The 115,343-nt window shown below is 49.1% G+C and carries 85 protein-coding genes, 3 rRNA genes and 2 riboswitches (2 of these 90 cut by a window edge); of the genes, 70 read left to right on the plus strand and 18 right to left on the minus strand.

Annotated elements, in window-relative coordinates; genetic code table 11:
* From ACI48J_RS03220 to ACI48J_RS03260, 9 genes are all read left to right on the plus strand, one after another.
* On the plus strand, positions 1 to 562 hold the 3' portion of the coding sequence (locus tag ACI48J_RS03220) for an amidase domain-containing protein (RefSeq protein ID WP_405081640.1). Its footprint begins 461 nt before the window's first position; 562 of the gene's 1,023 nt are visible here — the last part of the coding sequence; the start codon falls outside the window, past its left edge; it ends in the stop codon at positions 560 to 562.
* A 33-nt stretch (positions 563 to 595) separates the two neighbouring features.
* Positions 596 to 1,735, plus strand: a complete 1,140-nt coding sequence (locus ACI48J_RS03225) for a D-alanine--D-alanine ligase (RefSeq protein WP_326052430.1) — start codon at positions 596 to 598, stop codon at positions 1,733 to 1,735.
* Between the two features lie 156 nt (positions 1,736 to 1,891).
* On the plus strand, positions 1,892 to 2,215 hold the full coding sequence (locus ACI48J_RS03230; RefSeq protein ID WP_326052429.1) for a hypothetical protein: 324 nt from the start codon (positions 1,892 to 1,894) through the stop codon (positions 2,213 to 2,215).
* 269 nt (positions 2,216 to 2,484) lie between these two features.
* A complete protein-coding gene (gene uvsE / locus ACI48J_RS03235; RefSeq protein WP_326052428.1) occupies positions 2,485 to 3,486 on the plus strand; it encodes a UV DNA damage repair endonuclease UvsE in 1,002 nt (333 codons plus the stop codon).
* 221 nt (positions 3,487 to 3,707) lie between these two features.
* Complete coding sequence (gene fabI / locus ACI48J_RS03240; RefSeq protein WP_009676877.1) at positions 3,708 to 4,484, plus strand: enoyl-ACP reductase FabI; 777 nt, start codon at positions 3,708 to 3,710, stop codon at positions 4,482 to 4,484.
* 207 nt (positions 4,485 to 4,691) lie between these two features.
* Positions 4,692 to 5,519, plus strand: a complete 828-nt coding sequence (locus tag ACI48J_RS03245) for a hypothetical protein (RefSeq protein WP_405081642.1) — start codon at positions 4,692 to 4,694, stop codon at positions 5,517 to 5,519.
* On the plus strand, positions 5,519 to 6,013 hold the full coding sequence (locus ACI48J_RS03250) for a S24/S26 family peptidase (RefSeq protein WP_405081643.1): 495 nt from the start codon (positions 5,519 to 5,521) through the stop codon (positions 6,011 to 6,013). Before ACI48J_RS03245 ends, ACI48J_RS03250 begins: the two co-directional genes overlap by 1 nt.
* A gap of 143 nt (positions 6,014 to 6,156) precedes the next feature.
* On the plus strand, positions 6,157 to 7,017 hold the full coding sequence (locus ACI48J_RS03255; RefSeq protein WP_405081644.1) for an inositol monophosphatase family protein: 861 nt from the start codon (positions 6,157 to 6,159) through the stop codon (positions 7,015 to 7,017).
* A 133-nt stretch (positions 7,018 to 7,150) separates the two neighbouring features.
* Entirely contained in the window at positions 7,151 to 7,798 is a 648-nt protein-coding gene (locus tag ACI48J_RS03260; protein WP_405081646.1) for a hypothetical protein, read from the plus strand.
* A 568-nt stretch (positions 7,799 to 8,366) separates the two neighbouring features.
* Here ACI48J_RS03260 and ACI48J_RS03265 read toward each other — a convergent pair.
* Positions 8,367 to 9,260, minus strand: a complete 894-nt coding sequence (locus ACI48J_RS03265) for an AraC family transcriptional regulator (protein WP_326056302.1) — start codon at positions 9,258 to 9,260, stop codon at positions 8,367 to 8,369.
* Between the two features lie 172 nt (positions 9,261 to 9,432).
* Here ACI48J_RS03265 and ACI48J_RS03270 point away from each other — a divergent pair, with 172 nt between their 5' ends.
* The 7 genes from ACI48J_RS03270 to ACI48J_RS03300 all read left to right on the plus strand — a co-directional run bounded on the left by ACI48J_RS03270 (position 9,433) and on the right by ACI48J_RS03300 (position 18,788).
* Positions 9,433 to 10,191: a sugar phosphate isomerase/epimerase gene (locus ACI48J_RS03270; protein WP_326056304.1), complete on the plus strand. Its 759-nt coding sequence runs from the start codon at positions 9,433 to 9,435 to the stop codon at positions 10,189 to 10,191.
* A gap of 269 nt (positions 10,192 to 10,460) precedes the next feature.
* Positions 10,461 to 11,480 carry a biotin synthase BioB gene (gene bioB, locus ACI48J_RS03275; RefSeq protein ID WP_405081648.1) on the plus strand — a complete coding sequence of 340 codons (1,020 nt, stop codon included), beginning with the start codon at positions 10,461 to 10,463 and terminating at the stop codon, positions 11,478 to 11,480.
* Positions 11,481 to 11,693: 213 nt separating this feature from the next.
* On the plus strand, positions 11,694 to 12,662 hold the full coding sequence (locus ACI48J_RS03280) for an ABC transporter permease subunit (protein ID WP_326056309.1): 969 nt from the start codon (positions 11,694 to 11,696) through the stop codon (positions 12,660 to 12,662).
* A 25-nt stretch (positions 12,663 to 12,687) separates the two neighbouring features.
* The gene (locus ACI48J_RS03285) at positions 12,688 to 13,584 is read left to right on the plus strand and encodes a carbohydrate ABC transporter permease (RefSeq protein ID WP_405081649.1); all 897 of its coding nucleotides are present in this window, start codon (positions 12,688 to 12,690) and stop codon (positions 13,582 to 13,584) included.
* A 90-nt stretch (positions 13,585 to 13,674) separates the two neighbouring features.
* On the plus strand, positions 13,675 to 15,315 hold the full coding sequence (locus ACI48J_RS03290) for an extracellular solute-binding protein (protein ID WP_405081651.1): 1,641 nt from the start codon (positions 13,675 to 13,677) through the stop codon (positions 15,313 to 15,315).
* Between the two features lie 93 nt (positions 15,316 to 15,408).
* Positions 15,409 to 16,980 (plus strand): response regulator, encoded by a 1,572-nt coding sequence (locus tag ACI48J_RS03295; RefSeq protein ID WP_326056315.1) that lies wholly within the window; start codon positions 15,409 to 15,411, stop codon positions 16,978 to 16,980.
* A gap of 41 nt (positions 16,981 to 17,021) precedes the next feature.
* Entirely contained in the window at positions 17,022 to 18,788 is a 1,767-nt protein-coding gene (locus ACI48J_RS03300; RefSeq protein WP_405081652.1) for a sensor histidine kinase, read from the plus strand.
* Between the two features lie 385 nt (positions 18,789 to 19,173).
* On the opposite strand, the gene ACI48J_RS03305 is transcribed toward ACI48J_RS03300, so the two are convergent.
* The gene (locus tag ACI48J_RS03305) at positions 19,174 to 20,484 is read right to left on the minus strand and encodes a glutamate-1-semialdehyde 2,1-aminomutase (RefSeq protein WP_405081654.1); all 1,311 of its coding nucleotides are present in this window, start codon (positions 20,482 to 20,484) and stop codon (positions 19,174 to 19,176) included.
* 124 nt (positions 20,485 to 20,608) lie between these two features.
* The gene (locus ACI48J_RS03310) at positions 20,609 to 21,706 is read right to left on the minus strand and encodes an LCP family protein (protein ID WP_405081655.1); all 1,098 of its coding nucleotides are present in this window, start codon (positions 21,704 to 21,706) and stop codon (positions 20,609 to 20,611) included.
* Positions 21,707 to 21,981: 275 nt separating this feature from the next.
* On the opposite strand from ACI48J_RS03310, the gene ACI48J_RS03315 reads away from it, so the two are divergent.
* The 5 genes from ACI48J_RS03315 to bcp all read left to right on the plus strand — a co-directional run bounded on the left by ACI48J_RS03315 (position 21,982) and on the right by bcp (position 26,158).
* On the plus strand, positions 21,982 to 23,064 hold the full coding sequence (locus tag ACI48J_RS03315; protein ID WP_405081656.1) for an ATP-binding cassette domain-containing protein: 1,083 nt from the start codon (positions 21,982 to 21,984) through the stop codon (positions 23,062 to 23,064).
* Complete coding sequence (locus ACI48J_RS03320) at positions 23,057 to 23,851, plus strand: ABC-2 family transporter protein (RefSeq protein WP_326056932.1); 795 nt, start codon at positions 23,057 to 23,059, stop codon at positions 23,849 to 23,851. The genes ACI48J_RS03315 and ACI48J_RS03320 overlap by 8 nt, the downstream gene beginning before the upstream one ends.
* A gap of 3 nt (positions 23,852 to 23,854) precedes the next feature.
* On the plus strand, positions 23,855 to 24,640 hold the full coding sequence (locus tag ACI48J_RS03325) for an ABC-2 family transporter protein (protein ID WP_326056935.1): 786 nt from the start codon (positions 23,855 to 23,857) through the stop codon (positions 24,638 to 24,640).
* Positions 24,641 to 24,793: 153 nt separating this feature from the next.
* The gene (locus tag ACI48J_RS03330; protein ID WP_405081657.1) at positions 24,794 to 25,531 is read left to right on the plus strand and encodes a hypothetical protein; all 738 of its coding nucleotides are present in this window, start codon (positions 24,794 to 24,796) and stop codon (positions 25,529 to 25,531) included.
* A 162-nt stretch (positions 25,532 to 25,693) separates the two neighbouring features.
* Positions 25,694 to 26,158 carry a thioredoxin-dependent thiol peroxidase gene (gene bcp, locus ACI48J_RS03335; protein WP_405081659.1) on the plus strand — a complete coding sequence of 155 codons (465 nt, stop codon included), beginning with the start codon at positions 25,694 to 25,696 and terminating at the stop codon, positions 26,156 to 26,158.
* A 133-nt stretch (positions 26,159 to 26,291) separates the two neighbouring features.
* On the opposite strand, the gene ACI48J_RS03340 is transcribed toward bcp, so the two are convergent.
* On the minus strand, positions 26,292 to 27,452 hold the full coding sequence (locus tag ACI48J_RS03340; protein ID WP_405081660.1) for a Gfo/Idh/MocA family protein: 1,161 nt from the start codon (positions 27,450 to 27,452) through the stop codon (positions 26,292 to 26,294).
* A gap of 173 nt (positions 27,453 to 27,625) precedes the next feature.
* Between ACI48J_RS03340 and ACI48J_RS03345 the strand changes: the two genes are divergently transcribed.
* The 25 genes from ACI48J_RS03345 (at position 27,626) to purD (ending at position 65,109) form a co-directional block, all read left to right on the plus strand.
* On the plus strand, positions 27,626 to 28,396 hold the full coding sequence (locus ACI48J_RS03345) for a nucleotidyltransferase domain-containing protein (RefSeq protein ID WP_405081661.1): 771 nt from the start codon (positions 27,626 to 27,628) through the stop codon (positions 28,394 to 28,396).
* A 147-nt stretch (positions 28,397 to 28,543) separates the two neighbouring features.
* Positions 28,544 to 29,920 (plus strand): polysaccharide deacetylase family protein, encoded by a 1,377-nt coding sequence (locus ACI48J_RS03350; RefSeq protein WP_405081662.1) that lies wholly within the window; start codon positions 28,544 to 28,546, stop codon positions 29,918 to 29,920.
* Positions 29,921 to 29,992: 72 nt separating this feature from the next.
* Positions 29,993 to 30,973 carry a MoxR family ATPase gene (locus tag ACI48J_RS03355; protein ID WP_326056952.1) on the plus strand — a complete coding sequence of 327 codons (981 nt, stop codon included), beginning with the start codon at positions 29,993 to 29,995 and terminating at the stop codon, positions 30,971 to 30,973.
* Between the two features lie 9 nt (positions 30,974 to 30,982).
* A complete protein-coding gene (locus ACI48J_RS03360; protein ID WP_405081663.1) occupies positions 30,983 to 32,824 on the plus strand; it encodes a DUF58 domain-containing protein in 1,842 nt (613 codons plus the stop codon).
* Positions 32,811 to 35,453 carry a DUF4129 domain-containing transglutaminase family protein gene (locus ACI48J_RS03365; protein ID WP_405081664.1) on the plus strand — a complete coding sequence of 881 codons (2,643 nt, stop codon included), beginning with the start codon at positions 32,811 to 32,813 and terminating at the stop codon, positions 35,451 to 35,453. Before ACI48J_RS03360 ends, ACI48J_RS03365 begins: the two co-directional genes overlap by 14 nt.
* Positions 35,454 to 35,517: 64 nt before the next feature.
* Positions 35,518 to 37,062 (plus strand): glutamine-hydrolyzing GMP synthase, encoded by a 1,545-nt coding sequence (gene guaA / locus ACI48J_RS03370; RefSeq protein ID WP_374755404.1) that lies wholly within the window; start codon positions 35,518 to 35,520, stop codon positions 37,060 to 37,062.
* Positions 37,063 to 37,315: 253 nt separating this feature from the next.
* Positions 37,316 to 38,041: a stalk domain-containing protein gene (locus tag ACI48J_RS03375; protein ID WP_405081665.1), complete on the plus strand. Its 726-nt coding sequence runs from the start codon at positions 37,316 to 37,318 to the stop codon at positions 38,039 to 38,041.
* A 195-nt stretch (positions 38,042 to 38,236) separates the two neighbouring features.
* A riboswitch (purine riboswitch) is annotated at positions 38,237 to 38,336 on the plus strand.
* A gap of 185 nt (positions 38,337 to 38,521) precedes the next feature.
* Positions 38,522 to 39,928, plus strand: a complete 1,407-nt coding sequence (locus tag ACI48J_RS03380; RefSeq protein WP_405081666.1) for an NCS2 family permease — start codon at positions 38,522 to 38,524, stop codon at positions 39,926 to 39,928.
* A gap of 285 nt (positions 39,929 to 40,213) precedes the next feature.
* Positions 40,214 to 41,488: an S-layer homology domain-containing protein gene (locus tag ACI48J_RS03385; protein ID WP_405081667.1), complete on the plus strand. Its 1,275-nt coding sequence runs from the start codon at positions 40,214 to 40,216 to the stop codon at positions 41,486 to 41,488.
* A gap of 216 nt (positions 41,489 to 41,704) precedes the next feature.
* Entirely contained in the window at positions 41,705 to 45,061 is a 3,357-nt protein-coding gene (locus ACI48J_RS03390; protein WP_405081668.1) for a DUF5704 domain-containing protein, read from the plus strand.
* A gap of 398 nt (positions 45,062 to 45,459) precedes the next feature.
* Positions 45,460 to 47,013 (plus strand): 16S ribosomal RNA (locus tag ACI48J_RS03395).
* A 249-nt stretch (positions 47,014 to 47,262) separates the two neighbouring features.
* A 23S ribosomal RNA gene (locus ACI48J_RS03400) occupies positions 47,263 to 50,185 on the plus strand.
* Between the two features lie 177 nt (positions 50,186 to 50,362).
* Positions 50,363 to 50,479 (plus strand): 5S ribosomal RNA (gene rrf, locus ACI48J_RS03405).
* Together the 16S, 23S and 5S rRNA genes form the textbook arrangement of a ribosomal RNA operon.
* A gap of 446 nt (positions 50,480 to 50,925) precedes the next feature.
* Positions 50,926 to 51,028, plus strand: a riboswitch (purine riboswitch).
* A 160-nt stretch (positions 51,029 to 51,188) separates the two neighbouring features.
* Complete coding sequence (gene purE / locus ACI48J_RS03410; RefSeq protein WP_217561916.1) at positions 51,189 to 51,674, plus strand: 5-(carboxyamino)imidazole ribonucleotide mutase; 486 nt, start codon at positions 51,189 to 51,191, stop codon at positions 51,672 to 51,674.
* A 236-nt stretch (positions 51,675 to 51,910) separates the two neighbouring features.
* Complete coding sequence (gene purK / locus ACI48J_RS03415) at positions 51,911 to 53,074, plus strand: 5-(carboxyamino)imidazole ribonucleotide synthase (protein WP_405083174.1); 1,164 nt, start codon at positions 51,911 to 51,913, stop codon at positions 53,072 to 53,074.
* A gap of 93 nt (positions 53,075 to 53,167) precedes the next feature.
* The gene (gene purB / locus ACI48J_RS03420; RefSeq protein WP_326052782.1) at positions 53,168 to 54,463 is read left to right on the plus strand and encodes an adenylosuccinate lyase; all 1,296 of its coding nucleotides are present in this window, start codon (positions 53,168 to 53,170) and stop codon (positions 54,461 to 54,463) included.
* A gap of 30 nt (positions 54,464 to 54,493) precedes the next feature.
* Positions 54,494 to 55,387, plus strand: a complete 894-nt coding sequence (locus tag ACI48J_RS03425; RefSeq protein WP_009675271.1) for a phosphoribosylaminoimidazolesuccinocarboxamide synthase — start codon at positions 54,494 to 54,496, stop codon at positions 55,385 to 55,387.
* 341 nt (positions 55,388 to 55,728) lie between these two features.
* Positions 55,729 to 55,968, plus strand: a complete 240-nt coding sequence (gene purS / locus ACI48J_RS03430; RefSeq protein ID WP_009675257.1) for a phosphoribosylformylglycinamidine synthase subunit PurS — start codon at positions 55,729 to 55,731, stop codon at positions 55,966 to 55,968.
* A 20-nt stretch (positions 55,969 to 55,988) separates the two neighbouring features.
* Positions 55,989 to 56,684, plus strand: coding sequence for a phosphoribosylformylglycinamidine synthase subunit PurQ (gene purQ / locus ACI48J_RS03435; RefSeq protein WP_317956392.1), 696 nt, complete (start codon positions 55,989 to 55,991; stop codon positions 56,682 to 56,684).
* Complete coding sequence (purL, locus tag ACI48J_RS03440) at positions 56,662 to 58,905, plus strand: phosphoribosylformylglycinamidine synthase subunit PurL (protein WP_405081669.1); 2,244 nt, start codon at positions 56,662 to 56,664, stop codon at positions 58,903 to 58,905. The genes purQ and purL overlap by 23 nt, the downstream gene beginning before the upstream one ends.
* On the plus strand, positions 58,890 to 60,371 hold the full coding sequence (purF, locus tag ACI48J_RS03445) for an amidophosphoribosyltransferase (protein ID WP_405081671.1): 1,482 nt from the start codon (positions 58,890 to 58,892) through the stop codon (positions 60,369 to 60,371). The genes purL and purF overlap by 16 nt, the downstream gene beginning before the upstream one ends.
* Positions 60,372 to 60,496: 125 nt before the next feature.
* On the plus strand, positions 60,497 to 61,537 hold the full coding sequence (purM, locus tag ACI48J_RS03450) for a phosphoribosylformylglycinamidine cyclo-ligase (RefSeq protein WP_405081673.1): 1,041 nt from the start codon (positions 60,497 to 60,499) through the stop codon (positions 61,535 to 61,537).
* A 1-nt stretch (position 61,538) separates the two neighbouring features.
* Positions 61,539 to 62,177, plus strand: coding sequence for a phosphoribosylglycinamide formyltransferase (gene purN / locus ACI48J_RS03455; RefSeq protein ID WP_326052777.1), 639 nt, complete (start codon positions 61,539 to 61,541; stop codon positions 62,175 to 62,177).
* A 99-nt stretch (positions 62,178 to 62,276) separates the two neighbouring features.
* Complete coding sequence (gene purH, locus ACI48J_RS03460; RefSeq protein WP_326052776.1) at positions 62,277 to 63,821, plus strand: bifunctional phosphoribosylaminoimidazolecarboxamide formyltransferase/IMP cyclohydrolase; 1,545 nt, start codon at positions 62,277 to 62,279, stop codon at positions 63,819 to 63,821.
* 19 nt (positions 63,822 to 63,840) lie between these two features.
* Positions 63,841 to 65,109: a phosphoribosylamine--glycine ligase gene (gene purD, locus ACI48J_RS03465; protein WP_405081674.1), complete on the plus strand. Its 1,269-nt coding sequence runs from the start codon at positions 63,841 to 63,843 to the stop codon at positions 65,107 to 65,109.
* Positions 65,110 to 65,563: 454 nt separating this feature from the next.
* Here the strand turns inward: purD and ACI48J_RS03470 are convergent, their stop codons facing one another.
* The gene (locus ACI48J_RS03470) at positions 65,564 to 65,716 is read right to left on the minus strand and encodes a hypothetical protein (RefSeq protein WP_405081675.1); all 153 of its coding nucleotides are present in this window, start codon (positions 65,714 to 65,716) and stop codon (positions 65,564 to 65,566) included.
* Positions 65,717 to 66,026: 310 nt separating this feature from the next.
* Between ACI48J_RS03470 and ACI48J_RS03475 the strand changes: the two genes are divergently transcribed.
* Positions 66,027 to 67,253: a stalk domain-containing protein gene (locus tag ACI48J_RS03475; protein ID WP_405081676.1), complete on the plus strand. Its 1,227-nt coding sequence runs from the start codon at positions 66,027 to 66,029 to the stop codon at positions 67,251 to 67,253.
* Positions 67,254 to 67,326: 73 nt separating this feature from the next.
* Here the strand turns inward: ACI48J_RS03475 and ACI48J_RS03480 are convergent, their stop codons facing one another.
* Complete coding sequence (locus tag ACI48J_RS03480) at positions 67,327 to 67,755, minus strand: thiol-disulfide oxidoreductase DCC family protein (RefSeq protein ID WP_405081678.1); 429 nt, start codon at positions 67,753 to 67,755, stop codon at positions 67,327 to 67,329.
* 533 nt (positions 67,756 to 68,288) lie between these two features.
* Entirely contained in the window at positions 68,289 to 68,885 is a 597-nt protein-coding gene (locus tag ACI48J_RS03485) for an aminotransferase (RefSeq protein ID WP_405081680.1), read from the minus strand.
* 283 nt (positions 68,886 to 69,168) lie between these two features.
* Between ACI48J_RS03485 and ACI48J_RS03490 the strand changes: the two genes are divergently transcribed.
* The 7 genes from ACI48J_RS03490 to ACI48J_RS03520 all read left to right on the plus strand — a co-directional run bounded on the left by ACI48J_RS03490 (position 69,169) and on the right by ACI48J_RS03520 (position 77,780).
* The gene (locus ACI48J_RS03490; protein ID WP_009675256.1) at positions 69,169 to 69,459 is read left to right on the plus strand and encodes a YerC/YecD family TrpR-related protein; all 291 of its coding nucleotides are present in this window, start codon (positions 69,169 to 69,171) and stop codon (positions 69,457 to 69,459) included.
* Positions 69,460 to 69,946: 487 nt separating this feature from the next.
* Positions 69,947 to 70,765: a sirohydrochlorin chelatase gene (locus ACI48J_RS03495; protein WP_405081681.1), complete on the plus strand. Its 819-nt coding sequence runs from the start codon at positions 69,947 to 69,949 to the stop codon at positions 70,763 to 70,765.
* A complete protein-coding gene (locus ACI48J_RS03500) occupies positions 70,744 to 71,673 on the plus strand; it encodes a diacylglycerol kinase (protein WP_405081683.1) in 930 nt (309 codons plus the stop codon). Before ACI48J_RS03495 ends, ACI48J_RS03500 begins: the two co-directional genes overlap by 22 nt.
* Positions 71,674 to 71,678: 5 nt before the next feature.
* Entirely contained in the window at positions 71,679 to 74,222 is a 2,544-nt protein-coding gene (gene rlmD, locus ACI48J_RS03505) for a 23S rRNA (uracil(1939)-C(5))-methyltransferase RlmD (RefSeq protein ID WP_405081684.1), read from the plus strand.
* A 344-nt stretch (positions 74,223 to 74,566) separates the two neighbouring features.
* The gene (locus tag ACI48J_RS03510; RefSeq protein WP_405081685.1) at positions 74,567 to 75,118 is read left to right on the plus strand and encodes a hypothetical protein; all 552 of its coding nucleotides are present in this window, start codon (positions 74,567 to 74,569) and stop codon (positions 75,116 to 75,118) included.
* Between the two features lie 3 nt (positions 75,119 to 75,121).
* On the plus strand, positions 75,122 to 75,949 hold the full coding sequence (locus ACI48J_RS03515) for an ATP F0F1 synthase synthase (protein WP_405081687.1): 828 nt from the start codon (positions 75,122 to 75,124) through the stop codon (positions 75,947 to 75,949).
* A 955-nt stretch (positions 75,950 to 76,904) separates the two neighbouring features.
* Positions 76,905 to 77,780: a hypothetical protein gene (locus ACI48J_RS03520; protein ID WP_405081689.1), complete on the plus strand. Its 876-nt coding sequence runs from the start codon at positions 76,905 to 76,907 to the stop codon at positions 77,778 to 77,780.
* A gap of 426 nt (positions 77,781 to 78,206) precedes the next feature.
* On the opposite strand, the gene ACI48J_RS03525 is transcribed toward ACI48J_RS03520, so the two are convergent.
* From ACI48J_RS03525 to ACI48J_RS03545, 5 genes are all read right to left on the minus strand, one after another.
* Entirely contained in the window at positions 78,207 to 79,133 is a 927-nt protein-coding gene (locus ACI48J_RS03525) for a hypothetical protein (protein WP_405081690.1), read from the minus strand.
* Positions 79,130 to 81,895 carry a hypothetical protein gene (locus ACI48J_RS03530; RefSeq protein ID WP_405081691.1) on the minus strand — a complete coding sequence of 922 codons (2,766 nt, stop codon included), beginning with the start codon at positions 81,893 to 81,895 and terminating at the stop codon, positions 79,130 to 79,132. The genes ACI48J_RS03525 and ACI48J_RS03530 overlap by 4 nt, the downstream gene beginning before the upstream one ends.
* Before the next feature lie 871 nt (positions 81,896 to 82,766).
* Complete coding sequence (locus tag ACI48J_RS03535; RefSeq protein WP_405081692.1) at positions 82,767 to 83,948, minus strand: tyrosine-type recombinase/integrase; 1,182 nt, start codon at positions 83,946 to 83,948, stop codon at positions 82,767 to 82,769.
* Between the two features lie 26 nt (positions 83,949 to 83,974).
* Complete coding sequence (locus tag ACI48J_RS03540; protein ID WP_405081693.1) at positions 83,975 to 84,220, minus strand: helix-turn-helix domain-containing protein; 246 nt, start codon at positions 84,218 to 84,220, stop codon at positions 83,975 to 83,977.
* Between the two features lie 510 nt (positions 84,221 to 84,730).
* Positions 84,731 to 85,093 carry a helix-turn-helix domain-containing protein gene (locus tag ACI48J_RS03545; protein WP_405081694.1) on the minus strand — a complete coding sequence of 121 codons (363 nt, stop codon included), beginning with the start codon at positions 85,091 to 85,093 and terminating at the stop codon, positions 84,731 to 84,733.
* 154 nt (positions 85,094 to 85,247) lie between these two features.
* Here ACI48J_RS03545 and ACI48J_RS03550 point away from each other — a divergent pair, with 154 nt between their 5' ends.
* From ACI48J_RS03550 to ACI48J_RS03560, 3 genes are read left to right on the plus strand one after another with little or no spacing between them, the layout of a single operon-like run.
* A complete protein-coding gene (locus ACI48J_RS03550) occupies positions 85,248 to 85,592 on the plus strand; it encodes a hypothetical protein (protein WP_405081696.1) in 345 nt (114 codons plus the stop codon).
* 6 nt (positions 85,593 to 85,598) lie between these two features.
* Entirely contained in the window at positions 85,599 to 86,093 is a 495-nt protein-coding gene (locus ACI48J_RS03555; RefSeq protein WP_405081697.1) for a hypothetical protein, read from the plus strand.
* Between the two features lie 35 nt (positions 86,094 to 86,128).
* Positions 86,129 to 86,320 carry a hypothetical protein gene (locus tag ACI48J_RS03560; protein ID WP_405081698.1) on the plus strand — a complete coding sequence of 64 codons (192 nt, stop codon included), beginning with the start codon at positions 86,129 to 86,131 and terminating at the stop codon, positions 86,318 to 86,320.
* A 173-nt stretch (positions 86,321 to 86,493) separates the two neighbouring features.
* Here ACI48J_RS03560 and ACI48J_RS03565 read toward each other — a convergent pair whose 3' ends face one another.
* Both ACI48J_RS03565 and ACI48J_RS03570 read right to left on the minus strand, forming a co-directional pair.
* On the minus strand, positions 86,494 to 87,417 hold the full coding sequence (locus ACI48J_RS03565; protein WP_405081700.1) for a phage integrase N-terminal domain-containing protein: 924 nt from the start codon (positions 87,415 to 87,417) through the stop codon (positions 86,494 to 86,496).
* Positions 87,417 to 88,268, minus strand: a complete 852-nt coding sequence (locus tag ACI48J_RS03570) for a ParB/RepB/Spo0J family partition protein (RefSeq protein ID WP_405081702.1) — start codon at positions 88,266 to 88,268, stop codon at positions 87,417 to 87,419. The genes ACI48J_RS03565 and ACI48J_RS03570 overlap by 1 nt, the downstream gene beginning before the upstream one ends.
* Positions 88,269 to 89,485: 1,217 nt before the next feature.
* Here ACI48J_RS03570 and ACI48J_RS03575 point away from each other — a divergent pair.
* The 12 genes from ACI48J_RS03575 to ACI48J_RS03630 all read left to right on the plus strand — a co-directional run bounded on the left by ACI48J_RS03575 (position 89,486) and on the right by ACI48J_RS03630 (position 106,872).
* Entirely contained in the window at positions 89,486 to 89,815 is a 330-nt protein-coding gene (locus ACI48J_RS03575) for a hypothetical protein (RefSeq protein WP_405081704.1), read from the plus strand.
* On the plus strand, positions 89,796 to 92,246 hold the full coding sequence (locus ACI48J_RS03580; RefSeq protein WP_405081706.1) for a DEAD/DEAH box helicase family protein: 2,451 nt from the start codon (positions 89,796 to 89,798) through the stop codon (positions 92,244 to 92,246). Before ACI48J_RS03575 ends, ACI48J_RS03580 begins: the two co-directional genes overlap by 20 nt.
* A gap of 168 nt (positions 92,247 to 92,414) precedes the next feature.
* Positions 92,415 to 93,467 (plus strand): DNA cytosine methyltransferase, encoded by a 1,053-nt coding sequence (locus ACI48J_RS03585; protein ID WP_405081708.1) that lies wholly within the window; start codon positions 92,415 to 92,417, stop codon positions 93,465 to 93,467.
* Between the two features lie 10 nt (positions 93,468 to 93,477).
* A complete protein-coding gene (locus tag ACI48J_RS03590) occupies positions 93,478 to 95,418 on the plus strand; it encodes a hypothetical protein (protein WP_405081709.1) in 1,941 nt (646 codons plus the stop codon).
* Positions 95,408 to 96,271 (plus strand): hypothetical protein, encoded by an 864-nt coding sequence (locus ACI48J_RS03595; RefSeq protein WP_405081710.1) that lies wholly within the window; start codon positions 95,408 to 95,410, stop codon positions 96,269 to 96,271. Before ACI48J_RS03590 ends, ACI48J_RS03595 begins: the two co-directional genes overlap by 11 nt.
* Before the next feature lie 12 nt (positions 96,272 to 96,283).
* Positions 96,284 to 97,021, plus strand: coding sequence for a DUF6339 family protein (locus ACI48J_RS03600; RefSeq protein WP_405081712.1), 738 nt, complete (start codon positions 96,284 to 96,286; stop codon positions 97,019 to 97,021).
* A 169-nt stretch (positions 97,022 to 97,190) separates the two neighbouring features.
* Complete coding sequence (locus ACI48J_RS03605; protein WP_405081713.1) at positions 97,191 to 98,897, plus strand: DNA cytosine methyltransferase; 1,707 nt, start codon at positions 97,191 to 97,193, stop codon at positions 98,895 to 98,897.
* Between the two features lie 135 nt (positions 98,898 to 99,032).
* Positions 99,033 to 100,508 (plus strand): ATP-binding protein, encoded by a 1,476-nt coding sequence (locus ACI48J_RS03610; RefSeq protein WP_405081714.1) that lies wholly within the window; start codon positions 99,033 to 99,035, stop codon positions 100,506 to 100,508.
* The gene (locus ACI48J_RS03615; protein ID WP_405081715.1) at positions 100,501 to 103,146 is read left to right on the plus strand and encodes a Z1 domain-containing protein; all 2,646 of its coding nucleotides are present in this window, start codon (positions 100,501 to 100,503) and stop codon (positions 103,144 to 103,146) included. The genes ACI48J_RS03610 and ACI48J_RS03615 overlap by 8 nt, the downstream gene beginning before the upstream one ends.
* A gap of 31 nt (positions 103,147 to 103,177) precedes the next feature.
* A complete protein-coding gene (locus ACI48J_RS03620) occupies positions 103,178 to 104,188 on the plus strand; it encodes a PD-(D/E)XK motif protein (RefSeq protein WP_405081716.1) in 1,011 nt (336 codons plus the stop codon).
* A gap of 15 nt (positions 104,189 to 104,203) precedes the next feature.
* A complete protein-coding gene (locus ACI48J_RS03625; protein WP_405081718.1) occupies positions 104,204 to 106,045 on the plus strand; it encodes an AIPR family protein in 1,842 nt (613 codons plus the stop codon).
* A 77-nt stretch (positions 106,046 to 106,122) separates the two neighbouring features.
* Entirely contained in the window at positions 106,123 to 106,872 is a 750-nt protein-coding gene (locus ACI48J_RS03630; protein ID WP_405081719.1) for a hypothetical protein, read from the plus strand.
* Between the two features lie 34 nt (positions 106,873 to 106,906).
* On the opposite strand, the gene ACI48J_RS03635 is transcribed toward ACI48J_RS03630, so the two are convergent.
* Positions 106,907 to 107,818: an HNH endonuclease gene (locus ACI48J_RS03635; protein ID WP_405081721.1), complete on the minus strand. Its 912-nt coding sequence runs from the start codon at positions 107,816 to 107,818 to the stop codon at positions 106,907 to 106,909.
* 93 nt (positions 107,819 to 107,911) lie between these two features.
* On the minus strand, positions 107,912 to 109,912 hold the full coding sequence (locus tag ACI48J_RS03640) for a Z1 domain-containing protein (RefSeq protein WP_405081722.1): 2,001 nt from the start codon (positions 109,910 to 109,912) through the stop codon (positions 107,912 to 107,914).
* 101 nt (positions 109,913 to 110,013) lie between these two features.
* On the opposite strand from ACI48J_RS03640, the gene ACI48J_RS03645 reads away from it, so the two are divergent.
* Positions 110,014 to 112,452: an ATP-binding protein gene (locus tag ACI48J_RS03645; protein WP_405081724.1), complete on the plus strand. Its 2,439-nt coding sequence runs from the start codon at positions 110,014 to 110,016 to the stop codon at positions 112,450 to 112,452.
* Between the two features lie 396 nt (positions 112,453 to 112,848).
* Here ACI48J_RS03645 and ACI48J_RS03650 read toward each other — a convergent pair whose 3' ends face one another.
* Both ACI48J_RS03650 and ACI48J_RS03655 read right to left on the minus strand, forming a co-directional pair.
* On the minus strand, positions 112,849 to 114,252 hold the full coding sequence (locus tag ACI48J_RS03650) for a hypothetical protein (RefSeq protein WP_405081726.1): 1,404 nt from the start codon (positions 114,250 to 114,252) through the stop codon (positions 112,849 to 112,851).
* Positions 114,253 to 114,493: 241 nt separating this feature from the next.
* A protein-coding gene (locus ACI48J_RS03655) for a BsuBI/PstI family type II restriction endonuclease (RefSeq protein ID WP_405081727.1) crosses the window boundary here: on the minus strand, positions 114,494 to 115,343 show its 3' portion. 92 nt of this gene lie beyond the right edge of the window; 850 of the gene's 942 nt are visible here — the last part of the coding sequence; its start codon lies off the right edge, out of view — the gene reads right to left on this strand; its stop codon occupies positions 114,494 to 114,496.

Genomic DNA, 115,343 nt, shown 5'->3' on the forward strand with positions numbered 1-115,343 from the left:
CCTGAATTATAGTATACTGAACCATGTCGGAACTTACCCCGAAACCCGGAAGAAGCTTTACGATCGCGGCAAAGCGGTCAAATATGCGGACACCTGGTGGAACCGGTACAATCCGGCTTTTATTGAATTTGAAGTGGACTGCACAAGCTACGTCTCCCAATGTCTCTTTGCAGGGGGGACACCGATGAACTATACTGGGAAAAGAGGCGCCGGCTGGTGGTACGCGGGCAAGCAGGGCGGCCGCGAGCTCTGGAGTTACAGCTGGGCGGTCGCCCAGGCTCTTCAGCTTTACGTGCCCGCTTCCCGCAGAGGGCTGAGCGGAACGCTCGTTTCCTCGGCCGCCGAACTAAGGCCGGGCGATTTTATCAGCTATGACTGGGACGGGGACGGACGTTTTCAGCACAATACGTTCGTGACCGCACTGGATGCGAGCGGTATGCCGCTCGTGAACGCGCATACCGTCAGCAGCAAGCACCGCTACTGGGATTATAAGGACTCGTACGCGTGGACGGATAAAACCCGGTACGCCTTTGTCCGTGTTTCGGATGAAATGGATGGATAAATAAAGATTATAGAAATCAGGCGGAGGGGAAACATGAGCCGGAAATTGCGGATAGGACTGATCTATGGCGGTAAATCCGGGGAGCATGAGGTATCTTTGCAGACCGCGCATGCCGTCATTGGAGCATTGGATGTATCGAAGTATGAGATTACTCCTTTCTATATTACAAAGCAGGGGGAATGGCGCCGGGGAGCGGCTCTGAACGGCCGGGTGGAGCGCAAGGAGCTGCTCGCCTTCGACGCTTCCGAGGGCGAAGCGGCGGGCGCGGCTCTGGCTCCTTTCTTCTCCGGCCTTACGAGCCAGGCGGGCGGCGTAATGGCCGAAGTGGCCGCTGCGGGTGAAGCCGCCCGGACGGAAGCCGTCGATGTCGTGCTGCCGCTGCTGCACGGCACTTTCGGAGAGGACGGCACCATCCAGGGGCTGCTTGAGATGGCGAACATTCCGTACGTGGGAGCGGGCGTGCTCGCCTCGGCCGTCGGAATGGACAAAGTCGCCATGAAGAAAATGTTCGCGCAGGAGGGGCTCCCGCAGTGCGTGTACCGGCACTTCACCCGTTCCCAGTGGGAGAAGGATCAGCCGTTCTTCCTGATGGAAACCGAAATTTCCATCGGGTATCCGTGCTTCATCAAGCCGGCCAACCTGGGTTCGAGCGTGGGTATTTCCAAAGCCCGCAACCGGCAGGAGCTGATCGAAGCGGTGGAGTATGCCTTCCAGTTCGACCGGAAGGTGATTGTGGAAGAATTCGTGGACGCGCGGGAGATTGAAGTCGCCATCCTCGGCAACGAAGAGCCTCTGGCCTCCGTTCCGGGCGAGATTGTATCTTCCAGCGAGTTTTACGACTACAAGGCCAAATATGTCGATGGCAAATCGACGATGGTCATTCCGGCGGATCTGCCGGAAGAAACCGCCGCGCAGATTCAGGAGCTCGCCGTTCAGGCGTTCCAGTCCATCGACGGATCGGGCCTGTCGCGGGTCGATTTCTTCCTGACCCGGACGGACGGCCAGATTTATATCAACGAGATCAACACCATGCCGGGCTTTACCCCGTTCAGTATGTATCCCCTTCTCTGGAAGGAATCCGGCAAACCTTACGCGGAGCTGCTGGACGATCTCATCCGGCTTGCGCTGGAACGCCACGCGGCCAAACAGCAAATCAAATATACGGTGGAGTAACGGCTTGGCCGGACACCGATTTCGCATGCAGGGGAGCAGGCTGCCGTCCGCAGGTACAACCCCGCGGGCCCGGGGAAAACGGAGGCTGACGCCGGAGCGGCTTTCCCGCATGCGCTTTTAGCAACGACTACTATTTCGATCAGCCGGGAGGGCGCTATGGGCTTTCAGACCGAATTTAATTCCGTATGCAAATTCAAATCCGAGCAGGAACTGTACGAGCTGTTGGAATACGGGCGCTGCAAAATGCGCAAAAGCGGGTTCCGCGTGTATCCGACCGGCCAGAAAGTAATCGCGTATTCGCCGGCCAACGAGGCGGTGGCTATCGTAAAGATCAGCGCTTCCATCGCGGAAATCACGTTTCAGGGGGATGAAGTTACCCTCGTGGAGATGGATCTGGTGCGCAAGCTGACCGAGGAAGAGGCGCGCGTGCAGACCGCGCTCGCCCACGAGATGTTTTTCGGCGAACAAGGAAACCAATAAAAGGCGGACCGTTCCGGATAATCCGTTAAGGAAGCGGGATAACGTCCGATTCAAGGGAATTGAACATGTTCCTACCCGTTTCATCCATTTATACCGTGAATATGAAAAGCAGCTTTGATCTCGGCCCCGGTTGAGAAAACGGCTGCTTTTTGTTTTGGGCCGCTGAAATTTCGGATCGTTAAAATTTTTCCTTCATAAATATAAGCGCCTTTTATTCTGGGCATCTTATCACTAAAGACCAATCAGGAGCAAGGATGTGACCAACGGCCATGATCGTACGCCTGGGGTATGTGGCGATGTCCACGGAAGTGAAGAATGCGTCCCCGTCCAAGACGATGACGGCAACGCTGTTCGGCCAGTTGAATGACCGGGAAGCCGCTGTCCGCAAGCTGGAGAGAATAGGAGCCGAGAACCTTCACAATACGCTTCGGCTGCTTAGGCATAACCGCGCTTACGATATCAAGGTGTACCGCTATTCGTCCAAACTGATTCCCCTACTAGGCCATGACATGCTGGAAGGCTGGGATCCGATCCCGGCTCTTGCCGAGGAATTTAAAGAAGTGGGGGATTACGCCAAGCTGCACGGAATGCGGACGAGTTTCCATCCCGATCACTTTACGGTTCTCAGCACCCCCCGCAAAGATGTCCTGCTCAAGTCTTATGCGGACCTTGAGCGGCATGCCGCGATGCTGGAGGCAATGGGACTCGGAGAGGACGCCAAGCTCAACATCCACGTAGGCGGAACTTACGGAGACAAGCCGAAAGCGGCTAAGCGGTTTCTGGCTCATTTTGCCGATTTGAACGAAAGCGCCCGGCGCCGTCTCACTCTGGAGAACGACGACAAAACGTTCACCGCCCGCGAAACGCTGGAAATTTGCGAGAAGGTCGGCGTGCCCATGGTGCTCGATGTCCATCATCACCAAGTGAACAACGAGGGGGAGGACATTCTGGAGCTGTGGCCCCGGATACAGGCGACATGGGAAGGGCAGCTTTGCGTCTCGCTTCCGGATTGCGCGGATCAGCCGCTGCCGCCCAAAATCCATGTATCGAGCCCCAAGAACGATAAAGATATCCGGAGCCATGCGGATTATGTGGACGCCGGACCTTTGCTGGAATTTCTCAGAGGCATTGCCGGGATCACTCCGCGGCTCGACGTTATGATTGAAGCCAAAATGAAGGATGCCGCCCTTTTTCGTCTGATGAAGGATCTGGAAGCGGAAAAAGACGTAGACATACTGACAGAGGCTTCCGTGCAAATAAACGTTCCTTAGGATCGTGCCGGAAGCGATGAAGGCAAGGGAATCGGACTCTGCGAGATGATGGCCCACATAGGCCGCGATTTTTCGCTTAAATCTATAAAAACCTCCGGAATTTCGCGTTAATCCGGTAACGGTGCATGTTTTTGCCGTGTTCTCCTTGTCTTTGCCGGTCAAATGGGGTACCTTGTTAAAGTGAAGGATTGTCCAATTTCGAACCGAGAGGAGATTGTCGAATGACGACATCGGGTTTATTGAACGGCAAGAACATTCTGGTTATGGGGGTTGCCAACGACCGCAGCATCGCATGGGCGATTGCGCAATCTTTGGCGGCTCAAGGCGCGCGCCTCGCATTCACTTACGAGAGCGAGCGTGTGGAAGAGCGTGTACGCAAATTGGCCGGTAATATTCCGGATTCGCTTATTTTGCCCTGCAACGTAACGGTAGACGAAGATCTCGTACGCCTGGCTGATACGCTCAAAGGCGAGTTCGGCGTTCTGCACGGAGTGGTGCACAGCATCGCGTTCGCACGGACGGAAGAGCTGGAAGGCATGTTCGTGGACACTTCCCGCGACGGCTACGCTTTGGCACAGGACATCAGCGCATTCTCGCTGGTTGCGGTGTCGAAGCACATGTATCCGCTGATGACGGAGGGCGGCAGCATCATGACGATGACCTACCTCGGCGCGGAACGCGTTATGCGCAACTACAACGTGATGGGCGTGGCCAAAGCGGCGCTGGAAGCAAGCGTACGTTACCTGGCGGCCGATCTTGGCCAGCACGGTATCCGTGTGAACGGCATTTCGGCGGGTCCGATCCGTACCCTAGCCGCCAAAGGCATTAAGGACTTCAACTCCATCCTGCATCAGGTGGAAGAGAAAGCTCCGCTGCGCAAAACGACGGAAACGGCGGAAGTCGGCGATACGGCCATGTTCCTGATGAGCCATCTGTCGCGCGGCATTACCGGCGAAATTATTCACGTAGACGGCGGTTACAACATCGTAGGCGCGTAAAGCTGCGCTGCCTGCAAGGAATAGTCCTTCCGAAAATTTGCAACTCCATACATACATGAAGACCCCTTTGGGCGGTTACACCTCGAGAGAATGGGTGGGTGTGCTCCGTCTATGGGGGTTTTTGTGTTTTTTGTTGTTGTGAAGCGATCCGATATCAGGTAAAATTTATGAAAATCAAGCTTATTTTGCAAAAAGAGAGGACTGTCCATGGCGCGTTTTTTGACCCGGATCGGAAATGAGCGGATCGGCATTGAAACGGACTCCCCGGTACTCGGTGAGTGGTTGAGGGAATCATTTGATCGAGGCTTCGGGGACGACGGGGAAGAGCCGCGTCTGCGGCTGAACATAAAGGGCGGCTACGGCGTGCCGTTTGTCGATTTCGACGTTGCCGTGGAGAGGCGCGGCGGCAAGGTTATCTATACCCGGGCCGATTACCGGATCGAAGCCGACGAGGACCTTAAGTCGGCTTCCGTGGCGGTTCAGGACGAGTTCGCGCTGAAGCATGCGCTGATGAACGTTTACAGCGCTTTCCTCATCCGCAACGGGCTGGGCCTGCTGATGCACTCTTCGTGCGCCGTTCAGGACGGCAGGGGCTACTTGTTCGCCGGGCCGTCCGGAGCAGGCAAATCAACGGCCGCGCTGCTGTCCAGGCCGCGTGTCCTGCTCAGCGACGAGGCGACGGTGATTGCCCTTCCCGAAGCGGGACCGGACGGCGGAGCCGGGGCGCTGGCGTACAACTCGCCTTTCCGCAGCGATTCGCGCTGGGATATCGGCGAGGGCATTCCGGCCGCTCCGCTGGAGGGGATGTACGTGCTCAGGCAGTCGGAGGATGTCCGGACGGAGCCGATGAAAGCGGCGGACGCCCTGCCGATCGTCATGAGCCAGGTTTTCTTCTGGACGACGGGGGCGGAGGAGACCCGCACGGTGATGCATCTGTGCATGCGCTTCCTGGAACGGGTACCGGTCCACGAGCTTTTCTTCCAGAAGAACGATCTTTTCTGGAATGTCATTGCTCCCCGTAAGGCCGGCGTCTGATGGGCGGAGAGGTCCATAGCCGGCTCGGCAGCGGAGGACTCGGCGCCGAGGCGCTTGTCGTGCGGCGCGCCCTGGAGCTTAAAGGGCGCGTGGAGATTCCGTCGCGCGGCACGAGCATGCGGCCGCTCATCCGCGAGGGCAGCGTCTGCGCGTTCGTGCAGGTGAGCGCCGCGGATCTCCGGAGAGGCGATATCGTCCTCTTCGAAGGGGAAGAGGGCGGGCTTATCGCCCACCGCCTGATCCGCCGTGGAGGAGAAGGCCCGCAGGCTCCGCTGCTCTGCAAGGGCGACGCGAACATCGGCTTCGATCCGCCTGTGCCCGCCGCGAAGGTGCTGGCCCGGCTGGAGACGATAAGCCGGGAAGGCCGCGTATCGTCGAGGCTGTCGCCCGGCTTCCGGATCTGGGGCCGGATCATGACGGCTTTTCCGGTACTTTCGCGGGGGTTCCGTCTAGTTTCGCGGGTTGTGGGAAGGCTGCGCGGGCAGAGAAATTGACCGGCGGATGAATGCGCCGCGCGTGCGGCTTTATTTTTTGGCAGATCCTACGAGGAAATTTGGGTGAAACGATGTGGCACGGAATTCGTTTCATTTACTATACTAGAACTATACTAGATTGCGAGAGAAAAGAGTGATATCCAATGACGACTGTAAATCAGGAACCTTACCGTGTCGGCGGCAAAAGCTTTACGGCCGTCGCTATCAATACCGCCGCGAAGGCGGGCGAATGGATTAAGAGCCGGGTGGGTGAAATCCGCCGGGTGGATGTGAAGTATTCCTCCCACGATCTTGTGACGGAAGTGGACAAGGGATCGGAGACAATGATCCGCAATTTGATTCTGACGCATTTTCCCCATCACGCGTTTCTAGGCGAGGAAGGCGTGGAGCCGGGGCCCGAGGCGTCGGCGGCCGCCCTGGAGAACGTGAGCGATGCCGAATACTTATGGATCGTCGATCCTATCGACGGTACGACGAATTTTATACATGGATTTCCGTTCTTCAGCGTGTCCATAGCGCTTGCTTACAAAAGCGAAGTGATTGTGGGCGTGGTCTACGATCCCATGCGAGACGAGTTGTTTGTGGCGGAAAAAGGCAAGGGCGCTTATCTGAAAGCCGCCAAGCTTGGCGTATCGGGTGAGTCGGCGCTGTCCGAAAGTCTGGTCGGAACCGGTTTCCCCGCCGACCGCGAAGGCGCTCTTCCGATCAACCTGGCCGGTATCAACGCTCTCATGCCGAAGGTGCGCAATCTCCGCAATGCGGGTTCGGCGGCGCTGCATCTGGCTTACGTAGCGGCGGGCCGTCTGTCGGGCTTCTACGAAATCGGACTGAATGCCTGGGATATAGCCGCGGGTGCGCTGCTCGTCCAGGAGTCGGGCGGCCGTGTAACCGATACGGCGGGACAGCCTTATACGCTTGGCGTACGCCATGTGTTGGCGACAAACGGTCTTATTCACGACGAGCTGCAAAACGAGCTTCGGCAGGCCGGCGCTACGGGTTTATAGGCTTTTCGGACTTGTTGACTTGAGGCGCCGCCGGAACCCGCTTAGGTACCGGGACGCAAGGAAATGCGAAGGCTTAGGCCCGAGGCCCCGAAGGATACTTCGGGGTTTGTTTTTTTTGCGCGGAGGAAGTAACATGGACAAAGAGAGAAACGGAGGGGAACGGATGAATAGAAGAAAATGGCTGATCGGACTCATTTTGTTGTGTCTGGCTGCCGGGATATACGCGGTAATCCGTTTTAACATAGATCCGACGCTGGCGCCCGAGGACATTAAGCTCCGTGCCCGGGTCGTGCCTGCGGCGGAGAAGCCTGCGGAGGTGCCGTCTCAGGCATCCGCAGCCGCGGCGTACGCGACGGTGGTCGAGGTAGAGCTGGAGAGCGCCGGCGGCCAAGCGCTGAAGCAGGAAGGATACAGCTACAAGGTGTATCCTTACGTTCAGAACGGCACCGTGGCCGCCTGGGAGCCCGCGCCTGACGCGCTCGGCAAGGGCCAGAAGCCGGAGAGCTACGCCTTTGGCCCCGATGCCGTGACGATGCCGCGTGCGCTGGAGATGATCGAGCGGCTTACAGGCGCGTCGACGAACGAAGAAGAAGCGAAGAAGGCGGGTATGTCCGGCGGGTTCGTCTACACCGGCGAGACTTTCCCGGCGAAAGTGCGTTATTACGCCAAGGAAGCGGGCACGGATGCGACTGACGGGCGCACCTACATCCTGTTCTCATACCACGAGAAAAAATGGGGCAAAGACGTCAGTTGGGTCAAAGCGGTGAAAGTCGCTCCTTAGCCGTCGGCGGAGCCGTTCGGGGGAAGGCAGGAGGGTCTGCGCCGGGTAAAAGCGGAGCGGAAGGAGCGGTTTGCTGTGTATCCGCAGGAGCATGGCACGCGGGGCTCCACCGTGGGACGCTGGCTTTCGATGCGTACTTCGAGATGCCGCAGGAAGACATACAAAAAGCCGGTTCGGCGCAGCAGGAAAACAGCCCTTGTCCGGGAGAGGATAAGGGCTGTTTTGGTTTGGCCGCGGTTTCGGCCGGTACGGCGCGGCAGGTGCAGCCGAAGCGGCTATGCCTCTGAGGCACCTACGCTTCCGCATTAACGCTCCGGCCGATGCTACAACGCCGCAGCTGCGCTAATGCCATAGCTGCGCTAACGCCGCAGCCGCATCTTGCCGCACGTCTCACGGCAAAAGCACGGCCCGCCCGCATGCGGCCCCGCTTCCGCCTGCGCGGCAGGGAAGGCGGCCGGGCCGCGAAGCGACGCCGAAGCGCTGCGCACCGCCGATGCGTCCGCGCGGCAAAAGCAGGCCCCGCGTCGCGACTTCGCCCGGCTAAATCGCCGTGTGCCGCCGTCCCGCCTCAAGTCACGCCGTGCTCTTGAGGCTTCTCCAGGCTGCCGAGCTTGCCGTCGCGGTACTCGCGGGGAGAGAGGCCCATCCGCGCCCGGAAGGTGCGGTGGAAGTAAGAATAGCTGTGGAAGCCGCACGACTCCGCAGCCTGCTCCAGCGTCATCGCGCCGAAGCGGATGCGCTCGCACGCCATCGAGATCCGGACCTCGATGGCGTAATCCATGACGGACTGGCCGAACGTCTCGCGGAACAGGTGACCCGCGCGCGAGGTGCTCAGTCCGACGTGGTCGGCCAGATCCTGGAGCGTGAAGGCCTCCGAGGCGTTCTGCTCGATGTACGTTTTCATGCGCTGGACCATGTAAGAAAAGCGCGGCTTCTGGGGAAACGATCCCAGATCCGAGAGATCGCCGATGACGCGGTCCAGCGACAGGCAGAGCACGCGAACGAGATAGTCGCCGATTTCCTGAAGGTTATCGTGCAGCCGGCGGCGTTCGCGGAAAATTTCCCGCCAGATGTTCAGCCAGCTGTCGTCCAGGCCGACCCGGATGATGCCGGGCCTCTTGAAACGCTCCCACCAGGCGTCCATCCAGCTTCCGCTGCACATCAGGTAATAATCGCCGCTGTACACGGTATCGGCGTCCGGCGGTAAAGTCTCGTGCTGGCTGCCGATGCGCAGCTCGTAGGCGTCTCCGGGACGGTACAGCAGAAGATCGCCCGGCTCTGCGGTCACATAGCGGCCTTCCTGCCAAACCTGGCAGGTGCCTTCCGTTTGAAGACGCAGCAAATAGTATTGGATTCCGTCCCGCTGATTGGAGACGAAAGGCTTGCGGTGCACCGAATAACCGGCGGACAAAATATGGACCTCATCTTTAACGGCTGACGCCGGGTCCTGAATTCCTGTCACGAGGCATCGTTCCTTTTTGATAATTTAGCAAAATAGTTCATGTTCCGCGTGGATCATTCATTCTCATTATAAACGAGGTATGGTATCAATAGAAGGAGAGGTTTTTTTGGCGAAGGGAAGCGTTTCCCTTCCGACATCCCCATAACCCAGGACAGAGGAAAGGTGATCGTAGATGACAAAGATCGGAATTGGCGTGCAGTTATACACCCTGCGTTCGGAAACGGAGAAGGACTTCAGAGGCTCTTTGAAAAAAGTGGCGGATCTCGGGTATGAAGGGGTAGAATTTGCCGGTTACGGAGGGCTTTCCCCCCGTGAATTGAGTGAACTTCTGAAAGAACTGAACCTGACTTCGGTCGGCAGTCATGTGGGCATTCACCGTCTTCAGGAAAACCTGGACGAGGAAATCGAAATGAACGTGGCCATCGGCAGCAAGTATGTCGCCTGCCCGGGCTGGTTTCCGCCTGAACGTACGGAGGAAGGCTTCCGTGAAATCGTGGAAATTCTCAAGGAGAGCAGCCGCCGTTTCGCGGAACACGGAATCGCTTTCGGCTATCATAACCATTCGTTCGAGTTTGAAGAGAAAATCGGCGATCAGACGATGTTTGACGCATTTTTCTCCGCGCTCCCGGAAAATGAGCTGTTCGTGGAATTGGATGTGTGCTGGGCTCATAACGCCGGCTTCGATCCGATCGGGGTTATGAAGCAGTATGCGGGCAGAACGCCGCTTCTTCACGTGAAAGACCTGCGCAAGGAAGACGGCAAGCTGCTCACGGTTGAGCTGGGCACAGGCGAAGTCGACCTGAAGCCGGTGCTGGCCGCCGCCGAAGAAATCGGTACGAAGTGGTTCATCGTCGAGCAGGACGAGTGCCAGAATCCGCCGTTCGAAAGCATTGCGGCAAGCCGGGAATGGCTGCGCCAAAACTATCGGTAAGCATTTAACCCGCCGGGGTCCGGCGGTTCAGGAAGAGCATTTCCCTTGGGGAGATGCTCTTTTTTTGTGAGCATTAAATGGGGAAGGATTGCCTTTGCGAATACCGGACCGGAAATAACTTCCCGTGCGGGTGAAATCCTGTTACAATAAACCTGATTGTAAACCTTGATTTATTTTATTTGGTTAACAATTAACGGCCGAGCGAAATTTATGAAATGTAACCTTCGGATGATTATTCAACTTTTTTGGCAAGAAAGGACGTGCTGAGCATGCATACGGAACAACAAACGGCTGGGGGGACAGGAACCCTGTCCAGATGGGAACATTACGCGGACAAGGCGCTTCGAGGTGAGAAGCTGGAGATGGAAGAGGCGCTTACCGTACTCCAAGCCGACGACGATGAACTGCTGCCCCTTATGCAGGCGGCTTTCCGTGTACGCAAGCATTACTACGGACGCAAGGTGAAGCTTAATCTCATCATTAACGCGAAAAGCGGGCTGTGCCCCGAGGACTGCGGCTACTGCTCTCAATCCATCGTGTCCAAGGCCCCTATCACCAAGTACCCGCTTCTGGAGAAGGATGTTCTGATCGAGGGGGCGCGGAAAGCGCTGGAGATGAAAGTGGGCACCTACTGCATCGTCGCCAGCGGCAGAGGACCGACTAACCGTGAGCTGGATCAGGTGATTGAAGCCGTGCAGACGATTAAAGGGGAAATGCCCCTGAAAATTTGCGCCTGTCTGGGCATCTTGTCGGACGAGCAGGCTGTGCGTCTGAAAGAAGCCGGGGTAGACCGCTACAACCACAATCTCAACACGAGCGCTTCCCATTTCGCCAAAATTACGTCCACGCATACATACGATGACCGGGTCCGGACGGTAGAGCAGGCGAAGCGGGCCGGAATGTCGCCCTGCTCCGGAATTATTGCGGGAATGGGCGAGTCGGAAGAGGAATTGGCGGAGATGGCTTTCGCGCTGCGTGAGCTGGATGCCGACTCCATTCCCGTCAACTTCCTGAACCCGATTCCCGGCACGCCGCTGGCGGAACAACGGAGCCTGAATCCGCGGCAGTGCCTCAAAATTCTCGCGCTCATGCGGCTGATTTGCCCGTCGAAGGAAATCCGCATCGCCGGCGGCCGGGAAGTGAATCTGAAATCGCTACAGCCTCTGGGCCTGTATGCGGCCAACTCCATTTTCCTGGGGGATTATCTGACCACGGAAGGCCAGGAAGCCGGCGAAGACCACCGGATGCTGGAGGACCTCGGTTTCGAGATCGAACTGTGCGCCTTGTAGGCAGGTGTTTAAGCGAACGGACGCACCGTAAGGAAGAATATACAAGAAAAGAGCAGAAGGGCAGAACGCCCTCTGCTTTTTTTGCATTTTTATACAATCTAATGTGAATTGCATTGAATAGTATTAATTTTCGTTGTTCCGTCAAATGGGCGGACAAAGCGAAAGCGGATACAATTAGTCTAACGGCTTAAGGCCGGAAAGGAGGGGGAGACCATGGCACAAGTTGCAGTAGAAACCAGCGTAAGTAAAGAGGCGAAAAGCCCGTCGATATGGAAGCGTTTTTTCAAACAGTGGGATATTCAGCTCATGGTATTGCCAGGAATTGTTTTTCTTCTTATCTTCCATTACATTCCGATGTACGGAGTGTTGACCGCATTTAAAGATTATGATCTTTTCAACGGTTTTTTCGGAAGTCCTTGGGTAGGGCTCAAGCATTTCAAAATGTTTTTCGAGTCTCCTGATTTTCCGAGGGTCATGAGGAACACGATCATGATCAGTTTGTTCAAACTTCTGATCGCATTCCCGGCGCCTATTATACTGGCCCTCATGCTGAACGAGGTCCGGAACAAGCTTTTCAAAAACGTCGTACAAACGGTCACGTACCTGCCCCACTTCTTGTCTTGGGTTGTCGTGGCGGGATTCGTGACGTCCTTCCTGTCCACGGACAACGGAAGCTTGAACATCGCTATGCAGAAGCTGAGCATGATCGACGAGCCGATCAACTTCCTGGCGATTCCGGAATATTTCTGGACGATCCTGATCTCCACGGGGATATGGAAAGATATCGGGTTTGGTTCGATCGTCTATTTGGCGGCTATCGCGGGAATCGATCCGGCTCTATACGAATCCGCCTCGATCGACGGAGCGTCGCGTTTTAAGCAAATTTATCTGATTACATTACCTTGTATTTTCCCGGTCATCATCATTTTCCTTATTCTCGCCATCGGAAGTCTGATGAACGCGGGCGCCAACGGCGGATACGAAGATATTCTTCTGCTCAGTGCGAATCCGGTCCTTCGGGAATACTCGGACGTGCTGGATACGTTCGTATACCGGACCGGCATTCAGAACCAGCTGTTCTCTTACGCGACGGCAGTCGGATTGTTTAAAGCGGTGATCAGTATTGTTCTGCTGAGCGGCGCCAACCTCCTTGCCCGCAGAACGGGGCAAAGTCTATGGTAGCTGGAGAAAGAGAGGCGGACACAACATGTTGAGAGCAAGCTTCGGGGACCGGGTCATGACGGTCGTCATCTATACGCTGCTGATACTTCTGGCCTTCATTACGCTGTATCCGTTCTGGAATTCGGTGGTCATTTCGTTCAACAGCGGGAAAGACACGATGATGGGCGGTATCACCTTCTGGCCGCGCGATTTTACACTGGAAAACTACAACGTCGTTTTCGAAGACAAGAGGATCATTCAAGGCTTTCTGATTACGATCAGCCGCACGGTGATGGGAACTATTCTCGGCATTCTGGCGACCTCCATCTTCGCCTACGGGATGTCCCGGCGCGAGCTTGTCTTCCGCAAATATTACATGGTTATGGCCGTGGTCACGATGTATTTCACCGGCGGCCTGATCCCGTCCTTCCTGCTCATCCGGGGCCTCGGCCTGATGGATACGTTCTGGGTCATGATCTTGCCGGTACTGATCAACGTCTGGAACATGATTATCTTCATGACGTTCTTCCGGAGTATTCCGGCGGGGCTTGAAGAAGCCGCCAGGCTGGACGGCTGCAGCACCTGGTCGGTGTTTTTCCGGATCGTGCTTCCTTTGTCCGGGCCCGTTATCGCCACGCTGGGGCTGTTCACGGCGGTTCAGCACTGGAACGAGTGGTTTCTGCCCAGCATCTACCTGAACAACACCGATTTGTACCCGGTACAAACACTGCTGAGACAAATTTTAAACTCCAATATTATGTCGGAGCAGCTAGCCAATCTGGACTCTGCGGCCCTGACCCAACTGTCCAAGATGCAGTCGATTACGACCAAATCGTTGTCGATGGCCACGATGGTCGTTTCTACGCTGCCCGTTATGCTCATCTATCCTTTTGTTCAGAAATATTTTTCGAAAGGCGTTATGATCGGCTCCCTCAAGGAGTAGATCTTCGCTTTTCAAACGGAATGTAAGCGCAACCAGGTGCAACACGATTGACCACATAGATTATAATATCGATTAAGGGGAGTGTCACAAATGGCAAAATGGAAAAAAGGGGTCTCGCTCACGCTCATTACCGTGCTGTCTTCCATCGCGGTGCTTAGCGGCTGCAGCAGCGACGGCAAGCCGGCCGCTTCGGATTCCGGCAAACAAGGTACCGCTCAATCGACCGGAGTGAAGTTCGGCGAGCAGCAGCTGGATATCAGCTTCTACGGCAACTACGACTGGTTCACTATGCCGGTGTGGGGCCAGGATCTCGCTACAAAATGGGTAAAAGAAAACAAGAAAGTCAACGTAACGGGCGTGCCTAACGGCGGGAACTCCGAGCAGAAGTTCAATACGCTGATGGCTTCCAAAGAGCTGCCGGATGTCATCTGGATGGAGCGTGGAGCCCAGGTAGAGAAACTGCGCGCGGCAGGCATGCTGGTGTCTTTCGACGAATACCTCGACAAATATCCTAACCTCAAGAAATGGGCGGGAGAAGCGACCCTCAATATGCTGCGCTCCAGCGACGGTAAGCTCTATCAGTTCCCGAACTGGTATACGCAGCGTCCTGCAGGCAACGCGGGTTATATGATCAACCTGAAAATTTACAAAGAACTGGGCGAACCGAAGCTCGAAACCTACGATGATCTGTACGCTTACCTGAAACAAGTAAAAGCCAAGTATCCGGATGTCGTTCCGTTCGATTCCGGGGTGCAGGCGCAGAACGTTGAAATCATGTATCCGGGCTTCGCTAACGATCACCCGGTCACGAACATCTCCATGCGTGCCGTTCCGGAAGGCAACGAGCTGAAATCGATTTTCGCGGATCCGGTTTACCGGGAGTCTCTGACTTACGCAAGCAAGCTTTTCCGTGAGAAATTGATTACTCAAGACGTATTGACTCAAACGAAAGACCAGATCGACGAGAAAGTGAACAACGGCAAAGTTGCGGTTATGGCAGCTTCCAGCGTGACCGAATTCGGCTCCAAAGGCACGACGGCTCTTCAAACGAAGGATCCGAGCCACCCGGGCTACCAAATGATCTGGCCGGTTCATAAAGAAGGCGTAGACAAAACCAAAGTGTTCCCTGGCCACTACGCGACGCTCGGCTGGAACGTAAACGTCATTACGAAGAGCGCGAAAAATCCGGAAGCGATCTTTGCTTTCCTCGATTGGATGACCGGAGAAGAAGGACAGCGCGTTATGTTCTGGGGTCCTGAAGGCGAATACTGGAAGGGTGTAGACGAGAAAGGCACACCTAAATTCACGGATAAATACTACAGCGACGCAACCGGACGCGCCAAGCTGATGGATTCTCTCGTCAACCTGCAATGGGTCGGCAATACGACCTACATCGATACGGCCAAAACGGATATCGAGTTGAAGCTTCCTCCTGAAAAACAAAGCTGGGAAACGCGCAATCAGACGCAAGTGGCATGGAAAACCGTATTCAACCGTACGGAGTTCGTAAACCTCGATCCGCCTTCCAACACGGAAGAAGGTATGGTACAGCAGCGCATTAAGGATATCTTCACCGAATCCCGCGCCAAAGCCCTCTTCGCGAAAAGCGATGCGGAAGTGACATCCATCCTGGATAAAGCGGAGAAAGACGCTCAGGCTGCCGGATACGCCAAGCTGCTGAAATACCAAACGGAACGCTGGCAGGAAAACAAGAAGAAAATCGGCAAATAAGAAGCGGATTGGAAATTTAATGCCGCCGAGGCGGGCAGAAGAGGTATACTTGGGGTATACCTCTTTTGCTATTCGCCGGGAAAGGAGAACAACATGTATAACGTGCTGCTGGCAGATGATGAAATATTGGACCTGGAGGGCATGCAGACTTTTATCCCTTGGGAGCGTCTCGGTCTTCACGTGGTCGGGGCCGTCAATAACGGCTTCGACGCTGTAAGGGTTATGGAACAGGAGAAGGTCGATATCCTCGTGACGGACGTACGGATGCCGAGCATGACCGGTCTGGAGCTGGCCCGTAAGGCGCTGGAGCGGCATACGGGACTGCGGGTTATTTTCGTCAGCGGGCATCAAGACTTCGGCTATGTTAAGGAAGCGCTTTCTCTAAAAGCGTGCAGCTATGTGTTAAAGCCCATGGATGATAACGAACTGATCCAATCGCTGGAAACGATTATAGGCGATCTTAACCGGGAGCAGAAGCGCCGCAAAACGGAACGGGCCTTCGAGCAGATGAGACCGATTGTGCACAATGAATATGTGTTTCGTTTGCTGGAAGGCACGGCAGGCCGGCAGGAGCTCGATGACCTGTTGACCGAGGAAGGCCTGGAACCGATCCGGTATCCCATCCGGGCCGCGGTTTTGGAAACCGACGATCTGTCGTGGAAGCTGAATCCTTATACGGCGAAGGAACGCCAGGATATGCTCAACGATTTCGGCGGACAAATTATGGATTTGTGCCGGCCGCGCGGAATCACCCATATGTGCCGGATCACGAAGCAGCGTCTGGGCCTGCTGGTTACGGCCGATGAGAAGGGGACCAGAGAGCTTCAGGAGGTGATCGCATACGTGAAGGAGCATTTTCCTTTTACGATCACGATCGGGCTCGGCAACCCGGCTGACGATCCGTCGGCTCTGCAGGAGTCTTACCGCGAGGCGCTCGCCGCTCTCGATGCCAAGATGTTCTACGGAAAAGCGAAGATTATCGAGACCCGCGAAATTCCGAAGGAAGAAATCGCCGACGCCAAGCAGCTGGAATTCCGGCTCGACGCCTTGTTCACCGCGATGGTCCAGTATGACCTGGTCGGCATTCATGATGAAATCGACCGGCTGTTTAACGTGGCGGTTTGTCTGCGGTCGCGTTTTACGATCCATAACTTCGCCACGTATCTGATCGTCAAGCTGGACGGCTATCTCCAGACGAGAAACGAGCAGTTGTTCACGCTGCTGGGGATGGAGCTGCAGAACCTGGACATCCTGCTCCAATTCGAAACCATCGAGGACATACGGAGCTGGATGCGCCGCATGCTTTTCGAAATTTCGGAGAAGTTGAACATGGGAAATCAGAGCAAGAACCGCAAGCTGATCCGCGATATGATGGAGTACATCAAGGAACGGCTGCAGGAGAATGTGACGCTGCGCGACGTGGCGGACCGTTTTTCTTTTTCCCCGAACTATCTCGGCCATGTGTTCAAAGAAGAAACCGGCCAAAATTTCAGCGATTACGTGATTGCTCTGCGGATGGAGAAGGCGAAGGAGCTTCTGGGCGATCCCACGCTTAAAATTTACGAGGTGGCGGACCGGATCGGCTATAGATATCTGCCTTATTTCAGTCGGCAGTTCAAGGAAACGTTCGGTATGACCCCCATGCAGTTCAGAAGAAACCACTAACAGCGGAATGCACTCCGGGTGCAGGAAAGGAGCCGGAACGGATGAAACCGGAAGAGCGCCGGCGGTTCGTTCCGTTCGGCTATAAGCTCATGCTTTCGTACGCGCTCTGCATTCTCGTGCCGGTGATCATTGTAGGCTCGTTCGCGGTTTCTACTTTGGTAAAGTCGGTGCGTGAGCAGGCGGAGAGCAGCGTACAGGGCACGATGAGACAGATCAGGGACAATATCCAGTACAAAATCGAAGATACGAGACGTCTGACGAATATGATTTACGGGGATACGACGCTGGCCAAGCATTTGAAACATTACGAGGAAGGCTGGGTCAGCTACGACGCGACGACGTCTTACCTGCTTCCCAAAATGATGCAGACCATTCAATCGAGCAGCCTTAGGCTGTGGCTTTCCGTCTATCTGCACAATGAAACCCTGCCGGAAGTGTACTACAATCACGAAAATATCGATCCCCTCATGACGGTGGGAAAGCTGTACGAGCTCTACCATATGAACCGGATCGAGAACGCCGACTGGTATAAAAGCTTCCCGCCCGAGCGCTACGGAACGACGATGCAGTGGCGGCAGATTGAGGACGACGCGAAGTTCGGCCGCCTTTCTTTGCTGCGCAGAATCGTGGATACGACGAACGGGGTGGAGCTGAGGGAAATCGGCTTCATCCGGGTTACCGCCCATCTGCAGGATCTTTTTGAAAGTGTGGATTACACGAAAGTGGGGGAAGGCAGCGCCATTTACATTGTCGGTCCCCAGGGTGACATCCTTTATTCGTCGGCGGCCGATCCAAACATGACGGGCAAGACATGGAATGAATCGTGGACCCGGAATCATCTCGTGCTGCGCCAGCCTCTGGAAGGTCTGGATTGGAGCGTGGTTTCGCTCGTTCCGACGGCAATCATGGAACAGGATGCCGACAAAGTACGGATGCTGACGGCGATCGTGTGCCTCATTTCCGTGCTGGTTATTTTTTTCGTGGGCTGGATGTTTTCGCGGTTCTTCTCCAAAAGGGTGACCAAAATCGTCTCCGTCCTGCACGCGTTCAGGGAAGGGGAATTCCGCAAGCGGATGGCGTACGAAGGGCGGGACGAATTCGCCCAGATTGCGGCCGCGCTGAACGATATGGGGCAGCACACGGAAGGGCTCATAAGGGAAGTTTATCTCACGAACCTTCAGAAAAAAGAGGCGGAGCTGGAATCGCTGCAGGCGCAGATCAACCCGCACTTTCTGTATAACACCTTATCGTCGATCAGCCGCCTGGCCCGGTTCGGCGATATCGACAAGCTTCACCGGATGGTGATCGGACTGGCGAAATTTTACCGGCTGACGCTTAACGACGGACGGACCTTCATCCCGCTGAGCAAGGAGCTGGAGCAGGTGCAGGCTTATGTGGACATTCAATCCATCAAGTACGGCGACCGTATGGAAGTCCTCTTCGATATCCAGCCGGAAGTGAACCGGTACGATACGGTAAAGCTCATCGTGCAGCCTTTTATCGAAAATGCGCTTCAGCACGCCTGGTGCGGCGATCATATTCACATCCGGATCAGCGGGGAGATCATCGGCGGCGATGTTCATCTGAAAATCATCGATGACGGCAACGGCATCCCGCAGGACCGGTTCCGCAAGCTTTTCGATCCTCTGGCCGAGGTGGAATCCGGTTACGGCATCCGCAATGTGGACCAGCGGATCAAGCTTCATTTCGGCAAAAAGTACGGCGTCTCGCTGGCAAGCCGGCCCGGAATCGGCACCGCCGTGCTGCTGCGCATACCGACCTACAAGCACAAGAAGAACCGAGAGTGATCCTGCCAAAAAAAGCTCCCGTTCTGCATAAGCAGAGCGGGAGCTTTCGGTATAGGGGTGGTTACGCAAGCGAAGCGGCCTTCTGTGAACGGCCCGTAAGCGGAGCGCGAACCGCTCAAATTATGAAAAAAGCAATGGCGCCATGAAAAAGAAAATACAGGTCATTGCAGACAGTTATCTTAACGTTATTACAACGCGACGATTCGGCTCGTAGTCTTTGCTGTATGTTTTCACGCTTACGGCGCGGATGGAGGCCGCTTGAGCCGATGTCCGGCTTTTCGTGCAAGCGGATAAGACTATGCCGGCATCACGAATGCGAAGGGCAAGAGACAGGGACAGGGCCGCGGGGATAACGCCGCAAGGACGACTCTTCCGCCCCGGAGCATCAGCCCAGCAGGCGGAAGGCCTCGTCGGCCGCCTGCAGCGTGCGGGCCACGTCTTCGTCGGTGTGCGCGGTGGTCAGGAACCACGCCTCGTACTTCGACGGGGCGAGATTGATGCCGCGCTCCAGCATGAGCCGGAAGAAGCGGCCGAACCGCTCGCCGTCCGTGTCCTGCGCCTCGTCGTAGTTCGTGACCGGATGGTCGCAGAAGTGCGTCGAGATCGCGCCGGCGATGCGGTTCACGGTCAGCGCGACGCCGTGGCGGGAGGCCGACTCGCGGAGGCCGTCCGCCAGCTTCGCGCCGAGCTGCTCAAGACGCTCGTACGTGCCGGGCTGCCTCAGCACCTCGAGGCAGGCGATGCCGGCGGAGATGGAGGCGGGGTTGCCCGCCATCGTGCCGGCCTGGTACGCAGGTCCGAGCGGAGCGACCTGCTCCATCACTTCCTTACGGCCGCCGTAAGCGCCGATCGGCAGTCCGCCGCCGATGATTTTGCCGAGCGCCGTAAGGTCGGGCTCGATCTCCTCGGGCCGGCTGTTCAGGCCCGCGTAGGTTTGCGTCGTTCCGTAGTGGAAACGGAACGCGGTAATCACCTCGTCGTAGATGACGAGGGAGCCGTTTGCGCGCGCGGCGGCGCAGAGCCCCTCGAGGAAGCCCGGCTTCGGCATCACCATGCCGAAGTTGCCGACGATGGGCTCGACCATCACCGCGGCGATGTCGCCGCCCCAGCGCGCCAGGGCTTCTTCCAGTGCCGGGATATCGTTGAACGGCACGGTGATGACTTCCTGCGCGATGGAAGCGGGGACGCCGGCGCTGTCGGGCGTGCCCAGCGTGGACGGGCCGGAGCCGGCCGCGACGAGCACGAGATCGGAATGGCCGTGGTAGCAGCCGGCGAATTTGATGATCTTCGTGCGGCCGGTGTAAGCCCTCGCCACGCGGATGGTCGTCATGACGGCTTCCGTGCCGGAGTTGACGAAGCGGACTTTGTCCAGCGACGGAATGGCTTCCTTCAGCATCCGCGCGAAGGTGATTTCGAGCTCCGTCGGAGTGCCGTAAAGCGTGCCGCTGCGGGCGGCGCGGACGATCGCTTCGGTCACATGCGGATGGGCGTGTCCCGTAATAATCGGTCCGTAAGCGGCGAGATAGTCGATGTATCGGTTATCGTCCTCGTCCCAGAAGTAGGCGCCTTCCGCACGCTTCATAAATACGGGAGCGCCGCCTCCGACCGCTTTGAACGAACGGGAAGGGCTGTTGACTCCGCCGACGATGTGCCGGAGCGCTTCTTCATGGAGCTTTTCGGAACGTGTATGATTCATGGCTTTGTAACTCCTTTGTTTATGTAGTTAGATCGTGTCCTCTATAGCCTATCACCGAATGGTGGAGGCCGGGAAGAAAAATAACGTGCCGTCTCCCCGGAGGAGACGGTCACGTTAGAAAGCTTTACTGCTTGGTGTTCTTGGCGCCGGAGGCTCCGGAAGATGAGCTTCCCGAACTGCCGCCGGACGAGCTGCCGCCCGAACCCGAGCCGGCGCCCTTATCGGTGCCGGTTCCTGTGCCTGCTCCGGGAACGTCCGCCATGCCCTCGAACACGTCATCGAGATAGCGCTTGAGCTTCGTTTTATCGACGGACAGGACCTGTGCCCCGCTGATTCTGCGTTCGATGACCAGGTTTTCCGGCGGCAGCTGGATGCTCTGAATGCCATTGGCTCTCGCGTCAAAGGCAAGCCCGCCGAGTTTGAGCATATCTCCGAACGACATGTTCGTATTGATGTAAGGTTCCATGCCCTTCAAAATGGAAGGTAGTTTAAGGATGGATTGCGTGCTCTGCATTTTGTCGGCCACGGCCGTCAAAAATTTCCGCTGGCGTTCCGTCCGGGCATAGTCCGACTGGGCGTCGTGCCGGAACCTGACGTACTGGAGGGCCGTCTGTCCGTCCAGGTGCTGCATGCCTTTTTTTAAATTGATATCGAATACGTGTCCGTCCGCGGCATCCGTGTACTTCATGTCCTTCTCGACTTCGAGGTCGATTCCGCCGATGGCGTCCACAAGGGCGATAAACCCTTTGAAATCCGTGTATAAGTAGTACTGGATCGGAATCCCGGTCAGCTCGCTGACGGTTTTCATCGCCAGATTGGGCCCTCCGATCGTAAAGGCCGAGTTAATGCGCCCTTCCTCGTTGCCGGGGATTTTAACCCAGGTGTCCCGGAGGATGGACATCAAGGAAGCCTTTTTGGTCACGGGATCGATGGAGGCGATCATGAGCGTATCGGAGCGCGGCGGCTCTCCGTTCTCTACGCCCCTGGAGTCCGCGCCGAGCAGAAGCACGTTCACGCGCCCGGTTCCCTCCCAGACCGGAGGCTTATAGTCGTCTCCCTGGTACTTCTTATCGATTCCCTGGATTGCGTCTTTATTGTTAATGTTATCGGCGAAGCTGTATATGCTGTAAGCAAAATAGCCTGCGGTGCAGATCAGGGCGAAAACAATCCCGACAATCAGCATCCGCCACGGTTTTACCCGTCTTTTTTTAGGCTTCGGCATGTAGTTCATTCCCTTTCCATCTATAAAATAGGCGTTGTCTGTACATGATTAACTGGATATCCGGCTGCTGAATCAAGGCTTCCGTATTCCCGCGATTTGTACCGGAGCCGCCTCCGGGTGTTTTTACAAAAAGCTCTTTTGTTGTATGATGAGGGGTGGGGAACGGCGAACTCATGTATTTCATTATAGGGGCAACTTCTTCTCTGCCGCAAGTTACACATGAATTCACAGGGCTATCAAACTTTCCCAGTCCAACTAAACAGCAGGAGGAAAACATGCCAGCCATCGAAGTGAGAGATCTGCGCAAAGAGTTCCGTGTGCAGAAAAGCAGAAGCGGGCTCAAAGGAGCGTTTCGCGATCTGTTCGACCGTGAATATAACCAGGTTACGGCCGTTAAAGATATCAGTTTTGAGATTCCTGAGGGAGAGATTTGCGGCTATATCGGAGAGAACGGCGCCGGCAAATCGACGACGATCAAAATGCTCACGGGCATTCTCGTTCCCACTTCGGGCCATCTTCAGGTGAACGGATATATCCCCTACAAGGAACGCGAAGCTTTTGTCAAAGGCATCGGAGTCGTTTTCGGCCAGAGGAGCCAGCTGTGGTGGGATATCGGCGTCATCGAATCGTTCCAACTGCTTAAGAAAGTATACCGGGTGCCGGAAAACGATTTTAAAGCGCGGCTGGACGAGCTGTCCGACCGGCTCCAGCTCGGCGAGCTGCTCAGCCGGCCGGTCCGGAAGCTGAGTCTCGGTCAGCGGATGCGCTGCGAGCTTGCGGCTTCGCTGCTGCACAACCCCGCGATCGTTTTCCTAGACGAGCCGACGATCGGGCTCGACATCGTGGTGAAAACCGAGATCCGCGAGTTCCTGAAATCGCTGAACCAGCGCTACGGGACGACCATCCTGCTTACCACGCACGATCTTCAAGATATCGAAGCCCTATGTTCAAGGGTCATCATGCTGGACGACGGGCGCATCATTTACGACGGCGGTCTCGATCAGCTGAAGGAGACGTGGGGCAAAGGCAAGGAAGTGGTGCTGCAATTCAACGACCCGGTGCCTCTTGAAAATCTGAAGCTGCTCACGGAAGGTCTGGACGTGACCTGGGAGCAGGACAGCCCGCTGGACGCCCGTGTGTTTATCCCTCAGCGGAGCGCGAACGTGTCCGACGTTCTGGCGCGGATCGTCGGTGTCGTTCAGATTGCGGATATCCGTATCCTGGAAACGAATACCGACGATATCGTCCGCGAGATTTACAAATCCGGTTCGGCCGAGGTCCGGAAGCCGTCCGCGCCGGAAACGGGAGAGCCGGGCAGCGGGGCCGAAGAGGATAAAGGAGCGGTGCCGCATGTATAAGGCTTATGTGGAGCTGATCCGCATCCGGTTCATTACCATGCTCGCCTACCGGGTCAATTATTACAGCGGCATTCTGGTGTATGCGCTCAACATCGGTTCCTACTATTTCCTGTGGAAAGCGATTTACGGCAGTCAGGAAACGCTTGGCGGCCAGACGTTGGGACAGATGACGACGTATATCGTGGTGTCCTGGATGAGCCGCGCTTTTTACTTCAATAATCTGGACCGGGAAATCGCGAATGAAATCCGGGACGGAAGCGTCGCGATCCAGTTTATCCGTCCTTACAATTATGTGGTGTACAAAATGATGCAGGGTCTCGGAGAAGGCTTGTTCCGGTTCCTTCTTTTTACGACGCCTGGTCTCGTGATCGTCTCGCTCTTGTTCCCGGTCGAGCTGCCGACGGATATTTCCTTGTGGCTCGTCTATCTGCTCATGCTGCTGTTCGCATTCTTAATCAATTCGCAGATTAATATTATGACGGGATTGTCCGCATTTTTCCTGGAAAACAGTGAGGGCATGATGCGGATGAAGCGGGTCGCGGTCGATCTGTTCTCCGGGCTGATCCTGCCGATCACGATGTTCCCCGGCTGGACGGCGAAGCTTCTGGAATGGCTGCCGTTCCAGGCCATCACGTATTTGCCCGGATCGGTGATTACCGGCAAATTGACCGGAAGCGCCGTATGGCAGGCGGTTTCGATCCAAGTCATCTGGTTCGTCGTGCTTCTTGTGCCGATTGCCTTCATGTGGCATAAAGCAAGAACCCGGCTGTTCGTGCAGGGGGGTTAACGTATGTTCTATTTATCGCTTATTCTGGATTACCTGAAAAATTATTTGAAAACCAGGCTGACCTATCGTTCGGATTTCTGGATCGAGGTCGTTTCGGATTTGCTGTTCAACGGGTTGAACCTCGTGTTTATTCTCGTCGTTTTCCAGCAGACCGCGCTTCTCGGCGACTGGAACCGCGATCAGATTCTGTTCATATACGGCTTCTTTATGATCCCGTACGGGTTGTTCTCGACGATATTCAATTTGTGGAATTTCAGCGAGCGCTACATCGTCAAGGGGGAAATGGACCGCATTCTGACCCGTCCGGCCCACAGTCTGTGGCAGCTTATGCTGGAGAACATGGACCCGGCCTCCTTGTTCAGCGCTCTAGCCGGACTGGTCGTGATGATCTACTCGTGGGGCCAGCTCGATTTGCCGGTCCACTGGAGCGATCCGCTTATTATGCTGATGATGGTCGTGTCCGGCGTGCTGATTTACGGCGGCATTTACGTCTCGCTGAGCGCGCTTGCGTTCTTTTCCGATTCGCCGACCGGCATTATGCCTCTGATCTGGAACATCCAGAACTACGGACGGTATCCGGTTACGATCTACAACAAGCTGCTGCGCGGTATTCTGACGTGGATCCTGCCGTTCGCATTCGTCGGGTTTTACCCGGCGGCTTATTTCCTGGATCCGCTCAATTGGAAGGGTTTTGCCCTGCTGACACCGGTCATGGGAATTATTTTCATTACGATCGGCCTAAGCGTGTGGAACATCGGGGTCAAACGCTACCGGGGAGCGGGGTCCTGATTCGACGGAGGAAACGGAGGCTGCCACAATTTTCAGGTTGCTTTCAGCAAAGTTTTAGGTTCCGCTAAGCTTGGCGTAAAAGTTCCGTCATAATTTCCGCCTATACTTGGGGTGTAGCATAAACAAGCCCCCATTTGAAAGGTGGAAATAAGAATGAATAAAACACGCAGCAAATTGATGGTATCCACATTGGCCGCAGCACTTCTGCTCGGCGGCGGAGCCGCTCTTTCCAGCCAGGTATTCGCAGCCGACAGCACCGATTCGGGTCAAACGTCGACTCAGCAGTCGGCGCCATTCAAGCATGACGGCAAGGACCGCAAATCTTTCGGACAATTCGGCGGTCCGGGATCTTACCTGAAAGATGCGGCAACCGTTCTCGGTCTGGAAGAAAAGGCCTTGATCACCGAGTTGAAAGCGGGCAAGTCCCTGGTTCAGCTGGCCGAAGCCAAAGGCATCAGCCAGGCGGACCTGGTGAAGAAGCTGGTGGAAGCCTCCACGAAAGAAATTGATGCCAAAGTAACCGAAGGCAAAATCGACAGCACGAAGGCGGCCGAGCTGAAAGCGAATCTTCAAACGCGCATCGAGAAGGCCGTTACGGTTACCGGCATGCAGAATTTCAAAGGCGGCAAACACGGCCGTGAAGGCGGCTTTGTAGATCCGGAGAAGCTTGCGGCTATCCTCGGCATTACCAAAGACGAGCTGAAAACGCAGCAGGAAGCGGGTAAAACCGTTGCCGAGATTGCGGAAGCCAAAGGGTTCACAAGAGAGCAGCTTCTCGAGAAGCTGAAAACAGAGCTGACTCCTTCGCTGGAGAAATTTATCGACGCGAAGAAGGGCGATAAGTCTCAGAAGAAAGAACAGCAGCAAGCCCAAGCGGAGCAGGCCGAGTAGAATGACGGCTTGAGTACGGCACGGGATTCGAAGAAAGACCGGCAGCGGACAACGCTGCCGGTCTTTTTGCGTAACAGGCTTGAACTCGATTTCCAATGAATCCGTTAGATGAGTATAATGGAAACTAAATGCAAAAACGACGAACCGAAGGAGGGTCCCGATATGAGTATAAACACGGGGCGGCAAGCACCGGATTTCGAACTGCCGGCCAATAACGGACAGCAGGTGAAATTGTCCGATTTTAAAGGGAAGAAAGTGGTCCTATATTTCTACCCGAAGGACATGACGCCCGGATGCACGACCCAGGCGTGTGATTTCAGGGACAAGCATACGGAATTCGAATCTTTAAACGCCGTCATTCTGGGCGTCAGCACGGATTCCCTGAAACGGCACGAGAAATTTATCGACAAGTACAGCCTGCCTTTCCTGCTGCTGGCCGATGAAGATCACGCGGTAGCCGAGATCTACGGGGTCTGGAAAGAGAAAAGCATGTACGGTAAAACGTTTATGGGTATCGAACGCTCGACGTTTCTCATCGATGAAGAAGGCGTCCTTCTCAAGGAATGGCGCAAGGTCAAAGTGAAAGGCCATATTGAGGAAGCGCTGACTTATCTGAAAGAACACTAAGCGGTTTGAAGAAACCCGCTTGCATACCTGGACAGCGGGAGCGGAGCGATGGTGTCTTCCGCCGCCTGCTATTATCCAGCAGCGAAGCCCGCCTGCACGGACCCGGGGCGGAGCGGAAGAAGAGGGCGGTAACTTACACGTCCACCCACCGCTGGCGCTCATGGCTTTGCAGAACCGCTTCGACGATTCTCATCACGCCGCATGCCTGATTGAAGGTAGCGAACTTTGAACTGGTTTCGTCCGTCTTCCGCGCTCTGCGTTTGCCTATGAGAGAGTAGTAGTCGAGCAGCAGGTTCTTAAGCGCATCGGGCCAGCCTTCTTCATGACCGCCGGGATAATGGGTGATGGAGGCGGCCTGGGAGCTCATCAGGCTGGCATCGCGCATCTGGATCTGATTGGGCACATCCCGGGAGCCGATCCACAGCCGGTTCGCTTCCTCCTGGTCCCAGCGCAGGGCGCCTTTTTCGGCGGAAATCTCGAAATACAGCTTGTTTTTGCGGCCGGGACTGACCTGGGAGATGCAGAAGACGCCCTTGGTGCCGTCCTCGAACCGGACCAGAATGGACCCGAAATCCTCGGTGTCCACCTCAACGCGTTCGCAATCCTCCGGCTTGGGCGAGGCGTTCGTGAACGTGGCATGCCCGTCCTTGGGCTTATACCGTACGGGATGGACGATTCCGAGGTCCGCGAAGACCGACACGATCCGGGTGCCCAGCACGTACTGGACGGTATCGCACCAATGGGAGCCGATATCCGCCATCGCCCGCGAAGGCCCGTTCAGGCGCGAGTCCATGCGCCAGTTATAATCCGTCTCGTACAGCAGCCAGTCCTGGAGGTAGCCGCCCAGCACATAGTGCGGCTTGCCGTATGCCCGGGAAGCGATCTGCTGCTTGATTTCCTCGACGAGGGGATAGTGGCGGTAAATAAACGCCACGCCGGCGACGAGACCTTTTTCCCGCGCAAGCTTCTGCAGTTCATCCGACTCCTCGACGGTAACGGAGAGCGGCTTTTCGGACAAGACGTGTTTGCCGGCAAGCAGAGCCGCCTTATTGAACGTGTAGTGCAAATGATTGGGCGTACAGTTGTGTACAACGTCGATATCCGGGTCCTGGATAAGCTCCATGGCGTCTCCGTAATACAGGGGGATCCGGTAGCGGGCCGCCGCTTCCTCCGCATGCGACAGCCGAGAAGAAGCAATCGCGACGACTTGAACCGAAGGCACCCGCTGGAGGGCCTCGATGTGGGCCATGGCCGAGAATCCCGTCCCGATCACGCCGACTTTAATATCTCCCATTCGTTTCACCTCTTTAATTAGTCTGGAATTAGCCTGGTTTGCGGTTAACGGCGTTAACTTTCAGCTCCCTGGAACAGGCAGCAGGTTACAGAGTAAGCTTTTAATCTGTTTTTACCCCAAAAAGAGCCGGATTGATTGAAGAACTGAAAAATTTCGGGAAGCGGAGGGCTTTTATGGAAGCGGTCATACGTGAAAAATTAAAAGAAATCGAAGAGAACGAGCAGATAAAAGTGTTGTTTGCCGTAGAGTCGGGAAGCCGCGCCTGGGGGTTTCCTTCCAGGGACAGCGACTATGACGTGAGGTTTGTTTATGTCCGCAGACCCGAATGGTATCTTTCCATCGACGACAAAAGAGACGTGATCGAAGTGCCGATCAACGAGATGCTCGATATTAACGGCTGGGATATCCGGAAAGCGCTGAAGCTTTTCCGCAAATCGAATCCGCCTCTTATGGAATGGCTGATTTCGGATATCGTCTATCAGGAAGCTTACGGATTCAAGGAAGAGATGCTCCGCCTCCGCAGCGAGGTGTTCTCGCCCAAGGCGTCTCTTCATCATTATCTGAGCATGGCGAAGGGCAATTTCCGGGAATACCTCCAAAGGGACCAGGTACGGATCAAAAAATATTTCTACGTGCTCCGTCCGATTCTGGCCTGCAAATGGATCGAGGAGAATGACACGAACCCGCCTATTCTTTTTCAGGAGCTGGTAGATAAGCTTCTGCCCGAATCCGGGTTGAAAGATCAGATAAATGAGCTTTTAAGGAGAAAAATAGCCGGGGAAGAACTGGATCTCGAAGCGAGGGTCGAGGAGATTCACGCGTTTATCGGGAAAGAGATCGAGCATCTGACGGAGGTGGCCGCGGCAAGCACGGCGGAACTGACGGACCCGACGCCCCTGCTTGACGATGTATATCGCCGCTATTTGACCCTCGTATGGAAATAAAGTGCTAGATTTGTCCGTCCGCATACCGCTTAATTACGAGAGCCTGGCGTCAGCCGGGCTCTTTTTTACGTGCAAAAGCATACCCCCGGCAACTCTCTCATATACTCTATCAGCAGCCAAATGACTGAATAATGCGGAGGGATTGTCATGCTGAAAACGAAGTTGTCCCACTTTCGCTTTACCCGGATCGCTCTTATCCTTCTCCTTATTTTCATTGTATTCCCGTCCATACAGCCTGCGTACAGAGCTTATGCGGCCGAAGCGGACGGCGACCCGGCAGAGAGTATTTACGAAGCGCTTATAAGCGGACAGAAGGTCGCCTCGGACCGGTCCTACGCTGTTCCCGACAAACCGACGGTCTATTTGACGTTCGACGACGGACCGAGCAAATATACACCGGAAGTGCTGGATATTTTGCGAAAAGAAGGAATCCCCGCCACATTTTTTGTCGTCGGAGAGCACGTGGAGGAAAATCCGAAGATGGTCAAGCGGATCGTCTCCGAAGGCCACGCGCTTGGCAACCACAGCTACGATCATACCTACAAGAAGCTGTACTCGGACTACAAAGGCTTCTGGAGTCAGGTCGAGCAGACTGACCGGGCAATCGAGAAAGCGGCCGGTTTCCGGACCGGCTTGATGCGGGCGCCCGGCGGAACCGCCGAGAATTTCGATGCCTTCTACTTCTACTACATGAAGGAAGCGGGCTATACGCTGTACGATTGGGATATCGACAGCGAGGACTCCAAGCGGACGGGCGTTCCCGCTGCGGAAATTATCCGCTCGATCCGTAAAGCTCCGCTCAAGCATGAGCTGACGGTTTTGTTTCATGACGGGACCGGTCACAAGGAAACGGTAAAAGCGCTGCCGGAAGTTATCCGGTACTTCAGGGACAAGGGCTACGCCTTTTCGAGGCTGGACGATCAGGTGAAGCCCGCCCAGTTCCCCGTCCGCAAAGCCGGACGGTGGCACCGGGGCGCACCCGGCGAAGCGGAATTCGCCCGGACGGCTGCGGCGATGCGAGACTGGGCCGCAGCCGCAGCCGCAACCGTTTCCGGCGCGCGCGCGCCTGTCCCGTCCGGCGAAGAAGCGGCCGTGGGAGCGGGCTCCGTCCGGCCCCGGCAGGCGGCGCCGCAGCTTCCTCTGACGCTGATCGTAGACGGCAGAAGGACGGTGCTTCCCCCGGAGCAGGCTCTTTTCCGGGAGGAGCGGCTCGAAGTGCCGCTGCGAGTGCTTGCGCAGCAGATGGGAGCCAAAGTCAGCTGGGACCAGGCGGCCTTGACGGCCCGCGTCGACTACGGGTTCACCCGGATGGACTATAATCTGCGCGACTACACCTTGTCGGTGCGCCTATGGGCCGGGGTGACGGCCGTCTATCATCTGCCTAATATGCGTCTTCTCGACGGGAGTCTCTATGTCCCTCTGAGGAAGACAGTAGAACTGCTGGGAGGCGACATACTAGACTATCACGCGGACGACCTCGGGAGAGAAGTGACGATTTCCGGCAGAAGCGCTCTTTTTTCCTAGCAAACTGCTAGTCTATTTTCATAGAGAACGGGGAACACTGGGAATATATCATTTCACTAGGAGGCTTTCCCCGTGATTTCCAATCGGACGTTCTTATTTGACCAGCCCCATACCCTTCTTCAAAAAGTAGTCGATCAAGTCGCCAAAGTCGTTGTCGGCAAACGGGATGTGATCGAGAAAAGCGTCATTGCCATGCTGTGCGGAGGCCATGTTCTTCTGGAAGATGTGCCGGGCGTCGGCAAAACGCTGCTTGTCCGCAGTCTGGCAGCCACGGTAGGCTGCGGCTGTAAAAGAATTCAATGCACGCCGGATTTAATGCCGTCGGATATTACGGGCGTTTCCGTATTCCAGCCGCAAACCGCCGCCTTCGAATTCAGACCGGGACCGATTATGAATCCGGTCGTCCTCGCCGACGAACTGAATCGCGCGCTGCCCAGGACACAGGCGGCCTTCTTGGAAGCCATGGAGGAGCGCAGCGTAACCGTGGACGGTGTCACCTACGAGCTTCCGAAGCCTTTCCTGCTGCTCGCCACGCAAAATCCGCTCGATCATGAAGGGACGTATCCCATTCCCGAGGCGCAGTTGGACCGCTTCCTGATGAAGCTGTCGCTCGGCTATCCGGAGCACGGGGACGAAGTCGGCATGCTGGAGCAGCAGCTTCAGCGGCGTTCGGAGGGCAGCTTGAGGCCTGTTTTGCTGCAGGAAGAATGGGTGCAGCTGCAGAACGAGGCCGCCACGGTCAACGTTGACGAGTCCCTGCGTGAGTATATCGTAAGCCTCGCCGGGGCCACGCGGAGGCATCCCGATCTGCGGCTCGGGGCCAGTCCCCGCGCCTCCGCGGCCTTGATGCGGGCCGCTCAGGCCAGAGCGCTGATGCAGGGCCGCCGCTACGTCGTGCCCGACGACATCAAATGCCTGGCCGTGCCCGTTTTCGCCCATCGGCTGCTGCCGTCGACGGATGCGCTTATCGGCGGCAGGACCCCGCAGGCTGCGGTGGAAGCGGCCGTCGCTTCCGTGCCGATTCCCGTGCTGCGTTTCGCGGCTGTCCGCTAGGGGGACGCCATGATGAAATCTTGGCTGAATCTGGCGGCGAGTGTTGCGGGAGCGGCGGGAGCGCACGCCTTTTACCTCGTTTTAGGGGGAGTGGCTCCCCTAATCATCGAGTGTCTGCTCTGGGCGAATGTGGTCTCCGGCGCTTCCGTCCTGTTCTTCACGCTTAACGGGGCGGAAGTTTCCCGCGGCCTCGGGGCGCCCCGGCTTTTTGCCGGTCAGAACGCGGAAGTGAAGCTTGTCGTGTCTCAGCGCTCTCTGCTGCCCGTATGCTGGATGGTCATCCGCGAACACTGGGTGCATGAGGGGCGGGAAGAGAACATCTGCAAGTCGCTGCTTTGTTTTCCCTGGAACGCGCCGACTGTATCACTTTCATACAGCCTGGAAGATGTAGGGCGGGGACAGTATGTTTTGGAACGGACAGAACTGCTTTGCGGGGATTTGTTCGGGCTGTTCACCAAAAGGCGCCTCGTGAAAACAGAAGCCGCCTTCACGGTCTACCCGGCGCCTGAATCATTCGGGCTGCGTGGAGTGCCGGGTGCGGAAAGCGAAAGCCGGGGGAAGCCGTCCCGGCACCTCCGTACAACCGGTGTGTCTGCCGGCATCCGGGCCTATGCCGCGGGAGATCCCATGTCATGGATCGACTGGAAAGCGACCGCCCGTACAGGCTCGCTGCAGACGCAGTTGCGTTCCGGGGTGGTTAAACCGTCCCGGATTATCGTGCTCGACACGGACCCGGGCTGCGGGGGAGCGGACACCGGGTGCGAATGCGTGCATTCTGCGGGCAAGGGCGCGAAAGGCCGGAAGAGTGCAAGAAGCGCAAATAAAGGCAAGAGCGGGAGCGAAGGCCGCAGCCTTACGAGCAGGAAGAGCGATGGATCCGGGGAAAGCGGCCGGGGTGAGAAGCTCGGCAGCCCGACCGGGACATTAATTCCAAATTCGGCAGACCGGAACTACCCGGCTAGAACGGATGAACATCCGCAAGCAGACCGCCGCCGACTCGCTTTCGGCAAAAGCAAACCCATCCGCGGCAAGCGCCCGGCATCCGGCCCATGTGGTCTGGGACAGGCCATGCTGGAGAAGCGGATCCGTCTTGCCGCCTACGCCGTCCTTGAACCGGATACGGGAACAGGCGGGATCGTTACGGGGACCTCCTTCCGGGAGAGGGCTGTACTTGCTCAATCGGCGCAGCCGTACAGCTTTCCCGGGTTCCAGGGCATATCTTCTTTTAACCCGGATAACGGCGCTCCGGCTCCAGCTGCAAGCGCGCCTTTGGACCTGCTGGCGGCCGTCCGGGGCGAGACAGGCAAAGGAGTTCACATGCTGCGCAAGGAGCATGCTTCCAGAGGCCCGGGCGTTACGCTGCTTTATCTGACTTCACGTTTGGACGAAGCCCTGATTGTCTGTGCCATGGAACTGCTTGCCGCAAGACGGCCTCTGCAGATTGTGTACGTTTCACAATCGCACACGCTCACGTCTCTGGAGCAAAAAAGGCTCTCCGTGCTGCGTGAAGCCGGGGTGGAGACGGCTTGTTTTGCCGCCGCGGAAGATAGGGCCGCTGAGGCGCCTGCCGCGGGACGCAGGCTAAACGCAAACAAGACAGGCTCCGCCGTCAGCAAACGGTCATTTTTCATGAAAAAAAATAAAGCGAAACGAATGCAAATGCCTGTCTCCGCCGATAATTTCGCGGGAATTCAGGAAATGGAGAGCGCCGGCAGAAACGTTTATCCGGGAGTCGAGTCCAGGTCATCCGGCAGTAATGTTTTTTCTACTGAGCATTCGTTTGTCCCTCACAGCATCGTAGGAGATAAAGAGAAGCCGAAAGAGGGAGGGACGGAAGATGCAATCGGTTAAAAAAACGCTTATTTCGTCCTATAAAGCAGCGGGTGCCGGGACTTATTCTGAAAGGAGCCAAGCTGCCGGACGTCTCGTTGAGAACGGAAAACAGGGGGAAGTCTCCTGGGTACGGGACGCGGCGCTGACCGTGATTTGGTATATGCTTCTGCTCGAATGGCTGAATCCGCTTGCTCTCGGAGCCGGTGAGTTCCAGCCTTTCGGTATCACTCCTTATGCGGTCATGTTCGGATACTTTCTGTTGATTTCAGCCGGCGTGCGTTCCTTTGCGCTGTTATGGACACTTAAGCTGGCCGGGATTGCCGCCGTTTCGGGCTATCAGTTTCAAAAAGAGCTGTTTCCTTTCGGCCCTTGGCCGGTCCGGCTTTGGGAAACATTCTTGACTGACCTCGACTACATGGCATCCGGTCAACTTGGCGCGCTCAGCGGATTGACCGAATCGCTGCTGTTTTTGTTCGGGGCGGCCGCTTTTATATCGGCCTCCCATCAACTGCTGCTGCACCGGCAAAACGGGGCCTGGTTTGCAGCCGCAACCGGCGGTTACTTGATGCTCCTCCAGATCGGCCTCGGCATCGACACAACGCCCGGTTTGATCCGCACCGGGGCGCTCGGACTGCTTCTGCTTGCGGCTCTGACCGTTCCCCGTCTGCGGAGACAATTCGGCATTGCCGAAACCGGCCGCGGCGGATCTTTGCCGTGGATGGGCATCAGCTTGTTGGTTGCCGCGGTTTTCTATGCGGCGGGTAACCGGGCAGCGGGAGAAGCCGGATCGGCGGCAAAAATGAAGCCTCTGAGCTTGTCCGCCGCCGCAGACAAGTGGGCTTCGCTTACGCGCGGGCATACGGTCCCGGGCGCCGGACAAACCAACGGCTCATCCCTGAGAATTTCAGGATACGGAGCCGATGATTCCTTGCTGGGCGGCGCGCTGATTTCAGACAACCGGGTTGTGTTTACCGCCCGGACGCCGGTTCTAGCGTATTGGCGCGGGGAAGCCAAGAGCGTCTATGACGGGCGTGGCTGGTCTCAGCCTTCCGGCACGCTCCGTCCGGCATTCACCGCTTTGCCGGGGCAGACGGAGTCGGCGGGGAGGGGGACGGTTTCTACGGGCGGCGCGTCGCCCGCAGAGGTTAGTGCCGGAGCGGCCCCCGGTAACGGACAGTCTGCGGAGGGAAGGAGCACGGCTTCGGTCGATCGCAAAGCCTCTGATGCGGCAGCCGTTAAAGGACTCTACACCCAGGAGATTACCGGGATTTCAGGGCAGCTGGGGATGCAGCTGTTTGCCGGAGGTGAAGTGGTGAAGCTGGAAGAAGCCAAAAATACTTCCGGCCAATCCGTCAAGCCGGAGGCCTTCTGGCTGAATAACGAGAGCGGGAAAGTTGCCCTTCCCGTGACGGATGACCCGCTGCAAGCCTACCGTGTGACGGTCAGGCCTTTTGCATTCGGCAGCGGCTGGTCCATGCCCGATCCGGGCCCGCAAGCGTCCGCGGTTATGCCGGTGAGCGACGCCGAGATCAGAAGCGGATTGCGAAGCAGCGTGAATGGGACGGGAAATAGCGGAGATGGTAGAGGGAATGGGGCCATGGACGAAAATACCGGCGGTATGGGGACCGCAGGAGGCGGTTCTCGTTCAAGCAATAGCGGCGGAAACCCCGAGCGGTACACGCATGCTTCAGCTGCGCTTGCCGAACCGGAGCCTGCCGAGCTCGCCGCGTACCTCCAGCTCCCGGACCGGCTGCCGCAGCGCGTCCGCGACCTTGCGGAGCGCGTGACCGCCGGCAGCGGGCAGAACCGCCTTGCGGCGGCGCTCGCCCTGGAGCGGTACCTTCGCACGGAGTACCGCTACAGCATGGACAAGCCGACGCTCCCCGCCGCCGGCGAAGACTTTGTCGACCACTTCCTGTTCGTCGACAAGCTGGGGTACTGCGACCATTTCTCGTCGGCCATGGTCGTGATGCTGCGCGCGGCGGGCATTCCCGCGCGCTGGGTCAAAGGCTTCGCCCCCGGCGAAGCGGGCGAACGCGGCCCGGACGGCAGCCTGGCGGTTACCGTCCGCAGCCGCGACGCCCACTCGTGGGCCGAAGCGTACATCCCGGGCGCCGGCTGGCTCGCGTTCGAGCCGACGCCCGGCTTCGCGGCTCCGTCCGGCGCCGGAGCCGGGGCCGTGCCCGCAGCCCTCTCCTCGCCGGAAGAGGAGACGGCCGCCGCGGACACGGCAAGCCCTTGGGCAGCGGAGCTGCTGCCCGCACTTGCCCGGGCGGCCGATTCGCCGGCCGCCCTCGGTTCGGCCGCGCTGCTCGCCCTGCTGGGCGCGGCCTGGCTGCTGCGGCGCTTCCGGCCGGGCGGCCACGCCCATGCGCCGCTGCGCAAGAGCGCGGCGCTCCGCCGCGGAACGGGCAGCACGGCGCTGATGGAGCGGCTGTGGCTGAAAGTGTTCCGCAGCCACGGCCGTCTGGCGCCGCAGCAGACGCTGCGCGAGTACGTCGCCGAAATCGCCGGTCTTGATCCCGGCCGCCGACGCGCGCTGGAGGAATTTGCCGCTTTGTACGAGGAAGTCCGCTACGACCGAAGCGGCGCCGGGATTGTCGGCAAAGGTCGCATTCTGGAGCTTTGGAAGCGGATCGAAGGCTAGGGTATGCCTTGATTCATCCGCCTTTGTTATATATAATGATCAAGATTATACTAGGAGGCGGACCATGGATATCCAAAAAACACACGAATTAATTGTCGTTTTAGACTTCGGCGGGCAGTACAATCAGCTGATCGCCAGACGCATTCGCGACCTTGGCGTTTACAGCGAATTGCTCCCTTACAATACTTCGGCGGACAAAATCCGCGAACTGAACCCGAAAGGGATCGTTTTCTCGGGCGGACCGGTCAGCGTATACGGAGAAGGATCTCCGGTCGTAGACCCTGGTGTGTATGATCTCGGCATTCCGATCATGGGAATTTGCTATGGCATGCAGATGATTGCGCACCAGTTGAACGGTAAAGTAGAACGCGCCGTTACGCGCGAATACGGCAAATCGGAAGTTGAATTCCAGTCTCACAGCCGTCTTGCGAAGAACCTTGATTCCAAGCAAGTGGTTTGGATGAGCCACGGAGACCACGTCTGCGATCTGCCGGAAGGCTTCGTTCTTGACGCAAGTACCGAAACTTGTCCGATCGCGGCGATGAGCCACCCGGATAAAAACATCGTGGCCGTACAGTTCCACCCGGAAGTCCGTCACTCGGCGCAAGGCAACGAAATGATCCGCAACTTCATCTTCGACATTTGCGGCTGTACGGGCGACTGGAGCATGGAAAGCTTCATCGAAGACACGATCCGCGATATCCGCGAACAAGTCGGCGACCGTAAAGTTCTTTGCGCACTCAGCGGCGGCGTAGATTCCTCCGTTGTAGCCATTTTGATCCACAAAGCGATCGGAGATCAATTGACCTGCATGTTCATCGACCACGGCCTGCTCCGTAAGGACGAAGCCGAGAGCGTAATGGAGACCTTTGTTGGCAAGTTCGATATGCACGTTGTCAAAATCGACGCGCGCGACCGCTTCCTCGGCAAACTGGCCGGAGTAAGCGATCCCGAGCAGAAGCGTAAAATCATCGGCAACGAGTTTATCCGCGTTTTCGAAGAAGAATCCGCACAGCTGGGCGATTTCGCTTTCCTCGCTCAAGGTACGCTGTACACGGATATTGTCGAGAGCGGTACGGCAACGGCTCACACAATCAAATCTCACCACAACGTAGGCGGACTTCCCGAAGATATGAAGTTCCAGCTTGTCGAGCCTCTTAAGGCGCTCTTCAAGGACGAAGTGCGCAAAGTAGGCGAAGAATGCGGACTTCCGGGCGCCATCGTATGGCGTCAGCCGTTCCCGGGCCCGGGTCTTGCGATTCGTGTTCTGGGCGAAGTGACGGAAGAGAAGCTGAAAATCGTCCGCGATTCCGACGCGATCCTTCGCGAAGAGATCGCCAAAGCCGGCCTCGACCGCGAGATCTGGCAGTACTTCACGGCTCTTCCTAACATGAAGAGCGTAGGCGTTATGGGCGATGCCCGGACATACTCTTACACAGTAGGTATCCGTGCCGTTACATCCATCGACGGAATGACGGCCGACTGGGCGCGTATTCCTTGGGACGTCCTGGAGAAAATCTCCGTACGGATCGTCAACGAAGTGGATAACGTCAACCGTATCGTCTACGACGTAACCTCGAAACCCCCTGCAACGATCGAGTGGGAATAAACTAGGAACATTTAATATCGTTAATCGCCTGGAGGCCTTGTTACATAAGGGCTTCCAGCGGTGACGGTGTTGAAAGTTCACGTACACTTGCAACAATAGAGTGCTAAAAATTACTCTCTTTTATCTGCGTTGTTTAGCAAATAGAAGGGAGTATTTTTTATGACCCAAATTAAAGAACTTATGGCTTTCCATCTTTGGCGCAACCAATATGCCGTTCAGACGTCTAAGGTTAGTAAGGATAAATTCGAGAGGAATGATGATGATGAAAAAGTCTGTTTTTGCTGCTGCGCTGCTGTCCGGCGTTATGTTCGGAGGGGCTGTAGGTGCTTACGCGGCCAGCAATCTGGAGGAAATACGCGCTTACCTGAACCACGGCATCTCCTTCGAAATTAAGGGCAACGCTTGGATTCCTGCTGATTCCAGCGGAACGCCGGCACCACCGATCACCTATGACGGGACAACCTATTTGCCGCTTCGTGTCATTGCTAACGCCTTGGATGTCCCTGTCGATTATGATGCCTCAACGAATAAAGTGCTGCTTGGACAAATGCTGGACGGCGTCGGTCATGATTCGCCGCTTGTTCCTGTTACTTATTCCGAGGCACAGTTGAAAGCCATCAACCATACCTTCTCCTATCCCCCGGTTCTTCCCGAACGGATCGTTCAGGGCGACGTATTTCAAGAGGCTAGCTGCACAGAAGACACGTGTACGCTTCGCTATAAGCATCTGGGGATCGGGGAGTCTCAGAGAGACTATTCGGACCCCGAACAAATCGAGAAGCAGGTCACCTTGTCGAACGGAGTAAAGGCATCCTGGCTTAAACAGGGCAGCCTGTATTTCAAAGTCGGCGATGTGTATGTCAACCTCAGTACCCGAGACTATTCGTTGAGCGACGCACAGATCGAGAAAATCGGAGCAACCATGGTTCAGAGTCCGGTTGAAAAGGGTACGAATAGCGCAGCCGCTTCGTTGGATTAGAGCGGCTTTATCTGCGAATACTGGGCCCGTATTCCTTGGGACGTCCTGGGGAAAATCGGGCCCCGGCCTTTTTTATCACCTCCGTTCCTCTCCCCCTTACATGGAAAAAATCCCGAACATTAACTCTTTTTTGCCAGTTAAATATTCGTCATTCCGTATTGACAAGATCCGATTCGCTTACTAGAATGAAGAAGAATAACAAAATTGAATGCTTTTCGTATAATTCCGGGGATTGGCCCGGAAGTTTCTACGAGGTCACCGTAATGATCTGGCTACGAAAAGAACGTGCAGCCCAGCGGCCTTTGGCGCCTCTTTTTGAAATGGACGATCGCGAATTTGCTCCGGCAAATTAGGGAAGTTTATTTCCAAAGGAAGTGACCGATGACCGTGGGAGCCGCTCTTTCTTGCAACCGGCCCAGGTGATAAACGTCGCCCGGGCTTTTTGTTGTTCTCATCCAATTTAAGGGGGATTTCGTTGCAATGGATCGTTTTTTTAGATTAAAGGAAAACGGCTCTAACGTACGGACCGAAATTATGGCGGGTATCACCACGTTTATGGCAATGGCTTACGTGCTGGTGATTAACCCGAACATCTTGACCGCTTTCGGCAAAACAGGCATGGAGTGGTATCCCGTATTTCTCGCGACCGCTCTGGCCGCCGGTATTTTTACCATCGCCATGGGTCTGTTCGTGAACTTTCCGGTCGCTCTGGCGCCGGGTATGGGACTTAACGCGTACTTTGCGACTGTCGTGGTATCCACCGCTTCCACCAACAACCCGATTACTTGGCAGATGGCTCTGACCGCCGTCTTTATCTCGGGGATCATTTTTATCATTCTGACCATTACAAGACTGCGGCAAATGCTGCTCGTCGCGATTCCGGACGGAATCAAGCACGCGATTACAGTCGGGATCGGTCTTTTTATCACCATCGTGGGGTTGAAAAATACCGGCCTTATGACAATTGCGGCTGAAACCGTTAACGATATTCCTAAAGGCCAGTTTACACCGCTTAAGGGCTTCGAAACCGTTATTGAGCTGGGCAGCTTTAAAAGCCCGGACGTGATCATGGCTTTGATCGGCCTCGTCCTGATTTCCGTTCTGATGGTGCTCCGCGTACGTGGTGCGATTTTGTTCGGTATTTTGGGCACGACGATTATCGCTCTTCTGATGGGATACGTCGACCTTAGCTCGCTGAACAATCCGCAAACACCTTGGATTCCGGACCTTGGCCAGCTTAACTTCTGGGAGTTTGATTTTGCCGGTATTATGGGCGTCGGCATCGTATCGGTCATCGTAACCTTTACTTTCGTCGAAATGTTCGACACGTTCGGTACGCTTGTAGGTACGGCGAACCGTGCCGGCATCATGAAAAACAAAGAAGAAGGCAACAAGCGCGTCGGTAAAGCGATGTTCGTCGATGCTTTTGCGGTGAGCGGCGGCGCCATGCTGGGTACCAGCACCGTAACTGCTTATGTGGAAAGCTCCGCCGGTGTAGCGGAAGGCGGCCGTACCGGTCTGACTTCGCTCACGACGGGCATCCTGTTCATTCTCGCTCTGTTCTTTGCGCCGATTATCGCTTTGATTCCGGGTTCCGCGACAGGCGCGGCCCTCATCGTCGTAGGCGTTCTGATGATGCAGTCGGTACGTGACATCGACTTCCAGGATCTCGTGATCGGGATTCCGGCGTTTCTGACCATCACGTTCATGCCTTTCACTTACAGCATTGCCAACGGTATCTCTCTTGGTATCGTAGGTTATGTCATTCTGGCGGTTATTTCTCAGCTGAGCAGCCGCGTTGAAAAGAAACACAGCATTCACTGGCTCATGTGGGTATTGTTCGTCCTCGTTATCGCGCGCTACGTGTTTATCGGCGTGAGCGGTTAATGGTTTGAAAAGTTCCGGACCGGCCTCGGATTAATCCGATTGGCCGGTTTTTTTGCGGCGATTTACTTGATTTTATTTTCACTATTTCCAAAATTTGATAGATCGTATATACTAGGTTTTGTGCCTTTGTTTTTCCTCATCTCCCTCCCGCTCGTCCCTCTAACTCCTTTCGTGTCCTTTTTTATCTCTTCCATTGCTGTGCCCCTAAAGCTATTTGGTTTACTCTCCATGTTTGTATTTGCTGTGCCTGATCCTACTATTTAACGTGTGAAAAGAGGTTTTTTAATGGTGTTTCTCAGAAAAAACAAAAGGTTTCGGGGAGCTGCCATCTTATTTGGGACGGCCGCTTTACTCCTGCATGAGGATGCAAAAGCAGTTGGCCTTACGACAGAGATTGCCGCAGCTGCTCCGGTCCGGACTTTTAGCGATGTAGGGGGGCACTGGGCCGAATCGCTTATCCGCAAGGCAGCCGAGCTTAACCTCGTACAAGGATACGGCGACGGCACCTTTCACCCGGACGGCAAAATTACGCGTGCCGAATTCGCGGCAATGCTGAACCGGGCTACAAAGCAGAAAACGGACACTACAGCGGCAGAGCACTCCCTGTCCGGCTTGCAAAACCACTGGAGCCAAGCGGAGGTGAACAAGCTTGCTGTTCTCGGCTTTATAGACCAGGGGGACTATAAGGACGGCTTTTCACCCGACCGGGAGCTGACGCGCTACGAGATGATCAAATGGATTTCATCGGGCCTCGCCCAATCGGAACCAAGCTTTAAACAGGCTATGGAGGACACGAAGGGGACCCTGCTGCCGACCCCCGAAACTTACAAAGGAGGCATTGCCAGCGACCAGATTCCTTATGTGGCGCTTGTAAAGGGGACCGGTATCGTAGACGGATTTGAAGACAGCACCTTCCGGCTTGCCCAAACTACCACTAGGGCGGAAGTTTCCGCCATTTTGATGCGTTTTATGGAGGTAGAAGGCAACAAAGCCGAACAATACAAGGCGCTTAACGAGCTTAGAGAGGTTGGGCTGACGGGGTCTAATGTACTTTCTATAACAAAATATTTATACTCTAAAAATTATAGTAATGAGGAAGCAAGCTTCGATAAAATCCGGAACAAAGAGATAACTCTAAAAAATAATATCGCAACAATGAAAGTTAAAAGAATTATATTTATTGATACGATCGACACAAATGCTTCAGGTGTATACGCCCAAATGTTCTTAGATCAAGTTGAAAAGTACCAAAATAACAGGTATATTGCTGTTTCTGAAATTTCGATTATCTCAAATTTAGATAAAATTGATCCAAACACCTTAGCTAATGGAATGGGAAATGGCATTACATCTGCCACCCGTTTAAGTGAGCTTTCGGCTACACGATATGGGATTCCAACAATACCCTTATTATCTGCTGGCTTTTTCCAAAAAGGAGTTGAAAAATCAGTCTGGGTTCTTCAAACAATGCCTAAAATACCGCCAAACAATAGAGAGTACATCTCTTATAGTTTGACAACAAACTCCGGAGAAAACGGTGGGATAATTTTAAGAAAATAATTTAAAACGAAAGGAATGGTTCTAATTCTTCAAAGAATTTTATTGGCTATATCTATCTTACTATTAATAACTTCAACAAATTCATTCTCCGAGGTGAAGGCTGCCATTCAACCACCACCCAAAATACAAAAGTCGAGTCCTAAAATTATATATTCAGAACCACGAATAGCTACTCCTGGAGTTTATTGGTATCAATTGGATGCGGGTGGTTTTAGAGTGGACTATTCAGGTGGGCGAAGTGATGTAGGGTGGAATGGAGATTGTTACAATCCAAGACCAGCGTATACTGAAATACCTGATGATGTTAATCTTTCTAAATGGGCGGCTCAGATCTGGAAAGATGAAAGAGGGAAAATCATTCAGGCTGAAAACATTATTAAACCACATTTGGATACGGTAGAATATGAACCTAGTAATTCATACGATCCAGCTAATACAAAGCCAGATATAACCGGCAAAGAAACTGCGTTGATTAGAACCAATACTGGAGGCAACAAAATTCCTACATATCTTGAGGAATTTATGAAGAGACCAAATGGATGTCCCAAAATGATTGTTGAATATGACACTCCTGTAATCATCACCTGGGCAGGAGACATCTACGAAGAAAAAGAAATCACCGTAGTGCCCGACTCGTCCATTTCCGTAGGTCAAAAAGTTCAGCTCCAGGCAAACGTCAAAACTAAAGATTGGGGAGCGAGTGACTGGGGAAAGGAATATGACGTTGCCACCCGAACAACCGAAACCACGTGGAAATCTGAGGACGAAACCATCGCGATCGTGAATGCTTCCGGACAAGTTCAAGGAAAGAAGGCCGGCAAGGTTAAGGTAAGAGCCATTTGGGATAACGGCGATTACCGCATCTCGGATGCTGCTGAAATTACGGTTACGACAGACCCCGGCCTTGTCATCAATCTCCCGAAGCCCGAATTCTGCACCTCTGACTCCTCTCCACAGCAGGCGGAAGCCATATTGACTAAACCGGACGGCACCTCTTGGCCCCTCCAAAAACACGATAAACTTACTTGGACCAGTTCCAATCCCTCCATCGCAGTCATTGACCAAACCGGCAAAATCACCCTGAAAGCAGCAGCAGGAGCAACGGAAATCACGGCTCATTTCAAAGATGATCTTCAGCATCTGGATGAAAAGAAATCGGTCACGCTGACGGTAAAAGATTGCGGCTCCTCAGGCGGAGGAAACCCCGGCACGGGAAATCCTCAACCTCCCGGAGGAATCAACGGATGCAGTCCGGTGATCAACCCGCCGGCTAAAGGCCTCACGCAAAGTGGCTACTCGATGGACCCCCAAGCAAGCGGAATGCTCCGTGCCGACAGGCGCGGTGCCGAAACCTACAACGTCCTCGAAGGAATCCCCACTTCCGAAAGCCTTTACGCCAATGTACAAAGCATCCACTACCTCTTTCAGAACAAATTCACCAATATGACCGGAGAGGTCACCTACAACGTCCCCGTCACGAAAACATATCTATGGACCGTTCCTGTTCCTCCGCCCGGTGTTCCGATCCCCATGAGCCAGACAGTTACCCAAACGATGACCGTCAAGCGTCCTTACGGCTACTGGCAAATAGATAATTTGGAAATTTACCGGCCCGGGCAGGCGCGACTCGGCAACTATGCTCTTGGCGGGTACGGCGGTTCGGTTACCTTGGACGCTAAAAATTACACACCTCCCGTTATAACAAGCACAAATAAAGACGACGTATCCTCTCATGTACAACCCTCGAACTGCAATTCCGTAAACCTGGGTACCGGCGGAGGCCCGCCTGCGAACGAGACCGGCTTGTTTCAAGCTGCTGCGGAAGCTGCGGTCGGCGCTAACAAAGTTAGCAACGACCTTCTTGTGTTCAACGGGGTCACGCTGATGGACAACCGGATTCACGACGCCGCGGCTCCACTGCCCAAGCCTATTCCGGAGCCTGCCAGGTTAGGTGCGGATACTTTTTACGGGACCGGCTATATGATCAGCAAAACACTGGCCAACCGGCAGGCCCAGCCCACAACCGGAACAATCGCGTACACGCTTCTCCCGGGGAATGTTAAAGGAGGGGCGGACAAAACCTTCGACATCCCCGGAATCAATCCCGTCACGGTTCACACGCCGGTCATTATGGTGCCTTCGGTTTCCGACGATCAGGCGCATAATCAGAAAACGACGCCAGCGTATGACCGCTCAGCGCTGATCCTTGACCGTCCTTTTAGCGTAACCGTACCCACAACGGGTCCGCACCGCGACATCCCGGGTTACGGAATTCGTGATTATGCCAAGTACACCAGGCAGAAACAAGTGTGGTTTCCGTTTGACACTTACGACGCATCTATGAAATTCATACCGAAGCAAACTTGGATCGACATACCGGTAGGACAATTGTCTGCCACGTTTTACATGCCTGTATGGGTCGACGAAGGTCCTTATAGCGTTCTTTTTCGCTCTATTGCGGAAAATACTCCGGCTTCGTTTACGACAGAACCGCAGGCTAACCTAACCTTGAGCAATCATGTTGCCACTGATACGGTTCCGGTCGATGTGATCGGACGTCTCTATGATTTTAAAGTGACGGACATCGCAGATTACAACTGGGAAAACGTGTTTCGTACGGTTAAAGGCAGTGCGGCACACACGGGAACGAAATATTGGATAGGGGAGAAAGGTATCGACGGTCAACCGCGGCCGACGGGCTATCCCTTCATTCTTCCGATTCATCCGGGAAGCCACCCCGAAGCGGGGTATAAGAACATTTCGGTTAAAACAGGCTATCATATTAAGTTTGATCTCAAGACCAAGGGCAATATGTTCGGTTCGGACGATGGTGTGCGGATTACGCCTGCTTTCTATTTCATCTCTAATGAAGACGGCAAAAGGCAGCCCGTTGATTTGTATTATCATGCCGATAACAAACCTTTTGTCCGTATCGGTTCCGCGCAGGACCAGGAAAAGCGTTTTGTCGTATTAAACGACCGGCTTCGCAATTTGAGAGCGCCGGAGCTTGAGCAGACGGCAGGGTACCTTTTTGACCAGGCTCCGGGTTCTTTCACGAACCGGGCGGCATTTACGGCCGACTATATAATGAAAGCGGCCAAGCCGACCTGGGTGGGGACTTATCATTGGCTCATTTTGCCCCGGCAAGTTCGGACTTTTATTGGGGAGACGCAAAACGTTCCGGCTGGGGTTGATAGAGCCAGGGCCCTCGCTTCCGATCAAAAATGGTACGGGGAGTACAGCCTGCCCGCAGCGGTCTATGCCGTACCGAAAGGAACCGACCTCGCCGTCTATGGCCGGAAACAAACGCTCGACGACCGGTCACCCGTCTTTTTGCGGAACGGCTACATTGTCGTGAATTTCAATATTGAGAGCATTAGAGGAGGAGACGTAAACAGGCCACATTTGCAATATATCCATGGCCCATTGAATAACCAGTGGCAGATGGAGGGGGGCGTGGGGAGCATTACCGGCACCAAGGGACAATCATTCCCGGTGATGGACGGAGACGTCGTTTTTTATCATGGAGACCTTTCAAGCTATGATGATTTCGGCTCTAACGGTACCCATTAAACATTAAGGTAAGGTACACGATTGCCGGCAAAAAGAGGCAGAGAAAAGAGTCTGGACCATGGCTCTTTTCTACTTCCACAAAATGGTTGTTGCAAAAGGCGTCGGATGCTGGTAAAGTTACTTCTTGCCGGCAACAACGAAACACGCCGCGAAAAAAGAATTTAAAAAAAGCTTGCATAAATGAGCGCGACTGTGTTATAGTATAAAAGTTGTCACTGAGACAAGCGCTAACGACGAAAGCTACAAAAGCTTACAAATTGTCCTTTGAAAACTGAACAACGAGTGATTGAAGCGTCTCGAGAAATCGAGATATTAAATGAGAAGAAATTCTCGTCAGCTTTGTATGTTTGAGCTTAATCAGCTTGAGATAAACCGCTGGCCGTAAGGCTAGCACAACTTTATCGGAGAGTTTGATCCTGGCTCAGGACGAACGCTGGCGGCGTGCCTAATACATGCAAGTCGAGCGGACTTGAAGAGAAGCTTGCTTCTCGGATGGTTAGCGGCGGACGGGTGAGTAACACGTAGGCAACCTGCCTGTAAGATCGGGATAACTACCGGAAACGGTAGCTAAGACCGGATAACCGGTTTCTCTGCATGGGGAGATCGTGAAACACGGAGCAATCTGTGGCTTACGGATGGGCCTGCGGCGCATTAGCTAGTTGGTGAGGTAACGGCTCACCAAGGCGACGATGCGTAGCCGACCTGAGAGGGTGAACGGCCACACTGGGACTGAGACACGGCCCAGACTCCTACGGGAGGCAGCAGTAGGGAATCTTCCGCAATGGACGCAAGTCTGACGGAGCAACGCCGCGTGAGTGATGAAGGTTTTCGGATCGTAAAGCTCTGTTGCCAGGGAAGAACGCCAAGGAGAGTAACTGCTCTTTGGGTGACGGTACCTGAGAAGAAAGCCCCGGCTAACTACGTGCCAGCAGCCGCGGTAATACGTAGGGGGCAAGCGTTGTCCGGAATTATTGGGCGTAAAGCGCGCGCAGGCGGTTTTTTAAGTCTGGTGTTTAATCCCGAGGCTCAACCTCGGTTCGCACCGGAAACTGGGAGACTGGAGTGCAGGAGAGGAAAGTGGAATTCCACGTGTAGCGGTGAAATGCGTAGAGATGTGGAGGAACACCAGTGGCGAAGGCGACTTTCTGGCCTGTAACTGACGCTGAGGCGCGAAAGCGTGGGGAGCAAACAGGATTAGATACCCTGGTAGTCCACGCCGTAAACGATGCATGCTAGGTGTTAGGGGTTTCGATACCCTTGGTGCCGAAGTTAACACAGTAAGCATGCCGCCTGGGGAGTACGCTCGCAAGAGTGAAACTCAAAGGAATTGACGGGGACCCGCACAAGCAGTGGAGTATGTGGTTTAATTCGAAGCAACGCGAAGAACCTTACCAGGTCTTGACATCCCTCTGACCGGCTTAGAGATAAGCCTTTCCTTCGGGACAGAGGAGACAGGTGGTGCATGGTTGTCGTCAGCTCGTGTCGTGAGATGTTGGGTTAAGTCCCGCAACGAGCGCAACCCTTGAACTTAGTTGCCAGCAGGTAAGGCTGGGCACTCTAAGTTGACTGCCGGTGACAAACCGGAGGAAGGCGGGGATGACGTCAAATCATCATGCCCCTTATGACCTGGGCTACACACGTACTACAATGGCCGGTACAACGGGAAGCGAAGGAGCGATCCGGAGCCAATCCTAGAAAAGCCGGTCTCAGTTCGGATTGCAGGCTGCAACTCGCCTGCATGAAGTCGGAATTGCTAGTAATCGCGGATCAGCATGCCGCGGTGAATACGTTCCCGGGTCTTGTACACACCGCCCGTCACACCACGAGAGTTTACAACACCCGAAGTCGGTGAGGTAACCGCAAGGGGCCAGCCGCCGAAGGTGGGGTAGATGATTGGGGTGAAGTCGTAACAAGGTAGCCGTATCGGAAGGTGCGGCTGGATCACCTCCTTTCTATGGAGACTCGGGTCCTGAAACGGACCCAGTCAAGAAGGCATCGCCTTCAACCTTCAATCACTCGTTGTCAGTTTTGAAAGGAGAATTTACTTCTCTTTTCAAACGTTGATCCTTGAAAACTAGATAGCGAAACATGTAACTAGAATCATCCAAAACCTTGATGGTTTGATGTAAAGCGAAGTTATATGCTGAGAAGTGATTTTTTAAGCGCAGCTTAATAGCACGAGTCAGGATATAACAAGCATTGGTCAAGCTAATAAGGGCACACGGAGGATGCCTAGGCGCTAGGAGCCGAAGAAGGACGTGGCGAACGACGAAATGCCTCGGGGAGCCGTAAGCAGGCTTTGATCCGGGGATGTCCGAATGGGGGAACCCAGCTGTGGTAATGCGCAGTTACCATGCAGTGAATACATAGCTGCATTGGAGGCACACCCAGGGAACTGAAACATCTAAGTACCTGGAGGAAAAGAAAACAATAGTGATTCCGTCAGTAGCGGCGAGCGAACGCGGATTAGCCCAAACCAAGGAGCTTGCTCCTTGGGGTTGTAGGACGTCAATGTGGCAAAAGTTCATTAGGTGAAGCGATCTGGAAAGGTCCGCTAGAAGAGGTAACAGCCCTGTAGCCGAAAGTGAACGTATGCCTAGACGGATCCTGAGTACGGCGGGACACGTGAAACCCCGTCGGAATCCGGCAGGACCATCTGCCAAGGCTAAATACTCCCTAGCGACCGATAGTGAAGCAGTACCGTGAGGGAAAGGTGAAAAGCACCCCGGGAGGGGAGTGAAAAAGAACCTGAAACCGTGTGCCTACAAGAAGTCAGAGCCCGTTAATGGGTGATGGCGTGCCTTTTGTAGAATGAACCGGCGAGTTACGTTTGCATGCGAGGTTAAGCTGAAAAGGCGGAGCCGCAGCGAAAGCGAGTCTGAATAGGGCGACTATAGTATGCAGGCGTAGACCCGAAACCGTGTGATCTACCCCTGTCCAGGGTGAAGGTGCGGTAACACGCACTGGAGGCCCGAACCCACGAATGTTGAAAAATTCGGGGATGAGGTGGGGGTAGCGGAGAAATTCCAATCGAACTCGGAGATAGCTGGTTCTCCCCGAAATAGCTTTAGGGCTAGCCTCGGGGGATGTGTCGTGGAGGTAAAGCACTGATTGGGTGCGGGGCCCGCCAAGGGTTACCAAGTCCAGTCAAACTCTGAATGCCACAGACATTACCCCGGGAGTCAGACAGTGAGTGCTAAGATCCATTGTCAAGAGGGAAACAGCCCAGATCATCAGCTAAGGTCCCCAAGTGTGTGTTAAGTGGGAAAGGATGTGGAGTTGCACAGACAACCAGGATGTTGGCTTAGAAGCAGCCACCATTTAAAGAGTGCGTAATAGCTCACTGGTCGAGTGACTCTGCGCCGAAAATGTAACGGGGCTAAACACACCACCGAAGCTATGACTTAGATATCTAAAGATGTCTTGGGGTAGGGGAGCGTTCTGTACGGAGTGAAGGTAGATCGTGAGGACTGCTGGACTGTACAGAAGTGAGAATGCCGGTATGAGTAACGAAAAGATCAGTGAGAATCTGATCCGCCGAAAGCCTAAGGGTTCCTGAGGAAGGTTCGTCCGCTCAGGGTAAGTCGGGACCTAAGGCGAGGCCGAAAGGCGTAGTCGAAGGACAACAGGTTGAAATTCCTGTACCACCGTAAGCCGTTACGAGCAATGGAGTGACGCAGCAGGGTAGGGACGCGGACTGATGGATGTCCGTCCAAGCAGTGAGGCTGATGTGTAGGCAAATCCGCACATCGTGAAGGCTGGGCTGTGATGGGGAGCGAAAATTACAGTAGCGAAGGTCTTGATCTCACACTGCCGAGAAAAGCTTCTAGCCAGGCGAAGGTGCCCGTACCGCAAACCGACACAGGTGGGCGAGAAGAGAATTCTAAGGCGCGCGGAAGAACTCTCGTTAAGGAACTCGGCAAAATGACCCCGTAACTTCGGGAGAAGGGGTGCCCCGGTAGTGTGAATAGCACGAGGGGGCCGCAGTGAAAAGGCCCAAGCGACTGTTTAGCAAAAACACAGGTCTATGCGAAGCCGCAAGGCGAAGTATATGGGCTGACGCCTGCCCGGTGCTGGAAGGTTAAGGGGAGCGGTTAGGAGTAATCCGAAGCTGTGAACCGAAGCCCCAGTAAACGGCGGCCGTAACTATAACGGTCCTAAGGTAGCGAAATTCCTTGTCAGGTAAATTCTGACCCGCACGAATGGCGTAACGACTTGGGCGCTGTCTCAACGAGAGATCCGGTGAAATTTTAATACCTGTGAAGATGCAGGTTACCCGCGACAAGACGGAAAGACCCCATGGAGCTTTACTGCAGCTTGATATTGGACTTTGGTACGATCTGTACAGGATAGGTGGGAGCCTTTGAAGCCTGAGCGCCAGCTTGGGTGGAGGCGCCGTTGGGATACCACCCTGATCGTATCGGAGTTCTAACCTACTACCGTGAACCGGTAGAGGGACCGTGTCAGGTGGGCAGTTTGACTGGGGCGGTCGCCTCCTAAAGAGTAACGGAGGCGCCCCAAGGTTCCCTCAGAATGGTTGGAAATCATTCGAAGAGTGCAAAGGCATAAGGGAGCTTGACTGCGAGACATACAGGTCGAGCAGGGACGAAAGTCGGGCTTAGTGATCCGGTGGTACCGCATGGAAGGGCCATCGCTCAACGGATAAAAGCTACCCTGGGGATAACAGGCTTATCTCCCCCAAGAGTCCACATCGACGGGGAGGTTTGGCACCTCGATGTCGGCTCATCGCATCCTGGGGCTGAAGTAGGTCCCAAGGGTTGGGCTGTTCGCCCATTAAAGCGGTACGCGAGCTGGGTTCAGAACGTCGTGAGACAGTTCGGTCCCTATCTGTCGCGGGCGCAGGAAATTTGAGAGGAGCTGTCCTTAGTACGAGAGGACCGGGATGGACGTACCGCTGGTGTACCAGTTGTCTCGCCAGAGGCATAGCTGGGTAGCTATGTACGGAAGGGATAAGCGCTGAAAGCATCTAAGCGTGAAGCCCCCCTCAAGATGAGATTTCCCAGTATGTAAGACCCCTTGAAGACGACGAGGTAGATAGGTTGGAGGTGGAAGCACAGCAATGTGTGGAGCTGACCAATACTAATCGGTCGAGGGCTTGACCTACAAATCTGTACGACCGTACAGGTTACATCGAAAGCATATGCTTAGGCTTTTCCGACAGGTAAATGCCGCATCACAAGCATACTCTGGGTATGCACCATAAGATCTTTGGATGGATCGACTGCTTGTTTCGCTGCTAGTTTTCAGGGAGCAACCCTGGTGTGTCTGAACAGACACCTGTTTGGTGACGATGGCGGAAGGGAACCACGCGTACCCATCCCGAACACGACCGTTAAGCCTTCCAGCGCCGATGGTACTTGGACCGAAGGGTCCTGGGAGAGTAGGACGTTGCCAAGCAAATGAGAGTCCTTTTGAACGTAACCGTTCAAGAGGGCTCTTTTTGTTTTACCCTACTTTTTACTAATCAAAGGTCCCTTTTCTTAAAAAGATCTTTACTTAATGACTGCTTGATGAGTTTTATTTAAAACTGACGCTCCTGTAAACAGAGAGTGTAAGTCAATTGTTGAATGAAGTCGAATGAAATAAGAAATTGTTTTCGCAGGATCGAGGTCTTATAAAAAAAGCGTATATTAAAGAGCTTCAGCCTGTAAATTTAAGGATAAATAAGCATGCTTTTTCACTAAACTGTTTAAGGCAAGCGGTTTTGAATAGCCTTTCAGGAGGCTTTTAAGAACAGAAAGCGAACTTTACTTCTTTTTCATGAATTGAATGTTCGTATTTCGTTTGACAGGAAAAAAGGTAACTGGTACACTAGAGGAGCGACAATACCTGACAAAACACGTAAATATAGATGTTTACAATCTCGTATAATCATCGGGGATATGGCCCGAAAGTTTCTACCCAAAAGCCGTAAAGTTTTGGACTACGAGAGCGAAGCGAGGGGATCCCAGACGGGGGTGCCTTATGTTTGTGTCTCTTGCAGTCCGGCAGATAGAAGGAAGCAATCTATCTCTGGGCTTTTTTTGCGTCCGGGGATGAAAAGCTGAGGCTTGGGGCTTTCTATTTAAAGTGGTTACCAATATGATAGTAAAGGCGGGTTACGGAGATGTCAGCACGAGTTGGAGTCATTATGGGAAGTAAATCGGATTGGGAAACGATGAAGCATGCTTGCGATGTGCTGGACGAATTCGGCATCCCTTATGAGAAAAAAGTCGTGTCGGCACACCGTACACCGGACTTGATGTTCCAATATGCCGAGCAGGCTGCTGAGCGCGGGCTGCGGGTCATTATCGCGGGAGCGGGAGGCGCCGCTCACCTGCCGGGCATGGTGGCAGCGAAGACGGAGCTGCCGGTTATCGGGGTTCCCGTTAAAAGCAGAGCGCTGAACGGACTGGATTCCCTTCTCTCGATCGTACAGATGCCGGCGGGTATTCCCGTGGCTACCGTAGCGATCGGAGAGGCAGGAGCTGCGAATGCCGGACTGCTGGCGGCGCAAATTCTTGGAGCATTCGAGCCCGAGCTTCAAAATAAAGTGCGTGAGCGCCGCGAACGCATCAAAGCACAAGTGTTGGAAGCGAGTGAGCTTGAATGACAGCGAAGAACAGCGGAGAAGTATCGGCAAAGGGTAAGCTGAACGAGAGCTTAAATATCAGTGAAGGTTTAAACCGAGCAGGACAGACGGACGGCTCTTACTTTGAAACTAAAGGTCCAGCGTCCCTGCAGGCCCCGTCTACCTCAGTCCAGGCATCCCAAGCTGAGACAGGGAAAGAATCCCAAGCTGAGACAGCGGTGGGGGGCACCACTTCTGCGGCTGCGGGTACATCTTCCATGCAGCACGGAGTCATCCCGCCCGGAAGCACCATCGGTGTGCTGGGCGGCGGCCAGCTCGGCCGCATGCTGGCGCTTGCGGGCCGAAACATGGGCTACCGGTTCGTTACACTTGAACCGGGTGCAGACTCGCCGTGCGGACAAGTGGCCGACCGGCAGATCCAGGCTTCGTACGGGGACGTGGACGCGGCGCGCGAGCTTGCGAGAGTGTCCGACGTCATCACGTACGAATTCGAGAACGTCGACGCCGCGGTGACGAAACTGCTGACGCAGGAAGCCTATGTGCCGCAGGGTAGCGCCCTGCTGTACACGACGCAGCACAGGCTTCGCGAAAAGCGTGCGATCGAGGCAGCCGGCGTGAGGGTTGCCCCATATGCCGAAATTGTCAGCGAAGAGGATCTTCGCGTTGCTGTCGGCAAATTCGGCACCCCCTGCGTGCTGAAGACCGCGACCGGCGGATACGACGGCAAAGGCCAGTGGGTCATCCGCTCGGCGGATGAGATTCCCGACGCTTTTGCCGAACTGAGCCGGGCGGGTACGGATCTGGTACTCGAGCAGTTCATCCGGTTCGAGAAGGAAATTTCGGTAATCGCGGCACGGAGTCCCCGCGGAGAGGTGAAAGCTTTTCCGGCAGCGGAAAATATCCATGTCGAGAATATTTTGCATATGTCGATCGTACCGGCTCGGATTAGCGTCTCCGTTCAAGAAGAAGCCGAACGTCTGGCAATCCGCATCGCGGAGTCGATGCAAGCGGTCGGGTTAATCGCCGTTGAGATGTTTTTGACGAAGGACGGGGAGCTGTTCGTGAACGAGCTCGCACCAAGGCCGCACAACTCGGGGCATTATACGATGGAAGCCTGCCTGACTTCGCAGTTTGAGCAGCACGTACGGGCCATCTGCAATCTGCCTCTCGGTCCTACGGAACTGTTGACACCGGTAGTGATGGTGAATGTGCTCGGAGAGCATATGGAACCTCTGCTGAAGTGGTTCTGTTCCGAGGAAAGCGCGGCCTCCGATTCGGGGGTAACGCCAAAGCTTCATTTGTACGGAAAAGACGAAGCCAAGACGAAGCGCAAGATGGGGCACATTAACCTTCTTACGGACGATACGGCGAAAGCTGCCGAATGGATGGAACGTACCGGTATCTGGGATTCTATAAGTTAAGTTCACGAGCCAGTCCATTGAGCATGAGCAAGAACGGAAGTTCGAGGCACAAAAGGGTTCCAACCCAATCGAAATACAGATGGAGGATTAACGATGATCGAAAGATACAGCCGGCCAGAAATGGTCAACATTTGGACGGAAGAAAACAAATTCAAAGCGTGGCTTGAAGTTGAAATTCTCTCCTGCGAGGCTTGGGCAGAGCTGGGCGTCATTCCTAAGGAAGACGTGAAAGAACTGCGCGCCAAAGCGGAGTTTGATATGGACCGCATTTATGAAATCGAGCAGGAAACCCGTCACGACGTGATTGCCTTCACTCGCGCGGTATCCGAGAAGCTCGGTCCCGAGCGTAAATGGGTGCACTATGGCCTGACTTCCACGGACGTTGTGGATACGGCTCTGGGCTACCTTTTGAAGCAGGCGAACGAAATTCTTGAAAAAGATCTTCTCAACTTCATCGAAATTTTGAAAAACAAAGCGATCGAGCACAAGCACACCGCTATGATGGGACGCACGCATGGCGTTCATGCCGAGCCGACTACCTTCGGTCTGAAAATGGCCCTGTGGTATGAAGAAATGAAACGGAACCTGGAGCGTTTCCGTTTTGCGGCGGACGGTGTGCAGTACGGGAAAATTTCCGGCGCTGTGGGCACTTACGCGAACATCGATCCTTTCGTAGAGCGCTACGTGTGCGAGCGTCTGGGAACGAACCCGGCTCCGATTTCGACGCAGACCCTTCAGCGCGACCGTCATGCGGAATATATGGCCACTCTGGCACTGATCGCCACGTCTTTGGACAAGTTCGCGACGGAGGTCCGCGCCCTTCAAAAGAGCGAGTTCCGCGAAGTGGAAGAAGCTTTCGCCAAAGGACAAAAAGGCTCGTCGGCTATGCCTCACAAACGGAATCCGATCGGATCGGAGAATATTTCCGGTTTGTCCCGCGTTATCCGCGGTCACATGGTTTCCGCTTACGAGAACGTGACGCTGTGGCACGAGCGCGATATTTCCCACTCCTCCGTCGAGCGCATTATTTTACCGGATGCGACGATTCTGCTCAACTACATGCTCAACCGTTTCGGCAACATCGTGAAGAACCTGACGGTGTTCCCTGAAAATATGAAGCGCAACATGCAGAGCACGTACGGCGTACCCTTCTCCGGCCGCGTTATGACGAAGCTGATCGACAAGGGTTTCAGCCGCGAGCAGGCCTACGATACGGTACAGCCTCGCGCCATGCAGGCCTGGGAAGAGCAGCGTTCGTTCCGCGAAATCGTGGAAAATACCGCTGCAATCACCGAGCTGCTGAATGCGGAGGAAATCGAAGACTGCTTCAACCCAAGCTGGCACCTGAAGCATGTGGATACGATTTTTGACCGTCTGGGCTTAAAATAATTCAGAACTTCTGCTTGGGAGGACGCAAACATGGGCGCATCCGTCGCATTGTCGACCGCCGAACATCTCATTAAAGCGCCTTTGGTATACAAAGGCAAAGTCCGCGAATTGTACGACCTGGGCGAACATTTCCTGATCGTCGTCACGGACCGCATCTCCGCTTTCGACTATGTGCTGGACCCGGCTGTACCGGATAAGGGCAACGTGCTCAACACGCTGAGCAAGTTCTGGTTTGAGCTGACGACGCCTTTTATGGAAAATCACGTGGTGCACTGTGACGTCGAGCTCCTGGGGGATCTCGTAACGGAGCCGGCGCTTCTGAAAGACCGTGTCATGGTCACCAAAAAAGCGACCCGCATTCCGGTCGAATGCGTCGTTCGCGGCTATATTACCGGCGGAGGCTGGCGACAGTACCAGGAAACCGGCATGATCAACGGCATCCGGCTTCCGGAGGGGCTGCGCAAGAACCAGGTGCTGGAGCACCCGATTTTCACTCCGGCCGCAAAGAACGATGTCGGTCACGACGAGGACATCACCTACGATCAAATGTGCGAGCTGGTCGGTGAGAAGGTAACGGAGCAGCTGATGACCAAAAGCGTCATGCTCTACACCCTCGCTCATACGTATTGCGAGCACCGCGGCATCATTTTGGCGGATACAAAGTTCGAATTCGGATTTATCGGCAACGAGCTGATTCTGATCGACGAAATTTTCACGCCGGACTCCTCCCGCTACTGGGCTAAGGATAAGTACGAGCTGGATACGGAAATCGATTCGATGGACAAAGAACCTGTCCGCACGTATCTGGCGAACTCCGGCTGGGACAAGAACAGCGCTCCGGATCCGCTACCGGATTCCGTGGTGGAGGAAACTTCCCGCAGATACCGCGAGATTTTACAGCGTTTAACGGAAGAAACCGAGTAAGAGAGAAGCTGCACCGGGTTGTGCCGAGTGAGGCAGAGCCCGGTACAGGCTTATCGTAACGGGGTCCGTTAGCCGGGAGAGATGTGCAGGCGTCCGGCTAAGCTGACAGGCAGGCTGGGGTTTATCGGGTGTTAACTATCTTTGTCATGAAAGATAGACGGAACAGATGGTTAACCGCCTTTATAGCACAGCGATTTAAGAATAAATCGGCCTTATTTTTCAGGAGATTAACTTTTTCAAGGGTAAAGAGTCAGAAGATTGAAAAAACAAGATGCCAAGAACGGTCAGAAAGCCGCATGGAAGCACACGGCGATCGTGATATCAAGGGAGGACAAACCGTAATGAAAGCAACCGTCTATGTGACGATTAAGCAAAGTGTACTGGATCCGCAGGGAAATGCCGTTCAAGGCGCACTGCACTCGATGGGATTTGAAGAAGTCGGCAAAGTACGCGTCGGCAAGTATTTGGAGCTGGAACTGGATACGACGGACCGCGCGGAAGCGGAAGAGCGTTTGAAAGCAATGTGCGAGAAACTGCTGGCGAATACGGTCATTGAAGATTACCGCTTTGAGCTGAACTAACGGATCAGGAGGACTTTCCCATGAAATTTGCGGTATTGGTATATCCCGGTTCGAACTGTGACATCGATTGCTACAAGGCGGTCGAAGACACGGTAGGCGAACCCGTCGATTACGTGTGGCATACGGCCACGGACTTGTCCGAATACGACTGCATTCTCGTACCGGGCGGCTTTTCTTACGGCGACTATCTGCGCTGCGGCGCGATTGCGCGTTTTGCTTCGGTAACCCAGGCTCTGGTGAAAGCGGCGGAGCAGGGCAAATATATTCTTGGCATTTGCAACGGTTTTCAAGTCCTGACGGAAGCGGGCCTCCTGCCCGGCGCCCTGCTGCGCAACCGCTCGCTTAAATTCCGTTGTCACTCCACCCTGCTTAAAGTGGTGAATAACGCGACACCGTTCACTTCCGATTATGCGGAAGGCGAAGTGATCAACATCCCGATCGCGCACGGGGAGGGCAACTACTACTGCGACGAAGAGACGCTGCGCGAGCTGCAGCAGAACAACCAGATTGTTTTCCGTTATGAAACGGACACGAACCCGAACGGTTCGGTGGACGATATCGCGGGCATTTGCAGCAAAGAAGGCAACATCGTGGGCATGATGCCCCATCCGGAACGGGCCGTGGACGAGCTTCTCGGTTCGGCTGATGGCAAACGGATGTTTACGTCGATTTTAAACGCTTGGAGGGAACAACATGGCACAGCAGTTAGCCGCTAAGGAACCGAACGCGGAGCAGATCTCCGAGCAGAAAATCTATAAGCAGATGGGCGTAACCGATGCGGAATACGATCAGATCTGCGGATTTCTCGGACGCAAGCCGAACTACGTGGAAATCGGTGTCTTCAGTGTAATGTGGTCGGAGCACTGCTCCTACAAAAATTCCAAGCCGCTTCTCCGCCGTTTTCCTACGACCGGCGAACGCGTATTGATGGGTCCTGGCGAGGGCGCGGGTATCGTGGATATCGGCGACAACCAGGCTGTCGTGTTCAAAATCGAAAGCCATAACCATCCGTCTGCGATAGAGCCGTACCAAGGCGCCGCAACGGGAGTCGGCGGCATTATCCGCGACATCTTCTCGATGGGCGCGCGGCCTGTAGCGCTTCTGAACTCCCTGCGTTTCGGACGTCTCCAGAACGACCGCGTTAAATATTTGTTCGAGCACGTTGTTTCCGGTATTGCCGGCTACGGCAACTGTATCGGCATCCCGACTGTGGGAGGCGAAGTTACCTTTGACGAAAGCTATGAAGGCAACCCGCTCGTCAACGCCATGTGCGTCGGTCTGATCGACCATGACAAAATCCAGCGCGGCGTAGCCAAAGGCGTAGGCAACCCGGTTTATTACGTCGGCCCGGCAACAGGCCGCGACGGTATCCACGGCGCGACCTTCGCGTCCGAAGAGCTGACGAGCGAATCCGAAGCAAAGCGTCCTGCCGTGCAGGTGGGCGATCCGTTCATGGAGAAGCTCGTGATGGAGTCTTGTCTGGAGCTGATCGATACGGGTATCGTGCTCGGTATTCAGGACATGGGCGCCGCGGGTCTTACCTGCTCCAGCGCGGAAATGGCGAGCAAGGCGGGCAACGGCTTGGAGCTGTACCTGGACGAAGTGCCGCAGCGCGAGGAAGGCATGACGCCATACGAAATGATGCTGTCGGAGTCCCAGGAGCGTATGCTGTTCGTTATCGATCCGAAGGATGAGGCGCAGGCTCTTGAAATTTTCGAGCGCTGGGGCGTCATTTGCGCCAAAGTCGGCAAAGTGACCGACGACGGCCGCCTGAAGCTTTTCCATCAAGGTCAAATCGTGGGCGACATGCCGGTAACGGCACTTGTCGACGAATGCCCGGTTTACAGCAAGCCGTCCGCCGTTCCCGCTTATTACACCGAGCAGGCAAACACGGACACGAACCGCTACGAAGAAGTGACCGATCTGAACGGGGCGCTGAAAAGCATCCTGGGCTCTCCAACCGTGGCGAGCAAAGAGTGGGTCTATAACCAATACGATTACATGGTACGCACAAGCACGGCCGTACAACCGGGCTCGGATGCGGCGGTTGTCACGATCCGCGGCACCCGCAAAGCGCTTGCCATGACAACGGACTGCAACAGCCGTTACGTGTATCTCGATCCGGAAGTAGGCGGACGCATCGCGGTCAGCGAAGCGGCCCGCAACATCGTCTGCTCGGGCGGAGAGCCTCTGGCCGTGACGGACAACCTGAACTTCGGAAGCCCGGAGAAGCCGGAAATTTTCTGGCAGCTTGAAAAAGCGGTCGACGGCATGGCCGAAGCCTGCCGCGAGCTGAGCACGCCGGTTATCGGCGGAAACGTGTCGCTGTACAACGAGAACGCGAAGGGCGCGATTTACCCGACGCCGGTTGTCGGCATGGTCGGCTTGATCCAGGACACGGATCACATTACGACCCAAGGCTTCAAGAACGAAGGCGACGTTATCGTCCTGCTGGGCGAAACGAAAGCCGAGCTCGGCGGAAGCGAGTTCCAGAAGGTCGTGCACGGCGTGGTCGAAGGCCGTCCGCCGCAGCTGGACCTGGAGACCGAGAAACGCCTCCACGCCGGCGTGCTTGCCGCGATCCGCGAAGGTCTGGTCGCTTCGGCGCATGACCTCTCCGAAGGCGGCCTGGCGGCTGCCGTAGCGGAAAGCAGCATCTCCGGCGGACTTGGCGCCGACGTAGACTTCCGTACGGAGCTGCGCGCGGATCATGCGCTCTTCAGCGAGAGCCAGTCCCGCATTCTGCTCAGCTGCCGTCCGGAGAAGCGCGAAGCGCTGATCGCCCTGCTTCAAGAGAAGAACGTGCAGGCGGAAGTTATCGGAACGGTAACCGGAACGAACGTGAAGGTCGACATTAACGGAAAACCTGCCGTTCAAGCCTCTATCTCGGAGCTGAGGCAGGTTTGGAAGGACGCGATACCATGTCTGATGCAGTAACATCGGGTAAGGGGCTGTGGACCGGTTCTTACTATAATGAAGGCCACGGCGGACATGACGGTCTGTTCGACAAGCTGAAAGAGGAATGCGGCGTGTTCGGTGTCTTCGGACATCCGGACGCGGCTTCCTTGTCCTACTACGGGCTGCACGCGCTGCAGCACCGGGGACAGGAAAGCGCCGGCATCTGTACGGCGGACGCGGACAATTTTCACTACTTCCGGGGCATGGGCCTCGTCAAGGAAGTGTTCGACCAGTCGAACCTGCCTACACTCGTCGGGACGTCGGCTATCGCCCACGTGCGTTACTCGACGGCAGGGGAGAGCAAGCTGGCGAACGCCCAGCCCCTGGTGTTCAAATACCGGGAGGGCGATCTCGCCGTAGCGACGAACGGCAACCTCGTGAACGCCGGCGAAATCCGCCAGCAGCTCGAAAAGCAGGGCTCGATCTTCCAGACGACGAGCGACACCGAAGTGGTCGCGCACCTTATCGCGCGCTCCAAGCACGATGACATCGTCGACGCGGTCAAAGACGCCCTGCAGCAGGTGATCGGCGCCTACGCGTTCCTGATCCTGACGAAGGACAAGCTGATCGCGGCGCTCGACCCGAACGGGCTGCGGCCTTTCGCGATGGGCAGACTCGGCGACGCATATCTGTTCGCGTCGGAGTCCTGCGCCTTCGACATCGTCGGCGGCACGTATATGCGCGATCTTCTGCCGGGCGAGCTGCTCGTCCTGGACAAGAGCGGGCTCACGGAAGACCGTTTCACGGAAAGTCAGACACGCGCTACATGCGCGATGGAATATATCTATTTCGCCCGTCCCGACAGCGACATCGACGCGATCAACGTCCACTCCGCACGCAAGCGGATGGGCAAGCGCCTCGCGTCGGAAGCGTTCGTGGACGCGGACCTGGTGACCGGCGTGCCGGATTCCAGCACGTCGGCCGCCATCGGTTTCGCCGAGCAGACCGGGATTCCTTACGAGCTCGGACTGATCAAAAACCGCTACACGGGCCGGACCTTCATCCAGCCGAGCCAGGAGCTGCGGGAGCAGGGCGTGAAGATGAAGCTGAGCGCCGTGCGCAAGGTGGTGGAAGGCAAGCGCGTCGTCATGATCGACGATTCGATTGTCCGGGGCACGACTTCGCTGCGCATCGTAAACCTGCTCCGGGAAGCGGGAGCTACGGAAGTGCACGTGCGCATCTCTTCGCCGCCGTTCCAGAACCCGTGCTTCTACGGAATCGATACGCCAAGCCGCAAAGACCTGATCGCGGCGCAGAAGTCGATCGAAGAGATCCGCCAGGCGATCAATGCGGACTCGCTGTACTTCCTCAGCCAGGAAGGGCTGATCGACTCCATCGGCCGCAAGGACGGCGTGGAGAACGGCGGTTTCTGCACGGGCTGCTTCGATAATCGTTATGTCACTTACGTGAACGATAGCGAAGATGCGGTGGGCTGCGGCTGTTAAACTGCCGTGCTGCCGGTATTTTTAACGATAGATTCAACATGTTTGCATCGATTAATAGATAACCAAGCATGGAAGGTATCGCCGCATACGCGGTGTGCTTTTCAAACCATTAGGGAGTGAGACAAGTGTCGGAGGCATATAAAAAAGCGGGTGTCGACATCGCGGCCGGTAACGAAGCCGTTGAACGGATGAAGAAACATGTGCAGAGAACATTCCGTCCGGAAGTGCTGACGGGACTCGGCGGATTCGGCTCTCTGTTCAGCCTGAACAAGGATAAATACGAAGAGCCGGTACTCGTATCGGGCACCGACGGTGTCGGAACGAAGCTCAAAATCGCGTTTGCGATGGACAAGCACGATACGATCGGCATCGATGCGGTGGCGATGTGTGTCAACGATATCGTGGTGCAAGGTGCGGAGCCGCTCTTTTTCCTGGACTATCTGGCCTGCGACCGTGTCATTCCCGAGAAGATCGAAGCGATTGTAAAAGGGATTGCCGACGGCTGCGCGGAGTCCGGCTGTTCGCTGATCGGCGGAGAAACGGCGGAAATGCCGGGCATGTATACTAAAGGGGAGTATGACATTGCCGGTTTTACCGTAGGAATCGTGGATAAGAAAAAAATCATCGACGGCTCCACCGTTCGCCCCGGCGACGCCGTGATCGGACTGGCTTCGAGCGGCGTGCACAGCAACGGCTTCTCGCTGGTGCGCAAGCTGCTTCTGGAAGAGAAGGGACACAGCCTGACGGACACGATCGACGAGCTTGGCGGAGTTCTCGGCGACGTGCTGCTCGAGCCGACGAAGCTGTATGTGAAGCCGGTTCTCGGCATTCTGGAGCAGGTGGGCATCAAAGGCGCCGCGCACATTACGGGCGGAGGCTTCCTGGAAAATATCCCGCGTACACTGCCGGAAGGCGTGAACGTTAACATTCAGTACGGCTCCTGGCCGATTCTGCCGATCTTCTCTCTCATGCAGCGTGAAGGAAACATCACGAACAATGATATGTTCCGTACGTTCAACATGGGAATCGGCATGGTTATTATCGTGGCTCAGGAAGATGCGGAGAAGGCACTGGAAATTGCCGCATCGCACGGTCATGACGCTTACCGGATCGGGGAAGTGACGGAAGGCGGCAAAATCGTGACGTTCGAAGGCGCGGAGGTCTAGAATGGGGAAACTGCGGATCGCCGTGTTTGCTTCGGGAAGCGGGTCGAATTTTCAAGCGGTCGCGGACGCCGTGCGCAGCGGCAGGCTTGAAGCGGAGCTCGCGCTGCTCGTCAGCGACCGGCCGCAGTCGAAAGTGGTGGAACGGGCAAAACAGGCGGACGTGCCTGTTTTCGCTTTTTCTCCCAAAGCGTACGACAGCCGGGAAGCTTACGAGACCGAAATCCTGCAGCTTCTGCGGGAGAAGGAAATTGATCTGATCGTGCTTGCGGGTTACATGCGTATTTTGACGCCGGTGCTGGTGGAGCCGTTTTACGGCCGGATGATTAATGTGCATCCGTCTTTACTTCCGGCTTTTCCGGGAATCAAAGGGATCGACCAGGCGCTGGAATACGGCGTCAAAGTGACCGGGGCAACGGTGCATTACGTCGACGGCGGGCTCGATTCGGGACCGATTATCGCCCAGCGTGCCCTCGAAATCAGGGAAGGCGATACGGTGGAGAGCCTGACCGGGCGCGTGCATGCGGCGGAGCATGAGCTGCTTCCACTTGCGATCGGCTGGATCGCGGAAGGACGCGTGACGCTGGAAGGCCGGCTTGTGCGTATTTCGGAACCGCAGACCGCCGAGGCAGCGGAGCAATAGAACAAGCTTTTTGTGCAAGACGAGATTTAATCGCGTCATGCGTACAGTTCAGCATACAAAGGTTCAAACTAGACTTTCCAACCCATAGGAGGAGAAATCGTGGCAATCAAAAGAGCGTTAATCAGCGTATCGGACAAAACGGGCATTGTGGAATTCGCGTCGGAGCTGGCAAAGCTGGGCGTCGAGCTTATTTCGACGGGGGGAACGAAGACCCTTCTGGAAAAAGAGGGAGTACCGGTCATCGGAATTTCCGACGTGACGGGATTTCCGGAAATTCTCGACGGGCGCGTAAAAACGCTGCATCCCGCCGTACACAGCGGCCTTCTGGCCATCCGTGACGATGCGGAGCACCGCAAAGTGATGGAGGAGCTGGGCCTCGGGTATATCGACCTCGTGATCGTCAACCTGTATCCGTTTGCGGAAACCATTGCAAAGCCGGATGTGGAGTACGCGGATGCGGTGGAAAACATCGACATCGGCGGACCGACGATGCTGCGCTCGGCAGCGAAGAACCATGCTTTCGTCTCGGTCGTGGTGGATGCGGCCGATTATGACACGGTACTTGCCGAAGTCCGTGAAAGTGCCGATACGACACTCGAAACGCGCAAACGCCTGGCGGCGAAAGTTTTCCGTCACACGGCGGCTTACGATTCCCTGATCTCCGAATATTTGTCCGGACAAGTGGGCGAAGAGTTCCCGGAACGCTATACGGTTACGTATGAGAAGGTCCAAGACCTGCGTTACGGAGAAAATCCCCATCAGAAAGCGGCGTTCTACCGCAAACCGCTTGCCGGTGAAGGAAGCATCGCGACAGCGGAGCAGATTCACGGCAAAGAGCTTTCCTACAACAACATCAACGATGCGAACGCAGCCCTGCAAATCGTGAAAGAGTTTACAGAGCCTGCCGTCGTAGCCGTGAAACATATGAACCCTTGCGGCGTCGGAATCGGCACGTCGGTGAAGGAAGCGTACGAGAAAGCATACGCGGCCGATCCTACGTCCATTTTCGGCGGAATTATCGCGGCCAACCGTCCGATCGACGGAGAAACGGCGCAGCTGCTGCACGAAATCTTCCTGGAAATCGTCATCGCGCCTGACTTTACGCCCGAAGCGCTTGAAATTCTCCAGAAGAAGAAAAACATCCGTTTGCTGAAGCTGGGCAATTTTACCGAGGCACAGCGCAAGGCGCTGCACTTGGTCACTTCCGTAGAAGGCGGCATGCTCGTACAAGAAAGCGACGTTCACGCGATCTCGGAAGGCGACCTTAAGGTAGCTACCGACCGTGAGCCGACGGAAGCCGAACTGAAGCAGCTGCTGCTAGCCTGGAAAGTCGTCAAGCACGTGAAATCCAACGCGATCGTGCTGGTAACCGAGGACATGACGATCGGAATCGGCGCGGGTCAGATGAACCGTGTAGGCGCCGCGAAGATTGCCATTGAGCAGGCCGGCGACAAAGCCAAAGGCGCGGTACTCGCGTCCGACGCGTTCTTCCCGATGGGCGATACGCTGGAAATTGCCGCGGCAGCGGGAATTACAGCCGTCATTCAGCCAGGCGGTTCGATCAAAGACGAAGAATCGATTAAAGTGGCAAACGATAAAGGCGTCGCCATGGTGATGACCGGCGTTCGTCATTTCAAACACTAGAAGCGGGAGGCGGGACACTATGCGCATATTGGTTATCGGCCGCGGAGGTCGGGAGCATGCGATCGTCTGGTCGCTTCGCAAAAGCCCGAAGGTGACGGCTCTGTTCTGCGCACCGGGCAACGGAGGCATTGCGGAATTGGCGGAATGTGTGCCGATTACGGAGTTCCAGTTTGCCGAGATCGCGGAATTCGTCCGTCAGAACGCCATCGATCTGGTCGTCGTGGGGCCGGACGATCCGCTCTACGAAGGCATCGTGGATTATCTGGAAGAGCACGGCATCCGCGCATACGGACCGAACCGGGCGGCCGCGGAAATCGAAGGAAGCAAAGTATTTATGAAGCATCTGCTGAAAAAATACGAAATTCCTACGGCCGCTTATGAAGCGTTCGAGGATTATGAAGCAGCGCTGGCTTACCTGCGCAAGCTCGGAGCGCCGATCGTCATCAAAGCGGACGGGCTGGCCGCGGGCAAAGGCGTAATCGTGGCGTCGACGCTGGAGGAAGCGGAGAAAGCGCTGAAGGAAATTATGGTGGAGAAGCAGTTCGGCGCTTCCGGCAACCGCGTCGTCATCGAAGAATTCCTGCAAGGACAAGAAATGTCCCTGCTGGCGTTCGTTGACGGCAATGTCGTGAAGCCGATGGTGCCTTCCCAGGACCATAAGCCGGTCTTTGACGGCGACAAGGGACCCAACACCGGCGGCATGGGCACATATTCGCCGGTGCCGCACATCCCGCAGGAGATCGTGCAGCGGGCGCTGGACACCATCGTGAAGCCGGCGGCCGAAGCGATGGTGAAGGAAGGGCGCCCGTTCCGCGGGGTGCTCTACGCGGGACTGATGATCACCGCGGACGGACCGAAGACGATCGAGTTCAACGCCCGCTTCGGTGATCCGGAGACGCAGGTTATTCTGCCCCGGCTGAAAACCGACCTGCTGGAGATCATTCTGGCGACACTCGAAGGCCGCTTAGCGGACCTTGAAATCGAGTGGAGCGAAGAAGCGGCCGTGTGCGTGATCCTCGCATCCGGCGGCTATCCCAGCTCGTACCCGAAAGGGCTGCCTATCGAGGGCCTCGACGCTGCAGGCGGCGCCCTCGTGTTCCATGCGGGTACGGCGCTCGAAGACGGCCGGCTCGTCACCAGCGGCGGCCGTGTGCTTGGCGTCACGGCGCTGGGCCGTGACATTGCCGATGCGCGCGAGAAGGCGTACGCCGCCGCGGACCGCATCACCTTCGAAGGGAAGCAGAACCGGACGGATATCGCGCTGAAAGCACTGAACGCGATGAAGTAAGGCAGGCGATGTTGGGTATCCGCTGCGTCTGCTGCGGGTAGGCGCCTTGCGGGTGCTCACAACCATGCGATGCCGCACCGCGGGCCGTGAGCTGCTCACCGTCATGCGGCGCAGCACCTCACGTCAGTTACTGCTCACCGTCATGCGGCGCAGCACCTTACGCCGGGAACTGCTCACCGTCATGTGACGCAGCACCTCACGTCGGGAACTGCTCACCGTCATGCGGCGCAGTATCTCACGCCGGGAACTACTCGCCGTCATGTGACGCAGCACCTCACGCTGTGGAACTGCTCCCGGTACGGCCGCTTCTACTATAAGGAAAGTTTGCTTTAGAATTTAGGGTTAACCAAATAAACGCACGTGGCTTCCTTTCCAGGGAGTTCCGTGCGTTTTTTTGTGGTTTTGACCGGCGGCAAAGTTAGTGTGCTCCATGTCGTGAGCGGAGAACGCATCTTTACGATCTGCGCTTTCTCGCTTCCTTTTTGTTCAGCCAGTAGAGCTGCAGCTCGTTTCTTTTGCTATAGACAAAGTAAATAGCGAACAGGCAGCCCAAAATCAACACAATCGGAATCCAGTGCCCGCGCATAAATGTCCAAATAGTGCCCATATACGAAACCCTCCAATATACCGAAATCCTTTGAAAAATTGTTTCTTATTATCTAAATAAAAGACACAAGCGGCCGGTATTTTGATTACGAAAAATGCTAGGATCATGGTTTTCAAAGACGGAAGAGCAGAGCTATCCGGCTTAGTATGGCCTTAAACGGCAAGGATATTCACAAGGCGGATAGGCCCGGGTAGAGAGGGCTAATCTACTTTAGAAACATTTTGTATCAATAATTCAAATAACCTATTTACAAGTTACATTATGTATCGTAAAGTAGAACAGGAAAGATTTGTATCTGGGAGGGTGAGAAATGAAAAAGTTAGTTTACGGATTGGCTATGATGCTGGCTTTGTTCCTGCTTCCGCTTGCGGCTTCCGCAGCCTCTGGAACGCAGTTACAAGTCAACGACAAGGCAATCGGACTGTCGGCAGAACCGCAAATTTCCGGCGATACGGCTTATGTAGATTTGGCACCGGTTCTTGGCAGTCTCGGCTACACTGTGCAGCAAAGCGTGTACGGTACAGGCTGGACTGTGTCCAAAGACGGTTCCAAAATCGAGCTGGTGTCCGGCTCAAGCTCTTTTGTAGTGAATGGGGAAAGTGTAAAAGCTGGGGCCCCAGTTATTCAAGGTGAGAACAAGCTTAACCTGCAAGCCTTCGCGGACCTGACAGGACGCAAGCTGAAGGTGGACGGGGAAAAAGGACTTATTTCATTAAACGATACGCTACAAACGAGTGTGCTGGAAACCCTTTACACGGGTACCCTGACGAGTTCCGCACAAGCTCCAAAAGCGCTGACCCAAGGTAACCAAGGCTATACGGGTTACATCAAGATCTTTTACCCGAACGGCAAAGTGTTCTACGACGGATATATGGTGAACAGCAAGTTCGAGGGCAAAGGAAAGTATTACGACTCGAACGGTGTGCTCCGCTATGACGGAAACTGGAAAGATAACAAATTCCACGGACAAGGCAAATCGTATTATGCCGATAAGCATCTGGAGTACGACGGTATGTGGAAAGCGGGTCTGAAGCAGGGATACGGCACCTACTACTGGGCGTGGGAACCTTGCGGCGAACCGCCGGGCAGCATTACGGGTTATAACAAGTATGTCGGTTTCTTCGATAAAGACGAGTTCGATGGCGTCGGCAAAATCGACTGGGCTGACGGAAGCAAGTTCGAAGGCTTTTTCTCCAAAGGTCAAATTAAATGTGCCGGAGTTTTCTACTGGACGGACGGCTGGAAATATGTCGGTATGTACAAAGACGGCAAGCGTGACGGCTTCGGAACGGAATACAACGAGAAGGGAACCGTCATCTATGAGGGCGGATTCCGCCAAAACTTGGCTGAAGGCTACGGACGTCTGTACGATGCCAAAGGAAACCTTTTGTTCGAAGGTGAATTCGTAAACGGACATCCGAAGGGGGAAGCTACAGCGCGCACGCTGACGGGCTTCCAAGCCCAGTCCAACCAAAAATCTTCGGAAGCTCAGCTGCAAATGCATACGCAAAACCAAATGGAAGCAACTTTCCAATAAGGGGTTAAAAGAAAATAACCGGCTTCTCGCGATGAGATGCCGGTTATTTGTTTTTTTGCGGGGAGCGGGACGTCTAGTCCAGGAACCGCCGGTGCAGCTCCGGCGTGGGGACCATGCACGCGTCCCGCTGCCCGAACCAGCGGTAGCGGTTGCGCGCGATCCAGCGGTACACCGCATCGCGGATAGGCTTCGGCACCGCTACGAAGCTGTACAGCAGCGGCCACGGGTGCCGCAGCCGGCGCAGCACACGCAGTCCGGCGGACGACTGCGTGTAGACGCGGCCTCCTTCGATGAGCACGAAGGAATCGAAGGAGGCCGCAGGCAGGCCGTGCCGGGCAAGCAGCCGCTGCCCGGCTTCCGACTGCAGCGCCGCGAACCGGACTTGTCCGGCCGGGTCGCGGCGCACGGTGAACCGGACGGCGGCATTGCACAGGTTGCAGACGCCGTCGAACAAGACCACAGGCCCGGAGATGGCTTCCGGGCCGCGAAGTGGAGCCTTCATAGGGATCACCCGCCCGTCCTAGTGAGTAGTGAGTATACGTCAAGTATATCACAGGGAAGCGGGGGGAGGCGGAGATGAAGGCGGCTTTAGGTTGAGGGCAATGGCCCGCCGAAACGCTGAAAGAGGCACTGTGGCTTGCCTTGCAGCCCATACGGCGCCGTTTGCTTTGCGAAAGCCGCTAGTGGTGCTCGATAGTTTTTGAAAGAGGAAACGGGAGAAGGTTAGCTCGGGTTATAATCCAAATATTTTCCTGTTTATTTTATGTAAATGGAGGAGAATTCTATATATTTTTTGCGCGGGAACCGATATAGTTCATGATTGTGGAAGAAACGCTGGGCTGCGGCTTTAAAGGAAACGTCGCTTCCAAAGCGCGTGTCTGTGCGAGGGCAGACCGGTTGGTCTGACAGCGGCAAACTGTCAGCCGCCAAACTGCGAACTGGGAACCGCGAACTGTTTCAGGCAGTCGCGTCTCGCCATTATGTTAATGGCCCGGCATAAAAACCGGGTCCCGCCGGGGACCCGGTCTTATCCGCCTACCTGCGCGAGGACTGTTTACGGCGCTTGGTTGTTTTGCCTTTGCGCTTGGTCTGCGTGGATTTTCTTTTCTTTTTGCGTTTGGCTGCGGGTACGGTATTGGCGCGCTTGGTGGCGGCCTTGGCTCCGAAGCCGCTGAACATCAACTTGAACATGGGGGCAAACTGCTGGACGGAGCCGACGAATTTCTGCACTTTGCCCATGGTCCCGATGACGCCTTCAATTCCGCCCATGCGGTCAATGAAGCCTTTGATCTGATTGATGTTCATGCCGCCTAAAAGGCCGCCGGCTCCTCCTCCTGAACCCCCGGCTGCGGCGGCCGGTGCGGCGGAATTAACGGGTACGGGCAGATTTTGGCCGAATTCGGAAAATCCCGAGCCGCCCTGAGGGAAGCCTCCGCCTCCGGGGAACCCGCCGCCTGCAAAGCCGCCTCCAGGGAACCCGCCCCCTGGAAACCCGCTGTCAGAAAAACCCCCACCGGGAAATCCGCCGCCCTGGAAAGGAACTCCGCTCTGTCCTCCCGCCGAACCCGGCGAGAATAAGCTTCTGGTATGCACCTCCGGCTGCTGGCCGTGTGTCGGATAACGATAGCTCACTTGAATTCACGATCCTTTGCAAAGGATTTACTGCTACATCCTATGTGCTAGGCGAACGTTTGGACTGGACGCATGTCACGGGTGCGGGGAAAATGTCACACGAGCCGGAGAGCCAAATGTACACTACCAGGAGAAGGTCGCGATTTAGAGCGGTAACGCTTAAAAATTTTACTGTTTTGCAATTGTAAAGGAAGGAGATTATAATAAACCTGTCGAAATAGAAATTATTGTTCTACCGATTGTCCGGAAATACAAGATGAAATGGAATCTAGGGGTTGAAGATATGCAGTTGAAAAAACTAAATGATAAAGCGATTGACCAGCTTTTCGAGGCGATTCTTACATTGAACAGCCTGGAGGAATGCTATACATTTTTTGACGATCTTTGTACGGTGAACGAGATCCAGTCGCTGTCTCAGCGTCTGGAAGTGGCGCGGATGCTGCGCAAAGGCTGCACGTACAATCAGATCGAAGCCGAGACGGGCGCGAGCACGGCGACGATTTCGCGCGTAAAACGGTGCCTGAATTACGGAAACGACGGCTACGTGCTGACGCTGGATCGTCTGAACCGCTAGAGGGGCAGAGATGGGCGATGCCTGTTTTTCGCTCTCCAGCCGGCGGTTTGCCGACTGGAAAATTTTGTACGTAAATGAGTTCAGTGAACGGCACCGGACCGGTACGGCCGTCAGGCATACGGACAGCAGTTTTTGGGGATTGTCCACTGGTAGTGTACAAGTGATCGCTCATGTGAAACATTTTTTAGATGAAAAACGATCATTCGATGCGATACCGACAACAACAGATGTCCGGCCGTCGCCCAGGTAACGTCAATCGGAAGCCGCAGGGTTGAACGGTCGCCATGCAGAGAACCGCTCCGGAAGGCATCTCCTTTTTAATGGTAGTATTCGTATGCTTGGAACGACCGTTCCTTACAACAGCAGACCGCGAATGACCTAAAATCCCCCTCTTTACACCCGTAAATGGGGATTTTTCCTGTTTATTGACATAAGGGGCCAGTTTAGATAGCATGAAAGCAGGATGAACGGAAGCGGAGTGAAAGCCATGCGTACGTATGGGATTTTGGTGATCAGCCACGGCTCGCGGAGCCGGGAATGGGTGCAGCTGGTGGATGAAGCCGTAGCGGGGATGCGTGTCCCGGACGGCGTTCCGGTGTTCGGTTCGTTCCTGGAGCTTGTGGACGGACGGCTGATTCAAGACGGGATTACCTGTTTAGAAAATCGTGGTGTGACCGATCTGATCGTTATCCCGCTTTTTGTATCTAAAGGAAGCACGCATCTCGACGAGATCGCGTATGCGTTGGGCCTGAAGCCCGAGCCGCTTCTGCCGACGGACCTGGAACCGTTCGAGATCAAAGCGAGCGTGCATATGACGCCGCCTATGGATGAGGACGCCGAGCTGCTGGCGGAGATGGTGTATGAGAAAATCCGCAGCCTGTCGGAGGACCCGGAGCGGGAGATCGTGCTGCTTGTGGGGCACGGCAGCGTCGAGCAGTTGTTTCATCTGGCGTGGCGCGGAAGTCTGGAGCGGATATCTCAAGCTTTGAAAAAGACCGGCGGGTTCGGAACGACGGACGTGGCGATGCTGCTGCCGGATCAGACGAAGCGGAAGCTGGAATGGTGGCAGGAGCGGAAGCCCGGGCATGCGGTCATCATTGCGCCGCTTTTTTTAAGCGAGGGCTATTTTACGAGAGAAGTGATCCCTTCCAGGCTGGAAGGGTTTGACTACCGATATAACGGGCAATCTATACTGCCGAGTCCGAAGGTCAGCGAGTGGCTGGAGCGGCAGGTTGCCTCTTTTTTTAACCGGGACCATTATGAGCAAAAAGGTGATAAAGAGAAATGGCCAAACGTGCTAGATTGATCTATAACCCGACTTCGGGGCGGGAAGAAATGCGTAAGCGCCTCCCGGAAGTGCTGCAGCGTCTGGAGAGGGGCGGTTATGAAACGTCCACCCATGCGACGATCGGCGAGGGAGACGCGATGCTGGCGGCCTCGCAGGCCGTGGACCGCGGGTTCGACCTTATCATTGCGGCGGGCGGAGACGGGACGCTGTACGAAGTGGTGAACGGGATGGGCGAGAAGCCGAACCGGCCTCCGGTGGGTATTTTGCCGCTCGGAACGACGAACGACTTTGCCCGGGCTTTGAACATTCCGCGCGACTGGGAAGACGCCGTGGATCTCATCGTCCGCGGGTATACGAGACCGATCGATGTCGGTAAAGTGAACCAGAAGTATTTTATCAATATTGCGGGCGGGGGCTCCATGACGGAGCTGACGTACGAAGTGCCCAGCAAGCTCAAAACCATGATCGGGCAGCTTGCCTACTATGTAAAAGGACTCGAAATGCTGCCGCGCCTGCGGCCGATTCACATGCATTTGAAGTCCGCTGAAATGGAAATGAACGAGGAAGTTATGCTGTTCCTCATTACGAATAGCAATTCCGTCGGGGGCTTTGAAAAGCTGGCCGTCGACGCGAGCCTGAACGACGGGCTTTTCGACGTCATCGTGCTCAAAAAGTGCAACCTGCCGGAGTTTATCAAAATCGCCACCATGGCGCTCAAAGGCGACCACACCAACGATCCGAACGTTGTCTATTTTCAGACGAGCAAGCTCGAAATTTCGTCCCCGGACTACGTGCAGATCAACCTGGACGGCGAGCTCGGCGGCACCCTGCCGGCGGTTTTCACCAACTTGCAATCGCATATCGAGATCATTGTAGACGAATCCGGTCTATCGACATATAAACATCAACGCAGATTAGGGAGTTAAATGATATGAGTAAAAATAAACGGCGGGGCGGCGCGTCTGCGGGGAAGCCGCAGGGCGTGGTGTCGTCGGGGCAGAACCGTGGTGGGATGTCGGCGGGTAGGCGGCAAGGTGAGGCTTCGCGCGATCAAAACCCTGGTGAATTCGAACGACAAGGCGCAGCATCGCTGGGACTGAACCGGGGCGGGACGTTGGCGGGCAAGCCACATGGTGGAGCTCCCTCAGGTCAAAACCGTGGCGGAGCACCTGTGGGCAAGAGGCAGGGCGAGGCATTGTCAGGTCAAAACCGTGGTGGTACATCCATGGGAAAAATGCACGGCGGTCCGGGTGAGCGCCGTGGCACGCTCCGAGGTGAGAACGCCGCTAAAGCAGGCTTTACGGCTGACGGACGGAGCGAAGTGAATAGAACGCACACTGGGCAGGGCCGTGGAGGCGCTGCTCAGCGGGCGTTTGGCGGGCATGGCGAGGCAGGCCGTGTGAAGCCTTACGGCGAAGTGACGGCGCATGGCGAGGGCTCTGGCAGCCGTGGGAGCGGCGGCAGAGCCCGGGCAGAGCGGACACCGGCACCTCAAGCCGGGAGTAAACGTTCCGCCGCGCTGTCTGGTTTGCCTGTGGAGAAGAACGGTGAGTATACCGCCGAGATTATCGGTATCGGGCATGACGGAGAAGGCGTAGGCCGCGTCGAAGGCTTCACCCTCTTTGTTCCCGGTGCCCTGCCGGGTGAGCGGGTGCGTCTCAAGGTGCTCAAGCTCAAAAAGCAGTACGGCTACGCCAAACTGCTTGAAGTGCTGGAATCAAGTCCGGACCGTGTCGGCGCGCCATGCCCGATCTATGACAAGTGCGGCGGCTGCCAGCTCCAGCATTTGGACTATGCGGCCCAACTGAAGGTGAAGCGCCAGCTCGTCGTGGACAACCTGGAGCGGATCGGGAAGCTTAAGGTGGCTAAAGAAACGGCTGCCGAGACTGCAAATGCTGTCGGAGATGCCGCTGTATTAAGAGCTGGGTTGGTTGGCGGCAATACTACTTCAACGAGTGAGATTTTTAACCCGGCAGATGAAGAAATCACTGTTCCCGAAGATAAAGTGATCAACGACGAAGCGTTCGGATCAAAAGACGACGCAGACGATACTATAAGCGGAAGCGGGCTCCAACCGTTGATGGATACGGAGTTTGTGGACGCCACCGATTTGCTGGAAGATGAGAGTGATCTAGCGGGTGACTTGCGGGGGCAGGATCAAACAATCACTACAACCTCTGGGGATAACACCGTTGAGGGTAACATCCCTAGGGGTATCACTGCTCTAGGAACAAGTGCCGCAACAGGAACAAGCCCCATTGATGATGTCCGGGAAGATATCGGTGAAAGTACTCTTGCAACGGGTGTGAAAAGAACAAGCCTACGCCGCGGAGAATTGGCGAATTCGCTGAAGCAAGAGATCGCGCGTGCCTCCGAGGCGGACGGCATCGTCGTGTATCCGACCATCGGCATGAGCGATCCGTGGAGATACCGGAACAAAGCTCAGGTTCCTTTTGGCGAGGAGCAGGGTGGGCTCGTCGGTGGTTTTTACGCGCAGGGCAGTCACCGGATTATCGACATGGAAGCCTGTCTGATCCAGCATGCGAATAACGACGAAGTCATCGCCAAGGTCAAGGAAATCGGCCGCGGGCTGGGCATTCGCGCTTATCGAGAAGAAACACACGAAGGATTGCTTCGGCATGTCGTCGTAAAAGTCGGCTTCCGCACGGGCGAGATCATGGTCGTGCTCGTTACAAACGGCAAAGAGATTCCGCATGCGCAGGAATGGATCGAGCAGATTCGCACCGCGATACCGGGTGTGGCAAGCATTTGCCAGAACGTTAACACCGGACGGACCAACGTCATCTTCGGACCGACGACGCGCGTTCTCTGGGGCCGGGAAGTCATCTACGATTACATTGGCGACGTTAAGTTTGCCATCTCGGCCCGCTCGTTCTTCCAGGTCAACCCGGTCCAAACCGAGGCGCTTTATGGTAAAGCGCTCGAATACGCCGGGCTGACCGGCGGTGAAACCGTGGTCGATGCGTATTGCGGCATCGGCACCATCTCGCTCTTCTTGGCGAAGCACGCCAAGAAGGTGTACGGCGTCGAGATCGTGCCGGAGGCGATCGAAGACGCGAAGCGCAACGCGGAGCTGAACGGCATCCGCAACACGGAATTCGCCGTGGGTGGAGCGGAGGACGTCCTCCCCGAATGGCAACGCGCGGGCGTCCATCCCGACGTGATCGTCGTCGATCCGCCCCGCAAGGGCTGCGACGAGCGGCTGCTCGACACGATCCTCCAGCTCCGTCCGGAGCGGGTCGTCTACGTGTCGTGCAACGCCTCGACCCTCGCGCGCGATTTGCGCGTGCTCGAGGACGGCGGGTATCGCACCGTCTGCGTTCAGCCGGTGGATATGTTTCCGCATACGGTGCACGTTGAATCAGTGGCTTTGTTGGTGAGGAATGGTACAGATCGCTGTGATTGCAGTGGTGGAGCGGGTTTGGGGACTAGTACAGATGAAATGAAAATGTGAAACAGAGGCTTAAAAATAGTAGAGTTGACTGATTGTTGACGAAATAAATTAATAGGGAGATCCCTGATTCTTGAATCGAGTTCAATTATTAGGACAGAGTTCGGCTCCCTCGCTGCCATACTGAAAACCCGCTCTGTGAGCGGGTTTTCGCCTTTTATATGGCCTTTGATGTAGACATCTTGTAGACAAGGCAACGAGGGTCTTCATAAATCAATAATGATTTGTAGACATCTTGTCTACAGGACTCAAAGAATTCTATTGACCGCCAGTTCATTTTTGACTTTAGACTATGATATGATTGTATACATAATATGCCTAAACGAAAGGGAGGGAGTGTAGGCTGAATGATTTTTCTTTTTAGGCTTCTCCTTACCTTTAATGCTACTTCATTGATTATCGTAGTCTATTTAGTGAAAGAGCACTATCTAATTGGAGAATTTATTCCATCGTTTTCTTTCGCTTATTCTGAAATAATTTCTTATATTGTCTATGCAGGAATACCTCTGTTTCTGACGTCTCTAAGCTTAAAATTGTCAAAGTATTTAGACAGCGATAGTATAGAGTCCGATGGGCATTCTCCTATTAATGAGATTGAGCAAGCCAATAATGCTTTTTTACCGAGTTATCTAGGATATTTCTTTGTTGCTTTAAGTGTGTCTGATTTCACTACGTTGGGCTTCATATATTTTGTTCTATTTGTATTTACATTCTTGTCGCAAGCACTGTATTTCAATCCTCTTTATTTAGTTTTCGGCTATCAGTTTTATAATATAACTACTGAAACAAACGTGAAAATATTTATCATCAGTAAACGGGTTATAAAGAATCCTTCTAATTTAGAGTTTGTCAAATTAAAACGCATTAATAATTTTACATTTATCGACCAGGAGGTGTGAGCTATGAATTACTTAATTGCGAAAATTAAAGGAGCAAGAGGCCAATACTTTAAGGTTTTATCAGATGCAGATGATGTATACTCACTACCTGAGAATTTAGAGAATCGTGTAGCGTACGATCCTGCTTATAAACTTGAAGAAGATGAATGGTTCATAATTGATAACTTCTCAGACACTGAGTTTTTTATAGAATTTCTGAGGAATAGATTCCACTCCACGGACTATAGCCAAATTCCAACGTCTGACTATAGTAAAATTGAATACCTGTGTGCATATCAAGACAACCAGTATTTCTTTCAGAAGATTTCTGATAGCCTTTTGATCCAAAAAAAGTATGTCTCTTTTTCACAGACTCCTGTTTTTGTCCAGAACGAACCTATAATTATCGTTAATAAAGTTCCTGATGCGATATATGACAAAAACTCAGATATACTTTTTTTCAGGAAATTAAGTACTATATCAAGTATTTTTCGTGGAATTGCTTCCTTGTACAAGGAAGCGACGCAGTCAGAGACCGAACAGTTCCTACAGAATAATTTTATTCAACTTGAAGATGGTTATGAAGCAAACAAGGTGAAGACTGCAAACAGAAAGCGTATCGCTTTAGCAATGGATACCCTGTCCACTTATTCTGATGAAGATCGTCAGAGTATATTTTCATATATCAAGGGATACTGTGAAGATTTGCAGTATGATGAAAGCAACTCTCATTTCAAGCTAAAATCAGAAGATGATCTAAAAAAACTGCTCTATGGTATAGAGCAGCGGTACTACACAACAGTGCTCGGTGGAGAAAAGAGACTTGCAAACTCGGTACTAGTGCTAAGCTAGACTAGGCTGGCATTGACTTTTTAATGCTGAAAGGCTTACTTCACGGAGGGCTTCCCCATTCCACGCTACTCCTTCCGCTTTGTGACTGAGGAATATTTCTTGTAACACCTGATTAAATAATTCTGAAGCCCAGTTAGGGACTTTTCTTAGTCTTGAAAGTCGACCAAAACGAATAGTGGTAATGCGTAACCAAACCTTTGACACAATCGCCGCTTCTTGACTCACTTTCCATGAAGAATTCAGAGCTTACGGTCGGCAAGAGATGTTCTTATCGACCAATTAAGAGCATCACTATAAATCGAGCTTGTATCGTGAGTTTATGAACCAAAACTGCACATTGAAAACCATCCCCTCCTACGGTAAAATCACCAACTTTACCTTGGGAGGGGATTTCCTTTGATACTTGAAAATTGTCCGGAATGGATGAAGCCAGCATTGGATGAACGCTTCAATAATTTAGCCAGAACTGCAGCTAAAAGGAGGAGCTCGAAGCGTTTCTCGGACAGCAGTCGTAAATTGAGCAAACACTAAGACAGGAACTTACTGCTAAGCAATTCAAATCATAATGGAGTGGGAAGATATTTTGAATTATCGTAATGGAATTGAGAAGGAATGGATGAATCTTGGTTTTAAAGATGGTGTTCATTGCACTCGAGCTATTCTATTCACTTGATATTTCAAAAGCAGACAGAGCCGATCATTTAGGCAAAAGCCTATTTTGTAATCCACTCCGTTTTATTTTTACCATGATTTTTATATTTTTTTATTCTAATGCTTTTGGTCAACCAAGTTAAGGGGGCTTACACCTAAAGTGGATGGAGACGAGTTTACCTAAGTTCTACGTGAGATGGTGTATAATGGGGAATGAATATAATTTTTATACTTGGCACATCACATCAGTTGCTAGCTGGAATGAACAGTAGAGATACTCCTAATGTAAGGACGGCGGGATAATATGTTTTTTGTTGAGATTAACCCCTACAGTATCGGGAATATAAGCATTCTATCAAGGAATTTAAGTGATAATCAGATGGAACAGTATTATCAAAGGTGGATAAAGCATTATAATCGGGTATTTAAGGAAGAGGATAGTTTCCAAATTGTTGAATGGAGGATTAGAGAGTGGAAAGCAATAAAAGAAATGTACGCATCTTCAATTTTATTTTGTGAAGCTCAAAAATCATATAAATATAATTGTGAAGCGTCATTCTTCTTTTCATTATATTATAGTCTCTTTCATGCTCAATTATCTTGTTTATGTTTTGATTCGAGTATTTCTCTTGATGAGTTAAACAAAATTACTCATCAGAAATTAGGGGGCATATTTGAAAATAATTTCAGTTCAGGTAAGAACTCAATTTCCCAATCCAAGATACCAGAAAATTTTGTTGCCCTAAGAAAGCTCCGAGAATATTATTCGTATACATTACCCTTAAACTCTTTTGGATTCAATAATGAATTAATAGAGTTGATAAAAAACCAGTTAACGGAATGCTTTCAAATAACTTGCATTCATTCGTTATTTTTCGAGAGAGCATTTTCTAAACATGGGGAATTATTAAAAATCGACAACGTTGATTTAATGGAACACATGGATGTAAAATTTCGAGAAACACTCACAAGGCCGTTAGTGGGACAGGATAATATTGAACCCGCCGATAGAAATGTATTAATGGAAATATTCCAATATGGAATTGGTTTTCAATACATACCTCTTCAACTTGATCACACATTTGATGAATTACGAACATATTCTAGATTTGATACTAGTGAGGAAGATGCTTTGGCAGAATCAGAGATATATAGCTTTATTTTTCAAAGTATTATGTAAAAAGGCGATTTGTAGGTGAAAAAAAACAAAGTAACATGAAATAATAAATAGGGGACACTGCTCTGATTCCTGTCCACTTTTTTATTAGACAACCGTAGACGAAAGCCATAGAACTTGATAATAAACGATAGGATTTAATGGGATGAAATAAGAAATTGTCCTCGAACAAAGCGTTACACAACGGGACATCTAGGGACATGGCAACTAAGAGATAGGTACGCTTGTTCGATTCCCCGCAGCTCCACCATGAAAAGCCCAACCTCATGTGGTCGGGCTTTTGTTTTATCCGAAAATGTAGACCTACAAGGGATTTGCAGGAGAGGGATTCGTTGAATTTTTGTAGACAAGATGTTTACAACTAAGTCGAAACCAGTCACGACACATGTAGAGAGTGTGGCATTGTTGGTACATAATAGAAATGTGAGTTTAATTGTAGATATTCAACTCCTTGTGCAGATCGTACATCATCTTCCCAAGCGGCTTTGTTCTCATAGTTTCTTTTGTGATTTCGGGACCAAAGACCATTTTTTTGATTTCCAGATCAGTCAGACCGACTCGACCCAGCATAGTTTGAAGCTCATCCTTCTGCGTTGCGTTGTACATCTGTTGCTTCTCGATTAATGCCAGTACTTCATCGCCATGTATTTGATAAGCTTCGGGAATCCTCATTCCTTGCATATTGTTTGCTAGATTCCCTTTGGCGTCGATAATTATCTCCACTTCGTTTAGAGCGTTCCTTCGATAGGAGAATGTTAAGTCTTCAGCCCAGTTAATGGAGCTGTCAAATGGGGAAGCAAAAGTCAGTGATTTGCTGCTCTTAACTCTATTACAGTTGCCACAAACGGGAATGAGGTTGTAGAGGCAGACGGAGAACAAAGGGAGGGTTGATCTGTTGAAAAAATGATCTAGTTGTGCCCCCGAAACTTTCTCCGCTCTACAGTTAATGTAATCTCTGTTGCAATAAGGGCAGACGGTAAGACCGGCTTTCCGGACTATTCTTACACGCAACGATGCACCGTCTACAACGGAACCTGCAAGCTTCGTGTAGGAGTCATGGATCGTTTTATACATCCCTCTCATGGGAGGGGTTTTTCTATTTGAATTGCGAAAACACTCCTGATTCATGATCCTGATTGTCTTGCTGGCGATATACGCTTGCGCCGCTATCAATTTTTCTAAGGGAGCAAGAATTAAGGACTGAAATTCGTCCTGGCTGCCTGTGAAAAAGTCGGGTGGCATGTATTTTTTACAACTATCCACGATCTTCCTTCGAACAGAAGCTTTTATTTTTTTTTCAACTGCTTTCCAATATTCGTTTTTAAACGTATCCGAATAAATTTCTAGTTGAATCATTTTCTCTCGCCCTCGCTTAACCGCTTAATCTTGCGATCAAGATCAGCGCGTTGTCGTAACAATGATTCTAATTCAGAGTGTTGTTCCAACTTAGATGTGCTAAGTGTGTCCAGCAGTTTTTCCCTATAGACAGGCTCGCCAATTTTACTAATCAAGAGTCGTATCCTTTTCGAGTAGTCCTCTGGTGCTATAGGCTCATCAAAATAAAGGCTTAACTCTTCACCGATAAGGCCTGCCTTGTCTTCTTCAAAACAAAGCCAATTAATAATCCTTTCAATTAGTTCTCGACTATATTCCCCTATCGTATAAGACATAAAGAAATTGTGTTTGAGCAGTTTATGTATATTTTGTCCAAAGGTTTGATCAAATTTCTGCTCTTCCCTCGAAAGGTAAGTGATGTCCTCACTGAGAATATCTGAAATAATAAATGGCGAATTCGTCGTTATCACGACTTGAATTTGGGATTCTATGCTGGTATCGTGTACGAAGTCTATGAGCGTAGTGACAAACTTTCGCTGCCACTCAGGATGGTAATAGAGTTCTCCTTCGTCGATGAATAGAAGCGCTGTCTCCCACTCTTGCAGCACCTCATCCTGGCTAAAGATGTTCGTTCCGATGAGTGGCCCCAAACGCTCAGCATATTTCCGATGGCCTTCCAGAAACCAGTATAACTTTGCTAGGAAAGAAAACTTGGCGTATTGTCCCGAAGAGAAGTGTTTCAGTTTGGCATCAGGCGCTGTGAAGAACGGTTCGAGAGATGCGAGCTTCTTATCTAAATTTGCTGCCGTAAGCCCGACCTCTTCCAGACCGAGTAAATCACTTTTTATTGTGAATACCTTGTCTTCCGGCATATCGAAATACTTTTGCAGCGCTCCCTGTGGTAAACAGGCCAAAAATGTCAGTTGATAGCACAAGTCTCTATTGATTGACTGTAGAGGGCTATCCCAATCTGCTACCTCCATGTCTTTGCGCTTTTGTATAAAACTCGAAGCTTCCGAATAATCGGCTTGTCCAAAACGGCTAAGGGATAGGGCTAATTTTTCTTTGTCGCTTTTGTCCCTGTGTGCTATGGCTCCATCCGAAAAGAGGTCATTTTGATAAACGCTAAGCATATTCGAGAAATAAACGACTTTACCCAATTTATTGACACTCGTATAGGATTCGCTGCCAAAAGGTTCTGCTCCCGAAGCAGTTGCATCTCTAATATTTGTCAAATAATGGGGCTGGTCGCCTATATGAAATACGACAAAAAACTCACTGCCGCTGTCTAGTATGTCATAGGCTTCATAATCGGTTTCGCTGACATATCCCTGGTGACAACTAATTTGTTGTTCACCGATCAAGTGGAGGAGCCTGAAAAATGTACCTCTTAAAAAATCCACCGTGCTTGTTTTCCCTGTCCCATTTTTACCGACTATACAAGAGAAAGAATAAATCTGTTTTCCATAAAAATGTGAGATGTCGCGTGATTCTGACACGGAATCAAGTTCATTTGTGATTTTGTTATAGGTGAATCGGTGATCGAAGTCGACCAATTGCTTATGCAATCCTCTATATCGATGAAGGAAAAGGAGCGAAAATGTCAGACGATGATGACGAGAGTCAACTTGCGCGTCGTGGTCTCCATAAATAAATTCTAACAACTTCTGATTAGCATCCTTGGAGAGATATCGATCTAACATCCAATCATTGTAGAAAGACTCAAAATGGATTTCAGTACGCGGTCTATCGAAATAACTTACCGAAATCTGTTTTTGGGCAATATCAAGACGCATATAAATGATTGCTTTTCCATCTACTACAAATTGCTGGTCTATAGAACACTGATGCGTCCAGTAGGCGTAGGTACTGTTTAGATCATTGTTAACAATAAGTCCAATGTTACCTGCCTTCAGAGTTTGTTCCGAATAGAGATAATTTCGACTAAGGTGCCCTTGATTTCCGTATTTTTCGTAAAGGTCGCCGTTCATGGCATTAGCAAGAACCAGACTGTCTAGGTAACTGAATTTGTATATCTGTTTCTCTTCTTCTGAAATAGAAGCATTGTCAATGATCGTAAAAACCTGATGACGATAGACTTTTTCATTGATTATCCTGTATAACTCATATTTCTGCAGTAATTGATCAATAACCTCTATAGGTAAACGACCAATGTACTCCTTGATTAGTTCAATGCCTCTGAACGCAAACCCGGAATCGCTCGATGTCCCCGCGTTGGAGACATGTCTGAATAAGGCGTGTACGATATCATCTTTGTTTTTGAGTAAACTATCATCCGTGGGGTAAAACTTGCAGAGCAACTCAATGGCCTCCTGATTGTCGTAAAAACTTCCGTAAAAATTCTTATAGAATTCTACAAGGCCGGAGTAAAGCAGGTTTTCAATATGGGGATCATTTAAAATGGAAATACCCTCCACGGATTTGTTTCCAAGAACACTGTAGAAGCCATAAGCAATATGCCGCTGGTTCAGTAAAGTTTGATACCCTTCATATCCTTTAAGCTCGTTATGGTTTGTAACCATGGAGGAGATAAGCTGCTTGGCGAAATGCCTTACATTATTCTCGTAAGTATCTGTGACGAAATTCTTGCGATTCTCTGCTTCTATAGCCTTTTCTTCCTGAGCAAATGCATCGTTGAGTATGGATAAGAGTTGTTCTATTTCCATTGCATCAATGTTTTTGAATAACGTACGCCCTTTAGGTACATCGTCTTTAAAATTGTTAATCGTATTTTTAATATCTGATAACCATTGGGCTGCCAATGCGAATCACTCCTTAAGGGTAATTTCATCCATTCCACCGAAGCTTTTTGTATTCCAATAGTATATCAAAATTTGTCATTGTGAATATAAGAAGTTCGGAAAAACAACATAACTCGCACAGCAAAAACTACAGTTTGAACTACGTCTGATTCGAGGTAGCCCTGTCGAATTATTCTGCTTTGTTATAATTCAACCAAAGAAGATCAAATTTCGAACCCGACAGGAGGGCAATATGACGGGCGGAAAGTACGGAAGCGACAGACAGAGAACGTACCTCAACTCGTTTATAGATTTAGAAAAAGGGTGTAGTTAGTTTTTTACGATTGATATTGCCAAATCGACGAAAAGGCCTGAGTGAAGAAGCATTGCGAGAAAATGCCACTTACTTTGTCCCTCCGGCAGTAAGCGGCTCGAATGGCTTGAAAAATGCATAGGGAAGTTGCAAAGGGTAAGATTTATTGTTCTTGTTCTTATTTTATTGTTCTTGTTCTTATTGCAGGAAAAAGACGAGGGAAATGGGGTTTCCTAAGTCTGAGCTAGTCAAAGTGGAATGTGTTGATGACATGGTTAAGTGATATTGATATTCAATCAGCTTGTTGAAAAGAATTAGATGTCTTATAATTGAATAAACGGGTGCCAGACCGTTATAAGTGAAAAAAATTGTGGGCTAGCTCACGGAGATGGTGCAATGTTTCGGTGGAGAAGAAAGCGAGCCCAACGTAAGGCGGTCAACCTTTTTGACGGTGGGTGATCGCTTTTTTCTTTTGTTTTTTGCAACAACTATTTTAGAGGCGTTTAAGTGTCCTAGATCCTTTCTATACTGCCATGGATATTAAAATAGGCCGCGCTGGAATATCCAGCACAGCCTCATCTATCCATTCCTCTTTTCTTTCTTAGGTGGTACCAGTGAATCCAGTTTATTCGCTGCATCCCTGTCGGCTGATTGTAAGGCATGACCATAGACATTCATTGTGGTAGAAATATTGGAATGACCCAAGCGTTCCGATATGAGTTTGGCATGTACACCTTTGTTGATCAATAAGGTAGCACTCGTATGGCGAAGATCGTGGAACCTAATGTATTTTAATCCATGCTTTTTGAGAAATTCTCGAAACCATAGATAAGGTGTCTCAGGGTAATAGGCCATTCCTTCATCGTTAGAAAAGACAAAGAAATGGTCGCCACCTTTCCAAGCATCACCTAGTGCCAGGCGTTTTTTTCGCGCTTCTAAATAATATTCTTTGAGGTGTTCGACTACAGTGTCCGGTAAGCTTACCTTGCGTTTTGACTTATGCGTTTTTGGTTCAGATATGATCCGTTGGCCGTTAATTGAATGGGAAATGCTTTGCTTAACTTCAATGATGCCCTTATCAAGGTCGACATGCTTCCATTCCAAGCCTACCAGTTCACCACGGCGAAGTGCCGTAGTAATTGCGAGTATAATCATAATGCGCCATTTCATGGGTTCTTTCTCTAAAAGCTCAAATAATAAAGCAACTTCATCTTCATCGTATACTTCTATCTCTTTTCGTTTGACCTTGGGCTTTTTAATATCTGCAGCGGGATTGTTCTTGATAAGCTTCCACTCCGCCGCTCGGGATAGAATATTATTAAGAATCCGATGAATATATTGTATGGTGCCCGAAGAAAGCTTCCCATTCTTGCCGTCCTGCCGGCTTCCCTCTTTGCCGAGGTCAGAGATAAAATTAACGATATGGAACGGTTGAATTTTATCTAATCGCATATGGCCGAAAACCGGAAGAATGCGATTCTTTATAAACCGCAAATAGATATCCAATGTCTTAATCCCCAGCTCAGATTCGGCATATTTTTCTTTCCATTCCTCAACAAAGGCTGCAAAGGTCATTTTCTCGGGTGCGATGTAATGACCTGTTTCCACTTCTGTTTCGAATTCAGCCAGTAGCTTCCTTGCTTCTCGGATTCCCGATGCTTTTATTGTTTTCGTGACTCTTCGTCTTGAACCATCAGCATTAGTCCCAAGCTCCACATATAGAACCCAGGAGTCTTTGCCGCGTTTTTGTAAACTTGCCATGAAAACACCTCCTACTATGAATGTGATTAAATGTCGGATGAATGGTAGTTTTTTAATTCTTGTTCATGAAACCAAGCCAGTAGAGTGTCTCTTCGAAAGAGTATTTTAGAACCGACCCTGGTATGAGGCAGTCTCCGAGCCCTCACTTCTGCGTATAGCTTGTCCTTAGAGATCTGACATTCGAAAACCTCTTCCCAGGCCTCCTTAAGTGTTAAGGTATTGCGTTTTGCTGCTGGGATATAGTCAATGGATTGTTTATAAGTATCACGCATATGAATACCTCCTTAATTAGAGAGTAAAGCTTATCAGGACCGCCAGCAATTTTCGGACAACCCAAATTTACACTTATAGAATTGGTACGAAGTAATTTTTCCTAGTTGCTAACCGACCTCCGTGTATTAAATTTTTGTGTTCCCTTGTTATAAGCCACCACTCAGAAGTGGGGGAACCTGGCTAATTGAGTTTAAGTATCGAAAGAGCACAAAAAAAGCCCTTTTCTAGTAGAATTAAAACTCACTACCTGAAAAGGGCTTTATTATTAGGACGATAACAATCGTCAAATTTAACTTAAGCGTAGAATTCATCTTAGAATGGTTCCCCGACCGTGTGGAGGGAACAAAAAATAAAAGGGTGATAACTAAAAGGTATAATTAAATAATAAAGAAGCAGCTGTATCTTGTCAAGATTGGATTACATATAAATGATGACTAAGAAGAGGGACCGGATTTTATTGACATTTATAATGCCTCTTACCCATGCAATACAAGGCGTATTTAGATTTATTAATTTGCTTGTATTATTTTGATTATCTCTTCCGTAACTCTATGAATTGCCTTTATTTCCTGTACTGAACGAGGTTTTAATAATTGATTATGAATTGTTAAAATAAACAATTTGTCTTGTTCATCTTCGGAAATTAGGCTATTTGTCATGTCTTTTAATTTTAGGAGTTCGTCAAAGTCTACTTCCAATGCAGATATAATTCTTTCCAACGAGTCCATAGAAATATTTCGAGTCCCGCGTTCAACAGCTCCAAGATATTGCTGAGTTAGTTGGGCTTTGTCCGCAAGTTTCTCCTGTGTAAGTCCCTTTTTCTTTCGAATGGATCTAATTCTCCTGCCAATCAGCTTCCTCAATGTATTCATATATCCCTCCCAAGAATAATCAGAAATAAATCTTATATGATTTATCTGCGGTAATTACAACGAATCTGAATCTATTTTTATCAATAATGACTTATATACTTTTATTATAAGGAGCCGTTGTTGCTGTTTCGAATTTTGGAATAGGGAGATTTTAATGATGATAATTGAAAAGCCCATCACGCTAGTGCTTATTAGTAAAGATGAAGAACAAAAAAGCTTGCGCTGTAACAAGATGTGGATAGATTCATTTGGAAAAATGCATTTGCAACTACTTCAAGATCATGAGATTCAATGCTTTGTAATCTCTCAGACGGAGGAAGGAATCACGGAATTGATAGATGAGGTAGGGAAGCTGCACAGGATATCAGGTATATCATATGGCAATCGAATTATATCTGAGCATGAAGTGGAGTATGAGTTTCTAATCGGCGGTTCTTACCAAAAGGGTCTAAATTTAATGAATTTTATTGAATTACAAAAAAGCTACTTGAAAGGATGAATCAAAATGTCTTCTTACGAAACGAAAGCCATAAACTTCGTAACTAATGGGCCAATTACTGTCCGAGATCTTTCTGAGCTTGGTTTGATACCAGATGGTCAGACGGTTTTTCCTTTACATTTTTACGAGATGGGCTGGGGCACATGGCTTCCAATGTCATGTACCTTACTATTGCCTTATTTTAGTGACGGAGTTGCTAAGGGTCTTAACATAGAGAGACTGATCAGCTATCTGAATGAAAAAGTAAAGCCCGATACATTCATCCTCAATAATAAGGGGATTCCCAGTGGGAACGAGCTGCTGGTTGATAGAGAGGTCAAGGTAAAGAGGCGGCTCGAGTTGAATGGATTTTTTTATCCACGGAATGTTGAGGAAGTTGTACAGCTTTATTTGGAACTGGGTCTTGCAAAAAAGTGCAGTGAGGACTCAAATGCGAATTTACATTACGACCTGATTATCCGTCCTTTATATCATATTGATTCTATATTAAAGTTGAAGTAATCCTCGTTTAAACCCAGTACTGGAGGTTAATCACCATGGAAAAAGAGCTCAATTTTCTTATTGATTATCTTGAACGGAGTGTTACTGAATTTGAAGCGGAGCTTGAATCGGATCCTGAAAATGAATTCGTACAGGGCAAGATTAAAGGGCTGAATCATGCTTTAAGAATAGTCAGGATGTATAACAAACCCGAGCTAGGAAACCACATTAGTGTAATCATTGACTGACGGAGTCATATTGGTCGATGAGGTGAACCACAGTTCATTCGCCAAAAGGCTATTTTTCTGTATGGCGACCTGAAGCGGGTAAATGGGAGTTTTGGATAAATATAATGCTTATTAATCCTAGGGGTATAACCAGAGATTTAGTTATACCCCGACTTTCTATTATTGGAGGTCTCTTATTTCCCCTTATACACATCGAGAACATTCGTTCTGTTGTGGCCAATCTCCTTAGTAATCTTCTGCGCAGCCTCTCTATCAGTTACTCCTTCTTTAGATAATTCAGTCTCGAATCGATCTTGAACATAATTGTAACGCAGGCCATGCATAGTGAGCTCACGAGGGGTACCATACCGACGGTCCACCCTGCGTAATTCTCCTTCAGTGGTTACAATTTTCTCGCGATGATAATTAATAAATTGCTGGATCCTGTTTGCAACTTGATGGACTTTTTCCCCTTCTTTCACAAACACTTTCCCTCCTCTAGGTGTTACTTGCAGAAGCCTTCTTAATATCCGTTCAGCCGTATACGAAAGAGGAACATCTCTATGTTTTCCGTTCTTTGCTTCGCCTTTAACTGTATGGATCCGAGTTCGTAGTGCTTTTTCTACTTGGGCACGTGACATAGCTATGACTTCGGTTACACGAAGCCCCAGTTCTTTTGCTAAAGTCATAGCATCCTTGATATCTTCGCGGTTTAAATCAGTGGCGAGCTCCAGCATCCGGTCAAATTCTTCATTAGTCCATGACCGGTCTCCATTTACAACAGACGCTTTATCTAGGGCTAGTCCATATTTTTCTTCCAGGGATCTATTATCCGATAACTCATATCGCGGGTTTTGGATAAGATCATGGAGATACCGAATAGCACATAAATCATTTAGGATGGTTTTTGCTGAAATACCCTGGTTTTGTCTCTCTGTAATGTACGTTGCTACGTGCTTATCATGAAGATTACGAAGATTTTGAAGCTTAAACACATCATTCAAATATGTAACAAAAGGGCTGCAGCTCCCAGCGTATCTTCTTCTGCTAAGGTAGCTGTTTCTTTTGCTGTGACGAAAACAAATGTCCATCTGCACTTCGATAGTCGATTTTCCCATTAGAGATCGTCCTCCAGATTATTAATTGCATGGACGAAAAGTGACTTTAGTTGATCTATAGATGTTTTACTGAGTTTAAACTGAAGAATTTTCGTTACAGCTTTATGGACTTTTTTAATTTCTCTTTCTTCTATATTAAGAACATCGCTATTAGGTACTGTATTGTCATCCCCTTGTGTGTTTTCTTCTACTCCAGTAATAGATTCGATAATTTTCTTGATCTGCTGAACCGTAAGTTTTGGGAATCCCTTTTGTTGAATACATTCATAAAACTTATCCTGAGTATCGACTGAAAGCCCCGACAGTTCTACTCCGCCCATTAGCGTAATTTTTTCTTTAGACACTAAGTCTTGAAGATTCCGGTTCAGGCTTAGGAGCTGCAAATACCGTCGAATTTGGGAGTCACTTTTATCAAATGCCAGGGCAACATCATGACGGTTTTTTAGGTCATTATCCTGTGCATCATGCGCACTTTTCCGGCCGGGTGAGACTCCCCAGCAATCATAAAGAAGTTTAATTTGTTTAGCAATTTTAATGAGGTCTCGTTCCGACCCGCGCCGTGTCTTATTCTCTAGTACAAGGAGCTCAAGCTCTTCATCTGTCGAGCATTCTACAAGTTTTGCTTTAACTGTTTCGTAATTAAGTTGTTTGCAAATATTCCAACGTGCATGTCCACTGAGAATAACGTTGTCTTTATTAATTAAAAGAGGATGCTGCAATCCGTTGTTCTTAATATCTTGGTATAAAAGTTCATATTCAGAAGACGTTAGTTCCGAATGGTACTCAGTGTTTAACGGATGCTCAGAAAGTGTATTGATTGGGAACTCTTGAATATGCTCATGAATTTTCAAAGTAATCCATCTCCTTATTATGGTTTATTGAAAAAAGACGTAGCTCAACCAAGGGTTAAGCCCATCTTCTGCATATCTTCATGGATCCTGAAGCAGGAAGCCTTGGAGTGCCTAAGATGAGTAAGCCAATATATAGATTTCTCTCTGAGGTTTTCAAGGAACAATAATTTGAGTAAAGAAAAGCATACCCAGGAATGGGTGAGCGTAGGCTCTGCTTTCAGCAACCCGCTAATATGCAAGCATAATGCCCGGTACGAGACCAGATCGCCTTCTTGCCCGATTGTGTGAACCCATAGCCGGCGGGACGATCCCGGCTATGGTATGTGCACCTATCTGCCGTGCCAGCGGTTGTCGCCCATAATGAGCTTTGTGTTGTTAGGTGAACTTATGGGCTTCACCAAACCCTAATTTAGCGTAGTTACGCTATAAACCTGACAAATCAGTAATGAGTATGAAATCTATATAAAAAGCCAAGAAATTTTGTCCATGTAGACATCATTTCTTGGCTTCGAAGCGCACGATAAAAATACAAAAAGCCCTTGGGCTGGTTAATCCTTTGACTTCACAAGGAATAACTTGCCTAAGGGCTTATGGTTCATAGAGAACATTAGATTTATCAATCGGATAGGAATTAATACACAGTCTTCCCTAGGAAGAATTAAAGAGTTAGAATGACTGCTAGCGCCTGCCGGCAGTAAGAGTGAGGTAAGTAATACGATATAGGGTGAATATATACCAATAAGAGGTGGAATGCAAGCATAAATTTTACGTAATCTTAATTAGTATTTTCAACTAAATATTCAAAGACTTAAAGTCACTTAAAGGTCACCCGAAAGTCACCCAAAGGTGATCCTAAGGTGACCTTATCTAGGATACTTCAGGTGTAAGTTGTATACGCCTTCAGCTTAGGATTATTGAACATTTATTATATGCGCCAGTTATTAAATATTAATTTAAGGGAGTTTAAGTCACCCAAAGGTCACCTCAAGTTCACCTCAAGTTCACCTTTGGATCACCTTTGGATCACCTCAAGGTCACCTAAAGGTGATCCAAAGGTGACCCTATCTTTCCTTCTAGGTGGGGGCTCACTTGAAATCGACATTTATTTGTTTTTGTTCCCACATCAATTTAAACCAAGTATCAATTTATACTAATCTCTTCCACATCATGGTTGTGATACAATAATAGATAACTAAATTGCAAAGGATGAAATGCCCATGCCGGTTTACAATAAACTTGTTCGTGATCTTATTCCTCAGGTGATCAAATCCACTGGTAAGGAATGTCGCACACGCATTTTGGGTGAGGAAGAGTATGCAAAAGAGCTGGTAATAAAGCTTAAGGAAGAGTCTGAGGAATATTTCGCAGCTCAAGGTCCTAAAGAATCTTTAGAAGAACTTGCGGATATGCTCGAGATCATTCGGGCGTTGGCCACCGTGCATGGTGCAACATGGGAACAACTTGAAGCCTTGAGACAAAAGAAGGCGGAAGCGCGAGGCGGATTTCAGGAGCGGGTGTATCTAATCGATGTCGACGACAACGCTTAATGTCAAACTCATTACAGAAAACTTAGCTGACGAGTTGATTACAGGGATGCAGAATGCATCCGGTATCTATATCATGACTTCCTTTATAATGCAGTCGGGGGTGCGCTTGTTGGCGCCCCATCTGAAAGGTGCGATAGAGCGGGGAGCTGAAGTTAAGGTTCTTGCCGGTGATTATCTTTTTGTTACGCAGCCGGAAGGCCTGCAGGCTTTACTCGATATTGATGCACGGCTGGAAGCACGGTTATGGCGAAGTATGGGAACGTCCTTCCACCCTAAAGCCTATTTGTTTGACTATGAAAATGGTGAAGGACTGCTTATCGTCGGTTCCTCCAACTTCTCCATGTCTGCTATGAGAATGGGGATGGAATGGAACTTGGCTATGAATGCAAAAGCTGAGCCTTATACCTTCCAAGTCGCTTTGGACAAGTTTATGCAGAATTTCTATCACGATTCAACATTACCGTTAAATGAGCATACCATTGCTATCTATGAAGAGGAGTATCGTACCTGCCATCGTAAAAATCCTGAGTTAATCCGCATGATCACAGAGATGGAAGAGGATGAATACCGCACCGAAAATACAGGGGAACCTGAAGAAAAAACAGTTTCTGATGGTGAACAAACTCCTATCTATCCCAGGTTTGCTCAAATCGATGCACTGGATGCATTAGAGAGAACGTTAGAAGAAGAATATGATAAAGCCATGGTTGTTATGGCTACGGGTCTTGGGAAGACCTATCTTGCGGGCTTTTTTGCTCAGCGTTTTAAACGTGTGCTATTCGTAGCACATCGTGAAGAAATTCTCTTTCAGGCGAAACGATCGTTCCAGCGCATCATGCCGGACAAAACCTTAGGTATCTATAACGGAGTCATGAAAGAGGGAGACGCAGACTGTGTGTTTGCTTCAATTTACACCCTCGGGATGAAGAAGCACCGTGAATCCTTCGTTCAGGACCAGTTTGATCTTATCGTGGTAGACGAATTCCACCATGCTGCCGCGAAGTCGTATCAATCGGTCATCCAATATTTTAAACCGAAGTTTTTACTTGGCATCACGGCAACACCGGACCGGATGGACGGCAAGGATGTGTATGCCCTTTGTGACGGTAACGTTGCCTACCAGATTCATTTTATTGAGGCCATCCGTCGTGGCTGGTTGTCCCCATTCCAGTATTTTGGTGTTTATGATGATACCGATTATTCATCCATTAGATGGCTTGGAACGCACTATGATGATGAACAACTGACTGCGGCACAGCTAAAACAAACGCTGGCCGACAAGATCTACGATGCCTGGGCAGAGTACAAGCAAACAAGAACGATTGGTTTTTGCTCGTCCATTCGGCAGGCGGATTTTTTGGCGGGCTATTTTCAAGACAAGGGAGTATCAGCGGTTAGTCTTCACTCTGGAACAGCAGGAATCACAAGGGAAGAGGCGATTACACGTCTAGCCCGAGGGGATTTAGAGGTAATATTTACAGTCGATTTATTTAATGAGGGTGTAGATATACCTAGCGTAGATACCTTGCTATTTGTTCGGCCGACGGAATCATTAACGGTTTTCACGCAGCAGGTTGGCCGGGGGCTGCGATTGTCGGAGCAGAAGTCGCAATGCACGATCATTGACTTAATAGGAAATTACCGAAATGCAGATGTGAAACTTCGATTATTCGCAAATGATGGGGAAGGCAGGGGAACAGCGAAGGAATCAGTTATTCCAACTGTTCCGGTCGGATGTGAGCTTCATCTCGAGACGGCAGTTATCAATCTACTTGATGAATTAAGCCGTAAGAAGCTGCCGCATCGCGAGCGTTTGCATCGTTCCTTCCTCGATATAAAGAATGAGCTTGGACGAATCCCTACTTATCTAGAGCTTCACCTTTATGGCAGATCCAACAGCTGGGAATATCGGAATGAATTCGGTTCTTACGTTGGTTTTCTTCAATGGGCCGAATGCTTAACGAAGGAAGAAGGGGAAGTATATTATAAATACGAAGCTTGGATCCGTGATGTCGAGAAGACGGTCATGACTAAGAGCTATAAAATGATTGTTCTCCTCTATATGCTCGAACGAGGACCAGAGTATTGGGCGGAGTCTGTTACCTCTAAGGAGGTAGCACCATTCTTTCACGGTTACCTTATGGAAAAGGAATACCGAAGACGAATTGATTTTTCAGACAAGGACTCGAAACGACTTTGGGAGTATAATGAGGCCGGAGTTAGTCAGCTTATTGAACGCATGCCAATGACGAAGTGGGGTTCGGCTAAAGGGAGTATGACCCGCTTCGAGCATGGGGTGTTTAGCCTGAGATTTGAGCCCACTCATGAGCATCGGTCTATCCTGTATCGTTGGACAAAGGAAATTTGCCTTTATAGGCTGCATCATCATTTTGAGCGCAAAGAGCAAAAGCAAGGCCCCCTTCAGAATTGAGGGGGTCTTGGTGTATCGGGCAATATATTAGTATGATTTGTCATATCCAGTTAACTTGGTCAGGATGATATCCATCACTTAAGCCCGAGCGTGAAGGAGACAGTCGTTTTTCGTCGAATTATATACAGAAAAATAATTAGATATTCTATGTTTACGGAGTTGGAAGAATTGGAACATGATACTAAGTTGCATTCATATACAGTAGGAAGTTTATTTGCAGGTATTGGTGGTTTTTGTAGGGCTTTTAAAAATGAAGGATTTAGTGTGATATGGGCAAATGAGTTGGATCCTTATGCTTGTCAAACATATAAACATAATTACCCAGAAACTAGGCTATATGAGAAGTCCGTTGAAGACTTGTCTGTAATAAGTGATAATTTGGAACCAGTAGATATCCTAACTGCAGGATTCCCCTGCCAATCCTTTTCTCTTGCAGGGAATAAACTTGGTTTTGAAGATCCGAGAGGCAAACTTTTTTTTGAAATTATAAGATTGTTGAAGGAGTTTGGGAGAAATAAACCCAAGATAATTGTCTTAGAAAACGTAAAAAACTTAATTTATCACAACAATAAGCAAACTATTAATATTATCGAAGAAGAAATAAAAAGAGCTGGGTATTGGTTTAGAGTCCCTTTGGATAATAAGGGGAACTTAATATCAGATAAAAGTAATGCAGTTATATTAAATACTAGAGAGCATACGGATATACCCCAAAATAGAGAGAGGCTGTATATGGTAGCCTTTTCTCAGGACTTTTTTAAAGTTAATAGTTTTAAGTTTCCGGAACCAGTGTCACAGCTAAAAGATGTCAGAGAGTTCTTAGATTTGAACTCTCAAGCAGATCGGGAATTTTATTTTGACGTAAATTCTAAGTACGGCAAGATGTTTGCTGACAAAATGGAGCAAGGAAACAAAGACTCAGTATATTTATTAAGAAGAGCTTACGTCAGAGAAAATAAGAGTGATTGTACATTTACGCTTACGGCAAATATGGGCGAAGGCGGGCACAACGTACCTGTTATACAGGATGATTGGGGTATAAGAAAGCTGACACCCAGAGAATGTGCTCGTCTGCAGGGGTTTAAAGATAACCAATTTTCTTTTCCAGAAGGGATGCCAAAAGCTAAACAATATAAGCAAATCGGAAACGCTGTTACGGTTGACCTAGTACAAAAACTAGCAGCACAATGTCTAAGGACGTTAGATAGTACAAAAAATTAAGGAGATCACCATGATAACTTGGAATTTTCCACCAAACAATTATGGCCAGATAACGGGGCTGAATGATGCGGGAATTGAAACGTTTCGGGGAAATCCTCTGGATTCTTTGGCAAGAGAAATTAATCAGAACTCTTGTGATGCTAAGGACACAAAAAACAACGGTCCGGTAGAGGTTCATTTTACCTTGGTATATGTACCCGCTCAGTTCTTCCCAGAAAGAGACAGGTTTATAAGCATACTTAATTCATGTAGAGACTATTGGCAGGATAATGCTAAGACCAAGCAGTTTTTCGAAAATGCTTTGTCAATTATGGAACTAGAAACAATCCCTTTTTTGAAAATTAGTGATTACAATACAACAGGATTAACGGGGGCTAGTGAAGGACAGAGAGGGGGATGGCACAACCTAATTAAATCGGTAGGTTCATCAGATAAGGACTCACAATCAGGAGGATCATTTGGAATCGGTAAACATGCTCCTTTTGCATGTTCTAACTTAAGAACCGTGTTCTACGGTACAAAAGAAGTTGATACAGGCATAGAGGCTTTCCAAGGTGTGGCTAAGTTAGTAACCCACCTAAATGAACACGATGAGCCAACGCAGGGTACTGGGTATTTCGGAATGATTGAGAAAAACAGACCGATTACTGAAACAGCAGAGATAAATGAACTTTTCAGAAGATCAGATGTAGGTACGGATATATATATTGCTGGTTTTAATGAAAAGATTGAATGGGAAGACGAAATAATCAAATCTGTCCTTGAAAATTTCTTTATTGCTATATTAAATGAAAAATTAATCGTCAAAGTCGGCGACACAACAATAAACGCTAATTCACTAGCAGGACTATTAGAGAAGTATACGAAAAATGACCCTGAATGTCTCTCATATCATTACTACGAAGCATATACCCTTTCAAATCGATACCACTTCCCTAATAAGGACTTTTTAGGTCTTGGAGAGATAGACCTGTTTGTTCTCCCAGGCAAGGACCTTCCTAAGCGGGTTGCTATGGTCAGAGGGACGGGAATGAAAATATATGACAAGGGAAGTTTCCGAACACCCTTTAAGTTTGCTGGGGTCCTAATTGCAAAGGGTGAGGGCATAAATGATTTTTTAAGAAAAATTGAGCCACCCACTCATAGCGCTTGGGAGCCTGATCGACATGAGAATCCGGAAGAGGCAAAGGCTATTATTAGAAAACTTTACAGTTGGATAAATGAACAGGTTCGGTCAATAACAGTAGTTACTGATGAAGAAGAATTGGATGTAGAGGGATTAAGTCAATACTTAGCAGACAAAGATGATCCTTCATTAGAAGTTCAAGCTCAGCAGGAAAGTCTGCAAAACGGTTCTGAGGGAGAAAAAGCGGCTCCCAAAGATATTGAAATTGATATTAATTATAGGAAAATGAAACAAACAGTATTTGTAGGAATTAACGAGAGTATTAACGTTTATCAGGAAACTGCAGCCGGTGCTGAAGAGCCGGAAGATGTGCAAGAAAGTGGAGATGGTTCCACTGAAGGTAGCGTTAGGGGATCGGGCGGAGAAGATAATAAAGGACAAGATACAAGTGGTCATAAGGATCAAAGGGGAAATTCCACGGGAACGGAGAATGAAGGGAATAATTCAGCTGCACCGAGCAAAAACGTACGGTTAGTACGCTCTCGAATTTTCTGTATAGATCCTAATGCTTCACTTTACAAAGTATCCATACAAACAGATGTAGAAGGCTCTGGATATATCGGAATAAAAGTTATTGGCGAAGTAGGGGGGGAGCCGGCTCCTGTAAAATCGGTAATTGTACAGCAAACCGGTGAAAGTGTGAATATCGGGAAGAATGGGAAAATCGGACCGGTATCTTTTTATAAAGATAAAAAATCTGATTTATTAGTTACTCTTAAAGGTTCTCTTCGATGTGCTCTGGAGGTGGCGATTCATGCAAATTAACTATCGTCAATATCCACATCCGGTTTTATCTTATTTTGCGGATGATGTCATCGATAGCGATTTTCAGGCATCACTTAAAAGCAGCAAAACCCAAAATACCTATATTTTCGAGGCACAATGTATAACTAGCAGTGATGGAATCAACCAACTTATAGAAGAGAAAAAGGCCTGCTTCGCATTTCATTTTGAATGCTCGACAACACGGTATCGTAAAATATTTAAATCGTTTGACTCCAATTTTACCTTTCAGCTCCCTGCCGATTCAATTGAAGGCAAAGTACAGATTTGTTCTTTTATATTAGCTTCAGAAAATATAGAGCATTATTCATTACCTGAGTTTCACCCCGATTATGAAGGTCATACCTTTTTTGTAAAAAAGGGTGATGTTTTAGCGATTGACGCCGAAAGGACGTTCTTCGCAGAAAAAGAGTATGATCCCTTAAGAAGGGTTCCTTCCATTTTTTCCGTTCAGCCTAACCGCGGCGAGAATGCACCGTCATTTGATATGGATTCTTCTGGTCACAAAATTATTATTAAACTATCTGAAAACAACTTTGAACATTATAAAACGATTTCTTTAAATCAAAATCTCCAACCTTTGTTATCTTCGTTAATAATAATGCCGGCGTTAGTATCTATATTAGAAACAATTAAAAACGCGGGTGATCAGGAATTTGATCTTGAAGAGTACCGATGGTATAGAGTGATTAGAAGCAGACTTAAAGAGTTAGGAATTGATATTGATAATAAAAGTACTTTTATGGACTCAACTCTAGCTGTTGCTCAAAAGCTTATCGGAGAACCGCTTAATAATTCGCTTTTAGCTCTTGTTAATTTTGAAGATGAAGACTGAGGTGTCTGGATTATGGAGCTAAGTTACATTAGTGATAGTTCCCTAGAGGAATTAAAAGTCAATATTATTAGTAATCTTGAAAAATATAAAGAGGAAGAAGTTTGGGTTGATAAATATTTCGAGGCAACCACGTGGAATTTTCCCTCCAAAATTAGGATAGAGAATATAGATTTACATATGCCACAGAGCAGTACAATCCATTTTGATTTTGAAAATACAAAAAAAATATATGCTTCCATGAAAGGACTTTCAATTTTACAAGCTACAGATGAAAGATTATGGGTCTACTTAACTCACACTATTTTTTGGAAATACATGAGGAAGAGATGGCCGGTGGAGTCGTATTTAGATAAAGATAAACCGGTAGAGGCAATTAAAGAACGTTATTTCTTTATGGCCAATCGAGATAGAGCTTTAATCCGAAATGGAATAGCGCGTTTATGGTGGTATGGTTATGTTTCTTATGATGAAAGTAGAGAAGATCCCTTTGAACTAACGAAAGTACTTCTTTCAAAATTGGATATTGCCCAGAGTCTTCTTGAAAGAAGTTTCTCAAGGAACCCAGATATAACCAAAGCAGTGCTTTCAGTCTTGAAACAGAAAGAGCACGAGTCTTCATTTATTGATAGAGAGAATTTTAGGAGCTTGATGATGTACATTAATCAGCTTGGTGGTGTAACAATTTTAGATACGTTGGCTCAAGAAGATTTAGAGGAACTTATTAGAGAGAAAATCGAAACTTTGATGTAATAATAATCCTACCCAACAAACATGGGTAGGATTATTATTTTTGTATAGCATGTTCCTTCGAAATGTTGTATTCTAGTAATTTACGAGATTCCACTTGAAAAATAATCTATGAAATGTTAAGCTGCTTATATATAGAACGGACGTTCGTGAATAAAAGGTGGGGAGTGCAATGGAAAGTAAAAAGCTGTTAGCGGTCGATTTGTTTTCCGGGGCTGGTGGGTTGAGTTTAGGTTTTTTACAAACAGGTCATGTGAAAATTGTGGCCGCGGTGGAAAACAATGAGTCCGCTCAGAAAACATATATAAGGAATCATTATCGTTATAATAATGAGAATGATGGAAGAGATATTGGTTATCACAAGGATATCAGAAAAGTTGACTTTCAAAAGATAAAAGATGATTGGCAGAAGATAGATCTCGTTTTTGGTGGGCCACCTTGTCAAGGATTTTCAAATGCAAATCGACAGAAGTCAGAGCTTATTTCAACTAATAACCAATTAGTTAAGGAATATGTCAGAGCTATAAAAGAATTGGAACCGGATGCTTTTATAATGGAAAACGTCAAGGCTATGAAATCAGACAAGCATAAATTTTTTTACTCATCCAAGGATCAGAAAGAGATTGTGGAGGAATTAGGCATAGAACTAATCCCTGACAAAGTTATTTTAGGAAAACAAAATAATTTATCTGATGATCTTGTTTGTTTTCTTAGAAACTGCATTGAAAACAACATTGAATTGTCTCCATTTATAATAACTGATAAGAATTTGTTTTCTAAGATAAGTCATATAAATAGAAAAGAGAAAGAGGCTCATGTATATATTGCAAAAGCCCAACATGCCTTACAGAAAACATTGTTGAAATGGAAGGAGCAGCATAACAGTTATTGGAGCACTGCTTATGAAGAACTGTGGCTGAAGCTTGGGGTTTTATTATCGAGTAAAGAGCTTAGTGATTCATCCCGAAACGAATTGTTTCAAATTTTAAATGAAATCATTGAGGTTCAAAAAGTTCTTCTGAAGATGAATGAAATTCAATCCAATACCATTGAAATAGTCGATATTTTACTCGATCATAAGCATGTTTGTGTTAGAGTGCAGACGTATGGTGTAATGAAGTACTTACTTTCTAAATTTAAGAGCCTTGGTTATGTATTAAATGAAGATCATATCATAAATGCTGCTCACTTCGGTGCGCCGCAGCTCCGAGAGCGTCTTGTTCTTATCGGTGTAAAATCAGAGTTCGTAAGAGATAATTCCGTAGCCCTTCCGGTTCCGATTATTAAGGATCCAGAACAGTTCTATAAAGTACAGGATGCTATTGGTGATCTTGAGGAAATTGAACCATTTACAGCAATGGAAGCCGATCAACCAATTAATGTGCCACCTCTTAAAAGCTGTAATCCGCTTCTTCAGTATTTACGTGGAACTACTAGTACAATTCAAAATCATGTTATGACGGAGACGACTGATACGGCCTTGGAAAGATTTAAAGTATTAGCGCCGGGTCAGAATTTCCACGATCTAGACGAATCCTACAAACAAACATATTCTGATCCTGGTAGAACTCAAAATACTGTATATTTGAGGCTTAATTATCAAGCTCCTTCGGGGACTGTTTTGAACGTTCGAAAGTCAATGTGGATACATCCGCGTAAAAATCGAGCAATAAGTATTAGAGAAGCAGCTCGGCTTCAAACTTTCCCAGATGATTTTATTTTTGAAGGTTCTAAAGATTCACAGTATCAGCAGATTGGAAATGCTGTCCCTCCTCTTTTGGGCAGGGCAGTGGCTGAACAGGTGCTAAAGTACCTAGGAGTAAATGTCCAAGATGCATTGAAAAAATTAATATCGCCACAAGAAACAGCTATCGTTTAAGTTTAGAGCCTCTGCTCATTGAGTAGGAGGCTCTTTTATTTAACGTTGTTACATAAAGGATATAGGTCTTCTATGTCGAATATTGCTGTATATATAATAATCGGAAATATTTATTTAAACATAGGAGTAACAACTATGAGTATAGTTATATCTCAGCCATCAGCTGCCCCTGTTATCCATGCACTTCGTTCTCTAGGGTATAGTGCAGGGACTGCAATAGCAGATCTGATTGATAACAGCCTTGATGCAAAAGCGACTAAAATCATTCTCCAATTTAAGTGTTTTGGAGACGATGGTGCCATAATTATTGCGGATAATGGTCATGGAATGAATGAAGATACGCTTCAAGATGCAATGAATATTGGTTCCAAAGACCCGCGTGCAGATAGGCAGCCAAATGAACTTGGAAGATTTGGTATGGGGCTGAAGACAGCCTCATTTTCTCTAGGTAAGCGCTTGAGTGTTCTTACCAAACATAATGGAATTTATGCGCAGCGCTGTTGGGATCTAGATCATGTCTCCAAATGCAATGAATGGCAGCTGTTTACGGCGATTCCGGATGAAGTTAGGCAGTTCATGTGCAATATTGAAGGAGATAGCGGCACAGTAATATGTATTGATAAGCTGGATCGGTTTATGGGAGCGGGAGGCCTAAACACGATACATGAAAGCAGTTTCTATGCCAAAGTCCGTCGTATACATCATCACTTAGAGTTTGTCTTTCATTCAATCATAGAAAACGGTAAGGTTCAGGTTATCCTAAATGGAAACGAGCTAGATCCTTGGGATCCTTTTATGGTTAAACACCCTTCTACTCTGGAAGGTGAAACACAGGTTCTAAACATAAATGGAAACAAAATTAAAGTAAAATATTATGTTCTTCCTCATGCTTCATTCTTAAATGAAATGGAATACAAAAGGGCAGGGGGCAGCAGAGGATGGAGAGATCATCAAGGCTTTTATATATATCGTGAGAATAGATTACTGCATTATGGAGATTGGTTGGGAATGTTTCAAAAGGATACTTCATCCCAACTGGCAAGAGTCCGAATCGATTTACCAAATGCTGCAGATGAAGATTGGCAGGTAGATATTAAAAAGTCTGCAGTTATTCCTCCAGATAATGCAAAAACAAGACTTGAAACAATTGCAAGATTTGTTCGTAAAATTTCGCGCGATGTCTTTTATTATCGGACTCAAGGGTCCCATCCTAGTCAAACCTTCAAAGGGAGTCTCAATACTTGGGAGTTATCAGGTAGCGATGAAGGGCAGCAATTTGTATTAAATAGAAATCACCCTATTTTATCAGAAATACAGAAAAAAATAGATGATGAAACTTCGAAGCTGCTTAACTTGTATTTAAAGTTTGTTCAGTTGGGGTCACCCAGTAATATAACCGATTCACCCAAAGTAGAGGAAGAATCAATTCAAATAGTTACCGATGCCATGAAAGAGTTAGTGATCCAGTTTGCTTCTACCTTAATTAAACTTCAAGTTGTACAAAATATGCAGCAGTTGATAGATGCACTTGTTACTCAACCTGCTTTTGATGGTTTAAATCGCAAAACGTTGAAATCAATTATAGAAGAGGCGAATGTCAGTCATGAATGAGGCGAAAAAGTTATTTGAAAACACTTTTGCGACTAATTATATGAATTTGAAGTCTGTTTTGCCCAGCCAAGAGAAAGCAGCTGAGAAGGCATTAGAATTTTCGAAGCTCGTAATTCAAGGTCAAAACATAGGAGAAAGTTTGGTTGAGCAGTGGTCGTTAGAAATGTATATGAAATTTAATGTTGGTTTTGACATCATAAAAACACCTGTATTACGTTCAGAAGAAGAGAGAAATTGGTACAGCCCCAAAATACTCTTTGGAGCTTTTTTTTGGACCCGTTACAGAGACTATTTAATCAGAGTCAAGAATTGGGATCAAGAGGCCGTTGACTCCATTGATGATTCAACAAACGAAATTATGCGATCCTTGGGTAACCCAGAGGATATTTATCCTTTTGACAAGCGTGGGCTTGTTTTAGGATATGTGCAGTCTGGGAAAACTGCCAACTTCACAGGGTTAATTAATAAAGCTTACGATATTGGATATAAGTTGGTAATTGTATTATCAGGGGTACATAATGACCTTCGGGCCCAGACACAGTTAAGATTAGATGAAGAAGTCATTGGTAGCAGAGTCGATAAGACTGGAAAACCGGTTGGAGTTGCCCAAATCTATGCAAATACACCTAATCATATTATTTCTTCTTGGACTACTGTGGAACGTGATATCTCGTCTGAACCAAGCGGTATTTTTAATTTGAATCAAAAAACTCTAATGGTTGTTAAAAAGAATAGTATTGTTCTGGAGTCGCTGAAAAATCAGCTCGAATACCAGAAGAAGTTATTTAGTTTAGATATTCCTGTTTTAATTATTGATGATGAAGCAGATCAGGCATCGGTTGATACTTCCAAGGATGAAGATCCAAAAACTATTAATAAGCTAATAAGGCAGATATTGGAGGTATTCGACAGGAGATGTTATGTGGGTTATACAGCAACGCCCTTTGCAAATTTATTAATTAGTGCTGAGGCCAAAACGGAAGATGAAGGTAAGGATCTTTATCCAAAGGATTTTCTTGTTGGGCTCCCCAAACCTAAAGAATACTGTGGTCCTGAAGAATTCTTTAATGTTGAAGAAGAAGCAGATGATCCACGCCCAAGTTTAATTCGTCCTTTAGGGGATGCGGATATAGAAGTCTTTACTGGAATTAAAACAAAAGGTGATGCTGATAAATTTGAGGAGGTTCCTCCTCAGATGGAGGAATCGATCTTGGCATTTCTTTTAACAATCGCTGTACGAAATCTGCGAGGCCAGCGGAACAAGCATAATTCAATGCTTATTCATACCTCGCGTTTTAAAGATGTCCAGTCGAGTGTAAAAGACGGTGTTGACAAAGTATTCAAGGAAATAACCACGCAGATTCAATATAACGAAAATAGCAAGATCGTAAAAGCAATAAAGGATCTTTATGAAGAAGATATGATTCCAACTAGCAAAGCGTGGCCTGGTGAGATTCAAGAATTCACATGGGAAGAAGTTTATCAGGAACTTAGAGAGAGTTCAAAGAAGGTCCGAGTTTTCGAAATTAATGGTAATAGTAAGGATGCATTAGACTATCACCAATATAAAGAGGATGGTTTAAATGTAATAGCGGTTGGTGGAGACAAGCTTTCACGGGGATTAACACTTGAGGGGCTCAGCATAACTTATTATTTTCGAAATACTCTGATGTACGATACTTTAATGCAGATGGGGCGCTGGTTTGGTTATCGAAAGGGATATATGGACTTGTGCAGAATTTACACCACTGCAGATATTGCGTCGAATTTTGAACATTTAGCCATTGCTATGATTGAACTGCGGAGAGAATTTGATAGGCTTGCAAAAGCGAAAAAGACACCTTTGGAATATGCAGTAAAAATGCTGAGTCATCCAACTATGACCTTAACAAGCCCGTTAAAAATGAAAAATGCCTATATAACAAATGTAATTTATAGGCTAACCCTGCAGCAAACTCGTATATATGAGAATAAAGAATCTTTTTTTTCTCACAACATGAAAGTGACGGAGAGTTTCATAAATAAACTATCCTCTGATTTCAAAAAGATACGTATAGGCTCTGGGAAAACGGGCTACTACATAGCTCAGAAAGTTGGAGTTGATAAAGTATTAACATTCTTATCTGAATATAAAACCAGTCAAGGTGCCGATAAAGTTGATAGCACCAAGATTGTAAATTATATTCAGAAAGTTAATGATATTGGAGAGCTTTTGTATTGGACCGTAGCAGTAGTTGAAGGAGATCCAAGCGATAAAAGTGGTCTTGAGAAGTTTCCAGTACGTCTTGGAACATTAGAGATTGGCTCAGCTGTAGTTCGTGGTGTTAAGGCGGAAGAGTATAACAATCAAGGAGAGGCTAAAATTGATATACGGGCTATAGTTGCTTCGCGGCAGGAATTTATTGATCTCGATCAAGTTGAAATAAAGAATATGAAAGACAAGCAAGAGATTAGAAAACTGAGACCGAAAGAAAATGGAATGCTTCTTATTTACCCGCTTCACCCTAAAGTAAAAGTTTTTGACGACTTAGGATTTGCCTTTACTGAGAACAAGGTGCCGATTGGAATTGGAATCTCGTTTCCTGACTCAGATTTAGATGATTCTAAGATTTATGAAGTAAACAAGACTATTAAGTAAGTATTCTCATATAGTAAGGAAGATGTGCTGAATGCTGAATCTTAAGTTAGAATATGAGCAGATGATTAATGAAATAAACAACCAATCTCAGCAAGAAGTATACAAATTGAGGGTCCTAACGGCTGAAAATCCAATACTTTTTGCAGGCGTAGATGCTGCAAGTATGACTAGGCAGCTGTATATTGATTTGGGTTTTGAATCTTGGGAGACAGATCAGCTTAAGGCACTGCCAAAATGGCGAGGGTTATCTATTCAAACTGAGTATTACGAAAAATTGGCTTTATTGAGGGGCCATTATTTTCTTGTTTTGAGGCAAGAGGCTGAACATGGTACAGAGATATTTGAAGTTGTACTGCAGAATGTCGTGGATCATTTGCTGTTAAGGGAACAGAATGAATCAATATTTTCGGTAATATACAAGGTGCTGGAGAGATGGCGTGTATTTTTTCAAAAAGGAGGTTACCGTAAACTAACCGAAGAACAGCAGCGGGGGATCTTTGGTGAATTGTGGTATATTCAAGATTGGCTTAACCGGTTTCCAACTTCTCCGCCACTTATAATTGAACAATGGGAAGGTCCGACTAGTGGTCGAATTGATTTCAAGCATTCTAAACGCGGTGTAGAGATTAAGACGGCAATAAATAAGTTAAACAAGACAATTAAAATATCAAACGAAAATCAGTTAAGGTTGACCAATGCAGTTACTAGTATATATCTCTATGTTTGCTTTATAGAACCAAGCAAAACCCACGGCATATCTTTACAATCCCTTGTCAATGAGGTCCGAAAAAAAATTGCGAGCCGCTCTGATCGCATGTTATTAAAGTTTAATGACCTTCTAGAGGATTTAAGGTTTAAAGAAGATGATTATACTGACGAGTTCTTTTTTGTCGATAAAGTAGAGGTATATGAAGCCGCGGCGAACTTCCCAAGGATATTACAGGAAGATCTCCCCAAGGGAATTTCCCATGTTAGCTACAGTATAGATCTTACACATTGTACTGAGTTTGAAAGAGAAGTAGATAAGGTATTTGATTTCTGATGGGGGACTTATTAAATGCTGGAAAGTAGACAACGAAGTGAATTCCTCAAGGAATTTCTTGAAGAAATAGAAGAAAGGGCAGCAAAAACAGGCGTTTACCTCGTCCCTTTTCTAGAAAAGATGCTGCTGTTTATAGAACGAGATGTCGAGCCTGATATTTTAATTCCTCCATATATAGACACACAAAAAAAGATTGCTGTCAATGCTTATTCGTTCGATGAGAGCCAGCGTGTTCTTGACTTGTACGTAGCGAATTATAACTTTGACCAGAATGAGCACGATTTACTTTCAATAAATATGACGATGCTCACTGATTTAGCAAATCTGGCTAAACGGTTTATTACGAATGCTAAAACGTTAGCTCAAACAATAGATCACTCCCTTCAAGTTCGAGAATTGGCTGTACTTATATCAGAAAATATTAGTGTTATCGATGAAGTGAATATATTTGTTTTGACTAACATGTTCTATAATGCCAATAAACCTATTGAGCTATCGATTCCTGGAATCGAAACAGTAAATGTTCAAGTGTGGGACATAGATCGTATTCTTCAAATGATATTGGCTGAGCAAGGAATTCAAACAATTCATATTGATTTTGAACATGAATTTGGACAGTCATTTGAAATGATGTATGTTCCTAATACTCAGCGTGAAGAAACGAAGAATTATTTTTCGTGTTATGTAGGATTTATACCTGCTGAGTTACTTGCGAAAGCATATGATCAATGGGGTTCTAAACTCGTTGAGCGAAATGTAAGATCTTTTCTGCAGGCAAAAGGCGGTACCAATAAAGGGATTTTGAAAACACTAAAAGATCCAAATGAGCGGCGAATGTTTGTCAGCTATAATAATGGCATCTCCAGTGTAGCGCGTTCGGGAGACATTGAGAAAATAAATGAAAGCATTAATCTTTACCGCATTAACGGATTGACCGGTTGGCAGATTGTTAATGGTGGTCAGACGACTGCATCGATTCACCAGGCTTATAAGAGTGATGTGGATTTAACGGATGTGTATGTTCAGGCCAAATTAACAATTCTTCATATCGAAACAAGCCAAGAAAAAGATCAGCAGCTCCTTGAAGATGAGATGGTATCAAGTATCTCAAAGTATGCTAATACACAGAATAAAATAAATAACTCTGATTTATTGGCCAACTCCAGGTTTATGTCCGACCTAGAGAAGTTTTCTAGGGATACATGGATACCAACTAATGATGGACGTAGAGCAGAGAGCAAATGGTACTTTGAACGTGCGAGAGGTCAATATGCAGTTGATTTGAATAGACGTAAGCGTGGTAAGGAACAAAATGAAATTAAGAAGCAGTACCCAAGTGAAAAGGTAATTACCAAAGTTGATTTAGCTAAATATTTTATGTCATGTGAAGGTTTTCCACACGTATCAAGCAAAGGTGGAGAAGAGGCCTTTAAGCGGTTTATGGAGCAAAACAAACAGTATTGGAAATATGACAAGGATGAAAACGATGAGTTGATTCCATTGAGTGAAGTTACTCTTGAAGTCTATCAGAAACTAATAGCAAGGACGATTATTAATTTCCATGTAACTAATATTGTGGAGTCTATGAGGCTGCAAGGGTATAGAGCAAATGTAATTTATTATACTGTGGCTATGCTTCACCATATATATGGAAACAGGATAGAGCTTCTAGATGTATGGAATAGACAAGCGCTGTCTGATAAATGGGACGAAGTAATACGGATTATTGCTGATAAGGCATTATTCTTCCTCCGTGATTCCGCGGGGGATCGAAATGTAACCCAGTGGGCTAAGCAGGAAGCCTGCTGGATGCAGTTTAAAGATGAATATACGAAGCAGTTGAGTAATATCATTTGATTTGAAATCAATAAAAACACTCACACCAGGGAACTGGTATGAGTGTTTTATTAATTATTACGGGACGTTAATAAACGGTGAGAATTTATAAGTCAAAATTATGTATGCTGCTGATATGGGTAAGAATAGAACATAATACGAAAAACAGAAGTGGTGAAAAAATGAGAGAAGACTCTTTTTTCTGGGAAAGTTTGCTGGCATGGTATTCCGAAAATGGTCGGCACCACTTTCCGTGGCGAAATACGAAAGACCCTTATCGAATTTTATTGGCAGAATTTTTGCTTCAGCAGACACACGTACGGAAAGTTCAGGAAGTGTATGAACAGCTGCTGCTTAAATATCCTGATATAAGTGAACTAGCAAGGGCAAATATTGAAACAGTAGAAGAAATCATTGCTCCTATTGGACTAAGATATCGCGCACAAAGACTAATAAAAACAGCTGAGATTATTTGTAGTTTATATGATTGTAAAGTTCCGAATGATTATAATGAATTAAGGAGGCTTCCTGGAATAGGCGATTACATTGCAAATGCTATACTGTGCTATGCATTTGATCAACCGGTTGTTCCAATCGATACGAATGTTATTCGGCTCTTTTCAAGGTATTTCGGTTATTCCTCAAAGAATCCTAGACCTCGAATGGATAAAGAGTTAGCATCCCTAATTAGGGCTCACTTTGCGGGAATGGAAAGCACTCGAGCGGCTAATTTGGCAGTGCTCGATCTTGCGGGACTGATATGTACTGCTAAAAAACCACACTCAACAGAATGCCCATTATCAGGGCACTGCTTGGATTTGCTCTCGAGGGAACATGATTCTCACTAATTTAACACCGTCGCGTAACGGAGAAGAATCAACATTAACCTTTAAAGCAATTTTCCCTATGCCACGACAAGTATTTTTTATGAGCCTCATCTAAAATAATACACAAACCTTCAGTTAGCCCTAACGTTTTTTTTGTTTTTGGTGTCAGAATATTTGAAATGACGACTTTCCCATCATCAGTAAAGGTTATAAAGCCTTGATCAAATAATTTATCATGATTAGGGCAAAACAAAAAACCATTATATTTATCAAGTCTTTCAAAATTAGAGCTATACTTCCACGATTTAATATGGCTAGCAATTAATAATGATGGTTCATCCATTCTACAGATAGCACATTCTGCGGAATCTTCTAATAACTTCTTTTTAAAGATTGCCTGACCTCGTCTTTGAACTACTTCAGCCACAAAACTCGTATTAATTTCCTCATCATTTATCAATCTTTTCAATTCATCAAGTGGATAGAGTAAACCTTTATATGAAAAGGGTTCAACTACAAAGACTCCATCGTTACGTTCTGATGTGATAATGCCAAGACCAAGGATACGATTATGTCCTTTTTTTATTTTATGTAGTATACCGAGAGGAATGTTATTTTTAAGATTATAGCGTGCAGATGCTATATCGCTTTTTTTACTATAATCGTTTTCTTTATCAGGAGGAGCCATTTCAATACGTAAAAATTCGGATTGGTTATTATCTCTCCAAATTATTTGCTTACCATAGTTTTTGTTGGATTCTGTGGCCTGATAGGATAATATATATGGCTTGCCAGCAGGTTTATAAAACCCTCTCACCAAGTTGTGGAGAATATGAGCTTCAGAAACATATTCATCTGGTGGCAGCCGTTCTTCAGAATTAGAACCTTTAATATCTGCTTTGCCAACAATAAGTTTGCCCTTGAGAATTTCAAATTTTTTCAAAATTCCTTCGTGAACTAATTCCAATGTATGCACCAGCTTAATTAGTATTATTCGGTAAAAGAATCATTTCAAAATAATAGCATTTAGTTCCTAGTGATTGGCGAGAGCGATGGCAGTCTAACTATTCTCTAAGTTATAAATTATATTATGACCTTTTGGGAATCTGAACATGGGAATCCAAAACTTTTCTCCATCCCAATTTTTTGATTTATCACCAATTAATCGATAAAGAATTAATAAAGGGACATTATCCACGGACATATTTTTTATATACTCATGGACTTCTTCTGACAATATCGCACCGATGCCTTCACGGGCTTCACTGTACCCAATATTATTATCTAAAGAATAAAAAATGTACCCTTCTGTAACATTGTTATCCTTGAACCATTCAAGATATTGAATAATTACTTTGCTACTCCATCCGCCATCTTTTATAACAGGAATCATATTCAGAATATCTATTAATTCATCAATTGTTGTCTTATATAAAGTTTTAGGTTTTTGATATTTTTTAGTAATAACCTCATTGAGATTCTCTGTTATCTTTTCTATGACACCTTTCCGGAATTCTGGCACTTTAGGGAAGTAGATGGATCCTGCTTGAAAGGCTCCTACTGCTTTAGGTATAACATTAGGACGAGTAGGCTTTAGTTTATTGAAATCAAGATACAAAGTATTTTGTATACCATTTTTATTTATTATTTCTCTTTGTGTTTTATCATGAATTGAAACCGTTTCAAATAGATCAGCAAGGTCATTTGGAATAAAAATGCGTGTAACATCTATGTCAGTAGATCTATAACCGCACATTCTTGCATGTTGAATAAGTGTATCAACTTGTGGAGAGTTAGAATACCTACCGTAGTATGTAGTTAATAGTCTTGGTATAGTTAAACCCCTACTAAACTTGTTCCCTCCAATCAAAATATTATAACGATAATTTCCGTTTACTTCATGATCAGTTGAAGAATTTAGAACTCTCACGCTGCTATTAACTAAATTACGAGAGAGAGTTGACAATACATTTTCAAAATCTACAACTTTAGTAGTAAAGGTTTTCATCAGATCCGTGTGTTCGTCTTTCAAAGTTTGCATAAGATCATTGTCTAATTTGTTTTTAATCGATACCTTTAAATCAGTTTTAAATCTATCTATAAAATACTTGATTTTTTCGTGTACTTTTTGAAGCGGGCTTATGTGACATAAGAAAGTATAACTTTGTGGTTTTTGTGTAGGTTTTTCTTCTATCATAATCTTTAAAGTAGCCGCAATATAAAAGGAACATAAAGCTTGTTTTAAACCCGTTGGGACAACCAAATCCATAAAATTATTATCTTCCTTATCAGTGAATAAGTGTAGCTCGTCTCTTTTTAATTCCCTTACAACTGACTCCTTTTTATCCAAAAATAGGGTTTCAATTCCGATATATCCATTCCCAACTGAAGTTAACTCAACAAAGCTAGGAGACAAAAAATCTTTTTGTAAAATTATAGCCTGTGGAGTTGCTGTTACCTGTAAAAATAAATTTAACTCTAACGAAGAAATTATGTTGTTAAGGTACTGATTAATAGCACTAGGGGGCATGTCTTCGAAACGCTGATTAGTATTTAATCCAACAGCATCTGCTTCATCATCAATAATTAAAGTAGGGATATTACTTACTTCATGTTGTTCAATGAATTCCAGTAATTTATTTAAATCAGAAGAGTTTTTCTTGCAAATTACAACAATACCTTCGTCATCTATTGTTTCTTTTAGGTAATCAAAAGGTTCATATAAAAGAGCACTTATGTGATTAACATACATTCCAGGTAAAGAGACTTGAGAACGATGTAAAGTTTGCTGTTGTAAATCATTGTTATTATCTGTTAGCAATATGAAAAACTTATAATTGTTATCAGCGGCAAGTGCGATTGTCATGTTTATAATGTTTGTTTTTCCACTTTGAACTAGACCGTAAAGTAAGCCTAATTTTTTTGCCTGGCCATCTTTGGGAGAAGGAGCATGCTTAAATATTCTCTTTGCGGTTGAGATCAGTTCAAACGTGGATTCCTCCCCAATATCGTCAAGTATGAGTGTTTTAAAGTTACTGACGTGTACACCATTTTCCTTCATTATTTATGACTCCTTAAAATAGGATGATTCTACCTAATAAGATAATTATATGGTATCATCTTAAACAGGAAAATAGTAGTACAAAAGAGGAGATAGCTATAATGACTATCAATGGAATTGACTGGAGACCAGAGGTACTTGATCAATTAAGTAACTCCCTCTTCTATAAAGAATTAAAAAAAAGACAGGATATGGCCGTCAATTCATTGTTGGCGAATATAGACAATTCTTGTTATTATGCGTTTCAAAGGACAAAAGTAATCATTAGGTATATGGAACAGTATACTTTACATGATGGCGATCATCTTTTTAGAGTATTGAAGTTAATGGAGAAGCTTGTGCCAGCTGAAAAAGTTAGTGAACTTAGTAACTTAGAACTAGCTCTATTAATATTAAGCGCTTTTTTTCATGATATAGGTATGGCACCAGATTCAAGAGAAGTGGATGTATGGCTGGGGCGAATTCATCCAAAAGATATGACTCCGGATCAGGTGCAACAAAAATATAAATATGATAAATATTGTGCCACCAACCCCTCTCTTCAAAGAAGATTAAATAGAAATATAGCTCTTTCTAATCACCAACAGGTGGTTATTCTGGAAAACTATAGATTGTCAGAGTGGATTAGAAAAACACATGCAGATAGGGCAAGGGAAATTGTTAATTCACAAAGAGCATTCTTTGTTTACAAAGATTATAATTATGCTACGTTATTGGGCAAAATCTGTGCGAGTCATAATGATAATGCTTATTCTTTACTACGGGAAGATTCACATAATCATCCTAATTTACTCGTTGCAGCGGACGAATATGTGAATGCACCATATATTTCAATAATTTTAAGACTTGCTGATTTACTGGATTTTGATTCCAAAAGGACTCCAAAAGTCTTGTTTGATCACATTGGTGTAAAAAATCCTATTAGTCTTGAAGAATGGCAGAAGCATAGGTCAATAGATGGCTGGAATTTAAATGTTGATCAAATAACTTTTTCAGCTACTTGTGACCATCCAGCGATAGAGAGGTCGATTAAAGAGTTTTGCAACTACATTCAACATGAGATCACAACCTGCCAAGGGGTATTAAGAGAACTGAACTATAACTATAATCGACGACATGTACGAGATAAATATGATCTCAATATTTCAAACATAGTAAAATCACAAATAAGAATTGCAGAGGACGAGTCAGGAAAGCCTAAATATCACTATATTGACGCGCATTTTAAATTAAACCAATCAGAGATAATAGAGCTTCTTATGGGGACCAATCTTTATGGAAACACGACCTTTGCCCTAAGAGAATTAATTCAAAATTCTTTAGATACTTGTCGTTTTCGCTTAATAAAGGAGAATGATTGGGGCAATACTTATCGGCCAATTATTTTTATTAGGTTTAAACGTGAGGAACATACTGATGTATTGGAAATAGAAGATAATGGGATGGGAATGGACGAGGGAATAATTAAAAAATATTTTTCAAACGTGGGTTCTTCATATTACAGGTCTGATGAATTCTACCAAGATATGGCTACCGCTTCTGATTCTTTCACACCAATATCGAAATTTGGAATTGGATTTTTATCAGCCTTTATGGTGTCAGACTCCATAGAAGTTGATACATTGAGAAAAATAGGCCGCTATCATGTTAGTGAAAAGCCATTAAATATTAACATCGAGGGAGAATCAGGGGTTTTCTTGGCTAAAATAGGTTCAAGAGAACATCCAGGAACCAAAATTAAATTGTACTTAAAAGAAGATCATCCATTTGGTAATGCATCGGATAAACAATCTGAATCAAAATTATTAAAAATATTAAGTGAAATCATACGACATAATTCGACTGAGATAATTGTAGAGACAGATGACTTCAGTGCAAATTTTAATTCTTACAGAGAAGAAATTGAAGTTATGATTGAAGAGAATCTAATTAATCACATAAAGGAATTTCGGTTGCCACTCGATGGAATAATAGATGGTATTTCTGGAAACATCACTTGTATATATTTGTACAATAAAAAAATAATAAGTGAAATAAAAATGCCGGCGAAAAATTATACTGATGAAGACGAAAAAGTAACTGAATTTAATAGAAGTTATGTTTGCGAATCAGGCTCTATTAAAGAAGTATCGGAGTTTGTTACCACAAACCTGAGGACTTCCGTAGTATCAAGAGGTCATTTAACAATGGGTGGTATTAGCATTAATGATAAGTTGTTTGGTTGCAATACTGATAGTTCAGCTGCGATAAATTGGCCTTTTCCAGTAATTTATGACATAAAATTATCCGGTGAGATGACAATAAATTTAACTGCATCTAGAAATAATATTATTGTTGATGAAAAGTGGTCAGAATTTAAGGACTCGTTAAGCAGAGTTGTGGCAATTAGGTTGATTGAAACAATTGAAGATGAAGAAATTATTAGAAGTTTATTACAATTAGTTAATGGCTATCCTGGTGCCGAAGAATTAGAAAAACATTTAATTTCAGAATACGGTCAAATTAGTTCGATAAAAGCTGTCCAACGCTTGAAGATCTGAGTAATTCTTTTATTAGAAGGGGTCAACTGAATTGGTGTTGGCCCTTTTTGGTTGCTATATTAAAGATACACCTTTAAGGCATTTTGTTGACGACTTGTTGACGAACATCGTCAACAGCCAATAAAACTCAAACAAAACGAACAATACGCATTGGATAAAACCCTTATATATCAAGGGTTTTATCCAACTAATACAGAATCCAAACAACTCTAACATGTTCCCGCATACCGTGCATGTGGAGTGCTGTTCACTGTTAGTGAGACAAGAATAATACAAGGTGCAAAGGTGTCAAACCTTCCCGTAATTTGAAGGAGGGTTCTTTATTATAAAAGAAGGAGCTTAAAAAGTAGGGATAAAAAGAAAAGTACAGTTGTTAGCTCAACTGTACCTAGATTTCTATTCGTCTTTATTGCAATTTACACATTTATTATCTATCAGTTCTCCCCAAAGGTGAAATGTTCCACATGGGGTACACAACTCATATTTACTAGATTTGCTACTACAACTTTCGCAAAGCTGACCATCATTTGAAAAAGGATATATACCTTTGTTATGTTTACAATCAATGCATAAATCAGGATCATATTCATCTTCCTCATCTTCTTGAAAAGGGTTATTTATTACCTTAGTGACCTCATTTATATATTTAATCATGGTGCTTAACTCGCTCTCGTTAAACTCATGACTTTTATGAATCAATTTATTTCTCGTGGTAATAACTAACTCCGTTTTTTCATAAGTTTCTTTATCAACAAGTCCTTTATTATACAAGAGTCTAATTGCTTGCATTGGTCCTAAACGCTTCAAATCCTTTTCATGGAAGTGTTCTACGAGTACATTATGAAGTCTGTTAAATTCAATTATAAACTGACCATAAAGTTGATGGGTATTAATGATAATATTTTCTGTAAGTTCCTCTTTATCCTGTGTACTGATTTTTATTTTATCCAAATTATCAATAGCTGATTGTAATTTTACGTTTATTTCATCTACTAATTGAGCTATCCTACTAAATTCTTGTTTATTAATTCTATTGTTATGAGCAATTTTATTTCTAAGTTCATACAATGATTCCCATCTATTTTTTAAATAATCATGCTCACAATCTACAATTGTTGAAAAGTACCTTTCCCAGTTTGATTTTGGAGCATAAGACTTTAGCTCTTCCAAAGACAATTCTTCAATTTTTGAGACGGATTTAATCTTATCTATTAAATTGGATGTATTCCCAGTCTGATATTCCACAAACAAGAAGTTAGCTAGCTGAATAAAGTCCGTTTCATAAAGATACTCAGGGGAGTTCTCTAAGTTCTCTTTCCCTTTTTTCTTTACCGAATCTTTTACTTGAGTAGGCGTGTATATTTTCGTCCAACCAAATCCTACATTAGTCAACATGAATTTAGTGATAAGTTTCCTCATGAGGTTTTCGGTAACATGGACAATGGGATAGGCTTGGACTGCATAATAGAAACTCATATCATCCCACAATGTTTGAACAGGGCTTTTGCATACGCGTGATAATATTATTCGTATTGATTTTAGTAATTCTTCAAAGTCTGTAACCCTGTTTACTTCAGTAGTGCTGAGTTTTAAATGAAAATAACGTTGTTGTTGTTCATTAAATGTTTCTGTTTGGACTAAATAATTTATTGTAAACCCTTTATAAGTAAGTTTGTCTCCTTCAATTTTCAGAGTATCATTAGCTTGTAGCAAATGATTGAAAGAGGCAAGATTAGTACATATTAGATCTTTTGTATCAAAGACAACAAGATACTCAACTTTAAAAGATTCAAAATTCATTTTCGTACCTCGGTTTCATAGGAGTATACTAAGTTTACTCGAATTAACCAAAAATGACCATATTATGTTGCCTAATTCTGTGATCGACTCAAGGCATGCGGAATTTGTGATGTCAACACATCGAATTGTGTAATGACGGGACGCCTAAACCGTAGGAATTAAACAAAGCCTAATCCTCATCTATTCAGAGGACTAGGCTTTGTTTCCCTAAAATTCAGATCGTAATTTGTTGTCTTTTGCATTAGTACGGTCCTAAGAAACGTACTCCATTAAAATGAATAAGGTGAGAAGGGGCATCTGCAACCCAAACCTCAGTTTCCCATGCAATTACACTCAGATAACGAGCCATCACAGAGCGATTAGGGAAAGCTGTTACATACACTATTCCCGCAGTGGAGTCTTTGAACAGTTTCGCTAACTCGTCATGTCGTTTTCCATCTACAGGACCGTGGCTGGTTACTGATTCGATCAATAACAACCAGTCCTTCTCAGGATAATAAATAACAACATCCGGCATCTTCCCGTGGGAGTCCACCGTAACTCCAAGGTTATTTAATAAATCCATATCGAAATATTTCCCGCCTGTATCGCCAGCAAATATCAGAATACCACCTGGCACGTAGCGTGCGGCAAAATCCTCGATAATAGCTTTTATTAACTCACTATGCTCACCTTGACTCAGCATAATTTGCTTACCGGGAGCAATTTGCACCGGAAGTCTGTTTTGTTCCCGTTCTTTGGCATACCGTTCCACAAGCGTTTGTCTTGTCGCAAGATATGCTTCTAGAGCAGACTCCCATCGAGAGGTGCCGAATAACTTTATTAGCTTCAGTGCTTCTGGTTCAATCTGATATACAGCTTTAGGGCTATTGACAGCACGGGTCGGTTTGTCTGGATTATATAGAGAGATACCTGCATCAATGAACTGGTGTATCGTTTGACGTCTAAATGTTTCGCGTGTATTTGGAGCATACTCTTTACCGTAGTGAACCCGACTGAATTCCATCATAGGTGTGATAGCAATTAATGGATTTTCAGCTTCCGACCAAGTCTTATCAGCAGTTAGGTTGAGTATTGCCAAAAGACAAAGT

This window comes from Paenibacillus chitinolyticus (assembly GCF_045038035.1).
Lineage (GTDB): Bacteria > Bacillota > Bacilli > Paenibacillales > NBRC-103111 > Paenibacillus_F > Paenibacillus_F chitinolyticus_A.

What these genes read in the sequence shown, in the direction of transcription:
- ACI48J_RS03225 (WP_326052430.1), top strand. Translation starts at nt 596, where the DNA reads ATGAGCCGGAAATTGCGGATAGGACTGATCTATGGCGGTAAATCCGGG.
- ACI48J_RS03230 (WP_326052429.1), top strand. Translation starts at nt 1,892, where the DNA reads ATGGGCTTTCAGACCGAATTTAATTCCGTATGCAAATTCAAATCCGAG.
- uvsE (WP_326052428.1), top strand. Translation starts at nt 2,485, where the DNA reads ATGATCGTACGCCTGGGGTATGTGGCGATGTCCACGGAAGTGAAGAAT.
- fabI (WP_009676877.1), top strand. Translation starts at nt 3,708, where the DNA reads ATGACGACATCGGGTTTATTGAACGGCAAGAACATTCTGGTTATGGGG.
- ACI48J_RS03245 (WP_405081642.1), top strand. Translation starts at nt 4,692, where the DNA reads ATGGCGCGTTTTTTGACCCGGATCGGAAATGAGCGGATCGGCATTGAA.
- ACI48J_RS03250 (WP_405081643.1), top strand. Translation starts at nt 5,519, where the DNA reads ATGGGCGGAGAGGTCCATAGCCGGCTCGGCAGCGGAGGACTCGGCGCC.
- ACI48J_RS03255 (WP_405081644.1), top strand. Translation starts at nt 6,157, where the DNA reads ATGACGACTGTAAATCAGGAACCTTACCGTGTCGGCGGCAAAAGCTTT.
- ACI48J_RS03260 (WP_405081646.1), top strand. Translation starts at nt 7,151, where the DNA reads ATGGACAAAGAGAGAAACGGAGGGGAACGGATGAATAGAAGAAAATGG.
- ACI48J_RS03270 (WP_326056304.1), top strand. Translation starts at nt 9,433, where the DNA reads ATGACAAAGATCGGAATTGGCGTGCAGTTATACACCCTGCGTTCGGAA.
- bioB (WP_405081648.1), top strand. Translation starts at nt 10,461, where the DNA reads ATGCATACGGAACAACAAACGGCTGGGGGGACAGGAACCCTGTCCAGA.
- ACI48J_RS03280 (WP_326056309.1), top strand. Translation starts at nt 11,694, where the DNA reads ATGGCACAAGTTGCAGTAGAAACCAGCGTAAGTAAAGAGGCGAAAAGC.
- ACI48J_RS03285 (WP_405081649.1), top strand. Translation starts at nt 12,688, where the DNA reads ATGTTGAGAGCAAGCTTCGGGGACCGGGTCATGACGGTCGTCATCTAT.
- ACI48J_RS03290 (WP_405081651.1), top strand. Translation starts at nt 13,675, where the DNA reads ATGGCAAAATGGAAAAAAGGGGTCTCGCTCACGCTCATTACCGTGCTG.
- ACI48J_RS03295 (WP_326056315.1), top strand. Translation starts at nt 15,409, where the DNA reads ATGTATAACGTGCTGCTGGCAGATGATGAAATATTGGACCTGGAGGGC.
- ACI48J_RS03300 (WP_405081652.1), top strand. Translation starts at nt 17,022, where the DNA reads ATGAAACCGGAAGAGCGCCGGCGGTTCGTTCCGTTCGGCTATAAGCTC.
- ACI48J_RS03305 (WP_405081654.1), bottom strand. Translation starts at nt 20,484, where the DNA reads ATGAATCATACACGTTCCGAAAAGCTCCATGAAGAAGCGCTCCGGCAC.
- ACI48J_RS03310 (WP_405081655.1), bottom strand. Translation starts at nt 21,706, where the DNA reads ATGCCGAAGCCTAAAAAAAGACGGGTAAAACCGTGGCGGATGCTGATT.
- ACI48J_RS03315 (WP_405081656.1), top strand. Translation starts at nt 21,982, where the DNA reads ATGCCAGCCATCGAAGTGAGAGATCTGCGCAAAGAGTTCCGTGTGCAG.
- ACI48J_RS03320 (WP_326056932.1), top strand. Translation starts at nt 23,057, where the DNA reads ATGTATAAGGCTTATGTGGAGCTGATCCGCATCCGGTTCATTACCATG.
- ACI48J_RS03325 (WP_326056935.1), top strand. Translation starts at nt 23,855, where the DNA reads ATGTTCTATTTATCGCTTATTCTGGATTACCTGAAAAATTATTTGAAA.
- ACI48J_RS03330 (WP_405081657.1), top strand. Translation starts at nt 24,794, where the DNA reads ATGAATAAAACACGCAGCAAATTGATGGTATCCACATTGGCCGCAGCA.
- bcp (WP_405081659.1), top strand. Translation starts at nt 25,694, where the DNA reads ATGAGTATAAACACGGGGCGGCAAGCACCGGATTTCGAACTGCCGGCC.
- ACI48J_RS03340 (WP_405081660.1), bottom strand. Translation starts at nt 27,452, where the DNA reads ATGGGAGATATTAAAGTCGGCGTGATCGGGACGGGATTCTCGGCCATG.
- ACI48J_RS03345 (WP_405081661.1), top strand. Translation starts at nt 27,626, where the DNA reads ATGGAAGCGGTCATACGTGAAAAATTAAAAGAAATCGAAGAGAACGAG.
- ACI48J_RS03350 (WP_405081662.1), top strand. Translation starts at nt 28,544, where the DNA reads ATGCTGAAAACGAAGTTGTCCCACTTTCGCTTTACCCGGATCGCTCTT.
- ACI48J_RS03360 (WP_405081663.1), top strand. Translation starts at nt 30,983, where the DNA reads ATGATGAAATCTTGGCTGAATCTGGCGGCGAGTGTTGCGGGAGCGGCG.
- ACI48J_RS03365 (WP_405081664.1), top strand. Translation starts at nt 32,811, where the DNA reads ATGCAATCGGTTAAAAAAACGCTTATTTCGTCCTATAAAGCAGCGGGT.
- guaA (WP_374755404.1), top strand. Translation starts at nt 35,518, where the DNA reads ATGGATATCCAAAAAACACACGAATTAATTGTCGTTTTAGACTTCGGC.
- ACI48J_RS03375 (WP_405081665.1), top strand. Translation starts at nt 37,316, where the DNA reads ATGATGATGATGAAAAAGTCTGTTTTTGCTGCTGCGCTGCTGTCCGGC.
- ACI48J_RS03380 (WP_405081666.1), top strand. Translation starts at nt 38,522, where the DNA reads ATGGATCGTTTTTTTAGATTAAAGGAAAACGGCTCTAACGTACGGACC.
- ACI48J_RS03385 (WP_405081667.1), top strand. Translation starts at nt 40,214, where the DNA reads ATGGTGTTTCTCAGAAAAAACAAAAGGTTTCGGGGAGCTGCCATCTTA.
- purE (WP_217561916.1), top strand. Translation starts at nt 51,189, where the DNA reads ATGTCAGCACGAGTTGGAGTCATTATGGGAAGTAAATCGGATTGGGAA.
- purK (WP_405083174.1), top strand. Translation starts at nt 51,911, where the DNA reads ATGCAGCACGGAGTCATCCCGCCCGGAAGCACCATCGGTGTGCTGGGC.
- purB (WP_326052782.1), top strand. Translation starts at nt 53,168, where the DNA reads ATGATCGAAAGATACAGCCGGCCAGAAATGGTCAACATTTGGACGGAA.
- ACI48J_RS03425 (WP_009675271.1), top strand. Translation starts at nt 54,494, where the DNA reads ATGGGCGCATCCGTCGCATTGTCGACCGCCGAACATCTCATTAAAGCG.
- purS (WP_009675257.1), top strand. Translation starts at nt 55,729, where the DNA reads ATGAAAGCAACCGTCTATGTGACGATTAAGCAAAGTGTACTGGATCCG.
- purQ (WP_317956392.1), top strand. Translation starts at nt 55,989, where the DNA reads ATGAAATTTGCGGTATTGGTATATCCCGGTTCGAACTGTGACATCGAT.
- purL (WP_405081669.1), top strand. Translation starts at nt 56,662, where the DNA reads ATGGCACAGCAGTTAGCCGCTAAGGAACCGAACGCGGAGCAGATCTCC.
- purF (WP_405081671.1), top strand. Translation starts at nt 58,890, where the DNA reads ATGTCTGATGCAGTAACATCGGGTAAGGGGCTGTGGACCGGTTCTTAC.
- purN (WP_326052777.1), top strand. Translation starts at nt 61,539, where the DNA reads ATGGGGAAACTGCGGATCGCCGTGTTTGCTTCGGGAAGCGGGTCGAAT.
- purD (WP_405081674.1), top strand. Translation starts at nt 63,841, where the DNA reads ATGCGCATATTGGTTATCGGCCGCGGAGGTCGGGAGCATGCGATCGTC.
- ACI48J_RS03470 (WP_405081675.1), bottom strand. Translation starts at nt 65,716, where the DNA reads ATGGGCACTATTTGGACATTTATGCGCGGGCACTGGATTCCGATTGTG.
- ACI48J_RS03475 (WP_405081676.1), top strand. Translation starts at nt 66,027, where the DNA reads ATGAAAAAGTTAGTTTACGGATTGGCTATGATGCTGGCTTTGTTCCTG.
- ACI48J_RS03480 (WP_405081678.1), bottom strand. Translation starts at nt 67,755, where the DNA reads ATGAAGGCTCCACTTCGCGGCCCGGAAGCCATCTCCGGGCCTGTGGTC.
- ACI48J_RS03490 (WP_009675256.1), top strand. Translation starts at nt 69,169, where the DNA reads ATGCAGTTGAAAAAACTAAATGATAAAGCGATTGACCAGCTTTTCGAG.
- ACI48J_RS03495 (WP_405081681.1), top strand. Translation starts at nt 69,947, where the DNA reads ATGCGTACGTATGGGATTTTGGTGATCAGCCACGGCTCGCGGAGCCGG.
- ACI48J_RS03500 (WP_405081683.1), top strand. Translation starts at nt 70,744, where the DNA reads ATGGCCAAACGTGCTAGATTGATCTATAACCCGACTTCGGGGCGGGAA.
- rlmD (WP_405081684.1), top strand. Translation starts at nt 71,679, where the DNA reads ATGAGTAAAAATAAACGGCGGGGCGGCGCGTCTGCGGGGAAGCCGCAG.
- ACI48J_RS03510 (WP_405081685.1), top strand. Translation starts at nt 74,567, where the DNA reads ATGATTTTTCTTTTTAGGCTTCTCCTTACCTTTAATGCTACTTCATTG.
- ACI48J_RS03515 (WP_405081687.1), top strand. Translation starts at nt 75,122, where the DNA reads ATGAATTACTTAATTGCGAAAATTAAAGGAGCAAGAGGCCAATACTTT.
- ACI48J_RS03520 (WP_405081689.1), top strand. Translation starts at nt 76,905, where the DNA reads ATGTTTTTTGTTGAGATTAACCCCTACAGTATCGGGAATATAAGCATT.
- ACI48J_RS03525 (WP_405081690.1), bottom strand. Translation starts at nt 79,133, where the DNA reads ATGATTCAACTAGAAATTTATTCGGATACGTTTAAAAACGAATATTGG.
- ACI48J_RS03535 (WP_405081692.1), bottom strand. Translation starts at nt 83,948, where the DNA reads ATGGCAAGTTTACAAAAACGCGGCAAAGACTCCTGGGTTCTATATGTG.
- ACI48J_RS03540 (WP_405081693.1), bottom strand. Translation starts at nt 84,220, where the DNA reads ATGCGTGATACTTATAAACAATCCATTGACTATATCCCAGCAGCAAAA.
- ACI48J_RS03545 (WP_405081694.1), bottom strand. Translation starts at nt 85,093, where the DNA reads ATGAATACATTGAGGAAGCTGATTGGCAGGAGAATTAGATCCATTCGA.
- ACI48J_RS03550 (WP_405081696.1), top strand. Translation starts at nt 85,248, where the DNA reads ATGATGATAATTGAAAAGCCCATCACGCTAGTGCTTATTAGTAAAGAT.
- ACI48J_RS03555 (WP_405081697.1), top strand. Translation starts at nt 85,599, where the DNA reads ATGTCTTCTTACGAAACGAAAGCCATAAACTTCGTAACTAATGGGCCA.
- ACI48J_RS03560 (WP_405081698.1), top strand. Translation starts at nt 86,129, where the DNA reads ATGGAAAAAGAGCTCAATTTTCTTATTGATTATCTTGAACGGAGTGTT.
- ACI48J_RS03565 (WP_405081700.1), bottom strand. Translation starts at nt 87,417, where the DNA reads ATGGGAAAATCGACTATCGAAGTGCAGATGGACATTTGTTTTCGTCAC.
- ACI48J_RS03575 (WP_405081704.1), top strand. Translation starts at nt 89,486, where the DNA reads ATGCCGGTTTACAATAAACTTGTTCGTGATCTTATTCCTCAGGTGATC.
- ACI48J_RS03580 (WP_405081706.1), top strand. Translation starts at nt 89,796, where the DNA reads ATGTCGACGACAACGCTTAATGTCAAACTCATTACAGAAAACTTAGCT.
- ACI48J_RS03590 (WP_405081709.1), top strand. Translation starts at nt 93,478, where the DNA reads ATGATAACTTGGAATTTTCCACCAAACAATTATGGCCAGATAACGGGG.
- ACI48J_RS03595 (WP_405081710.1), top strand. Translation starts at nt 95,408, where the DNA reads ATGCAAATTAACTATCGTCAATATCCACATCCGGTTTTATCTTATTTT.
- ACI48J_RS03600 (WP_405081712.1), top strand. Translation starts at nt 96,284, where the DNA reads ATGGAGCTAAGTTACATTAGTGATAGTTCCCTAGAGGAATTAAAAGTC.
- ACI48J_RS03605 (WP_405081713.1), top strand. Translation starts at nt 97,191, where the DNA reads ATGGAAAGTAAAAAGCTGTTAGCGGTCGATTTGTTTTCCGGGGCTGGT.
- ACI48J_RS03610 (WP_405081714.1), top strand. Translation starts at nt 99,033, where the DNA reads ATGAGTATAGTTATATCTCAGCCATCAGCTGCCCCTGTTATCCATGCA.
- ACI48J_RS03615 (WP_405081715.1), top strand. Translation starts at nt 100,501, where the DNA reads ATGAATGAGGCGAAAAAGTTATTTGAAAACACTTTTGCGACTAATTAT.
- ACI48J_RS03620 (WP_405081716.1), top strand. Translation starts at nt 103,178, where the DNA reads ATGCTGAATCTTAAGTTAGAATATGAGCAGATGATTAATGAAATAAAC.
- ACI48J_RS03625 (WP_405081718.1), top strand. Translation starts at nt 104,204, where the DNA reads ATGCTGGAAAGTAGACAACGAAGTGAATTCCTCAAGGAATTTCTTGAA.
- ACI48J_RS03640 (WP_405081722.1), bottom strand. Translation starts at nt 109,912, where the DNA reads ATGAAGGAAAATGGTGTACACGTCAGTAACTTTAAAACACTCATACTT.
- ACI48J_RS03645 (WP_405081724.1), top strand. Translation starts at nt 110,014, where the DNA reads ATGACTATCAATGGAATTGACTGGAGACCAGAGGTACTTGATCAATTA.
- ACI48J_RS03650 (WP_405081726.1), bottom strand. Translation starts at nt 114,252, where the DNA reads ATGAATTTTGAATCTTTTAAAGTTGAGTATCTTGTTGTCTTTGATACA.